This window comes from Micromonospora sp. DSM 43699 (genome assembly GCF_055517075.1).
On the sequence record NZ_JBTMMT010000016.1, the window covers coordinates 1 to 108125 of the forward strand.

Annotated in this window: 77 protein-coding genes and 1 pseudogene; 47 read left to right on the top strand and 31 right to left on the bottom strand. The window is 72.2% G+C overall.

What is annotated here, in order from left to right:
- Nucleotides 1–5519: beta-ketoacyl synthase N-terminal-like domain-containing protein (locus AC0AIB_RS11030; protein ID WP_465096535.1), on the bottom strand; the 5519-nt coding region annotated here is incomplete at its 3' end.
- Between the two features lie 832 nt (nt 5520–6351).
- Between AC0AIB_RS11030 and AC0AIB_RS11035 the strand changes: the two genes are divergently transcribed.
- Nucleotides 6352–7281: a sulfite exporter TauE/SafE family protein gene (locus AC0AIB_RS11035; protein WP_328347990.1), complete on the top strand. Its 930-nt coding sequence runs from the start codon at nt 6352–6354 to the stop codon at nt 7279–7281.
- 370 nt (nt 7282–7651) lie between these two features.
- Here AC0AIB_RS11035 and AC0AIB_RS11040 read toward each other — a convergent pair whose 3' ends face one another.
- Nucleotides 7652–8302 carry a hypothetical protein gene (locus AC0AIB_RS11040; RefSeq protein WP_465096536.1) on the bottom strand — a complete coding sequence of 217 codons (651 nt, stop codon included), beginning with the start codon at nt 8300–8302 and terminating at the stop codon, nt 7652–7654.
- Nucleotides 8303–8519: 217 nt separating this feature from the next.
- Between AC0AIB_RS11040 and AC0AIB_RS11045 the strand changes: the two genes are divergently transcribed.
- Nucleotides 8520–9359 (top strand): fumarylacetoacetate hydrolase family protein, encoded by an 840-nt coding sequence (locus tag AC0AIB_RS11045; RefSeq protein WP_328347986.1) that lies wholly within the window; start codon nt 8520–8522, stop codon nt 9357–9359.
- A 59-nt stretch (nt 9360–9418) separates the two neighbouring features.
- Here the strand turns inward: AC0AIB_RS11045 and AC0AIB_RS11050 are convergent, their stop codons facing one another.
- Nucleotides 9419–10156 (bottom strand): SDR family NAD(P)-dependent oxidoreductase, encoded by a 738-nt coding sequence (locus tag AC0AIB_RS11050; RefSeq protein WP_328347984.1) that lies wholly within the window; start codon nt 10154–10156, stop codon nt 9419–9421.
- A 204-nt stretch (nt 10157–10360) separates the two neighbouring features.
- On the opposite strand from AC0AIB_RS11050, the gene AC0AIB_RS11055 reads away from it, so the two are divergent.
- The 4 genes from AC0AIB_RS11055 to AC0AIB_RS11070 all read left to right on the top strand — a co-directional run bounded on the left by AC0AIB_RS11055 (nt 10361) and on the right by AC0AIB_RS11070 (nt 14762).
- Nucleotides 10361–11047 (top strand): (Fe-S)-binding protein, encoded by a 687-nt coding sequence (locus AC0AIB_RS11055; RefSeq protein ID WP_328347982.1) that lies wholly within the window; start codon nt 10361–10363, stop codon nt 11045–11047.
- On the top strand, nt 11044–12495 hold the full coding sequence (locus AC0AIB_RS11060) for a lactate utilization protein B (protein ID WP_465096537.1): 1452 nt from the start codon (nt 11044–11046) through the stop codon (nt 12493–12495). Before AC0AIB_RS11055 ends, AC0AIB_RS11060 begins: the two co-directional genes overlap by 4 nt.
- Nucleotides 12485–13006 (top strand): LutC/YkgG family protein, encoded by a 522-nt coding sequence (locus tag AC0AIB_RS11065; protein ID WP_328347978.1) that lies wholly within the window; start codon nt 12485–12487, stop codon nt 13004–13006. The genes AC0AIB_RS11060 and AC0AIB_RS11065 overlap by 11 nt, the downstream gene beginning before the upstream one ends.
- 175 nt (nt 13007–13181) lie before the next feature.
- The gene (locus AC0AIB_RS11070; protein WP_465096538.1) at nt 13182–14762 is read left to right on the top strand and encodes a DUF4139 domain-containing protein; all 1581 of its coding nucleotides are present in this window, start codon (nt 13182–13184) and stop codon (nt 14760–14762) included.
- A gap of 52 nt (nt 14763–14814) precedes the next feature.
- Here AC0AIB_RS11070 and AC0AIB_RS11075 read toward each other — a convergent pair whose 3' ends face one another.
- From AC0AIB_RS11075 to AC0AIB_RS11085, 3 genes are all read right to left on the bottom strand, one after another.
- Nucleotides 14815–16347 (bottom strand): polysaccharide deacetylase family protein, encoded by a 1533-nt coding sequence (locus tag AC0AIB_RS11075; protein WP_465096539.1) that lies wholly within the window; start codon nt 16345–16347, stop codon nt 14815–14817.
- Nucleotides 16348–16459: 112 nt separating this feature from the next.
- On the bottom strand, nt 16460–17836 hold the full coding sequence (locus AC0AIB_RS11080; protein WP_328347973.1) for a glycosyltransferase family 2 protein: 1377 nt from the start codon (nt 17834–17836) through the stop codon (nt 16460–16462).
- A gap of 1 nt (nt 17837) precedes the next feature.
- Complete coding sequence (locus AC0AIB_RS11085; RefSeq protein ID WP_328347972.1) at nt 17838–19205, bottom strand: nucleotide sugar dehydrogenase; 1368 nt, start codon at nt 19203–19205, stop codon at nt 17838–17840.
- Between the two features lie 556 nt (nt 19206–19761).
- Between AC0AIB_RS11085 and AC0AIB_RS11090 the strand changes: the two genes are divergently transcribed.
- From AC0AIB_RS11090 to AC0AIB_RS11120, 7 genes are all read left to right on the top strand, one after another.
- Nucleotides 19762–20637 carry a DUF4132 domain-containing protein gene (locus AC0AIB_RS11090; protein WP_328347970.1) on the top strand — a complete coding sequence of 292 codons (876 nt, stop codon included), beginning with the start codon at nt 19762–19764 and terminating at the stop codon, nt 20635–20637.
- Complete coding sequence (locus AC0AIB_RS11095; protein WP_465096540.1) at nt 20634–25388, top strand: hypothetical protein; 4755 nt, start codon at nt 20634–20636, stop codon at nt 25386–25388. Before AC0AIB_RS11090 ends, AC0AIB_RS11095 begins: the two co-directional genes overlap by 4 nt.
- Nucleotides 25385–26548: an ATP-binding protein gene (locus AC0AIB_RS11100; protein ID WP_465096541.1), complete on the top strand. Its 1164-nt coding sequence runs from the start codon at nt 25385–25387 to the stop codon at nt 26546–26548. The genes AC0AIB_RS11095 and AC0AIB_RS11100 overlap by 4 nt, the downstream gene beginning before the upstream one ends.
- A complete protein-coding gene (locus AC0AIB_RS11105; RefSeq protein WP_465096542.1) occupies nt 26532–30125 on the top strand; it encodes a DUF5682 family protein in 3594 nt (1197 codons plus the stop codon). The genes AC0AIB_RS11100 and AC0AIB_RS11105 overlap by 17 nt, the downstream gene beginning before the upstream one ends.
- Nucleotides 30122–32026 (top strand): hypothetical protein, encoded by a 1905-nt coding sequence (locus tag AC0AIB_RS11110; RefSeq protein WP_465096543.1) that lies wholly within the window; start codon nt 30122–30124, stop codon nt 32024–32026. The genes AC0AIB_RS11105 and AC0AIB_RS11110 overlap by 4 nt, the downstream gene beginning before the upstream one ends.
- A gap of 75 nt (nt 32027–32101) precedes the next feature.
- Nucleotides 32102–32701 (top strand): carboxymuconolactone decarboxylase family protein, encoded by a 600-nt coding sequence (locus tag AC0AIB_RS11115; protein WP_465096544.1) that lies wholly within the window; start codon nt 32102–32104, stop codon nt 32699–32701.
- Nucleotides 32698–33579 (top strand): RNA polymerase sigma-70 factor, encoded by an 882-nt coding sequence (locus tag AC0AIB_RS11120; protein WP_465096545.1) that lies wholly within the window; start codon nt 32698–32700, stop codon nt 33577–33579. The genes AC0AIB_RS11115 and AC0AIB_RS11120 overlap by 4 nt, the downstream gene beginning before the upstream one ends.
- Nucleotides 33580–33638: 59 nt before the next feature.
- On the opposite strand, the gene AC0AIB_RS11125 is transcribed toward AC0AIB_RS11120, so the two are convergent.
- The gene (locus AC0AIB_RS11125) at nt 33639–35741 is read right to left on the bottom strand and encodes a cellulase family glycosylhydrolase (RefSeq protein WP_328347952.1); all 2103 of its coding nucleotides are present in this window, start codon (nt 35739–35741) and stop codon (nt 33639–33641) included.
- A 549-nt stretch (nt 35742–36290) separates the two neighbouring features.
- On the opposite strand from AC0AIB_RS11125, the gene AC0AIB_RS11130 reads away from it, so the two are divergent.
- Nucleotides 36291–37343: a LacI family DNA-binding transcriptional regulator gene (locus AC0AIB_RS11130; RefSeq protein WP_465096546.1), complete on the top strand. Its 1053-nt coding sequence runs from the start codon at nt 36291–36293 to the stop codon at nt 37341–37343.
- 84 nt (nt 37344–37427) lie between these two features.
- On the opposite strand, the gene AC0AIB_RS11135 is transcribed toward AC0AIB_RS11130, so the two are convergent.
- A complete protein-coding gene (locus tag AC0AIB_RS11135; RefSeq protein ID WP_328347948.1) occupies nt 37428–38519 on the bottom strand; it encodes an SRPBCC family protein in 1092 nt (363 codons plus the stop codon).
- A 548-nt stretch (nt 38520–39067) separates the two neighbouring features.
- Between AC0AIB_RS11135 and AC0AIB_RS11140 the strand changes: the two genes are divergently transcribed.
- The 3 genes from AC0AIB_RS11140 to AC0AIB_RS11150 all read left to right on the top strand — a co-directional run bounded on the left by AC0AIB_RS11140 (nt 39068) and on the right by AC0AIB_RS11150 (nt 44889).
- The gene (locus AC0AIB_RS11140) at nt 39068–40456 is read left to right on the top strand and encodes an endo-1,4-beta-xylanase (RefSeq protein ID WP_465096547.1); all 1389 of its coding nucleotides are present in this window, start codon (nt 39068–39070) and stop codon (nt 40454–40456) included.
- 184 nt (nt 40457–40640) lie between these two features.
- Nucleotides 40641–41975, top strand: a complete 1335-nt coding sequence (locus tag AC0AIB_RS11145; RefSeq protein ID WP_328347943.1) for an extracellular catalytic domain type 1 short-chain-length polyhydroxyalkanoate depolymerase — start codon at nt 40641–40643, stop codon at nt 41973–41975.
- Between the two features lie 502 nt (nt 41976–42477).
- Nucleotides 42478–44889 carry a ricin-type beta-trefoil lectin domain protein gene (locus AC0AIB_RS11150; protein WP_328347941.1) on the top strand — a complete coding sequence of 804 codons (2412 nt, stop codon included), beginning with the start codon at nt 42478–42480 and terminating at the stop codon, nt 44887–44889.
- Nucleotides 44890–45081: 192 nt separating this feature from the next.
- Here the strand turns inward: AC0AIB_RS11150 and AC0AIB_RS11155 are convergent, their stop codons facing one another.
- The 5 genes from AC0AIB_RS11155 to AC0AIB_RS11175 form a co-directional block, all read right to left on the bottom strand.
- The gene (locus AC0AIB_RS11155) at nt 45082–46911 is read right to left on the bottom strand and encodes an RICIN domain-containing protein (protein ID WP_465096548.1); all 1830 of its coding nucleotides are present in this window, start codon (nt 46909–46911) and stop codon (nt 45082–45084) included.
- 22 nt (nt 46912–46933) lie between these two features.
- Nucleotides 46934–48340 (bottom strand): arabinofuranosidase catalytic domain-containing protein, encoded by a 1407-nt coding sequence (locus AC0AIB_RS11160; RefSeq protein ID WP_465096569.1) that lies wholly within the window; start codon nt 48338–48340, stop codon nt 46934–46936.
- Between the two features lie 184 nt (nt 48341–48524).
- Nucleotides 48525–49886: an extracellular catalytic domain type 1 short-chain-length polyhydroxyalkanoate depolymerase gene (locus tag AC0AIB_RS11165; RefSeq protein ID WP_328347937.1), complete on the bottom strand. Its 1362-nt coding sequence runs from the start codon at nt 49884–49886 to the stop codon at nt 48525–48527.
- 371 nt (nt 49887–50257) lie between these two features.
- On the bottom strand, nt 50258–51241 hold the full coding sequence (locus AC0AIB_RS11170) for a LacI family DNA-binding transcriptional regulator (RefSeq protein WP_328347935.1): 984 nt from the start codon (nt 51239–51241) through the stop codon (nt 50258–50260).
- A 614-nt stretch (nt 51242–51855) separates the two neighbouring features.
- Nucleotides 51856–53334: a LacI family DNA-binding transcriptional regulator gene (locus AC0AIB_RS11175; RefSeq protein WP_465096549.1), complete on the bottom strand. Its 1479-nt coding sequence runs from the start codon at nt 53332–53334 to the stop codon at nt 51856–51858.
- Between the two features lie 357 nt (nt 53335–53691).
- On the opposite strand from AC0AIB_RS11175, the gene AC0AIB_RS11180 reads away from it, so the two are divergent.
- Nucleotides 53692–55257: a glycoside hydrolase family 27 protein gene (locus tag AC0AIB_RS11180; RefSeq protein WP_328348825.1), complete on the top strand. Its 1566-nt coding sequence runs from the start codon at nt 53692–53694 to the stop codon at nt 55255–55257.
- On the opposite strand, the gene AC0AIB_RS11185 is transcribed toward AC0AIB_RS11180, so the two are convergent.
- Both AC0AIB_RS11185 and AC0AIB_RS11190 read right to left on the bottom strand, forming a co-directional pair.
- A complete protein-coding gene (locus tag AC0AIB_RS11185; protein WP_328347931.1) occupies nt 55254–56240 on the bottom strand; it encodes a family 43 glycosylhydrolase in 987 nt (328 codons plus the stop codon). The two genes, AC0AIB_RS11180 and AC0AIB_RS11185, sit on opposite strands and share 4 nt — an antisense overlap.
- A gap of 90 nt (nt 56241–56330) precedes the next feature.
- Entirely contained in the window at nt 56331–57362 is a 1032-nt protein-coding gene (locus AC0AIB_RS11190) for a LacI family DNA-binding transcriptional regulator (RefSeq protein ID WP_465096550.1), read from the bottom strand.
- Between the two features lie 458 nt (nt 57363–57820).
- On the opposite strand from AC0AIB_RS11190, the gene AC0AIB_RS11195 reads away from it, so the two are divergent.
- The 8 genes from AC0AIB_RS11195 to AC0AIB_RS11230 all read left to right on the top strand — a co-directional run bounded on the left by AC0AIB_RS11195 (nt 57821) and on the right by AC0AIB_RS11230 (nt 68917).
- On the top strand, nt 57821–59167 hold the full coding sequence (locus tag AC0AIB_RS11195; RefSeq protein WP_328347927.1) for an ABC transporter substrate-binding protein: 1347 nt from the start codon (nt 57821–57823) through the stop codon (nt 59165–59167).
- Entirely contained in the window at nt 59164–60135 is a 972-nt protein-coding gene (locus AC0AIB_RS11200; RefSeq protein WP_328347925.1) for a carbohydrate ABC transporter permease, read from the top strand. The genes AC0AIB_RS11195 and AC0AIB_RS11200 overlap by 4 nt, the downstream gene beginning before the upstream one ends.
- Nucleotides 60132–60956, top strand: a complete 825-nt coding sequence (locus AC0AIB_RS11205; RefSeq protein WP_328347923.1) for a carbohydrate ABC transporter permease — start codon at nt 60132–60134, stop codon at nt 60954–60956. The genes AC0AIB_RS11200 and AC0AIB_RS11205 overlap by 4 nt, the downstream gene beginning before the upstream one ends.
- A gap of 2 nt (nt 60957–60958) precedes the next feature.
- Complete coding sequence (locus AC0AIB_RS11210; RefSeq protein ID WP_465096551.1) at nt 60959–62113, top strand: serine hydrolase domain-containing protein; 1155 nt, start codon at nt 60959–60961, stop codon at nt 62111–62113.
- A 330-nt stretch (nt 62114–62443) separates the two neighbouring features.
- Nucleotides 62444–63586: a multiple monosaccharide ABC transporter substrate-binding protein gene (gene chvE / locus AC0AIB_RS11215; protein WP_465096552.1), complete on the top strand. Its 1143-nt coding sequence runs from the start codon at nt 62444–62446 to the stop codon at nt 63584–63586.
- A 91-nt stretch (nt 63587–63677) separates the two neighbouring features.
- Entirely contained in the window at nt 63678–65216 is a 1539-nt protein-coding gene (gene mmsA / locus AC0AIB_RS11220) for a multiple monosaccharide ABC transporter ATP-binding protein (RefSeq protein ID WP_328347918.1), read from the top strand.
- Entirely contained in the window at nt 65213–66463 is a 1251-nt protein-coding gene (gene mmsB, locus AC0AIB_RS11225) for a multiple monosaccharide ABC transporter permease (protein WP_328347916.1), read from the top strand. Before mmsA ends, mmsB begins: the two co-directional genes overlap by 4 nt.
- 333 nt (nt 66464–66796) lie before the next feature.
- On the top strand, nt 66797–68917 hold the full coding sequence (locus tag AC0AIB_RS11230) for a family 43 glycosylhydrolase (RefSeq protein ID WP_328347914.1): 2121 nt from the start codon (nt 66797–66799) through the stop codon (nt 68915–68917).
- A gap of 127 nt (nt 68918–69044) precedes the next feature.
- On the opposite strand, the gene AC0AIB_RS11235 is transcribed toward AC0AIB_RS11230, so the two are convergent.
- The 3 genes from AC0AIB_RS11235 to AC0AIB_RS11245 form a co-directional block, all read right to left on the bottom strand.
- Nucleotides 69045–71381 carry a beta-L-arabinofuranosidase domain-containing protein gene (locus tag AC0AIB_RS11235; RefSeq protein WP_465096553.1) on the bottom strand — a complete coding sequence of 779 codons (2337 nt, stop codon included), beginning with the start codon at nt 71379–71381 and terminating at the stop codon, nt 69045–69047.
- Nucleotides 71382–71537: 156 nt separating this feature from the next.
- A complete protein-coding gene (locus AC0AIB_RS11240; protein ID WP_465096554.1) occupies nt 71538–73355 on the bottom strand; it encodes a family 43 glycosylhydrolase in 1818 nt (605 codons plus the stop codon).
- A 618-nt stretch (nt 73356–73973) separates the two neighbouring features.
- On the bottom strand, nt 73974–74738 hold the full coding sequence (locus AC0AIB_RS11245; RefSeq protein ID WP_328347910.1) for a FadR/GntR family transcriptional regulator: 765 nt from the start codon (nt 74736–74738) through the stop codon (nt 73974–73976).
- Nucleotides 74739–74888: 150 nt separating this feature from the next.
- Here AC0AIB_RS11245 and AC0AIB_RS11250 point away from each other — a divergent pair, with 150 nt between their 5' ends.
- From AC0AIB_RS11250 to AC0AIB_RS11290, 9 genes are read left to right on the top strand one after another with little or no spacing between them, the layout of a single operon-like run.
- Complete coding sequence (locus tag AC0AIB_RS11250; RefSeq protein WP_328347908.1) at nt 74889–76157, top strand: ABC transporter substrate-binding protein; 1269 nt, start codon at nt 74889–74891, stop codon at nt 76155–76157.
- 3 nt (nt 76158–76160) lie between these two features.
- Nucleotides 76161–77132 (top strand): carbohydrate ABC transporter permease, encoded by a 972-nt coding sequence (locus AC0AIB_RS11255; RefSeq protein WP_328347906.1) that lies wholly within the window; start codon nt 76161–76163, stop codon nt 77130–77132.
- The gene (locus AC0AIB_RS11260; protein ID WP_328347904.1) at nt 77132–77959 is read left to right on the top strand and encodes a carbohydrate ABC transporter permease; all 828 of its coding nucleotides are present in this window, start codon (nt 77132–77134) and stop codon (nt 77957–77959) included. Before AC0AIB_RS11255 ends, AC0AIB_RS11260 begins: the two co-directional genes overlap by 1 nt.
- 1 nt (nt 77960) lies before the next feature.
- A complete protein-coding gene (locus AC0AIB_RS11265) occupies nt 77961–79199 on the top strand; it encodes a mandelate racemase/muconate lactonizing enzyme family protein (RefSeq protein WP_465096555.1) in 1239 nt (412 codons plus the stop codon).
- Nucleotides 79200–79222: 23 nt separating this feature from the next.
- Nucleotides 79223–80248, top strand: coding sequence for a zinc-dependent alcohol dehydrogenase (locus AC0AIB_RS11270; protein ID WP_328347900.1), 1026 nt, complete (start codon nt 79223–79225; stop codon nt 80246–80248).
- Nucleotides 80245–81006 (top strand): SDR family NAD(P)-dependent oxidoreductase, encoded by a 762-nt coding sequence (locus tag AC0AIB_RS11275; protein ID WP_328347898.1) that lies wholly within the window; start codon nt 80245–80247, stop codon nt 81004–81006. The genes AC0AIB_RS11270 and AC0AIB_RS11275 overlap by 4 nt, the downstream gene beginning before the upstream one ends.
- Nucleotides 81003–81875, top strand: a complete 873-nt coding sequence (locus AC0AIB_RS11280; protein WP_465096556.1) for an amidohydrolase family protein — start codon at nt 81003–81005, stop codon at nt 81873–81875. Before AC0AIB_RS11275 ends, AC0AIB_RS11280 begins: the two co-directional genes overlap by 4 nt.
- The gene (locus AC0AIB_RS11285) at nt 81872–82855 is read left to right on the top strand and encodes an aldo/keto reductase (RefSeq protein WP_328347894.1); all 984 of its coding nucleotides are present in this window, start codon (nt 81872–81874) and stop codon (nt 82853–82855) included. The genes AC0AIB_RS11280 and AC0AIB_RS11285 overlap by 4 nt, the downstream gene beginning before the upstream one ends.
- Nucleotides 82856–82906: 51 nt before the next feature.
- Nucleotides 82907–85303 carry an RICIN domain-containing protein gene (locus tag AC0AIB_RS11290; RefSeq protein ID WP_328347892.1) on the top strand — a complete coding sequence of 799 codons (2397 nt, stop codon included), beginning with the start codon at nt 82907–82909 and terminating at the stop codon, nt 85301–85303.
- A gap of 95 nt (nt 85304–85398) precedes the next feature.
- Here AC0AIB_RS11290 and AC0AIB_RS11295 read toward each other — a convergent pair whose 3' ends face one another.
- The gene (locus AC0AIB_RS11295) at nt 85399–87096 is read right to left on the bottom strand and encodes a tetratricopeptide repeat protein (protein WP_465096557.1); all 1698 of its coding nucleotides are present in this window, start codon (nt 87094–87096) and stop codon (nt 85399–85401) included.
- Between the two features lie 334 nt (nt 87097–87430).
- Between AC0AIB_RS11295 and AC0AIB_RS11300 the strand changes: the two genes are divergently transcribed.
- A complete protein-coding gene (locus AC0AIB_RS11300; RefSeq protein WP_328347888.1) occupies nt 87431–88969 on the top strand; it encodes a ricin-type beta-trefoil lectin domain protein in 1539 nt (512 codons plus the stop codon).
- Between the two features lie 119 nt (nt 88970–89088).
- On the top strand, nt 89089–89889 hold the full coding sequence (locus AC0AIB_RS11305) for an alpha/beta hydrolase (protein ID WP_328347886.1): 801 nt from the start codon (nt 89089–89091) through the stop codon (nt 89887–89889).
- Between the two features lie 68 nt (nt 89890–89957).
- Here the strand turns inward: AC0AIB_RS11305 and AC0AIB_RS11310 are convergent, their stop codons facing one another.
- Complete coding sequence (locus tag AC0AIB_RS11310) at nt 89958–90323, bottom strand: Rossmann-fold NAD(P)-binding domain-containing protein (RefSeq protein WP_328347884.1); 366 nt, start codon at nt 90321–90323, stop codon at nt 89958–89960.
- Nucleotides 90324–90383: 60 nt separating this feature from the next.
- On the opposite strand from AC0AIB_RS11310, the gene AC0AIB_RS11315 reads away from it, so the two are divergent.
- Both AC0AIB_RS11315 and AC0AIB_RS11320 read left to right on the top strand, forming a co-directional pair.
- Entirely contained in the window at nt 90384–90806 is a 423-nt protein-coding gene (locus AC0AIB_RS11315) for a TetR/AcrR family transcriptional regulator (protein WP_465096570.1), read from the top strand.
- A 24-nt stretch (nt 90807–90830) separates the two neighbouring features.
- The gene (locus AC0AIB_RS11320) at nt 90831–91700 is read left to right on the top strand and encodes an LLM class F420-dependent oxidoreductase (RefSeq protein WP_465096558.1); all 870 of its coding nucleotides are present in this window, start codon (nt 90831–90833) and stop codon (nt 91698–91700) included.
- Nucleotides 91701–91856: 156 nt separating this feature from the next.
- Here AC0AIB_RS11320 and AC0AIB_RS11325 read toward each other — a convergent pair whose 3' ends face one another.
- On the bottom strand, nt 91857–93506 hold the full coding sequence (locus AC0AIB_RS11325; protein WP_328347880.1) for an amidase: 1650 nt from the start codon (nt 93504–93506) through the stop codon (nt 91857–91859).
- Nucleotides 93506–93805 carry a hypothetical protein gene (locus AC0AIB_RS11330; RefSeq protein ID WP_465096559.1) on the bottom strand — a complete coding sequence of 100 codons (300 nt, stop codon included), beginning with the start codon at nt 93803–93805 and terminating at the stop codon, nt 93506–93508. Before AC0AIB_RS11330 ends, AC0AIB_RS11325 begins: the two co-directional genes overlap by 1 nt.
- A gap of 232 nt (nt 93806–94037) precedes the next feature.
- On the opposite strand from AC0AIB_RS11330, the gene AC0AIB_RS11335 reads away from it, so the two are divergent.
- The 6 genes from AC0AIB_RS11335 (at nt 94038) to AC0AIB_RS11360 (ending at nt 100660) form a co-directional block, all read left to right on the top strand.
- Nucleotides 94038–95318 (top strand): MFS transporter, encoded by a 1281-nt coding sequence (locus tag AC0AIB_RS11335; protein ID WP_465096560.1) that lies wholly within the window; start codon nt 94038–94040, stop codon nt 95316–95318.
- A gap of 350 nt (nt 95319–95668) precedes the next feature.
- Nucleotides 95669–95842 (top strand): hypothetical protein, encoded by a 174-nt coding sequence (locus tag AC0AIB_RS11340; protein WP_328347875.1) that lies wholly within the window; start codon nt 95669–95671, stop codon nt 95840–95842.
- Nucleotides 95839–96861 (top strand): glycosyltransferase family 4 protein, encoded by a 1023-nt coding sequence (locus tag AC0AIB_RS11345; RefSeq protein WP_328347874.1) that lies wholly within the window; start codon nt 95839–95841, stop codon nt 96859–96861. The genes AC0AIB_RS11340 and AC0AIB_RS11345 overlap by 4 nt, the downstream gene beginning before the upstream one ends.
- Nucleotides 96862–96984: 123 nt before the next feature.
- Nucleotides 96985–98121: a glycosyltransferase gene (locus AC0AIB_RS11350; protein ID WP_465096561.1), complete on the top strand. Its 1137-nt coding sequence runs from the start codon at nt 96985–96987 to the stop codon at nt 98119–98121.
- Complete coding sequence (locus AC0AIB_RS11355) at nt 98118–99182, top strand: glycosyltransferase (protein WP_465096562.1); 1065 nt, start codon at nt 98118–98120, stop codon at nt 99180–99182. Before AC0AIB_RS11350 ends, AC0AIB_RS11355 begins: the two co-directional genes overlap by 4 nt.
- Entirely contained in the window at nt 99179–100660 is a 1482-nt protein-coding gene (locus AC0AIB_RS11360; protein ID WP_465096563.1) for a glycoside hydrolase family 130 protein, read from the top strand. The genes AC0AIB_RS11355 and AC0AIB_RS11360 overlap by 4 nt, the downstream gene beginning before the upstream one ends.
- Nucleotides 100661–100924: 264 nt before the next feature.
- Here AC0AIB_RS11360 and AC0AIB_RS11365 read toward each other — a convergent pair whose 3' ends face one another.
- From AC0AIB_RS11365 to AC0AIB_RS11405, 9 genes are all read right to left on the bottom strand, one after another.
- Entirely contained in the window at nt 100925–101545 is a 621-nt protein-coding gene (locus AC0AIB_RS11365; protein ID WP_465096564.1) for a hypothetical protein, read from the bottom strand.
- A 5-nt stretch (nt 101546–101550) separates the two neighbouring features.
- Nucleotides 101551–102207, bottom strand: a complete 657-nt coding sequence (locus tag AC0AIB_RS11370; protein WP_465096565.1) for a GNAT family N-acetyltransferase — start codon at nt 102205–102207, stop codon at nt 101551–101553.
- 17 nt (nt 102208–102224) lie between these two features.
- Entirely contained in the window at nt 102225–103718 is a 1494-nt protein-coding gene (locus tag AC0AIB_RS11375) for an APC family permease (RefSeq protein WP_465096566.1), read from the bottom strand.
- 39 nt (nt 103719–103757) lie between these two features.
- A complete protein-coding gene (locus AC0AIB_RS11380; RefSeq protein ID WP_328347863.1) occupies nt 103758–104687 on the bottom strand; it encodes a CPBP family intramembrane glutamic endopeptidase in 930 nt (309 codons plus the stop codon).
- Between the two features lie 65 nt (nt 104688–104752).
- Nucleotides 104753–104995, bottom strand: a complete 243-nt coding sequence (locus AC0AIB_RS11385; RefSeq protein ID WP_465096567.1) for a hypothetical protein — start codon at nt 104993–104995, stop codon at nt 104753–104755.
- Nucleotides 104996–105107: 112 nt separating this feature from the next.
- Nucleotides 105108–105845, bottom strand: a complete 738-nt coding sequence (locus tag AC0AIB_RS11390; protein WP_328347858.1) for a GOLPH3/VPS74 family protein — start codon at nt 105843–105845, stop codon at nt 105108–105110.
- Nucleotides 105842–106072, bottom strand: coding sequence for a hypothetical protein (locus AC0AIB_RS11395; RefSeq protein ID WP_328347856.1), 231 nt, complete (start codon nt 106070–106072; stop codon nt 105842–105844). Before AC0AIB_RS11395 ends, AC0AIB_RS11390 begins: the two co-directional genes overlap by 4 nt.
- On the bottom strand, nt 106069–106347 hold the full coding sequence (locus AC0AIB_RS11400; protein WP_328347854.1) for a hypothetical protein: 279 nt from the start codon (nt 106345–106347) through the stop codon (nt 106069–106071). Before AC0AIB_RS11400 ends, AC0AIB_RS11395 begins: the two co-directional genes overlap by 4 nt.
- A complete protein-coding gene (locus tag AC0AIB_RS11405; RefSeq protein ID WP_465096568.1) occupies nt 106344–106586 on the bottom strand; it encodes a hypothetical protein in 243 nt (80 codons plus the stop codon). The genes AC0AIB_RS11400 and AC0AIB_RS11405 overlap by 4 nt, the downstream gene beginning before the upstream one ends.
- 267 nt (nt 106587–106853) lie before the next feature.
- Between AC0AIB_RS11405 and AC0AIB_RS11410 the strand changes: the two are divergent.
- Together AC0AIB_RS11410 and AC0AIB_RS11415 are read left to right on the top strand one after the other, a co-directional pair.
- Nucleotides 106854–107024: pseudogene (locus AC0AIB_RS11410) on the top strand (helix-turn-helix domain-containing protein); the annotation flags it as partial.
- Between the two features lie 78 nt (nt 107025–107102).
- Complete coding sequence (locus AC0AIB_RS11415; protein WP_465096571.1) at nt 107103–108035, top strand: XRE family transcriptional regulator; 933 nt, start codon at nt 107103–107105, stop codon at nt 108033–108035.
- Nucleotides 108036–108125 lie beyond the last annotated feature (90 nt).

Consider the following 108125-nt stretch of genomic DNA (forward strand, 5'->3'; position numbering starts at 1 on the left):
GAGAGGCGTTGGGCGACTTCGCCGGCGACTTCGGCGCGTTTGATGGAGTCGATGGAGAGGTCGGCTTCGAGGTCGAGGTCGAGTTCGATGAGGTCGACGGGGTAGCCGGTGCGCTCGCTGAGCACGGCGAGGATCGCCTGCTGGAACTCGGCGATGCCCGGACCGGCCGGGGCGGCGGGCGCGACGACGGCCGGGGCGGGGGGCGCGACGACACCGCCGACCGCAGGGGAGACGGGCACGACGTCCGGAGCGACCGGGGCCGGCCGGGTGATCGTCGGGGCCGGCGCCGTGGCCACCGCCGTGCCGCCGTTGGTCGCCGTCCTGGTGGGCATCGGTGCCGGTGCCGGTGCCGGCGTCGGGGCGATGGCGGGCCGGGGGGCCGGTGCCACGGCGGGCCTGGCGGCGGGGGTGGGCGTCGCGACCGGGGCGGGGGTGGACGTCGGCCCGGGAGGCAGTGCCGCGTACCCCTCGACCCGGTAGGTCCCGGTCGGCTGCCCGACCGGCGGGTTCGGTGGGCCGCCCGGGTCGCCGAGGAAGGCGAGCATCACGTCCCGCTGGGTGGCGATCATCTCCCGGGTGGTGCGCAGATACTCACTGAGCAGCTCGCCGCGGATGTCCCGGACAGCCGCCGGTGCGGGTTCGCCGCCGGCGTGGATGTCCCGGGCGGTCACCGGTGCGGGGGTGCTGACGGTGCCGGTGGCGGTGCCGGGGGTGGTGGCGGTGCCGTTGGCGGGGGTCATCGACAACTCCTTGATCCGTCGGGGTGGGGTCATGCCACCGGGAAGACAGTTGCCGTGCTGGTCCCGGACGAGTTGGCCGTCGACCGTCCAGAGCGGACGACGGGTCGGTGCGGTGGTGCCGGTGTGGTCCGCGACCCGACCGTGGAACAGCCAGTCGGGGCGGACCGGAACACCGGCGCAGGCGAGTTCGGCGACCGAGATCAGGAATCCGCGCAGCCCGTCGACCGGGCCGCGTTCGCAGGTGACCGTCTGGTGCGGTCGGTCGCCGAGCACCGCCTGCACCAGGCGGCTCAACACCTGACCGGGGCCGACCTCGACGAACATTCGGGCACCGGCGGCGTACATCGCCTCGATCTGCTCGACGAAGCGGACCGGTGCGCCGATCTGCTCGGCGAGGTGGTGGCGGACCTGGTCGGCGTCGCCGGAGTACGGTGCGGCGGTCAGGTTCGACCAGACCGGGATGCGCGGTTCGGCGATCGGCCGGGCGGCGAGCACCTCGGCGAAGGTCTCCACCGCGCCGGCCACCACCGGGCTGTGGAAGGCACAGGCCACCGGGATGGCCCGGGCGGAGAGGCCGGCCTCCTTGAGCGCGACCACCGCCGCCCGCACCTTCGCGGTCGGGCCGGAGAGCACCACCTGTAGCGGGGCGTTGCGGTTGGCCAGCACCACCTCGCTGGTGAGGCTTGCGGCGGCGAGCACCTGGGCGACCTGGTCGGCGGTGGCGTTGACCGCCGCCATGGTGCCCGGGTCCTCGCCACAGGCGTCGAGGATGGCCGCCGCCCGTTCCCGGCTGAGGTCGAGCAGGGTGGCCGCGTCGAACGCCCCGGCCACGCAGAGGCCGACGAGTTCGCCGTAGCTGTGGCCGGCGGTCATGTCGGGGCGGACCCCGAGCCGGCGCAGCAGGTGGTCCATGGCGAGGCCGCCGATGCCGAGCACGGGTTGGGCGATCCGGGTGTCGCGTACCCGGTCCTCCTGGGCGCGTCGGGAGTCCTGGTCGAAGGCTGCCGGCGGGAAGAGCAGCCCCGCCGCCGCCCTGTCGAGTTCGAGGTAGTGCCGCAGTTCGGGGAAGGCGACGAAGAGTTCGCCGAGAGCGCCGGGGCGCTGGCTGCCCTGCCCGGGGAAGAGGAACGCCAGCTGACCCGGCTCCACCGGGTCGGTCCCGGTCGGCTGGACCAGGCCCCGGGTCGGGTCGTGCTCGCCGGCCAGGGCCCGGTGCAGCAGGGTCTCCAGTTCGGTCAGGTCCCGGGCGACCACGGCGACCTGGGTGGCTCCGGGCCGGTTGGCGGCCCTGGCGGCGACCGACGCGGCCAGTTCGGCGAGCCGGCCCGGCCGGTCCCGGGCCTGGTCGCCGGTCAGGCTCTCCAGCAGCTGTCGGATCGGTTGGTGGGCGGCGGCCCGGTCGGTGCCCCGGAAGCAGAACAGCTCCGCCGGCCAGATCCGTTGCGCGTGCCGGGGCTCCGGCGCGTTCGGGTACGCGCCGAGCACGACGTGGAAGTTGGTGCCGCCGAAGCCGAAGGCGCTGACCCCGGCGATCCGTTCGGCAGCCGGTGCCGGCCACGGGCGGGCCTCGGTGAAGAACGCGAACGGGCTCTGCTGCGGGTGCCAGGCCGGGTTGGGCCGTTCCAGGTGGATGGTCGGGGGTCGGACGCCGTGGTAGAGGGCGAGTGTCGCCTTGATCAGCCCGGCCAGCCCGGCGGCGCACTTGGTGTGCCCGATCTGGGACTTCACCGAGCCCAGTGCGCAGCCACCCGGCGCGGCGCCGGCGTCGACGAACATCCGGGTCAGCGTCTCCAGTTCGGTGCGGTCGCCGACCACGGTGCCGGTGCCGTGCGCCTCCACCAGGCCCACCTCCCGCGGCGAGACGCCGCTGCGGTGGTAGGCCCGGTCCAGGGCCCGTCGCTGCCCTTCGGGGCGTGGCGCGGTCAGGCCGAGGGCCCGCCCGTCACTGGCCCCGCCGAGCCCCTTGATCACGCCGTAGATCCGGTCGCCGTCGCGTTCGGCGTCTGCCAACCGCTTGAGTACGACGCAGGCGACGCCCTCGCCGAGCGCGATCCCGTCACCGGTGCTGTCGAACGGGCGGGACCGGCCGGTGGGGGAGAGCGCGTGCGCGGAGGTGAACATCAGGTAGTCGTTGACCCCGTTGTGCAGGTCGGCCCCACCACAGATCATCAGGTCGCTGTCGCCGCTGACCAGTTCCTTGCAGGCGGCGTCCATCGCGGCCAGGGACGAGGCGCAGGCGGCGTCGATGGTGTAGTTCGGCCCGCCCAGGTCGAGCCGGTTGGCGACCCGGCCGGCGATCACGTTGGCCAGCACACCGGGGAAGCTGTCCTCGGTGACCGTGGGCAGCAGCTCCTGCATCTGCTCGGGCACCTCGCCGAGGTAGGCCGGGAGCATGGTGCGCAGGGTCTGGGCGTGCCCCATGTCGCTGCCCGCCTCCGCGCCGAACACCACGCCGGTGCGGGCGTGGTCGGCGCCGGGGGCGTCGTAGGCGTAGCCGGCGTCGACGAGAGCCCGGTGGGAGACCTCCAGGGCGAGCAGTTGGGTGGGGTCGATGCTGCTCAGCGCGGCCGGCGGGATGCCGTAACCGATGGCGTCGAAGGGTACCGGCTCGATGAACCCGCCCCACTTGGAGACGCTGATCCGGCCGGTCTGCCCCGGCCCGACCTCGGGGGCGTAGTAGTGGTCGGCGTCCCACCTGTCGGCGGGGACCTCGGTGACCGTGTCGGCGCCGCTGAGCACGGTCTGCCAGAAGCTGTCCAGGTCGGGGGAGCCGGGCAGCATGCAGGCCATTCCGACGATGGCGATGTCCAGCGGGGCGGGCGCGTGTCCGATCTCGACGGCCGGTGGCGCGAGTCGGGCCCGCAGGGCGTCGAGCCGGTCGGCGTGGAAGCCCCGTACCTCGGTGGTGACCTCGTCGTGCAGCGCGGCGACCGTGGTGGCGGTGTTCCGCAGCACGGCGACCTGACCGGCCATGAACAGCCCGTCGCTGGCCTGGACGTTCTCGTCGACGGCCTCGACGACGTCGCCGGCGCGGCGCAGGCCCTTGCTGGCGATCCGGAGCCGGCCGACGTTGAGCAGCTCCAGCTGCTCCCACACCTCGCGGTTCTCCACCCCGGCGCTCTCCAGCTGGGTACGCAGCTGGTGGAAGTCGTCGACGAACGGGGTGTGCAGGCAGCGGGTGGCGTGCCCGGGGGCGGTCTCCAGCAGTGCGGTGTGCTCGGCGGTGAGCGCCTCGCGTTGGAACAGCGGCTGCACCGCGCCGTGGGTCACCGCCTCGGCGGTGAACAGGTAGGCGGTGCCCATCAGCACGCCGATCCGGGCACCCCGGCGGGCCAGTGGCGCGGCCATCGTGGCGACCATCGCCGCCGACCGGGCGTCGTGCACCCCACCGGCGAAGAAGATCTGTAGCTGCGCGCCGGCGGTGGGCTCGGTGTCCAGGTACTCGTCGAGCACCGCCAGTTGGGCCTCCCACAGCGGGAAGCTCGCGCGGGGCCCCACGTGCCCGCCGCACTCGGCCCCTTCGAAGATGAACTTGCGGGCCCCGGAGCGCAGGAACTGGCGCAGCAGGCCGGGCGAGGGCACGTGCAGGAAGGTGCTGATCCCCTGCTCCTCCAGGGCACGCGCCTGCGGCGGCCGGCCTCCGGCGATGATCGCGCAGGCGGGCCGGATCTCGCGGATGACCTCCAGTTGTGCGGCGCGCAGCTCCTCGGGGGCGAAGCCGAGCACCCCGACGCCCCAGGGCCGGTCACCGAGCCGGGCGGCGGTCTCGGTGAGCAGCCGGCGGCACTGGTCAGCCGAGTTGAGGGCGAGCGCGACGAACGGCAGTGCGCCACCGTCGGCGACGGCGGCGGCGAAGGAGGCCTCGTCGCTGACCCGGGTCATCGGACCCTGGGCGACGGGCACCCGCACCCCGAGGGCCGCCGCGAGGGGAGCGCCGGGCTGGAGCAGGTCGGCGGCGGCCGGGTCGTCGACGGCGTCGAGCATCGCGGCGCGCATGCCCCGGACGGCGGTGGCGGTGTCCGGCCAACGGTCGGCGAAGGCAGCCGCCAGCCAACCGTCCTGGCCGACGGGCAGCAGTTCCGCGTCCGCCTGGTGCGGGCCGCCCCGGCGGATGCCCCGCATCCCGCCGCGCAGGACGGTCTCCGAGCCGTCCATCCGCCGGATCACCGCCTGGACGTCCGCCGGCAGTTCCGACTCGGGCATCAGGGCGAGCTGGGTGTCCAGGACGACGCCGGCCGCGCCGCCGACCAGGCAGGCGCCGGCGGTACGCGGGCCGATCCCGCCGGCCACCCAGACCGGCAGGTCGAGGGTGTCGTCGGCGACGAGCTGCTGGAGCAGGACGAAGGAGCTGAGCTCACCGACCCGCCCGCCGGCCTCCATGCCCCGGGCGATCAGCCCGTGTGCGCCGGCCGCCGCTGCGGCGTGGGCCTCGGCCCGGCTGGTCACCTCCACGAGCACCCGGTGGTGTGCGGTGATCTCGGCCAGTGGCCAGGGGCTGGCCGGTTCGACCACGACCAGGTCCACCCGGCCGGACGAGGCACGCTCCACTTCAGCGGGGGTGGCCCGGCACCCCGCCGGCACCCGGATGCCGATCGGGGTGGGTGACCAGTCGACGGCCCGGGTGAGCGCCCGCAACACCCAGTCGTCGCCGGTGGCCAGGTCGATGACGCCCAGTCCGCCGCCGGTGGCGGTGGCCGCCGTGATCCGTGGGCCGGGTTCGAGGATGCCGACGGGATTGACGACCAGGATCAGGTCACGCGTGTACGGTGCGCTACTCATCGGGCTCCCACTTCGGTCGCGAAGGATCGCGTGGTGACGGGGGGGATTTGCCGGCGAGACACCGGCGAGTGCAGTGGATTTGCGGCAGTGAATGTCGCGCTGAGTCACAACCTAGCGTCGCCCAGTTACGTCCCGGTTAAATCCAACGATCTGGACGGTGCGGCTGAAGATTTCCTACAAAGGCTACGGGATATGCCACCGGGTCAGCCAGGCGAAATGTTCGTCGATGCATCGACGCTGTCACCGGATCGTGTCACCGTGGGTTGTCCGGCCATTTACAGATTTATTTCCAAACTGTTTTCCGTTGCCCAGGTAACCCCTGGTCGTGGAGATCGACTCCTCTTTTGTCCCACCATGTGGAACGGGTCTTGCCATCGATTGTGGTGAGCCTCAAAGATCCGTATCGGCATTCATGCCGGCATTCCCTATCGATTAGCTATGGCATTCGTGAGGCGAGGTGGGATTGGCTTCGATCATCAAGTTGCCTGGTGGGGCGGGGGGCAATTGCTCGCTCCGCCCTCGCCTCGCCCGTCGTCGCTGACCTCGACGGTGGTCCTCGGCGGGGGAGTCGTCCCTGAGTGCTTCGCCGAGAAGGGTGCTGGGCTGGTCGGACGCCAGCCTTTGCCGACGGTCGGCGAGCTCACTTAACGAACGTTTCATGCACTGTCTGTCGTGCTGTCGAACGAGTCGGCCCGAGCGATCTGCATGCTGATTTCTCCGGCAGCGCCCACTCCTGCACCGGCCCCGACCAGCCGAGACGGTCATCACCTCCACGGTGGTCCGCCCCCGGCGGGGCCGCCTTGCCCATTCATCTTCCGGATCGGCGGTTATTGTGCGTAGCCTGCTTCTTCTTGCCTTCGTCGGCCTCGGTGCGCAACTGGTCGATGGCAGCCTCGGGATGGCGTACGGTGTGACATCCACAACACTTTTGTTGGCCCTCAACACCGGGGCGGCGAGCGCCTCGGCAACTGTTCACCTGGCCGAGATCGGCACCACCCTGGTCTCCGGAGCCGCGCACTGGCGGTTCGGCAACGTCGACTGGACGGTGGTCCGCCGGGTCGGTGTGCCGGGTGCCGTCGGCGCGTTCGCCGGGGCGACCTTCCTGTCCCGTCTCTCCACCGAGACCGCGGCCCCGATCATGTCGCTGATCCTGCTCACCCTCGGGTTGTACGTGCTGATCCGGTTCACCGTCGCCGGACTGCCCCGGGAACGCGTCGGGCTGCCCCTGCGCAAGCGTTTCCTCGGTCCACTGGGGCTGGTCGCGGGCTTCGTCGACGCCACCGGTGGCGGCGGTTGGGGACCGGTCGGCACCCCCGCGATCCTGGCCAGCGGCCGGTTGGAGCCCCGCCGGGTGATCGGCTCGATCGACACCAGCGAGTTCCTGGTGGCGGTCGCCGCCAGCCTCGGATTCCTGGCCGGCATCGGCTCGGCGAACATCAACTTCGGCTGGGTGGGCGCGCTGCTGCTCGGTGGCATGATCGCCGCGCCGATCGCCGCCTGGCTGGTGCGGCTGGTCCCGCCCCGGGTCCTCGGCTCCGCCGTCGGCGGGGTCATCGTGCTGACCAACATCCGGACCCTGCTGCGCAGCGACTGGATCGCCGCGCCGGCTGCCGCCCGTTACGCCTGCTACCTGGTCGTCGCGGTGCTCTGGGTGGCGGCGGTGACCTGGTCGCTGCGCCAGCACCTGGCCGACCGGCAGGCCGCGCCGGTCGCCGTCGGACCGGAGAGCGGCGCCGGGGAACCCGCCACCACGTCCAGCTGACCGGGCTACCGGCGGCTCCCACACCTCCGGGTCCCAGGCCACGAGCAGGTCGAAGAGCCGCCGGTCGCCGCCCAGGAACGACCCTCGGTAGCGTGGTGGTCGGCGGCGACCGGCTCGTGCGGCCAGGCCGCCGTCGTGGCGCAGCGGGTGAACAGGAACTCCCCGACATCGTCGGGGGTCACTCGTCCGGCAGCGGCCGCGGGGTGCCCGTGGTGACCTCGGCGTCGTAGGTGTGCACCGCGATCTCCCGGGCCCGGCGAGGTGGACTTCGTCGAGGCGGCCGGTCCGGCGGTGACGGCGGCCCGGAAGGCGGTCGACCATTCGTCGAGCAGCTTGGACAGCTCGGGGAACGCCAACGAATCTCACACGTTCATGGCACAGTGTGCTCGGTCTGAGCACGGATCTGCCGGAGAGTCTCTTCCGGGTGTGCGGTCTGCGGAAAGCGGAAGAGGTGGACCATACCGAGCGTGTGCCGGTCGGCCCAGGCGCAGACGTCGACCCGGGCACCGCTGCTCTGGCCCTCCCCGCAACGGGCGGACCCGCCGATCGGTCCCGGGGGGACCGGTGTCACGCCCGTGATGGCCGTGAGTCGGGTGAACACGAGGTCCAGGGTCCGCTCAGGGTCGGCGACCGTGCCGGAGACCCCGCTGAGCAGGACGACGCGCTCGTCGCCGGGTCGGTACAGCCCGAGTTCGGCCGAGTGCTCCTCCTTGACCGGGATGTAGGCGGTGCCCAGCGCGCTGAGCGGTTCACCGTCGAGCAGCCTCTTGAGCTCCCCCATGTTGCTCTGGGCGACCTGTGTCAGTCGCCGGTCGAGCGATTCGTTCCAGGTGCCCAGCACCTTCGTCGGCTTGTCCAGGCGCATGGCGGCAGGGCTGGGGCGCGGCGGCGTCCCGTCCGACCCCGAGCGGCCGGGCTCGATGGTGCCCGAACAGCCGGTCACCATCAGCAGGCTCGCGAGGATCAGCGCGCCCGCCCGCGCCGCGTGTGGTACCCCGGTGGTGAATGTCGGATCCATCATGTGTCTCGTCCCTCGGCTGCGGTGATGTCGGGCCCGACAGCGTAGGCGATCGTCAGTGGAGGGCCGGGCACGGCTCGGGTCCCCCCACCGGGCATCCCGCTGCCGTGTCGGGGCACGGGCGCTGTCGGGCACCGGCCCAGGCGCCGGCCGGGCGGTCCTGGGTGATCTACGATCCTGGATGGCGCTGACGACGTGCCCGATCGGGAGAGGTCATCGGATGAGGCTGATGCGGGTGGGTCCGGCCGGCGCGGAGCGGCCGGTGCTGTACGCCGACGGCAGACACTACGACCTGTCCGCGCTCACCCCGGACATCGACGCCGCCTTCCTCGCCTCCGACGGCCCGGCCAGGGTGCGGGCGGCGCGTGACCTGCCGGAGGTGGACGTCTCGGGCCTGCGGATCGGCCCGCCGGTGGCCCGGCCCGGCGTGGTGCTCTGCGTGGGGCAGAACTACGCCGCGCATGCCGCCGAGTCCGGGGTCGCCCCGCCGGAGACCCCGATCGTCTTCTACAAGGCCCCCAACACCGTCGTCGGCCCGTACGACGAGGTGCTGGTGCCGCGCGGCGCGACCGCCACCGACTGGGAGGTCGAGCTGGCCGTGGTCATCGGCCGGCGGGCCCGCTACCTGGAGTCGCCCGCGCAGAGCCTGGCCCACGTCGCGGGTTACCTCGTCTCCAACGACGTGTCCGAACGCGACTTCCAACTGCGCGACTCCGGCGGTCAGTGGTCCAAGGGGAAGTCCTGCGAGACCTTCCAACCGCTCGGCCCGTGGCTGGTCACCCCGGACGAGATCGCCGACGTGCAGGACCTCGGACTACGTTCCTGGGTCAACGGTGAGCCCCGGCAGGACTCCCGCACCGGGGACATGGTCTTCGACGTGGCGTACCTGATCTGGCATCTGTCGCAGTACATGGTGCTCGACCCCGGCGACGTGATCAACACCGGTACGCCGGAGGGGGTCGGTCTCTCCGGCCGGTTCCCCTACCTGCGGCCCGGTGACGTGGTGGAGGTCGAGGTGGACGGCCTGGGCCGGCAGCGGGTCACCATGGCGGCGGCCTGACCGGCGGGCTGCGGACCGTCGCCCGGGAACGCCGTCTTCCCGGCCGCCGTCCGGCCGGATCAGCGGACCAGCCGCAGGCCGGACATGCCGCCGTCGACGGCCAGCGCGGTGCCGGTGGTCGCCCCGGACAGCGGAGAGGCCAGGAACGCCACCGCCCGGGCGACCTCGTCGGCGGTGACCAGCCGGCCGGTGGGCTGCCGGGCGGCCAGCCGGCGCTTCTCCGCGGTCGGGTCGGCTGCGCCGGCGAGCAGCCGGGCCACCCACGGGGTGTCCACCGTGCCCGGCGCCACCGTGCACACCCGGATGCCGTCGCCGACCAGGTCGGCGGCCATGGCCAGGCTCAGCGCGTGCACCGCGCCCTTGGTGGCGGAGTAGACCGCCCGGTCCACCAGCCCCGCCGTCGCCGCGATCGAGGTGATGCTGACGATGGCCGCACTGGTCGAGCGGCGCAGGTGCGGCAGGGCGGCCCGGCAGGCCCGGGCGACCCCGACGACGTTGACGTCCAGACAGCGGTGCCACTCGGCGTCGTCGGCGGTCTCCACCGACCCGACCGCGCTGATCGCCGCGCAGTTCACCAGCACGTCGAGACCACCCAGGGTCGCGGCGACCCGGTCCATGGCCTGCTCCAGCGGGCCGCCGACGTCGGCGGTGAGCCGCAGGTGCGCCCCGCCGACACCGGGGTCGCGATCGAGGACGGCGACCCGCGCCCCGCGTTCGGCCAGCAGGTCGGCGACTGCCGCGCCGATGCCCGAACCACCACCGGTGACCGCGGCCACCAGACCGTGGAAATCCGTCATCTCGGCACCTCGTACCCGCGGGCGGCGTGGACCGGAGGACGCCGCACCCGCATCGAGCGCCCACCGGGACCGGTACGCCGCTACGATCGGCGGTCCGGCGGCCCGCCCGGCCGACGAAACCGCGGGATGTCGCACCTCGCACCGAACTCCATAGAACATATACGATCTCGTCGATCACGGCCCGCAGGCGGACGAGGGGGCTCGGTGCGCATCGCGTTGTTCGTCACCTGCCTCAACGACGCGTTCTTCCCGCGTGTCGGCATCGCCACCGTGACGGTGCTGGAACGGCTCGGCCACACCGTGACCTTCCCCGCCGCGCAGAGCTGCTGCGGGCAGTTGCACGCCAACACCGGCCACCCGGCTCCGGCCCGTGCCCTGGAGCGGGCCACCGAGGCGGCGTTCGCCGGCCACGACGTCGTGGTCTCCCCGTCCGGTTCCTGCGTGGCCCACCTGCGGGCGCACACCGGCCTGCCGGTGTACGAGCTGTCCGAGCTGCTGGTGGACGTGCTCGCGGTGACCGACGTGGGGGCCCGTTTCCCGTACCGGGTCACCTACCATCCGACCTGCCACGGGCTGCGGATGCTGCGGCTGGGCGACCGGCCGCTGCGGCTGCTCGGCGCGGTGCGCGACCTGGAGCTGCGGGAACTGCCCGAGCCGGAGCAGTGCTGCGGCTTCGGCGGCACCTTCGCGCTGAAGAACGCCGCCGTCTCCGGTGCCATGCTGGCCGACAAGTGCGACCACGCGGTGACCACCGGCGCCGACTACCTGGCCGCCGCCGACAGCTCCTGCCTGGCCCACATCGGTGGGGGACTGGCCCGCCGACCCGGTGCCCCGCGACCCGTCCACTATGCCGAGATCCTCGCCGCGACCGGCGTCGGGGAGGGGAGGTGACGCGAGCACGCCCCCAGCGGGGCCGAAAGCTGCCCATCGTGGCGGTCACCCCCTTCCCCCGGGCGGCGGCCAGCGCGCTGCGCGACACCCGGCTCCGGGCGAACCTGGGCCGGGCCACCCGCACCATCCGGGAGAAGCGGGCCGCGGTGGTGGCCGAGGTGCCGGACTGGGAACGGTTGCGCGACCGGGCGGCCCGGGTCAAGGACGACGTGATCGACCGGCTGCCGCAGCTGGTGGCCCAGTTCGCGCGGGCGGCCACCGCCGCCGGGGCGACGGTGCACCATGCGGTGGACGCCGCCGCCGCCAACGCGGTGGTCACCGAGCTGGTCCGGGCGCAGGGCGTCGACCGGGTGGTGAAGGTCAAGTCGATGGCGACCCAGGAGATCGGCCTCAACGAGGCGCTGGCGGCGGCCGGGGTGACGGCGGTGGAGACCGACCTGGCCGAGCTGATCGTGCAACTCGCCGACGACACCCCGTCGCACATCCTGGTGCCGGCGATCCACTACGACCGGGGGCAGATCCGGGAGATCTTCGCCCGCCGGATGCCCGGCTTCACCGCCGACTCGGACGACCCGGCGGTGCTGGCCGGCGCTGCCCGGGACTATCTGAGGCGTACCTTCCTGGCGGCCCGGGTGGCGATCTGCGGGGCCAACTTCGCGGTGGCCGAGACCGGCTCGCTGGTGGTGGTGGAGTCCGAGGGCAACGGCCGGATGTGCCTGACCCTGCCGGACACCCTGATCGCCGTGGTCGGGGTGGAGAAGCTGCTGCCCCGCTTCGCCGACCTGGGTGACTTCCTGCGCCTGCTACCGCGTTCGTCGACAGGTGAGCGGATGAACCCGTACACCTCGATCTTCACCGGGGTGACCCCGGGGGACGGGCCGCGCCGGCTGCACGTCGTGCTGCTGGACAACGGTCGCCGCCGGATCGCGGCGGACCCGGTGGGCCGGGCGGCGCTGCGCTGCATCCGCTGCTCGGCCTGCCTGAACGTGTGCCCGGTCTACGAGCGGGTCGGCGGCCACGCCTACGGCTCGGTCTATCCCGGGCCGATCGGTGCGATCCTGTCGCCCCAGCTCACCGGTCAGGACGCCGGCCACAACGCGACACTGCCGTACGCCTCGACGCTCTGTGGGGCCTGCTACGACGTCTGTCCGGTCAAGATCGACATTCCGGCGATCCTGGTGCACCTGCGCCAGCAGGGTCCGAAGCCGGCGGCCGAACGGGCGGCGATGGCATGGCTTGCCTGGACGATGCGCGACCGTCGCCGGTGGCGGGCGGCGTTGCGGACGGCCCGGGCGGGCGGGCGGCCGCTGCGGGTGCTGACCCGGCGGCACGGCGGGCGGCTGCGCCGGGCACCGTGGCCGCTGTCGGCGTGGACGACGCACCGGGACGCCCCGCTGCCGGCCGACGAGTCCTTCCGCGACTGGTGGAGCCGGACCCGTGGCTCCTGACCTGTCCGCGCTCTTCGCCGTCCGGGCCGGGGACTACCGTGCCGGCGTGCGCCAGTGCACCCCGGCGGAGCTGCCCGACCTGCTCGCCACCCTGCTCGCCGGGGCGTCCGGGGTGGTGCTGCCGGCCGGGACGCCGCCGGACTGGACCACCCGGCTGGGCCCGCCCACGCTCTCCGGCGACACCCTCACCGCCGCCGAGCTGGACGCCCCCGGGCTGGCCGTCCTGACCGGTTGCGCGCTCGCCGTCGCCGAGACCGGCACCCTGGTGCTCGACGGGGGCGCGGCGCAGGGCCGGCGGCTGCTGACCCTGGTCCCCGACCACCACGTCTGCGTGGTACGCGCCGAGCAGATCGTGGCCGACGTGCCCGATCTGGTGATCGCGCTGTCCGACCCCACCCGCCCGCTGACGATGATCTCCGGACCCTCCGCGACGAGCGACATCGAGCTGAACCGGGTGGAGGGCGTGCACGGCCCCCGCCGGCTGGACATCGTCTGCCTCCCACCGGCGTAACCGGTCACCGGTCGGCCGGGCTGACCGGATACCGCCATGATCGCGCTCGATCCGCGTTGTAGTGGCATCCTGCCGCGATCGAGGGGACTGCTTCCAGGATCGAGCCCGATCAGGCGGATCGCGCCACGGACCGGCGTCGCGTGGTCACGAGCGCGGTCCGGTTACCCTCGCCGCCGTGGATTCCGTGGAGATCGAAGCACCCGTGGTAGCGGTCACCGTCTATCCGGACCGGGCCCGGGTCACCCGCCGGGGGAGCATCCGGTTGCCCGCCGGCGAGCACCGGGTCCGGATCGCACCCCTGCCGTTGCGGCTGCGGCGGGACTCCCTGCGGGTCGGGGGCGGGGGCGCGGTCACCGTCCTCGGCGTGGAGGTGAGCACCTGGCGGCAGCCCCGCAGCACCGACGGTCAGGTCGGCGAACTGACGCAACGGGCCCGGGAGTTGGCCGACGAACTGGCCGAGGTCGACGACGACGCCGAGGTCGAGACGCAGCGGCGGCAGTTCCTCGCCCGGCTGGCCGACCGGGCCGGCGGCACGTACGCCCGCACACTGGCCGCCGGTGACACCGGCCCGGCCGACGTGGCCACCTTCGCCGACTCGGTGGCCGCCCAGCTCGCCGGGTCGCACCGCCGCCGACGCGGGCTGGCCCGGCGGCGCACCGAGCTGACCGAGGAGTTGTCGGCCGTCGAGCGGGACCTGGCCGGCGCGAGCGGCAAGCGGGAACCGGACCGGCTGGCCGCCGAGGTGACGGTGGCGGTGGACGCCGACGACACCGAAGTGGACCTGGAGCTGAGCTACCTGGTCGACGGGGCACGCTGGCAGTCCTCCTACGACCTGCGGCTGGCCGGGGACACCATGGCGGTGACCTGGTTCGGCCTGGTCACCCAGGACACCGGCGAGGACTGGCCGGAGTGCGCGCTCCAGCTCTCCACCGCGCGCCCGGCGGCGGCTGCCGGCGTACCCGAGTTGTCGCCCTGGTATCTCGACCGGGTCCGGCGGGTGCCGGCGATGGCGGCGGCGAGCTTCGGCGCGCCGCCGCCCCCGGCACCCGGTGCGGCCCCGGCCGGCGGGGGTGGGGTGGCCCGTGCGGGGGCCCCGCGCCCCAGCGTGCGGGAGAGTGTGGCCGAGGTCGAGCAGGGGGTCACCGCGGCGACCTACCGGCCGGTCCGTGCGGTGGCGGTGCCCGCCGACGGCAGCGCCTACCGGGCCGTCATCGCGGTGCTGGACCTGCCTGTCGTCCTGGACCACGTGACCGTGCCGGTCCGGGCGGCCGAGGCGCACCTGCGGGCGACCGTCCGCAACACCTCGGCGCACACCCTGCTCCCCGGTCCGGCGGCGGTGTTCCACGACGCCGACTTCGTCGCCGCCACCCGGCTGCCGACCTGGGCTCCCGGCGAGGAGACCGAGGTGGCGCTCGGGGTGGACGACCGGGTCCGGGTGGAACGCGAGCTGACCCGCCGGGCCGACACCAGGGCCACCCTCGGCTCGACCCGGCGGCGGGACGTGGAGTACCGGATCCGCGTGGCCAACCACACCCCCCGACCCGCGACGGTGGAGGTCCGCGACCAGGTGCCGGTCTCCCGCGACGAGGCGGTGGTGGTCCGGGAGGCCACCGTCGTCCCACCGCCCGACGAGCGCACCGAGCTGGGCGAGCTGACCTGGCGGCTGCGGCTCGGGCCGGGGGAACGCGGCGAGATCACCCTCGGCTTCCGGGTCGAGCTCGCCAAGGGGGTGGAGCTGGCCGGCTGGCGGGAGTGACCGCTCGCGCAGCGACCATTCCCGCCAGCCGACCCACGTGGCGGCGCACCCCTTATCCCGCAGCGGTCACGGCGAGGGTCGCGACCGACGGGTGGGGGCGGCCCTCGGCGTCGTCGATCGCCACGGCGAGCCCACCGGTGGCCCCCGGTCCGGTGGGGGTGGCCACCCGCAGGGCCGGGCCGCCGTCGACCAGGGCGACGGTCTCGCCGTCGCGCACGGTGACCGCGATGCGGTGGGTGCTGGCCGGGGTCAGCGCTGTCTCGGCGACCACCCGGCCGGCGCGCAGCAGCGTCACCCGGCCGTGTGTCACCCGCACCGAGACCGTGGCGTCGCCGTCCACCCCGACCAGCAGGGTGACCGTGCCGCCGTCGGCCCGTAGGCCGCGCACGGTGGCGTCGGCCGTGTAACCGGTCCAGTCCGCGCTGGCGTAGGCGAGCAGCGTGCCGTAGGCGCGGCGCGGGCTGTCGGCGGTGAACCGGCCGGCGGTCAGCGGGGACAGCTCGGTCATCGGCTCGCCGTGCTGGTCGCGCCAGTCCCAGGCGCGGGCGAACGGGTCGGGCACCTCGGCGGGCAGGGCCGTCCGCTCGACGACCGCGCTGACCAGTTCGGCGGCCCCGGTCGTGGCGTACACCTCGGCCCGCTCGACCTGCCCCTCGGCCGCCGACCGGCGGCTGCTCGGTGCCGGGGCGAGCGACTTGTTGGTCAGCGCGCCGACGAACCGCGCGGCGATCAGGTCGCGGCTGAACGCGGCGGCCTCCGGGTCGGTCGTCGCGTCGCCGACCTCGGAGAAGGGGTACGCGAACAGCCGCGGGCGGGGCAGGTCATGGACGTCGAACGCGGTGAACATCGCGTCGAAGTCGGCGGTCAGCCGCCGTTGGTAGTCGGCCAGGCTCTCCTGCGCACCGGTGGCCGGTTCCCAGCGTCGGTGGGTCAACGGGGAGCCGAGCCGCCCCGGCGCGGTCTGCACCCGGGTGTGCAGGTCGTGGGTGTGCGCCTGGAAGTCCCACCGGCCGGAGCGGCTCATCCGGGTGACCTCCGCCCAGCTCAGGTAGTACGGCCGGTGGGTGTCCACCTGCCCGGTGATCAGGTAGGAGGCGGCCACCATGTGGTGCCGTTCCAGGATCGGGTCGGCGTACGCCCAGAGCCCCCGGGTGCCGTCGTCGAAGGTCAGGTAGACCGAGCGGTCCGGCACGGTGCCGCCGGCGAGGTAGTCGACGTACTGGGCCGAGGAGATCGTCCGGTAGCCGGCCGTGCGCAGCGCGGTGAGCTGGGCGTCGAACGCCTCCGGGGTGACCACGTAGTGCTCCCGGCCACCGGGTTCGGTCGCTGCCGGGTCGTCGCCGTGCGGCCGGATGTCGTGGTACGCCACGACTACCGGCGCGGCCCGCTCCGGCAGCCGTCCGGCCGTCTCGGCCCAGCGGCGCAGGTCGGCGGGGTCGACCCGGGTGACCGGGGTGTCCCGTTGCCCGCTGACATGGCGTCGCAGGTCGTCGAGGTACCAGGACACCCCGAAGGGCGCCGCGACCACCAGCAGGGTGACCACCGACAGCAGCCTGCCCAGCGCGCGGGGCCAGAACCGGCTCATCGGAGCACCTCCCCCCGGGAGAAGACCACCGCGTAGAGCAGCACCAGCGCCGCCACCCCGGCCAGGGTGATCGCCACCCGGGCCAGCCGGGTCAGCAGCCCACGGCCGGCGTTCACACCGTGCTCCTTGACCACACGCCGCGGCGGATCGTCCCCACCGACCAGGGCAGCAGCCAGGACAGCATGGTGGCGGAGAGCACGCTCATCAACGGCCGGTACGCCCACCGTGGGTCACCGGGGTTGTCCAGCCGGTACGCCAGCCCCCAGGCGGTGCCCTTGAGCAGCACCCCGCAGAGGTAGAGCAACGGCACCGCCCACCAGCCACGCAACGGCGCCCAGACCAGGTGGGAGAAGGCCATCGCCGGGGCCAGCGCCACCCAGAGCGCGTGTCCGTAGTAGAGCGCGGCCGGGCCGGGGCCACGCCGCCACATGAACGTGCCGGTGAAGAAGAGGTTCCGCACGTAGCTCTTCTTCCAGCGGGTCTGCTGGCGCAGGAACGGCCGCAGCCGGGCCGGCACCGTCGTCCACACCTTCGCGGAGCGGACGTAGCCGACCCGCCAGGCGCGGGGCGGGTGGTCCTCGTCGCGGACGAACGGCGAGTCGGCGAAGCGCCGCTTGAGCCGGTCGCCGATCCAGCGTTGCCCGAGGACGTAGCCGGTGAGCTGCCGGTCGGTGGCGAAGCGGAACTCGCCGCCGAGGAACCGGTCGGCCGCCCAGGCGGGCAGGTAGTTGAGCACCGCCTCCCGGCGGAACACCGCCAGCGGGCCGGAGACGCAGGTGACCGCCCCGAACGACGCCTCGGCCGCCTTGGAGACCCGGAACTGACCCTCGTACCAGACGTCCTGCACCCGGGTGAGCAGGGACTCGTCGGGGTTGAGCGCGCGGGCGTGCCCACTGACCGCGCCGAGGTCCGGTTGCCGCAGCAGGGCCTCGACACAGCGTCCCAGCGCGTCCGGGGCGAGCACGCAGTCGGAGTCGGTGAAGGCGAGCACGTCGCCGGTGGCGTGTCGGGCGGCGTGCACCAGGGCCCGCTTCTTGCCGACGTTACGGGGCAGGTGCAGCACGGTGACCGGGAGTTCGGCGGCGAGCCGGTCCAGCACCTCGGCGGTGCCGTCGGTGGAGCCGTCGTCGACCACGATCACCTGCAACGGTCGGAAGTCGCTGCCGGTCATCGAGCGTACGCACGCCTCGATCCCGTCCGCCTCGTCCTTGACCGCCACCAGCAGGCTGACCAGGGGGGCCGGGGGTAGCGGCGGGAACTCGGCGGTGTGCCGGGGCTGCGCCGGGGCCTCGCTGGGGTCCACGTACCGGGCGTAGGCCAGGTAGAACACCGCCACGGTGGCGGTGAGCACGGCGAACCCGTAGAACGCCAGCAGCGGCGCGTACGGCAGCAGGGGCAACTGCCGGGCCAGCAGGGCTATCAGCGGGAGCAGCGCGAGCACGGTGAGCAGCCGGCGCAGGCCGCGCCGGACCGGGGCGGTCACCGGCATCTCAGACGACCTCGCGCCGGGGCAGCCCGGCCAGCCGGTAGGTGGCGTCGAGCACCATGGGCTGCCCGCGCAGCCACGACTCGTCCAGGCCGGGCTGGGCGGTGTGCACGACCACCAGGTCCCACTCCCGGTCGGCATGGTCGGCCACCCGGTGCAGGACGCCGCCGTCGGGGGTGCGGACCGAGGCGACGAGGTCGTCGACGAAGCCGACGTCCGCGCCGGCCCGGACCAGCTCGCCGATGATCTCCAACGCCGGAGACTCCCGGACGTCGGCGACCCCGGGCTTGTACGTCACGCCGACGAGCAGCACCCGCGCGCCGAGCAGGGGACGACCGGCCCCGGCGAGCAGTTCCCGGATCCGGTCGACGACCCGGCGGGGGCGGGCGGCGATACCCCGCATGGCGGTCTCGATCAGCGGCGCCTCGCGGCGCTGCCCGCGTACCTGCCAGAGCAGGTAGTGCGGGTCGCAGGGGATGCAGTGCCCGCCCACCCCGGGGCCGGGCTGGAAGGCCATGAACCCGTACGGCTTGGTGTCCGCCCCGTCGATCACCTCGGTGACGTCCAGGTGCAGGTCCCGGCAGAGGTCGGCGAACTCGTTGGCCAGGGCGATGTTGACCGCCCGGAAGGTGTTCTCCAGCAGCTTGGTCATCTCGGCGGCCTCGGGCGAACCGAGCCGGTGCACCAGGGGGGTGATCCGGGCCAGCGCGGCGGCGGCCCGCGCGGTGCAGTCCGGGGTGGTCCCGCCGACGACCCGGGGGGTGAGCTCCTGGCGGTGCCGGTCGTTGCCGGGGTCGACCCGCTCCGGGGCGAAGGCCACCCAGACCTCCTGCCCGACCCGCAGACCCCGGGCGGCCAGCGGCGCGACCAGCAGGTCGCGGGTGGTGCCCACGTAGCTGGTGGAGGTGAGCACGATGGTCTGGCCGGGGCGGGCGTGCGCGACCACCGCCGCGCAGGCGGCCCGCAACGCGGTGAGGTCCGGGGCGAGGTGCCTGTCCACCGGCGTGGGCACGCAGATCAGCACCGTGTCGGCGTCGGCGATCTCGCTGATCGCGGTGGTAAGGCGCAGGGCGGGGTCGGCGGCCTGCAGCGTCTCGCGCAGTCGCTCCTGGTCGTCGTCGAGCAGGTCGGCCCGGCCGGCCCGGATGTCGTCGAGCCGGGCCGGGGCGATGTCGACGCCGATCACCCGGGATCCGCTGGCGACCAGGGCCAGGCTGGTCGGCAGGCCCACGTAACCGAGGCCCACCACGGCGGTACGCGCCCCGGGGCTGGTGACGACGACGTGGGCGGCGGCCGGCTCCGGTGGAGCGGTCGAAGGCGCCGGGGCGGTCGTCGGGACGTCGGACCGGGCGGCGGGCAGGAGCTGCGACATGGTCGAGGGCCCTCACGGAAGGTGAACGGGGATGACCCAAGAGTGCCGATCTGGTGGCCCCGGTGGCTGTCCGTCGAACAGCCGGCCGGAAGCAGAAAGGCTACGGGTAGTCACTGTCCGTTCGGTCAGTTCTCAGCGCGGTAACCGCCCACCGGTGTCGTCGGGGCGCGACGGGGACGGCGGGGGTCGTCACACCGGCATCATCGACCACCGGCGTCCCACCGCTCCCGCCGTCCCGGACGGAGTAAGAATCATCACTGGCGGTGAACGGGCCGCCCGTGCGCATCCTCCCGGCACGGGGTGGCATGGCGAGCGGTCCTCCGGGCGTGAGGGGCCCGCTTCACCAGGAGTAAATCGGTGGCGGGGGAGCGGTTTCCTCGGTGCCGGCGACGGCCGTTTCGTCGAGCGCGGCTCCTCTTGACCCGAGGGTCGTCACCAATAGTCATGGATCGGTTAGGCGTCGGCCCCGCTGCCGGGTGGCGGGACGGCCACCGTTTCTGTCGCCCGGGTGGGCTAGCCTCCGGTGTCTCTACTCGCCGATCATGAGGATGTCCACATGGGATGGTCAGCGGCGTCGGGTGGCTACCAGGTCACTCTCCGCGACGGTGATGTCATCGCCCGGAACGCCAAGGGGCGGGAGCTCCGTTCCGTCCCGGCGTCCCTGCGTGACGATCCGACAGTGGTCGGGCTCCGACAGCTCACCGAGTGGCTGACCCGGCACGAGGCCCAGTGCCGTACGGACATCGAACGCTGGATGGTGCGCTCGCTGCCGGTGCCGGTGTCGGTCCTGACCGAGGTGTGGCCGGACGAGGCATGGCGCACCGCGCTCACCGACCTCGTCGTCGCGGTGCTCGACGACGACGGCCACCGGGACCCGGACGACGTGGGTCTGCTCCGCGAGGTGGGCGACGGCCAGGTCGGTCTGGTCAACCTCGACGGCGACTCCGTCCGCCGGGCCGCCCGACGGATCGTCATCCCCCATCCGGTCACCCTCGACGACCTCGACGACCTGCGGGAGTTCGCCGCCGAACTCCAGGTCCGCCAGTCCGTCGACCAGCTCTTCCGGCAGACCTGGGTCCGGGGGTCGGGCGTCGACCCGACGGCGACCCGGTTCGGCGACTACGCCGGCGGCCGGTACGACCAGCTGCGCCACCTGACGGCCCGCGCGACGAAGCTCGGCTACCCGGTACGTGGTGGCAACGCGGTGTGCCGGATCGTCGAGGACGGCCACACCGTCGAGGCCCGGTCGTGGGTCGGCGCCGACGACCCGTACTACGAGACCGAGACCGGTGACCTCGTCTTCACCGACCGGCACGGCACCGCCCTGCCGCTGGGCACGGTCGGCCCGGTGGCCTGGTCGGAAGGAACCCGGATGGCCGCCGCGTTGTACGCCGGCCGGGTCGTGGCAGCAGAGCAGGAGGAGGACAAGTGAGCGTCGACCCGATGGACCTGTTGGAGGCGGGGGCGGTGCTGCCCGCCGGCACGGTGGTGGCCAAGGACGACACCGCCGACACCCTGACCGCCCGCCGCTACGCCCACCCGGCACTCGCCGGCCGGACCGTGGTCCGGCTGGTCATCGACGCGCTCGGCGAGGCCGAGGACCTGTCCATGGAGTTCCTCGGCTTCGACCGACCGGAGCGGGTGACCCCGGTCGGGGTGGTCCGCAGGCAGGCGCTCGGCTTCCCGGCGTGGGCGCTGATCCACGACCCGACCAACGGGCACCACGCGCTGGCCCTGGTCAAGGAGATCGAGCGGCTGGCCCGGACGGCCAGGTCCCGGGTCGGCCCGGCGAAGGACGGCTTCAACGCCCTCGGTGAGCGACTGGCCCGGTCGGTGCCGCACTTCCTGCCGACCTTCTACGAGGAGGCCGGCCGGGCGTTCCTCGCCGCCGACAGCGTGACCCACGCGGCGAGCATGTTCGGCAAGGCCCGGGACGCGGAACGCGCCTACGGGCTGGCCATCGACGAGGACCGCCAGCACACCGTGTTCCTGGAGTTCGCGCTGGCCGGCGCGCTGACCGCCAAGGCGCTCTCCGGCCATGCCCGGGACCTCGCGACCCGCTGCGCCCCGGCCGACGCGTACGCGATGTTCCTGCGGCTGTGCGTGGAGCGCACTCTGGGCGGCCTCCCGCCGTACGCGGCGATGCACACCGACCTGCGCCGGCTGGCCCGCACCGCCGGGCTGGACCCGGCCACCGAGGACGAGCGGGTGCTCGGCGAACTGCTTGCCGCGCCCGCGCTCAACCGGGCACCGGAGGCGTTCTGGAACGCCTACCGGGCGCCGTTGGCCCGGCTGGCCGCAGCCGACCCCGCCCTACGCGGCCGGCTGCTCGGGCTGACCCCCCAGCACTGCGGCGACGACGTCTGGCTGGAGGTGCTGGAGTCGGCCGGTGCCACGCAGGCGCTGACCGGGCCGGCGGGCGGCGTCCCCGCCGAGGCCGAGTCGCCGGACGGGCCCGCCGGCTGGCTGCGCCGGTTCGACGAGCACCGGGAACGCCGTTCGTGGCGGGTCCGCAAGCGGCACCCCGGGCTGTTGGCCCTGGTGGACCGGATGGCGGGACGGCTCAAGGCCGACGGCGTGCCTGTCGCGCTCTGCCGCGACCACGACACCGTGGACCTCGACCTGCTCGACACCTGCCTGGCGCTGGGGGTGCCCGTCGCGGAGCCTGCCGACGACGTCCGGCACCGGTTGGAGCTCTGGCTGGCCGACGACACCGCCGGCCGACGTGACCTGGTGGCCGTCGCCGCCGACAGGCGTTTCCTGCCGCTGCTGGTCGAGGGCGTGGAGCGGCGCCTGCGGACCGGCGCACGCGACCTGCGCGACCCGACGGCACGGGTGCAGGAGATCGTCGCGGTACCCGGGCTCCGGACGGCCCTGCGGCGCTGGCTGGACACGCTCGCCGACGCCGTCGGGCGGCAGGGGCTGCCGACGCTCGACCACCACCTCGACCGGGTCGGCACCGTCGCCTGCCCGACCGGGTTCGCCGTCAACCCCGACGCGGTACGCCGACTCGTCGACCACGACCTCGGCGCGGTGCTCGGCCGTACGCTGCGGTCCGGTCTGCTCGACGAGTACGGCTGGCCGGCCCTGGACACCGCTACCGCACGGCTCGGCGAGGCCGAGGCGGACGTCCAGTTCACCGGGCAGTGGCCGTACCTGCTGCTGGTCACCGGCGGCCTGGTGTCGGTGACCGGGCCGGACGGGGTGGAACACGAGCACCTGATGCGGATCCCGGCCGGCGAGAACCGGTACCGGTGGCGGCTGGTGCTGCGCTACGTCGACGGGCAGCTGCTTGTCTGCTGGGACCGGGGCCGGGACCGGGCCGCCTACTGGAGCGGCGCACCGGACGACGTCTTCGCCCTCGCCGACGACGCCTTCACCATCTATCCACAGCTGTCGCTGCCGCTGCCCGGCGGGGGACGTACCCTGGGCCAGCGTCCGTTGCGGGTCGGTGACCGGGGCGAGCGGACCGGCGGCCGGGTGATCAGCGACGGCGACACCTACTGGGTGCGTGCCGCCGACCACCCGCTGGGCTGGCGGGAGTACGACCCCGCGACGGGCGAACCGGGCCGGTTCTCCCGGCCGAGGTTCTTCGAGGACGGCACTGTCGACGGTCGACCCCTGGACGCCGAGGTGTCCTGGCTGCGCCCCACCGAGTCGTCCGACAGCCCACTGGGACGGGCCGACGGGCTGGCCGGCTGGCGGGTCCGACGCGCGGTGGACGGCGGCTGGGCCGGTGAGGCCGTGAACGGCCGGTCCTTCGCCCTGCCGGCGGGTGTCGGCCCCGACGGAAAGCTGGCGGCGGCGGTGCGGTTCCCCGGCGCGGACACCACCTTCGCAGTGCTGCACCACGGCCGGGGCTCCAACGGCGAGCTGCTGGTCTGCGCCGAGGACGGCTTCCTGCTCGGTCGCTACCAGCTCGGCGGTGAGCGGTCGGCCTTCGCCGCCGGCACCCGGCTGGTGCCGCCCCTGGAGTTCTGGCACTTCCTGCGGCCCCGCGACGAGGCCGGCTCGGCGGCACTGCGGGTCGTCACCGACGCGCAGGCCGGTGCGCTGCTGGCCGAGGCGGCCGGCCTGGACGCCGCGCAGGTGCCCGCCCTGGTCGGCCGGCACCTTCCGCAGCTCACCGCGCCCGCCCTCGTCGCCGGGGTCGCCGGCCTCGTCACCCGGGCCGCCGCGCAGGTGGCACGACTGCGGACGTTGGCCGCCGTGCTGGACGGCGAGCAGGACAACGCCCTGCCGGCGGCGGAGCAGACCCCGGCCGGGGCACCGGCGGTCGACCGGCTGCTCGCCGAGGGGCTGGCCGGGCTGATCCAGTACTGCTACGCCGCGGGGGACAGCTCCCTGCGGCTGATCAGCCGGGCGGGTGCCGTGCTCACCGGCACCGGGCCGACGTCGGACGCCCGGGTCGAGCTGGACGGTGACCTCGACTGGTTCGACGTGCTGGGGGTGCTGCCGGCCGCGATGTACCGGGCGGTGGCCCCGGTCTGCCTGTCCGAGGTGCGCGAGGCGCTGCTGACGCTGCTGGAGGTGTGCGCCCGCTCCGGGCTGCTCGCCCCGGGCAGCCGGCTGCGGCGGGCCACCCTTGTCGCCGACGGCACCCATCCGGTCGATCAGGTCAGGGGGCATGTGCTGACCGAGGGCGGTCGGCGGTTGCTGGTGCTCGCCGTGGACACCGACGACCGCGAGGTCGAGGTGCTCGACTGGACGCCGACCGGGCAGTTCTCGGCGGTGGCCGGTTTCCGGATCACCGAGGAGGAGATCCTGCCGACCGGTGACGTCACGCCGCAGCGGCTCGACGAGTTCGTCCGGCTCGCCCGCGAGAACGGGCCGGTGCCCTGGCACACCGAACGGGCCCAGGCACTGTCCGAGGCGGCGGGCATGAGCTACGCCGAGGCGGTGCTGCTGCTGGCGGGCCTGCCCCGGCTGGTGTGGGAGAAGGCCCCGGCCGAGCTGCGTACCACCCTGGGGTTGCCCGATACGGCGGCCGCCGCCGCGGCGGCCCGGTTCTGGGGCACCGGCGGTCGCGGCCGGCAGGGCCTCACCGGGCTGCTGGGGCGGCTGGTGCCGGAGGACCCGGCGACGCTGTGGGTCGACGGACCCCGGCAGGATCTGGTCGTCGAGGAGTGGATCCGGCGGCACGGGCGGCGTCGACCCGTATCCGACGAGTTGATCGTCCAGGCGCACCGGGCCGAGGTGGCCAGCCCGCTGTCGGCCTCGACGGTGGTCCACTGGGTCGCCAACGCGGCCACCTGCCACTGGCTTGCCGGTGCCGACTCCGGCGTCGACGACGAGGACGCGTTGATCGCGCTGACCAGGACGCTGCCGTGGCTGGCCTACCACCTGTCCGTCGACGACCCGATCCGGTCGGCGTTGCCGGTGGCCGCCCGACTGGTCCGGGCGCGGTTGGCCGATCCCGGGTGCACCGTCGCGGTCGGCCACCTCGACGGCAACAAGCTGTCGGCGTTCACCGCCGCGTTCGGCCTCCCGGCGACTACCGGCCCGGCGGGCACCGAGGTCGGCCCGGTGCTGATTCCGCCGTCGGCCCGCTGGCACCAGGTCCGGTTGTCTCCGTCCCGACTGTCCGGCGTGGACGATCCGGCGCTGGCCGTGCTGCGGGCCCGCCTCGACCGCGTCGACGAGCGGGTGCTCGCGGCGCTGCGGGCCCTGGTCGGCGACCAGCTCACCGAGGTGGTGTCGCACGTCGTCCCGGCGATGGACGACGGCTTCGCGCAGGACCCGACCCGGTCCGCCCCGGAGTTGGTCGCGACGGTCGCCTCGACGCTCGGGCTGAGCGCCGACGCCGCGGCGCTCTACCTGCAACTGCTCGCCCTGCCCGACCCGACCGACCGTAACGTCGCCCGGTGGACCGGCTGGAAGCCGGCCCGGCTCAAGGCGGCCCGCGCCGAGTTGGCCGCGACCGCGCACGTCGTGGCGGCGAAGCGGCCCCGGGCCGGGCGGTCGCTGTTCCTGCCCGGTGGTTGGTTGGCGCTGAAGGCGCCGCTGCTGCCGCTGGAGCGGTGGAAACTCCCGCTGCTGATCGGGGGCGAGGGTGGGGTGACCGCCCTGGGCATCGTCTCCCCGGTCGCCCCCGCGCCCCGCCTGTTCGCGCTCGCCTGGGCCCGACTGGGCGACGGCGACGCACCCCGCTTCGACGATCTTGTTACGGAAGGGCGCCGATGACCACCGCGACCACCCCGGCGGCTCGCCAGGTCCAACCCGCCGAGCACGCCCACGCCGCCGAACTGGCGTTCCTCGCCGCCTACGACGACGGGCCCCGTCCGCCGGGCTGGCGGTTGACCCCCCGCGCGGTCGTCACGTTCATCGTCGGCAGCGCCGGTGCCGCGCTGGAGCTGCCCCGCCAGGCACGCCGCGACGACCTGCCCCGCACACTGGCCGTGGCCGCCAAGTTCGTCGGGGAACGGGCCCTGGTCGAGCGGTGCGTCGTCACCCTGGCCGGGGAACGGGGCCTGCTGCTCGTCGGCGAACCGGGCACCGCGAAGTCGATGCTGTCGGAGCTGTTGGCCGCCGCGATCTGCGGCAGCAGCGAGCTGGTCGTGCAGGGCACCGCGGGGACCACCGAGGACCAGCTCCGGTACGGCTGGAACTACGCGCTGCTGCTGGCGCACGGGCCGAGCGCCGCCGCGCTGGTGCCCTCGCCGATCCTGTCGGCGATGCGTACCGGTGCGGTGGCTCGGGTGGAGGAGATCACCAGGTGCCTGCCCGAGGTCCAGGACGCCCTGGTGTCCATCCTGTCCGATCGGCGGATCGCGGTGCCCGAGCTCTCCGGCACCGCCGGGGCCACCGTCCCCGCCGCGCCCGGATTCACGCTTATCGCGACCGCCAACCTGCGTGACCGGGGGGTGTCGGAGATGTCCGCCGCGCTCAAGCGCCGGTTCAACTTCGAGACCGTCGGCCCGATCGGCGACCTGGCCCAGGAGATCGCCCTGGTGCAGCGGCAGGCCCGCGCCACGCTGGAGCGGGTGCACGCCCCGTTCGCGGTCGACGAGGCCGTGCTGGAGGCGCTTGTCACCGCGTTCCGGGACCTGCGGGCCGGGCGGTCGGTCGAGGGCTGGGAGGTGGAGCGGCCCTCCACGGTGATGAGCACCGCCGAGGCGGTCGCGGTCGCGTCGTCGCTGGCCTTGGCGGCGGCCTACTTCCCCGGCGACCGGGACGTGTTGTCGCTGCTGCCGGGGCATCTGCTCGGCGTGGTCCGCAAGGACGACCCCGCCGACGGGGCCAAGCTGCTCGGCTACTGGGACGGCGCGGTCCGGCGTCGGGCCGAGGACGGCGCCCGGCTGTGGCGGCAACTCTGGGAACTGCGCGATGTCCTCGCCGACTGACCCGTCGCCCCCGTCCGGGCCGCCGCCTCCGCCCGCGCCCCGTGGCCCGGCCGGGCCGCCGACGCCCCCGGGGCCGTCTGCCCCGGCCGCACCGCCGACCGGCGCGGAGCTGGTCGATCCCTCGGTTGCGGTCGCCGCGTTGGCCGGGCACCGGCGGCCGTACCTGATCGGGGTACGCCACCACTCGCCCGCGCTGGCGGTGGCCCTGCCGCGGCTGCTGGCCGAGTGCCGACCCGAGGTGCTGCTCCTCGAACTCCCGCCGGAGCTGGGCGAGTGGCTGCCGTGGCTCGCGGACCCGGCCACCACCGCCCCGGTGGCGCTGGCCGGGGTGGTCGGCGACGGCGGGGGACCGGCGTTCTATCCGTTCGCCGACTTCTCCCCGGAGCTGGTCGCGGTGCGGTGGGCGGCCCGTAACGGGGTTCCGGTCGTACCGTGTGATCTGCCGTTGGCCGACGCGGCCTGGGGGGAGCGCGGGCCGGGCGGGGCCGCGACGCCGGGCCGGTCGTTCGCGGACGCGCTGCGCGCGGCGGGCAGCGGGCGGGCCGACGAGGACCTGTGGGACCGCTCGGTCGAGGCCCGGGCGCCCGGCGCAGACCCGGAGGCGGTACGCCGGGCGGCGCTCGCCGTCGGTTGGGCGTTGCGCGTCGACGCCGAGCGGGGGGCCGGGGTGTCCGCCCTCGACCTGCGGCGGGAGGCGCGGATGCGGCAGTGCCTGGCGGAGGCGGGCCCGCGCCGGGTCGCCGCCCTGGTCGGCGCGTTCCACGCCCCGGCGCTGCTGACCGGATCGGGCGGCCCGCCGGCCGGTCCGGCCGGCCAGTCGTCGGTGGTGACCTCGCTGGTGCCGTACACGTTCGGGTTGCTGGACGCGCGGTCGGGCTATCCGGCCGGCATCCGCGATCCGCAGTGGCAGCAGTCGGTCCTGGCGGCCGACGGTGATCCGGCCGCCGTCGAGTCGGCGACGACGGCCGCCGTGGTGGCCGTCTGCGCGGCGATCCGCCGGGCCGGTCACCCGGCCGGTCCGGGCGAGGCCCGGGAGGCGGTCCGGCTCGCGCTCGACCTGGCCCGGCTGCGCGGCCTGCCCGCACCGGGCCGGGGCGAACTGGTCGAGGCGATCCAGAGCGTGCTGGCCCACGGTGAGGTGCTCGGCCGGGGCCGGGCGGTGGCCCGCGCGATGGAGCAGGTGCTCGTCGGGGACCGGCGGGGGGTGCTGGCTGCCGGCACCCCCCGGTCCGGACTGGGCCCGGCGGTACGGGAGTTGCTGGTCCGGTTGCGGCTGCCCGGGGCCGGTGACCCGGCCAGGGAGCTGCGGCTGGACCCGCTCCGTTCCGCCCTGGACCGGCGGCGGGAGATCACGCTGCACCGGCTCGTGGTCTGTGACGTCGCGTACGCCGAACAGGTCGGCGGCGCGGGTGTCGGCGGGGTGGACCCGGTCACCGCGCGCTGGCGGGTGGAGTGGTCGCCCCGGACCGAGGCGACGATCGAGGTGGCCGGGCTGCGTGGGGTGACCCTCGGCCAGGCCGCCGAGGGCGCCCTGGTGGAGCGGCGACGGCGGGAGCGGGCCGAGGACGGCCCGACCGTCGCCGCCGTGATCGTCGGGCTGGAGGACGCCGCGCGGTGCGACCTGACCGGGCTGGCCGCCCGCAGGCTCACCGAACTGTCGGTCACGGTGCCGGCGGAGGGCACCCTCGGTGAACTGGTCGCGGCGTTGGCGTTGCTCGACCGGCTGCGCCTCGGCCACCTGCCGGGCGGGTCCGGGCTGTCGGCGGGCGAACTGGGCCGGGTCGCCGAGGCGCTGGAGAACGCGGCGGTCCGGCAGGTCGACGGTCTGGCCGGCACCGAGGACGTGGCCGACGCCGAGGCGTTGGCCACGCTCGTCCAGCGGGCCGACGCCGCCGGGGCGGGGCTGCGCCTGGCCGACTGCCTGGCCCGGCTCGCCATCCGGGGCACGCCGCTGATGGCCGCCGCCGCCGGGGCGGTCCAGGTCCTGTCGGGACTGCGGCAGCCGGCCGCCTTCGGACGGCTCGTCGCATCCTGGGTGGACACCGCGACCACGCCCACCGGGCGGCAGCAGCTCCAGGGCCACCTGACCGGGCTGCTTGTCGTCGCGGAACCGCTGCTGCGGGCCAACGGTGAGGTGCTGGGCGGGCTTCTCGACCGGGTCGAGACCCTGCCCGACGAGGAGTTCCTCACCCGGCTACCCGCGCTGCGCGCCGGCTTCCACGCGGTCAGCCCGGCCGGTCGGGACCGGCTGCTCGAGGTGGTCCGGGAGCGGCTCGACGACGCCGACCCGGCCGCCGACATCGCGGTGCTCGACGACCCGGACGCCCTACTGGTCCGACTGCGCGCCGACCGGGCGGGCCGGGAGGCGCTCCTGGCGCAGGGCCTCCTTGCTCCCGTTCCGGCGGAGCCGTCACCGGACCTGCCGGCAGCGGTTCCCGGCGTGGCGCGGCGGGCCACCCGTCGGACGCCGGCCGGTGGGATCCCGACCGTCGACAGGTGGCGGCTCGTGCTGGGCCGCGAGTCCACCCGGGTCGGGCCGCGCGCCCGCCGGTACGCCACCGCACTCGACGAGCTGTACGGTGCCGGCCGGGGCGAAGGGGCCGGTGCCGAGGCGGCCGGTCGTGCCGGCCGGGAAGCGTCCTTCCCTGGCGTACGGGAGTGGGCGCAGGAGTTGTCCGCCCTGTTCGGCCCCGGCGTACGGGAGGAGGTGCTGGCCCGGGCCGTCGAGGCGGGCCGGCTGGACGCGGTCACCGAGCTCGATCCGGCGGCGGTGCGCCCGTCGGTCGAGCTGCTCCGCGACCTGCTCACCCTCGCCGGTGGGCTGCCGGAGTCCACGGTGGCGCGGCTGCGCCCGCTGGTGGCCCGGATCGTGGCGGAGCTGACCCGGCAGTTGGCCGCCCGGCTGCGTCCGGCGCTGACCGGGCTGACCACCCCCCGCCCCACCTACCGGCCGGGCGGGCCGCTGGACCTGCCCCGGACGCTGCGGGCCAACCTGGCGACCGTCCGCCGCGACGCGCAGGGCAGGGTGATGCTGGTGCCGGAGCGGCCGGTGTTCCGGACCCGGGCCCGCCGGGGGGTCGACTGGCGGCTGGTGCTCGTCGTCGACGTCTCCGGTTCGATGGAGGAGTCGGTGATCTGGTCGGCGCTCACCGCCGCCGTGCTCGCCGGCGTTCCGGCGCTCAGCACGCACTTCGTCGCCTTCTCCACCGAGGTGGTGGACCTGTCCGAGCGGGTGGACGACCCGCTGGCCCTGCTGCTGGAGGTCAGCGTCGGCGGGGGCACCCACATCGCGGCCGGGTTGCGGTACGCCCGGTCTTTGGTCACCGTTCCGCAGCGAACGATGGTGGTCGTGATCAGCGACTTCGAGGAGGGGTTCCCGATGGGTGGACTGCTGGCCGAGACCCGGGCGTTGGTCGAGGCGGGCTGCCAGGTGCTGGGCTGCGCCAGCCTGGACGACACCGGCCGGCCCCGGTACTCGGTGTCGACGGCGGGTCAGCTGGTGGCGGCGGGGATGCCGGTCGCCGCATTGAGCCCGCTGGAGCTGGCCCGGTGGGTCGGGGAGCAGGTACGTCCATGACCGGCCTGCCGGCGGTGACCGCACCGGTGCTGGCCGAGGCGCTGGACGCGCTGCCCGCCCGGCTGCGGCGGAAGGTGGACGACGCGGTCGCCCGCGCCAGCGGCTGGCCGGTCACCGGCACGGCCGACGGGGTGACGGTCCGGGTCGACGAGGCGACGTCGGTGACCCTGGTGACTGTCGAGGGGGTGGTACGCAGCGCCGCCGACGCCCGGTGCAGTTGCCTGCTCGCCCCGCACTGCCTGCACCGGATGGCGGTGCTCGCCCTGGCCCCGGTGGACGACCGGGCCCCCTCGGAGCCGGAAGCGCCGGCCGCTGGCCGGCCCGTCGCCCCGCCTGTCGGTGCGTCGGCCGGTGCGGCGCCCGGTGCGACGGCCGATACCGCCGCCGATCCTCCCGCCGGTGCGGCTGCGGCGGTAGGTGGCGCGGCTCCGGCGGTGGACGGCGTGACCTCGCGCAGTGAGTTCACCGAGCGGCAGCGGATCGCCGCCGACGGGTTGTGGCAGGTGGCGGTGGCCGTGCTCGGGGCGGGGACCGTCGGCTGCGGGGTCGTGCTGCGGACCGCCCTGCTGCGGGCCGTGCACGAGGCCAGGGCCAACGGTCTGCACCGCGCCGCCGCGTCCGGCACCCGGGTCGCGGCGGGACTGCGGGCCGCCCGGGCGGCCGAGCCGCAGTACCGGCTCGCCGACCTGACCGACGACCTGCGCGAGCTGCTGGCCGTGTCCCGTCGGCTGCGCGGGACCGTAGCGCCGGCCGGTGAACTCGGGTCGTTGCTGGGCACCGCCCGACGGGCCTACGACCCGCAGGACGGCCTGCGCCTGTACGGGCTCTGCGCGGTGCCCGTGGTGACGGATTCCGGATACGCCGGGGTGGTCACCTACCTGGCGGACCGCGCCGGTCGGCTGTGGACGGTCGCCGATCTCGCCCCGGGGGACGTGGGACGGGCCGTCGGCGCGGGTGACGCGACGGTGGCGGTGGGCGAGTCGGGGCTGAGTCACCGGCAGCTCACCCGGGCCGGGCTTGTGGTGTCCGGCGGCACCGCGTCGGAGTCGGGGCAACTGGGTGCCGGCCGGGCGGTCCGGGCGGTGCGGGCGGCCGGTGCCGGTTGGGCCGACGAACCCCTGGCCGGGTTGTGGGCGCAACCCCTGTCCGACCAGGTACGGCGGGCCTTCGGCGCGGCGACCCTGCCGGTACCGGAGCGCCCGGCCGGGGCTGATCTGCTCTTCCTGACCGTGCGGGTGCTGGGCGGGCACGACCACACCGTCCTCGTCGCGACCGGCGACGGGGCGGTCCTGACGCTGACCGTCGCCGACGAGCACACCGCCCTGCCGCACCGGGACAACCTGCGGCTGCTGGCGCAGGCGGTGGGGGCGGAGCTGCGTCTGGTGGGCCGGCTCGATCCCACCCGCCGGGCGACGGTCCAGGCGCTCGCCGTGGGGCCGACGTCCGTCGACGGGCCGGCGCTCGTCCTGCCGGAGGGCTGGGCGGGCCACGCCGACCTCGGCTATGACCGGCTGCACTCCAGCCAGTTCAGACCGGCAGGCGGTCCGGCACCGGCGCTGCCGGGCGGTCGGCTCCCGGGCCAGGGCGGTTCCGTGGCGCGTCCGCGCCTCGGCGATCCCGCGCTGGGACTGCTGCGTCGGCAGGTGGAGCGGGTCGTCTCGGGTGGCCGGGTGATCCAGGTGCTTGCCGACCCCGTGGTGCAGGGCCGGCGGCTGGCCCGGCTGGATCTCGGCGCGTACCTGCTCGCGGCGATGGGTGACGCGGCACGGGCCCGTCCCCGGGACGCCTTCGGACGGCTCACCGACGACGACGGGCAGGCGTTCGCGGAGTCCTGGCTGGCGCTGGCGGTCTACGAGGAGGCGGCCTCGCGGGCGCTGGCCGAGGCCTCCTGGCTGCCCTGACGACCCGCGGCCGAACTGTCACACGAAGCTGCCGGCCGGTGTCTCCATGGCGAGACCAGCCGACCAGGAGGCGACATGAGCAGCCACACCAGGGTTCCCAGGGCCGAGATCACCGGCCTCTACGGCGCGGTGCTGAAGACGTTCAGCCGGAAGATGTTCGGCGACGTGGCCGGCCCCCTCGAAGTGATGTGGCACCACCGGCCGGTGCTCCGGTTCAGCCTCGGCCTGGGCCAGAAGTCCAGCAGGTGGAAGGCCTGCGACAAGAACCTCAAGTCGTACGCGCAGATGGCGGTGGCCGCCCAGATCGGCTGCACGTTCTGCCTCGACCTGGGGTACTTCCAGGCATACGACGACGGCCTCGACGTGGCCAAGGCGCGGCAGGTGCCCCGGTGGCGGGAGTCGGACGCCTTCACCCCGCTGGAGCGGGACGTGCTGGAGTACGCCGAGGCGATGACGCAGACCCCGCCGACCGTCACCGACGCGCTCTCCGCCCGGCTGCTGGGGCGGCTCGGGGCGGCGGGGATGGTCGAACTCACCGCCTGGATCGCACTGGCCAACCAGTTCGCGCGGACGAACTTCGCGCTCGGGATCGAGGCCCAGGGCTTCGCCGCGTCGTGCGGGTTGCCGCCGTTGCCGCCCCGGGCCCTGCCGGACAGCGCGGTGCCGGCGGCATGAACGACGACCCGTTCGTCTCCCACCGCAGTCTGCTGTTCACGGTCTCCTACGAGTTGCTCGGCTCCGCCGCCGATGCCGAGGACGTCGTGCAGGAGACCTGGCTGCGGTGGGCGGCCCTCGGCGGGCCGGTGCGGGCGGACGTCCGCGACCCCCGGGCGTACCTGGTGCGGATCGTCACCCGGCAGGCGCTCAACCGGCTGCGGACGCTGGCCCGCCGACGCGAGGAGTACGTCGGCGAGTGGCTTCCCGAGCCGCTACTGACCAGCCCCGACGTGGCCGATGACGTCGAGCTGGCCGAGAGCGTCTCGTTCGCGGTGCTGACCGTGCTGGAGACCCTGGGGCCCGTCGAAAGGGCGGTGTTCGTGCTCCGGGAGGTCTTCGAGACGCCGTACGACGAGATCGCGGCGGCGGTCGGCAGGTCCCCGGCGGCGGTCCGGCAGATCGCCCACCGCGCCCGGGAGCACGTGGCCGCCCGGCGACCGAGGATACGGGTGAGCCGGGCCGAGCAGGAGATCGTCGTCGAGCGGTTCCTTGCCGCGGTACGCGGCGGCGACCTGCGGGAGCTGCTGGAGGTGCTCGCGCCGGACGTGGTGGTGGTCTCCGACGGTGGTGGTGTGGTCACGGCGGCCCGGCGACCGGTCGAGGGCGCGGAACGGGTGGCGGCGCTGTTCGGCGGGCTGGCCAGGCTGGCCGGCGACTTCGTGGCCCGGCCGACGTGGCTCAACGGGGGGCCGGCGGTGCGGTTCGACGTCGGCGGTGTGCTGGACACGGTGGCGGGCCTGGTGATCTCCGACGGCCGGATCACCCGGGTCTACGCCGTCCGTAACCCGCAGAAGCTGTCCCGACTCGACACGGAGGCCCCACTGAGCCGTTCGTAGCGCCGCTGTCACGGGGGGAGGGGCGACGCGGCCCGGTCGGCCGCGTCGCCCCTCGACGGTCAGACCGGGCTGCCGGTGACCGTACTTCCGGACTTCGTGATGCGGTACGTCACCTGCGTGCCGCTCCAGAAGTGGAAGGTCAGCGTGACCGGGCCGTCGTTGACCTCGGCGAAGAACTCGGGCTTCAGCAGGATGGTGTTGGCGCTGTAGTCCGGCTGGAAGTGCGTCCAGAACTCCTTGTAGGAGGTCCAGTTGGCCGGTCCGGCGCCGCTGCCGTCGGCGTACTTGGCCTCCATGGTGGCGAGCTGGTCACCGCGGAACTGGGTGGGGATGGCGAACGAGCCGGTGGTGCCGGTGGCCGCCGACTGGGTCGGCTTGTCGTAGGAGATGATGCTGATCCGCCACGGCACGCCGGCGGAGAAGCGGGCCTCGATGGTGGCGTTGACCCCCGGGGCGCGGTTGCCGGCCAGTCGGGTCAGCGCCGACGCCGTCAGGGTGAGCGTGCTGCCGGAGACGGTGTAGTCGGTGCCGTTGACCAGGTTGGTGCTGCCCTGCCGCAGTCCCTGGAACGAGACGCCGTTGAGGTTCAGGGTGAGCGACTTGCTGGTGATGGTGCCGGTGCGGGGCAGGTAGACCTGGTCGGAGGACGCGGTGGCCGAGCGGGTGGTCAGGTTCGCCTTCATCAGGTCGTAGATGCCCTGGTCCCGCCATTGCAGGGTGTTGCGTTCGAGGAACGAGCCCGCGTCCCAGAGCATGGTGGTGAGGTTGCGGATGCGGGCGTTGTAGCCGACGGCCTCGAAGAACTTCAGCAGTTCGCCGCGTTCGATGATGCCGGGCCGGGTGTAGTCGTAGCTGAGCAGCGCCCACTCACCGATGATCACCGGGATGCCGCGGGCGACGAAGGAGGTGCGGGCCCGCTCGAAGGTGCCGACCAGGTCCTGCTCGACGTTGCTGTCGTAGCGGGTGCCGCCGGCGATGTTGACGCTGAACGGCCAGTACCCGTAGAAGTGGATGGTCGCGGCGATATTGGGGTCGCGCAGCTGGCTGATCGTGGTGTTCAGCGCGTCCATCCGGGCCTGCTCGCCGCTGGTGTACAGGGTGGGCAGCACCAGCAGCCGGGTGGCGTTGCCGCCGCCGGACTGGCGGATCAGGCGGACGAACGCCAGGTGCAGCTCCCGCAGCACCTCGTCGCCCTGGGCGTCGTCGGAGGTGCCGGTGAACTGCGGCTCGTTGATGTTCTCGAACACCAGCTTGGCCGAGTGGTCACGGAACGTGCCGGCGATCTGGGTCCACAGCGCGTTGTACTTGTTCAGCACGGTGGTGCGGTCACCGGGATAGCCGTTGATCCACTGCCAGGAGTCGTGATGCAGGTTGATCATCACGTAGAAGCCCTCGGCCAGCGACCAGTCGACCACCTGGCGGACCCGGGCCAACCAGACCGGGTCGATGGTGTAGGTCGGCGCCGGTCCGGTGTGGTCGGTCCAGGTCACCGGGATCCGGATGCTGTTGTAGCCCTGCGAGCGCACCTGGCGCAGCAGGGCCTGGGTGGTCAGCGGGTTGCCCCAGGAGGTCTCGTCGGGGATGGCGTCGAGGGTGTTGCCCAGGTTCCAGCCGGGCTGCATCGCGGCCACCGTCGCCATCGCGTCACCACCTGGCGAGGGTGACGGCGAGGGGGAGGTGGTCGGCGTCGGGGACGGCGGAGCGGTGGTGGCGGTCGGCGTCGGCGTGCCGCCCACGCTCCCGGTGCAGGCGACCCCGTTGAGGGTGAACGAGGTCGGTACGGGGTTGCTGCCCGACCACGACCCGTTGAAGCCGAAGGAGACCGTGCCGTTGGTGGCGATCGATCCGTTGTAACTGAGGTTCTTGGCGGTCGCTTCGTTGCCGGAGGCGGTGACCGTCGCGTTCCAGGCCTGGGTGACGCGCTGGCCGGCCGGGAAGGTCCAGGCCAGGCTCCAACTGTTGACCGCGTCGCCGAGGTTGGTGACCTTGACGTCGGCGGTGAAGCCGCCCTGCCACTGCGACGGCACGGTGTACGCCACGCGACAGCCGGCGGCGGCCTGCGCGTTGCCGGCGACCATCAGGCCCGCCAGCAGCAGCGCGGCGAGCGCACCGGCCAGCAGGCCGGCCCGCTGGCGCATTCTTCGGACGTTCTGGGAACTCATCAGGGAACTCCTCGCCATGGTGGCACCGGATTGGTGTGGGTCGTCGAAGGTCTCACCGGCCGGGCCATCCCGGCCGGTGCCGAGGTCGACCGGATCGGGTCGGGCACCCACCAGCGCCACCGGGAGAACCGGGTTGCGCGGGTGGGGTGGTCGTCCGACGGCCCGGCCGGGACGTGGCGGGTGCGGACGCTGCCCGGGGCGTCCGCGAGAAATGGCGAGGCTCCCGCCTGGAAACGATCGGAGCCCCACTCCAGAAAGTTTCCGTCGCAGACCCTACAAGTATCGGTCGATGTGCGTCAATGGGAGGGCGGGCCGGGGTGGAGAAGTCCGTTCTGGCGAGCCTGCCCCCGAATGCCTCCGCTGTCCGCCCGGCGGTCACCCCGTGTTCTATCGAGAACAGAAGGAAAGTTTCTGGTACGTATCTGACTCCTGCGCCGGGTCGGGCGGGCGGCGGTCAGGTTATTCTGGGTCCCTGAACGATGCCGGCGCCCGGTCACGTGGCGATGCCGGGCGCGACCGGCAGCCGCTGTCACCGCCGAGGAGGCCGGGTTGGGGCACGTCGAGTCGGGTACGTCGGGCGGAGACCTGGCGGCGTTCGTCGATCCGACCAGGCCGGTGACGATCGCGGCGATCGCCGAATCGGCAGGCGTGTCGGTGCCGACCGTGTCGAAGGTGATCAACGGCCGGTCCGGTGTCGCGGCGGACACCCGGGCCCGCGTCGAGGCGGCGATCAGTCACCACGGCTACCGCAGGACCGCCCCGGCGACCCGGAGCAACATCATGGAGCTGGTCTTCGACGAGATCGAGGACATGTGGGGCCTGGAGATCATCCGGGGCGTCGAACGGGCGGCGCGGCGACACCGCGTCGGCGTCGTACTGACCGAGTTCGGGCCGCAGCGCAACGCGATCCGGTACTGGATCGACGACACCCTCTCCCGCCGGCCGGACTGCCTGGTCATGGTGGCCCAACTGGATGCGGAGCAGCACCAGCGGCTGCGCGCCCGAGGGATCCCGTTCGTGGTCTTCGACCCCACCACCGAACTGCCCGAGGACGTGCCCTTCGTGGGCGCGACGAACTGGGCCGGTGGCCGGTCGGCCACCCGCCACCTGATCGGGCTCGGCCACCGACGCATCGCGATGATCGGCGGCCCGGAGCACGTCCTGTGCTGCCGCGCCCGGCTGGACGGCCACCGGTCCGCCCTCGATGCGGCCGGTCTGCCGATGGAGGCCGACCTGCTCGTCCACACCGGCCTGAACCCCACCGACGGTCGCGCCGCAGCGCTCGACCTGCTGCGTCGCCCCGACCGCCCGACGGCGATCTTCGCCTGCAACGACCTGCAGGCGCTCGGCGTCTACCAGGCCGCCCGGGCGCTGGGGCTGCGGATCCCCACCGACCTCAGCGTGGTGGGCTTCGACGACCTGCCGATGGCCGCCCTGGTCGATCCCGCGCTGACCACCGTGCACCAGCCGTTGGTCGAGATGGCGTCCACCGCCACCGAGCTGGCCCTCGCGCTCGGGCGGGGGGAGCGGACCACCCAGGTCCGGCTGGAGCTGGCAACCACCCTCACCGTCCGGGAGAGCACCGCACCGCCCACGACCTGACTGACCGGCCGGCAGCGTCGCCGGCGACGTGACTGACCGGCCGGCAGCGCAGCCGGCGGCCTCACCGCTCCGGCCGGCGTCAGCTCACAGGCCGGCACAGGGGTGCTCGTCGACGGTGCAGCCCGCCGGAGCCTTGGTGACCGGGTCGGCGGTGCGGACGTCGAACCGGATCACCTGCGACCCGCCCGCCGGGACGGCCGGCCCGGTGAAGGTGACCGACTGCCCGTCCTGCTGCCAGTCTGCCCCGCTCACCTCGGCGGCCGAACTGCCCCGGGGCAGGGTGACGCGCACCGTCCAGTCCGCGGCCGGCGTCCCACCCGGGTTGTCGACCACCACCTCGCCGGTGTAACCGAAGACCCGGGTCGACACGGTCTCGTAGCGGGCGTCCAGCGCGCCGACCGCCGGGGGAGTCGGCGCGGGGGTCCTCGACGGGGCCGCCGACGGGGTGCGGCTCGGCCGGGCGCTGCTCGGCGTCGTGGTCGGTGTGCTGCTCGGCGTCGGGCGCACCGCCGCAGCGGACCGGGACGGGCGGGGCGTGGCGGTGGACCCGACCGGCGGGGACGCCGGACTCGACCCGGGGTCGGCGGGCGGCTCTCCGGGCAACAGGACCCACCCCGCCAGCCCGAGGGCCAACGCCGTCGCGCCCAGCCCGGCGACCGTCCCGGTGGCGCGGCGACGGGCCGGCGTCCGGCCCACGTCGGCCATCAGGGCCACCGGCAGTACGGCGGTCGGGGCGGCGCTGTCCTGCCGCAGGTCGACCTGGCGGAACGCCAGCCAGTCGAGCAGGGCGGGCAGCCTGCCTGCCAGCGCCTGCCGGTAGCATTCCTCGCGGCGCGCACCCTGCTCGGCAGGCCAGTCACCGTGCTCAACCGTCTCCCGGACCAGCACCCGACAGCCCGCACCGGTGGGGGTGACGGCGCAGGTCAGCAGGCTGGTCCGGGCACCCTCATGACACCGTACGACGATCAGTTCCGGCTCCCGCCGGTTGACGCCCTCGGCCTCGACGTCGGTGTCGAAGCCGGGCAGCGCGGCGGTGTGGACCAGCCACCGGCCCGGTTGCCCGGGATGCACCTCGGCCTCGGCGAACCATCGGGCGAGCAGCGCCGGATCGGTCACCGCACGCCAGACCCGGTCGGCGGGGTGGAGCAGGTCGATCTGGGCGCCGATCTCGATCACGGCGAGAGACTCTACGGCCCGCCCGGCCCGGCGGCGACGGTGGTCCATGGATCGGCCTGGCTCGCTTCGTTACGACTTGACGAATGACATGTTATCGCTCACAGTCGATGTCGAGGACAACCACACCTGTGGCTCACCGGGCGAGCCGTGCTGGTCGAACCTCGGATCACGACGTCCCCCCAGGGCATGCGGGACGTCGGATCGGATTCCCATCAGCAGATGTCGGTGACGGCGCGACCAGTCCCGTACGCGTAGGGGCTGGACATTTCGCCGGGGCCGGCCCGGTTTCCTCTGTGGAGGAGGATCATGGCTCCCTTTTCGGGCGGCGTTCCACTGTCCCCACCACCGGGCGATCCTCTCGCCGACCCGGGCTCCGGTCGCGGTGTCGAGGTCACCGGCGTCGAGGGCCAGGGTGGACTGCGGCGAGGGTTTCGTCGACATCCGCAGTCGTTGGCCGCGCGGCGATCCGCGTCGACCGGCGCAGCCCACCGCCGGAAGTGGAATCCCGCACCCCACCACCGCTGCACCCACATTGCAAAGGATGCGACATGAGACCCAAGAGAGCCCTGCTAGCGACGGCGACACTCGCCGTCGCCGGCGCACTCACCGTCGGGATGACGTTGGCGATGGCCCCTGCCGCCAGCGCCGGGACGACCCTGCGGGCGGCGGCGGCCGAGAAGGGCCGCTACTTCGGTGCGGCGGTCGCGACGGGCAAGCTGTCCACCAGCACCTACACCACGGTTCTCAACCGCGAGTTCAACTCGGTCGTGGCCGAGAACGAGATGAAGTGGGACGCCACCGAGCCGAGCCAGGGCCGGTTCGTCTACACCGGCGGCGACCGGCTGGTCAGCCACGCCCAGGCCAACGGGATGAGCGTGCGTGGGCACGCCCTGCTCTGGTACCAGCAGGAGCCGGGCTGGGCGCAGAGCATGTCCGGCAGCGCGCTGCGCAGCGCGATGATCAACCACGTCACCCAGGTCGCCACCCACTTCCGTGGCAAGATCTACGCCTGGGACGTGGTGAACGAGGCGTTCGCCGACGGCAACAGCGGCGGGCGTCGTGACTCGAACCTCCAGCGCACCGGCAACGACTGGATCGAGGCGGCGTTCCGGGCCGCCCGCGCCGCCGACCCGGGCGCGAAGCTCTGCTACAACGACTACAACACCGACGGGATCAACGCGAAGTCGACGGGCATCTACAACATGGTGCGCGACTTCAAGTCCCGTGGCGTGCCGATCGACTGCGTGGGTTTCCAGTCGCACCTGGGCACCTCGCTGTCCGGTGACTACCAGGCCAACCTGCAGCGCTTCGCCGATCTCGGTGTGGACGTCCAGATCACCGAGCTGGACGTGATGACCGGTGGCAACCAGGCCAACGTCTACGCCGGGGTCACCCGGGCCTGCATGGCCGTCTCCCGGTGCACCGGCATCACCGTGTGGGGGGTGCGGGACTGCGACTCGTGGCGCGGCTCCGACAACGCCCTGCTGTTCGACTGCAACGGCAACAAGAAGCCGGCGTACGACGCCGTGCTGAACGCCCTCAACTCCGGCACGGGTATCCCGACGACCACCCCGCCGAACCCGACCACCACCCCGCCGAACCCGACCACCACGCCCCCGAACCCGACGACTCCGCCGCCGGGTGGGTCGGGTTGCTCGGCGTCGGTGTCGTTGAACTCGTGGACGGGTGGTTTCGTGGCCACGGTGAAGGTGACCGCGGGTTCCTCGGGTACGCGTGGTTGGACGGTGAGCATGACGTTGCCGGGTGGGGCGAGCGTGACCGGCACGTGGTCGGCGACGGCCAGTGGTAGCTCCGGGACGGTGCGGTTCACGAATGTGGACTACAACGGTCAGCTCGGTGCGGGTCAGTCGACCGAGTTCGGTTTCCAGGGCAACGGCAGTGGTGCGGGGATGACCCCCACCTGCACCGCCAGCTGAGTTACGCCGTCGGCCCGACCCGGGGACACCGGGTCGGGCCGACGGTCCACGGCCACCCGACCGGCTCGACGTACATCGATCCGGGCCGTCGCCTGCCGGGTCGGACCGCTGTCCGTCGGCGGAGTCGAGGCGCGGGCCGGGCACGTCGTCCGGCGACTTCCGACTTCCGACAGAGGAACCGTCGATGAGATCACGAATCACCCTGCTGGCCGCCGCGCTGGCGAGCGCCCTGGCGACGATGACGGCCGTGGTCACGGCCCCCACCCCGGCGTCGGCCGCGACGCTGGCCCAGGTGACCAACTTCGGCACCAACCCGACAAATCTCCAGATGCACCTCTACGTGCCGGATCGGGTGGCGGCCCGGCCCGCGCTGCTGTTGGCACTGCACTACTGCACCGGCAGTGGCCCGGCGGTGCACTCCACCTTCGGGCTCAGCTCCCTCGCCGACCGCTACGGCTACATCGTGATCTACCCGTCGGTGACCCGCAGCAGCAAGTGCTGGGACGTCTCCTCCCCGCAGGCCCTGCGGCGCGACGGCGGCAGCGACCCCGTCGGCCTCAAGTCCATGATCGATTATGTCCGGGGCCGCTATCCGGTCGATGCGAGCCGGATCGGCGTCATCGGGTTCTCCTCCGGCGCCATGATGACCAACGTGATGGCGGGCGTCTACCCGGACGTGTTCCACGCCGGGATCAGCTCCTCCGGCGTGCCGTTCGGCTGCTTCGCCACGACCAACGGCTCGGAGTGGAACAGCGAGTGTTCCGGCGGACGGATCGTCAAGACCCCGCAGCAGTGGGGCGATCTGGTGCGTAACGCCTACCCCGGCTACACCGGCAAGCGGCCCCGGATGCAGATCTGGCACGGCACCACGGACACCACGCTGAGCTATGTCAACTTCGGCGAGCAGGTCAAGCAGTGGACCAACGTGCTCGGCGTGTCCCAGACCCCCAGTTCCACCGACTACCCGCAGACCAGCGCCACCCGGACCCGTTACGGCGGCACCGGTGGCACGCCGCCGGTGGAGGCGATCAGCTTCCAGGGGTACGGCCACTCCATCCCGTTCGACGCCGCCCAGGCCGTCCGCTTCCTCGGCTTCGACAGCGCCAGCCCCACCACGCCGCCGCCGAATCCGACGACGACCCCGCCGAATCCGACCACCCCACCGCCGAACCCCACGACGACGCCGCCGAACCCGACGACGCCACCGGTCACGACTCCGCCGGCAACCGGCGGGTGTGCGGCGTCGGTGTCGTTGAACTCGTGGACGGGTGGTTTCGTGGCCACGGTGAAGGTGACCGCGGGTTCCTCGGGTACGCGTGGGTGGACGGTGAGTGTGCCGCTGCCCGGTGGTACGAGTGTGACGGGCACGTGGTCGGCGACGGCCAGTGGTGCCTCCGGGACGGTGCGGTTCACGAATGTGGACTACAACGGTCAGCTCGGTGCGGGCCAGTCGACCGAGTTCGGTTTCCAGGGCACTGGCAGCGCGGCGGGCGTGACCCCGACCTGCACGGCCAGCTGACCACCGGACCGCTTCGACGTCGGGGTGGCCGATCCCTAGGGTCGGCCACCCGGACGTGGTGCGGGCGGCCCCGTCCGGCAGGTGCCAGACCTCGCGCATCGGAGCCCAGAAGTCCCCCGACCGGCCTTGGCGAGCGACTCCTGACACGGGCCGGTCAGCTGCCACCACTGCCGCGTCTGCGGGTCGGCGGCGATCAGGGCGGCTCCATCCGGTGTTTGGTCGCCCGGGGCGACCATCTTGCACGATCACGGGTATGACGTATGATGACCTTCTATCGACTTTCGTCGATGTTGTGGGTTGATCACGTCGTCCATGCGGCGTTCTGACGGGCGGGCCGGATTCTCGACCTGGCGGGCGGCTCTGCCCCGGGTGGGTCACCGGTTCGCACCCCCCGGCACCCCCGCTGAGTCCCGCGCCGACCCCCCAACCATCAAGCCGGTGGACCGTCGCAGCGGTGTGACGAGGGTCCACGGTGTCGAGTCGTTCCGAAGGAGAACCACTCATGTCAGGAATCACCCGGTTCCTCCGCCGCCCCACAGCCCTGCCGCTCCTGGTCGCCGGCAGCGTGCTGGCGGCCAGCGGCCTGGTCGGCGGGTTCGCCGAGCCAGCCCGGGCCGCCACCTCCATCACCATCAACGGCGCGTCGGGGGGCCGTACGTTCGACGGCGTCGGCGCGGTCAGCGGCGGCGGCGGCAACAGCCGACTGCTGATCGACTACCCGGAGCCGCAGCGTGGTCAGATCCTGGACTACCTGTTCAAGCCCAACTACGGCGCGTCCCTGCAGATTCTCAAGGTGGAGATCGGCGGCGACACCAACTCCACGAGCGGTGCCGAGCCGAGCCACTCCCACTTCCGCGGTGACCTCGACTGCAACCGTGGCTACGAGTGGTGGATCATGGAGCAGGCCAAGCTCCGCAACCCGAACATCAAGCTCGTCGGGTTGGCCTGGGGCGCACCGGGCTGGATCGGCAACGGCACCTTCATGTCCCAGGACTCGATCGACTACCACCTGGCCTGGCTGGGCTGCGCCAAGCAGCACAACCTGACCCTCGACTACCTCACCGCCGCCCAGAACGAGCGCAAGTACGACGCCAACTGGACCATCAACCTGCGGACCGCGCTCAACAACAACGGCTACGGCGGCGTGAAGCTCATCTTCGGCGACGACTACCCGGGCAGTTGGAACCCGGCCAACGTGGCCGTCAACAACGCGAACCTGCGCAACGCGATCGACGTGATCGGCGGCCACTACCCGTGCGGCTACCTGGCCGCGCAGTCCACCTGCACGGTGTCGGCGAACGCCACCGCCACCGGCGAGACGCTGTGGAACAGCGAGGGCGGCTCGCAGGACTACAACGACGGCGCCAAGCCGTTGGCGCGTGGCATCAACCGGGGCTACCTCGACGGGAAGATGACCGCGTACATCAACTGGAACCTGATCGGCGCGACCACCACGAACATCCCCTGGGCCACCGTCGGGCTGATGCTTGCCAACCAGCCCTGGTCCGGCTGGTACGCGGTCGGCAAGAACGCCTGGACGCTCGCGCACACCAGCCAGTTCACCGCGCCGGGCTGGAAGTACCTCGACTCGTCCGGCGGCTACCTCGGCGGCGTCCGCAACAACGGCAGTTACGTGTCGTTGAAGTCGACGAACAACTCCGACTACACCACGGTCATCGAGACCATGGACGCGACCGCCGCGCAGACGCTGAACCTCAACGTCACCGGCGGCCTCTCCACCGGTGCGGTGCACGTCTGGTCGACCAACCTGAACTCCAACAACACCGCCGACCACTTCGTCCGTGGCGCCGACATCACCCCGTCCGGCGGTGCCTACTCGTTGACCGTGCAGCCGGGCCACCTCTACACGATCACCACCACCGGTGGTGGTGGCAAGGGCACCGCGACCAGCCCCGCGCAGGGTCAACTGAGCCTGCCCTACAGCGACGACTTCGACAGCTACCCTGTCGGCAAGCTGGCGAAGTACCTCCAGGACAACCAGGGTGCGTTCGAGACCGCCGCGTGCGGCGGCGGCCGGTCCGGCATCTGCCTGCGCCAGTCCTCCCCGATGGCGCCGATCACCTGGAAGACGCTTGCCGACCCCAGCACCTACGGTGGCAACCTGAACTGGAACAACTACACCGTCTCCGCCGACGCCTTGCTGGAGAAGACCGGCTACGTCCAGGTGGAGGGCCGGGTGGGCAGCCAGACGCTGGACCCGGTCAGCGCCCAGAACGCCTACTTCCTGCGGGTGACCGATGGCGGTAACTGGTCGATCCTGCGCAACAACACCAGCAACCAGCTCACCACCCTGCGTAGCGGTACGGTCGCCGCACTGGGCACCAACCGCTGGCACAGCCTGGCGCTCGGCTTCTCGGGCAGCACCATCACCGCCACCATCGACGGGGTGACCGTGGGCACGGCCACCGACTCGTCGTTCGGCGCGGGTCTCGTCGGTCTCGGCACCAGCCAGGGGCAGACCGCCCAGTTCGACAACCTGAGCGTCGTCCCGGGAGTGGGCGGCGGCACCTCGTCGGCGCTGCGCAACGTCAACGCCGGCCGGTGCCTGGACGTACCGTCGCAGTCACAGACCAACGGCACCCAGCTCGCGCTCTGGGACTGCAACAGCGGCACCAACCAGCAGTGGACGACGACGGCCGGCAAGCAACTCCAGGTGTACGGCACGAAGTGCCTGGACGCCGAACGCTCGGGGACCACCTCGGGTACCCGGGTGATCATCTGGGACTGCAACAGCGGCGCCAACCAGCAGTGGAACGTCAACACCGACGGCACGGTCACCGGCGTGCAGTCCGGGCTGTGCCTGACGCCCAACGCCGCCGGCACCGCCAACGGCACCCTGATGGTCCTGTCGACCTGCAACAGCAGCAACAGCCAGAAGTGGACCCGGAGCTGACCGGACGCCGGTGACGGGTGCGCCCCCGGCGCGATGCGCCGGGGGCGTCGCCCCGCCCCGTCGGCGTGGTCCCGCGCGCCGGGTGGCCGACGTGTTCCGGCGGGCGGCGGTACTCCGATCGCAGACGCAGGGCCGGGGAGCGAACCCGGCCCTGCGTCTGCCCTCACCCGGTACGAGACCGGTTCCTCCCCGTCATACCGGCGTACGCCGCCACCGCTGGTTCGCGCCGGTGCCACAGGTCCACTGCACGACCTGCACCCCGTCGGTCAGGCCGGCGTTGAGCACGTCGAGACACTTGTTGCTGTGCCGGGCGACCAGTTGCACCTGACCGTCACCGACGTCCTGGAGTCGCCACTGCTGGTTGGTGCCGCCGTTGCAGGTCCACTGCACCACCCGGGCACCGTCCGCGGTCGTGCCGGCACCGCCGGAGACGTCGAGGCACTTGCCGCTGTTGCCGCTGGTCACCGTGTAATAGCCAGCACCGGCGTCCTGGAACCGCCACCGCTGGTTGGCCTGACCGTTCGCGGTCCACTGCACGACGTTGGTGCCGTCGGCCGTACCGGCGTTGCTGACGTCCAACAGCTTGGCGCTGTGCTGCGCCGTCAGGGTGTACGTCGTCGGCGTCGGGGTTGTGGTCTGGGGCGTCAACCGGTAGAGCCCGGCGCCGTGGGCGGGCAACGAGCGGCTGAACGTCCCGGTCGAGGTGCCGAGGGCCGCGCCGGACCAGAGGTCGGTCGCGGTGGCCGAGCCGATGCCGAGGTCGGCCAGGTTCATCGACACGGTGGCCGCCGCACCCTCCCGGTTGAACAGCGCGACGTACCGGTCGGTGCTGTCCGGCACGTCGGCGACCCACACCTGCCGGGTGCCGCCGGTGAGCTGCCGGTTGCTGGCGCTGCGCTGGTCGACCGCGAGCACCGCGCTGTTGGTCATCAGCGCCAGCTCCGCCGCCCGGTTCTCCACCAGGTTGCCGCCCCACATCAGCGGCGCCCGGTTGATCACCCACAGCGTCATCAGGGTGCGCTGTTCGTCCGCGGTGAGGTTCGAGTACCGCGGCGAGCCGACCGGGCCGTACTTGGACAGCCGACCGATCGGGATCATGTCCGGATCGGGCCAGGCACCGGTCTTGCGGTACGGCGTCCAGTTGCGGAGCTGGTCGAAGAGGGCGTCGAGGGAGGACCAGTTGTCCCACAGGTCGTTGACGATCCGCCACATGTGCGCGTTGTTCTGCACGTGCGGTCCGGCGGACAGCGGCGTCGCGCCCGGCGACAGGCTCAGCACCATCGGTCGGCCGCTGTGCTGGATCGCCAGCCGGTATCCGTCGACCTCCGACTGCCGGTAGGTAGGCGCGGCGATGTCGTCGATCTTCACGAAGTCGACGCCCCACGAGGCCAGCAGCTGGAACACCGAGTCGAGGTACGCCTGGGCGCAGGGGTTGGTCATGTCCAGCCCCCACATCAGGTTGAGCCAGGCCGCGCTGTTGCCGGCGTCGATCTGGTTGGCCCGGCAGGAGGTGCCGAGGATCGGCACGTTGTCCGCGACCGCCTGCCGGGGAATCCCCCGCATCAGGTGTACGCCGAACTTCAGCCCCTGCGCGTGCACGTGGTCGGCAAGCGGCTTGAACCCGTTGCTGCCGGTCGCCGACGGGAACCGGGTGGTGTCGGGCAGCAGCCGGCCGTTGCCGTCCATCCGGAGCCGGGGTTGCAGGTTGGCGTCCTGGTTGGGGCTGCCGTTGTGCTGCCCGGGGAAGTACCAGGCCCAGTCGACGACGATGTACTGCCAGCCGTACTGCCGCAGGTTCGCGCCCATGTAGTCGGCGTTGGCCCGGACGTCGGCCTCGGTGACGCTCCAGTTGAACGAGTCGTAACTGTTCCAGCCCATCGGCGGGGTGTCGGCGACGCCGTTGTCCCAGGCCCGTGCCGGCTCCGGTGACGGGGTGCCGACCAGACCGGTCACGAGCACCAGCATCGCGGCCAGCAGGACGGCCGTCCGTCGGACTGCCGGTCGTACGGTGCGGTGGTCCATCGAACCTCCTCGGGTCGTCGCATCAGCGGTAGCCGGCGGCGGTGATGTTCGCCTGGACCGCGTTCTCGGTCGCGTCCGACGGGTAGCCGGCGACCATCGCCCCCTCGTAGAACGTGCCGACGCTCTGGTTGGTGTTGTCGATGCAGCAGTCCCCGCCGCTGCCCAGGATGATCGCGCCCTGCTTCTTCATCGGGCTGTAGCCGCGCGGCAGCGAGCCGTCGTAGAGGGTGTAGAGGCTGCCGGACTGGGCGTTGCTGCCCTTGATGGCGAAGCGCGAGGTGCCGTTGTTCTTCAGGGTGGCGGTGACGAACTTGCTGGTGAACGCCCGCTGGTTGGAGTTCCAGGAACTGCTGCCGCCCGGGTAGAGGCCGTACTCCAGGTCGGCCTGCACCCAGGGCCCGGAGCCGGAGCAGCCACCGAACCAGCAGCTGGTGCCGAAGTAGATCGCGTCCATCGCGCCGGTGCCGTCGGCGCGACGGGTGGTCTCGCTGTTGCCGTAGTCGAAGCAGCAACCGCTGTTGACGTGGGTGCCGCTGGTGACCATGTACATGCCCTCCGGCGCGGCCCCGGTCGGCACCCCGGTCAGGTGACCGTCGCGCCAGTAACTGCTCTTGCCGGGGATGTAGAGCGAGTACACCTTGTCGCCGCCGACCGTCACCGACTCCTTGTTCGCGACCGCCGGCTGGACGGCGCCACCGACGCCGCCGGCCCCCTGGTAGCCGAGGTTGTTGCCGCGTCCGGACTGGTCGTAGATGATCGTGATGACGCAGTTGGTGTTCGCGCAGAAGCTGTCCTGGCCGGCGGCGTTGGCCCGTCCGCCGGGCGAGAGCACACCGATGTTCCTGGTGGTGTTGTCCGAGGACCGGCGCACCTGGTAGAGCGAGCCGTTGTAGGCGGCGTAGAGCGCCCGGGTGGTGCTGTGCGCCGCGATGCAGGCGGTGCCACCGGCGGCGTAGATGTCACACGGCTGGCTGGTGCCGGGCGGTGGGGTGGTCGGGGGCGGGGTGGTCGGCGGTGGCGTGGTCGGCGGTGGGCCGGTGGTCGGCGGCGGGGTGGTCGGGTTCACCCCTCCGGTGCAGGTGGTGCCGTTCAGGCTGAACGAGGCCGGGGCGGGATTACTGCCGGTCCAGGCCCCGTTGAAGCCGAAGCTCGCGGTGCCGTTGGTGGGGATCGCGGCGTTGTAGCTGGCGTTGGTGACGGTGACCTGAGCGCCGGCCTGGGCGTAGCTGCCGTTCCACAGTTGGGTGATGGTCTGCCCTGCGGTGTAACTCCAGACCAGCCGCCATCCGCTGATCGCGTCACCGAGATTGGTGACTGTGACGTTGGCACTGAAGCCGCCCTGCCAGGACGAGCCGACGGAGTAGCTGACCTGACATCCGGCGGCGGCCGCCGATGCCGATGTCTGGACGGCTGCGGCGGTGACGAGCATGAGGGTGGCGGCGGCGACCAGCGCCGGCCGTCGGCGGAGCAATCGGGTCTCTCGCACGGGATCTCCCGGTGGTGGGTGGACGGTGCGCTGCGTCCCGGCAGAGCGGTGGACGGGTCGACGCTGGACGCCGCGCGGGGACGATGGTGGGCGCGCGGGGACGACGGACGCGGGTGGGTACGGCGGGTCAGGCGACCACGCAGGTCGCACCGTTCAGGGTGAACGCCGTGGGGGCGGCGGCGTTGCCGGTGTGGGTGGCCTGGAAGCCGATCGTGGTCGCCGCGCCCGGGGCGAGCGTGCCGTTGTAGCTGACGTTCGTGGCGGTGACCTGGCCGCTGCTCGGCGAGTAGCTGGCACTCCAGCCGCCGGTGATGACCTGCCCGGCGGGGAGGGTGAACCCCAGGGACCATCCGTTGAGCGTGGTGGTCGCGGTGTTGACGATGGTGATGCTCGCGGTCAGCCCGCTGTTCCACGCGCTGATCGTGTCGGTGACCCGGCAGGCCCCTGACTGCGGCGACGACGTCGGCGTGGGCGTCGGGGTCGAGGTGGGGGTCGGGGTGACCGTCGGCGTCGGCGTCGGGGTGGCTGTCGGCGTCGGGGTGGGGGTGGGCGACGGCGCGGTGCCGTCCAGGCCGAGGAAGGTGATGGCGTACGCGAGTTGGCCGGCCATCGGCAGTTGGTGACCCACCCCGGCGATGCTGATCCCCTCGACTGGGGCCTGCGGGCCCGTCCCGCCGTACCGGGTGCGCGTCCAGGAGGACTGCGGGCGGTCGGTGAGGGTGGGCGTGGTGCTCAACCCGTGCAGGTTGGTCCACTGCTTGATCTCTTCGCCGAAGTTGGGGTACGCCAGGGTGGTGTCGGTGGCTCCGTGCCACAGCTGCATCCGGGGGTAGCGGCCCGAGTATCCGGGGTACATCGCGCGGGCCTGGTCGCCCCACTGCTGCGCCGTCTTGATCACGTTACCGCCGGAGCACCTGCTGTTCCACAGCGATCCGTCGGTGGTGGCGAAACAACCGGCGGGCACTCCCGAGAACGCCGACGCTGCCGTGAAGACGTCGGGATACTGCGCCGCGAGCACGTTGGTCATCATCGCGCCGGAGGAGAAGCCGGAGACCACGATCCGGGCCGGGTCGACCGGGTAGCGCTGCCGCGCGTACGCGACCATCGACATGATCCCGGTCGAGTCGCCGCCCCCGTTGCGGGTGAGCGCGGCCGGGGTGGAGACGTCGAAGCAGTTCCCGCTGCGGGTGGCCTCGGGTACGACGATGAGGTAACCGTAGCGGTCGGCGGCGGTCACGTAGTCGTGTCCGTTGCCGTTGAAGATCCCACTGGCCGAGCCCCCGCAGTAGTGCACCAGGAGCAGCAGCGCCGGTCGGGCCGCCAGCGTGCTCGGCGCGTACAGGTACATGTTGAGATTGGTGGGGTTGTTGCCGAAACCCGTCACCCTGGTCAGGGTCGCCGCGGTTGCGGGCTGCGCCGTCATCAGGACGGTGGTCGCCGCGATACCGAGGACGACGGCTGCCAGCGCGGCGCGCAGACTGCCCTTCATCGGTGGCCTCTCTTCCGGAGTGTGATCGCCGCGCCGAGGTGTGGTGCGGGCGTCGGTTCCGACCGTCGGCCCTCGGGTGTGCGAGCGTCCGCGACGCACCGCCCCGGCTGCCGCAGGCGGCGGTCCTGGTGCCTCGGACCGCTCTGCGCCGGCCGCCTGCGACCGGCACCGCCCGCCGCGACGGCGTCGGCCGTGGCCCCCGGGACCCGACGGGAGGTCACCGGGACGGCCCGGATTCGTTCCCGAGGATCGACGATTGTCGTTACGTTAACGTTAACACTGGGCACTGTCCATAGATGGCGGCCAGCGTGCGGAGTTCGCCTGATCCGGGGCGGTCGGCACGGCGGGCGGGCGCGGCGTCCGCCCGCCCGTCACCGGGGTGGAGCGACGCTGTCCCGGGTGATCAGGGTGGGGGAGATGGTCTGCCGCAACGTGTGGTCGACGCCCGCGTCGATCTGCGTCAACAGCAGGCCGAGGCTGGCCTCCGCCACGGTGTCGAAGTCCGGCCGGACGGTGGTCAACGGTGGGATGAAGTACGGGGCGTCCGGGACGTCGTCGAAGCCGACCACACTGACCTCCTCCGGCACCCGCCGACCGTGCTCGTGCAGCGCGTGCAGCACGCCGAGGGCGAGATCGTCGTTGGCCGTGAAGATGGCGGTCACCTCCGGGCTGCGGGCCAGCATCTGCCCGCAGCGGTACCCGGAGGCGGCGGACCAGTCCGCCTGGAGCACCGGGGGAACCTCCGCTCCCGCCGCCTGCAACGTCTCCCGCCAGCCGGCGATCCGCCCCGCGCTGTCGAACCAGTCGGCCGGGCCGGACACGTGCCAGACGGTCCGGTGGCCCGCGTCGAGCAGGTGCCGGGTGGCCAACCGCCCGCCCTCCACCTGGTCGATGGTGACAAGTGGCACCTGTCGGCGGGGGTCGCCGTCCACGGTGACCAGGGGGATGTGGGTGGGCAGGCACTCCAGCGCCTCGCCGGCGGACTCCACCGGGGCGATCACCACGATGCCGGCCACCCGGTGCGCCAGGTGCCGCTCGACGACGGCGGTGATGGAGGTGCGGTCCAGGTTGCGGACGCTGCCCACGCTGACGGCGAACCCCGCCTCGGCGGCGGCGAGCTCGAAGGCGGAGAGCAGCGACGCCGGGCCGTAGAGAGTGGTGTTGAGCGCCACCACACCGAGCACCTGTGACCGGCCGGTGACCAGCGTGCGGGCCGCCCGGTTCGGTCGGTAGCCGAGCTCGGTGATCGCGGCCTGCACCCGCAGCCGGGTCTGTTCACGCACGTGGGGATGGCCGTTGAGGACGCGCGAGACGGTCTGGTGGGAGACTCCGGCGAGGCGGGCCACGTCTCTCATCGCAGGAGCGCGCACAGTCATCCCACACCTCTCGGTCCGCCCCGCAGCCCGTTGACGGCGAAGCGGCCCGGCCCGGCGTCCGAGCAGGGACGTCAGGAACAAGGCATGGGCGCACACGCCGTGGACAACGCTGGATCAGCGAGAGTCTACGCGGCGTGTCGCCCCGGGTGGGTCGACGACGTGACCGAGTGTCGTCCGCGTACCGTGATTTTCGTCATCACGGATCGCAGGCGGCGCGCGAACTGACGGTGAACGTGTGGCCTCTGTCCCTTCCTCGGTCCTCGATGGTCACTGGCCCGCGCCCGTGCCGGGGGCGGCCCCGCCGACCCGGACGGTGAACCATGACATCGACCGGCGCGTCGAGATGGGCGTCGGGCGGTGCGCCACCGGTGGAAGCCGGAACCGCCTCGTGCGCTGGAGACCGCCGTGTGCTGGAGACCGCCGTGTGCGCTGGAGAGCGCCGTGTGCGCTGGAGGCCGCCTCATGACGACATGCCGTATCGATCGAATCGGATGCTACTCGAAATCGTTCGGTAACGACAAGGACAGGTTTCCAGGAGGTCCCCCCGGTAGCCCCGGCGCGGGCAGACCGGGGGTCAGCGCCCCCGCCGGGGGTCAGCGCTCCCGCACGACGGCGGTGCTGTCCCGCACCACAAGCGTGGTCGCCAGCTCCACCCGGGTCTGGGCGAGACTCTGGTGGGCGGCCAGGGCCAACACCATCCGGGTGGCGACGGCCCCCATCTCGGCCAGCGGCTGCCGCACCGAGGTCATCGGCGGTCCGCACAACGTGGTGTACGGGATGTCGTCGAAGCCCACCACGCTCAGGTCCTGGGGAATCCGGCGACCGGCCAACCGGGCCGCCTCGTAGACCCCCAGGGCCTGCAGGTCGTTGCCGCACAGGATCGCCGTCGGCGCGGGATCCTGCCGCAGGAGTTCCCCGCCCAGGCGCAGACCGTCCTCGAAGGAGAACCAGGGGCCGACGCGGAGCCAACGCGCGGGCAGCCCGACCCCGGCCGCCTCCAGGGCTGCCCGTGCGCCGTCCAGGCGGGCCCTGGCGCACAGCCGCTCGGTCGGGCCGGAGATCACCCCGATCCGTCGATGCCCGAGGTCGAGCAGGTGCCGGGCGGCCTCGAACCCGCCGCTCCAGTTGGTCGCCGTCACCGACGGGACGGCGTGCAGCGGCGGCTCGCCGGTGGGGTCGAGGACCACGAGCGGGATCGTGCTCGCCACCAGCAGGGCGTGCTGCTCGGAGGTGAAGCCGAGGTGCACCACGATCACCCCGGTCGGACGGCGGGCCAGCAGGTCGCGAGCCCAGAACCGCCCCTCGGAGACCTGCCGGCGGGCGTCGGTGAAGCCGACGGCGAACTGATGTGCCCCGGCGACCTGCTGCACCCCCTGCATGATCGTCACCGCCAGGTTGCTCTGCATCCCGTAGAAGACCACCTCGACGCTGGCGTTCGGCGTGCCCAGTTCCGGCCGGCGGTAGCCGTGTTCGCGCAGCAACGCCTCCACCCGGGAGCGGGTCTGCGCCGCGACCCCCGAGCGGCCGTTGAGGACCTTCGACACCGTGGGCGCCGACACGTCCGCCAGCGCGGCGATGGTGGTCAGGGTCGGCTCGCCCCGCCGTCGACCCCGCCGCTGCGTCCCCGTCGCCCCGCCGATCGCCGGGACCGGAGTGGACGTGGGGGGCACGACGGTCGTAGCCGGCACCGTGGTGGTCGGCACGGTGGTGGTGCGGGGCTCGACGGCTCCGGGTGGCTCGACGGCTCCCGGGCGGACGGCAGCTTCCGGGGGGACGGTGGCGTCGGGGGGGACGGTGGTCGCCGTGCCGTCGGTACCCGTCCCGTTGCCGACCGGTCCGCCGGTCACCGGGGCCGGTCGCTCGTGCTGTCGTCGTACCGTGTCGAGCAGCAGGATGCGGAGCGCTTCGGCGTCCCGGGCCGCGACCGGGCCGGCGGGCACCGTCCGAGTGAGATAGCGCCGACGTTTCGACACCGGGTCGATCCCGGCGTACACCCGCACCCGGAGCGAGCCGCTGGGCAGTTCCTCGATCTCGCCGCGTGCTCGCCGACCGGGCCTGGAGCCAGTGGGCATGGAGCCAGCGTATGCGATGTCAGGCAACCAGGATAGCTCCATGATGGCTCCATGTTGGAGTGACCGGATCACGGGCCCCGTCGGGTCTCTTCCCCCGCTCCGCGTGGCCGGCCATCTCGGGTGGGGTCAGCCATAAACATATGGGAGTAGTTGAATGCGTTGAAACGCTTCCGTAACATGAGGGCCATTGTTAGCGCTCACACCGATGGTGTGGGTCGACGGCCTTCCGGCGCCCCGCCCGACGCGGTGCCACTGATTGGAGACTTCGTGAAGCGATTCGTGCGAGCCCGGGGTTGGGGGCGGGCGGCGGTGGCCGGTCTGCTCCTGGCCGCCGCCCTGGTGGGCGTACGTGCCCCGATGGCGCAGGCGTTGGAGAACGGGGTGGCCCGGACGCCGCCGATGGGGTGGAACAGTTGGAACACCTTCGGCTGCAACATCAACGAGACGTTGATCCGGCAGACGGCCGACGCGCTGGTCAGCAGCGGGATGCGGGATCTGGGCTACCAGTACGTCGTGGTCGACGACTGCTGGTTCAACCCCAACCGGGACTCCGCCGGCAACATCCAGGGTGACCCGACCCGCTTCCCGTCGGGCATGAAGGCGCTCGGCGACTACATCCACGCCCGGGGGCTGAAGTTCGGCATCTACCAGGTGCCTGTCGACAAGACCTGCGCGCAGTACTTCAACAGCTACCCCGGCGCCACCGGCAGCCAGGGCCACGAGGTGCAGGACGCCCGCCAGTTCGCCGCCTGGGGCGTCGACTACCTCAAGTACGACTGGTGCTCGCCGAACGGATCCATCGACCAGCAGGTCGCCACGTTCGCCAAGATGCGTGACGCCCTGGCGGCCACCGGTAGGCCGATCGTCTACAGCATCAACCCCAACAGCATCCACGCCAAGACGGGCCCGCAGCGCAACTGGGGTGACGTGGCGAACATGTGGCGCACCACCGAGGACATCACCAACACCTGGAACAGCGGCCAGACCAACGGCTACCCGATGGGCATCCAGAACATCATCGACGTCAACGTGCCGCTGGCCCCGTACGCGAAGCCCGGCGCGTTCACCGACCCCGACATGATGGAGGTGGGCCGGGGTGGCATGACCGACACGGAGATGCGCAGCCACTTCGCGATGTGGGCGATCATGGCCTCGCCGCTGATCGCGGGCAACGACGTCCGGTCGATGAACTCCGCCACCCAGACCATCCTCAAGAACGCCAACCTGGTCGCCATCAACCAGGACGCACTGGCGTTGCAGGCCGGCCAGGTCTCGTTCGACGGCACCCGCCGGGTGCTGGCCAAGCGGCTGGCCAACGGGGACGTCGCGGTGGCCCTGTTCAACCAGGGCGGCGCGACGACGACGATCTCCACGACCGCCGCCGCCATCGGCAAGTCCGGGTCCTCCTTCACCCTGGTGGACGCCTGGACCAACGCCAGCACCACCAGCACCGGGACCATCTCCGCGAGTGTGCCGTCGCACGGCACTGTGGTGTACCGGGTCAGCGGCGGTGGCACCGCCCCGCCGACCACGCCGCCGCCGTCCACCGCGAGCGCGCTGGCCAGTGCCGCCTCCGGTCGCTGTCTGGACGTCCCGCAGAGCAACACCGCCAACGGCACCCAGCCGGTGATCTGGGACTGCAACGGGGCCGCCAACCAGCGCTGGACGGCCAACGGTCAGACCCTCCAGTCCCTCGGCAAGTGCCTGGACGCCCCGACCAACGCCACCGCCGGCACCAAGGTCCAGCTCTGGGACTGCAACGGTCAGACCAACCAGCAGTGGACGTTCAACACCAACGGCACGATCAGCGGCGTGCAGTCCGGCCTCTGCCTCGACGTGAACAACAACGGCACCGCCAACGGCACCACAGTGCTCCTCTGGTCGTGCACCGCAGCGGCCAACCAGCGCTGGAACCGGGTCTAGCCGGTAGGCCGTCGCCGCCCGCCCGGCACCGGACCCTGGTGGCGGGCGGGCGGCGCGTCGACGGGGGTGAGCCCGGTCGAGGTCCGGTAGCGTACCGGCAGCGGGTCGCTCAGCGCACCGACGAACTCCCCGTCGACGTGGTCGAGGAACCCGATGAGGGACCAGTCACCGGCCGGACCGGCTACCAGTCGGGGCGCGTACAGGTGCGGGTGCGGGAACGGTCGGGCCGAGGCGATGTCCCACGGGCCCCGCACGTCGTGCCCCTGTGCCACCCAGATCCGGTGGCCGTCGTGGCGGGTGCCGGCGGCGTCGGTGGAGAACAGCAGCAGGGGGTGGCCGTCGACGACGGCGACCTGGGGCACCTCCAGGTGGCCGAAGCCGGCCGGGATCGACAGCGGAGGCTGGACGGTCCAGTTCACCAGGTCGGGTGAGGTGGCGTGGCCGACGACACCACGGGATTCGGTCGGCCCGGTGTTGACCCGGGCGGTGACGAGCATGTGCCAGCCGGCGCCGTCCGGGTCGGGGAACACCCACGGGTCGCGCCAGGCCTGCTCGTACCAGAGCGTCCGGTCGAGCAGTTCGTACCAGGTGGGGTCGGCTTCGACGAGCGGCCCGGTGCCGTGCCGGTGCCAGGTGGTCAGGTCGTCGGAGACGGCCAGACCGATCCGTTGGACCAGCCCGTCCTCGGCGCGGCCGACCCCGGTGTAGAACAGGTACCACCGCCCGTCCGGGCCGCGCACCGTGCAACCCGTCCAGGTCGCGAGGTCGTCCCAGCTCGGTGCGTCGGCGGGGACGATCGCGTCGGCGACCAGCTCCCAGCTGCGCAGGTCGGTCGAGACGGCGTGGCCGATCGTGGCGCGGCGGTGCCGGCGGTGCGGGTCGTGCAGGGCGCGGGAGGCGCGCAGGAAGAACGCGTGCCACCGGCCGTCGTCGTCCCGGGCGTACCAGCTGTCCCACACCCAGTGGTCGGGTAGACGTAGCATGGCGGGAAGTTAGCACTAAATCGTTTTAGCGGCCAGGTCGGGGGGTGTCCGCACCGGGTCGGGCGGCCTGCGTGGTCGGGCTGGGGCGGCCTATCCGGCCGGGGCGGCCACGGACCTGCGTCGCCGCAGCGGCATCGGGACGAGGGACGCTTCGGCGTCGCCGCCGTCGAGGAGGATCTCGACCGCCCGCCGCCCCATCTGCTCGTGCGGCAGTGCGGTGGTGGACAGGCCGGGACGCAGCCAGGCGGCGATCGGGTCGTCGTCGAACGACACCACCGAGAGGTCGTCCGGGACGGTCAGCCCGGCCTCGGCCAGCGCCTGGTAGGCACCGAAGGCCAGCCGGTCGTTCATGCAGACGATCGCGGTGGGTCGGACCGGCTGGCCCAGCAGCGTGCGCATGGCGGCGTAGCCGTGTTCGGGCAGCCACTCGGCGCAGAAACACTCGGTCAGCAGGTCGACCCCGGCGTCGGCGAGCGCCTGGTGGATGCCCCGCAACCGGGCCCGCGCGGCGAGGGAGACCTCGGCGTCGTCCTCCTTGAGCCGGTTGCGGCCGATCAACGCGATCCGGTCCCGGTGGCCCTGGTCGAGCAGGGTGGTGGCCACGGTACGGCCGGCCCGCTCGTCGTCGGGGAGCACGCAGGGCAGGCTGTCCGGTCCTGTGCTTGTGGCGTTGAGCAGCACCACCGGGCCACCGAGGATGGCCGCCGGGACGGTCAGCCGGCGGGTCGCCATCGCCGCGTAGATCACCCCGTCGACCTGCCGGTCGAGCATGGCCTCGATGGCGTACTGCTCGAAGGTGGCGTCGCCCTGGGTCTCGGTGATGAGCAGCACGTGGTCGCGCTCCCGGGCCGCGTCGAGCGCACCCCGGATGAGGCCGCCGGCGAACCGGGTGGTGGCGACGATGTCGGAGACGAACGCGATGGTGGCCGTCTTGCGGGTACGCAGGCTGCGGGCCGCCAGGTTGGGTCGGTAGCCGAGCTCCTCGGCGGCGGCGAAGACGCGCTGGTGCGCCTCGGCCGAGAGCCGGGTGCCCTCCCGACCGTTGAGGACCATCGACGCGGCGGTCTTGGACAGCCCGGCCCGCCGCGCGACGTCGGCCAGGGTTGCTCTGTTGCGGCCCATCGGTCCTCCGAATCAGGGTGCCGCCACGGGCACCGCTCCCGCCCATCATGATGCGTCGGCCCGCGCGGCCCGGTGTCGGCCGCCGCCTGGCGTGGTGTCGGTGGCCATGTGCCCGCTGTCACCTGGCGTGGTGTCGGTGACAGCCCGGACCGGTAGCCCGGACCGGGTGTCGAGCGTGAACCAGACGTTTCCGGACCGTTGCAATTTTGTCCTTGACAGCTCAAGCTGCCGCGCGCATGCTCTGCTAAATCAGTTTAGCGGCTACTTCTGGCAGGTCGGGCGGCACCCTCGGTCGTCCTCCTGGCGCAGCCATGGGTGGCGGCATCGCGTGCTTCGGCGGCACGCCGGTCCCGACGTACTGTTGTGGCTGGTTACCCACCGTGACGGTCTGACGGGCCGGCAGGAACCGCGGTCGGGCACGCGCGGAAGAGTCAAGGAGTCCTCAGTTGGCTACATCATTGACAAAGTTCCCCCGCCGGACGGCGCTCCTGGCCCCCGTGCTGGCGCTGGGGCTGGCGGCGACGGCGTGTAGCGCACCCGGGGCGGACGAGTCGCCGCGCACCGGGTCCGACGCCGCCGTCAGCACCGACCTCGGCACCGACCCGATCACCCTGGAGATGTACGCCGAGACCGGCTTCCCGCTGGCCAAAGCGCTGGCCGACGAGTTCACCAAGCAGCACCCGAACGTCAAGTTCAACATCCGCGAGGACCAGTTCACGGTCATCGTGGAGAACGCGCCCCGGGTGATGGCCTCGGACAACTCGCCCGACATCATCCGGCTCCCCACCATGGTCGACCTGGTCAAGGACGACCTGCTCAAGAACCTCGACCCCTACTTCGACGCGTACGGCTGGGACAAGTTCCCCGCCTCCCAGCTGGTGCAGCTGCGGGTCGGCGACGGCGGCACCACCCGGGGCACCGGCTCGCTGTGGGGGATGGGCCTCGGCTACAGCGTGACCGGGGTGTTCTACAACAAGAAGCTGGCCGAGCAGGTCGGCATGACCCAGCCGCCGGCCACCATCGCCGAGTTCGAGCAGCTCCTGGCCAAGGCCAAGACCGCCGGGGTCCAGCCGATCATGCAGTTCAACAAGAACACCGCGGGCATCAACTTCCCGCACCAGGCGTTGCAGAACCAGTTCGGTGACCCGGCCCAGGTGGCCGACTGGATCTTCCAGAAGCCGGGCGCGACGTTCGACACCCCGGCCGCGCTCAAGGCCACCCAGACCATCCAGAAGTGGGCCCAGGCCGGCTACTTCCCGAAGGACGCCAACGCGCTGGACTACGCCAGCATGGTGGGCGAGTTCCAGAAGAACAACGGGCTGTTCATGTTCAACGGCGACTGGGAGTCGGCCAACCTCGACAAGTCGATGCCCGGCAATGTGGGCTTCTTCCTGTTCCCGACCGAGTCGGCAGGTGGCAAGCACGTGGCGATGTCCGCCCCGAACACCTTCGGCATCGGCGCCAAGGCCAAGAACCCCGACGCCGCCGCGTTCTTCCTGAACTGGGCGCACACCAACGCCACCGCCCGGGAGATCACCGTCAAGCTCGGCGGGTCCAGCCCCGGTGGCCCGAGTGACCTGGCCGTGCCGACCGCCGCGCCGAACACCGTGCTGGCCGAGACGCTCAAGGCGTCGCAGCAGCTCGGCGAGGAGAACGGCGCGGTGGACTTCACCGCGAACGCCACAGGTGGCATCTTCGCCGCCGCGATCACGCCGGAGATGCAGAAGCTGATCGCCGGTCAGCAGACGCCCGAGGGGTACGTGAAGGCGGTCCAGGCCGAGTACGCGAAGGAACTGTCCCGATGACGTCTGCCCTCGGCAGCGCACCGGCCGGGCGGGATGGCGCGCGACCGTCGCCGGATCGTCCCACCCACCCGTCCGCCGCGCGGGCCCACCGACTCCGGTGGGCCCGCGCGGGCGGGACGGGCTGGCTCTTCGTCCTGCCCGCCGTGGTGATGTACGCGATCTTCGTCCTGCGTCCGCTCGTGCTGACCATCCAGTACTCGTTCTACGACTGGAACGGCATCGGGGTGGCCCGCTGGGCGGGACTTGACAACTACCTCACCGTCTTCACCGACAGTGACCTGCTGAAGATCATCGGTAACGCGCTCGTCCTGATCGTCTTCTTCAGCTTCGTCCCGGTCGCGCTCGGCCTGCTGGTGGCCAGCCTGGTCCGCCGGATCACCACCGGCGCGTTCGGCACAGTCGTCCGGACGGTGCTGTTCCTGCCCCAGGTCATCCCCCTGGTGGCGGCGGGCATCGCGTGGAGCTGGCTGCTGTCGACCAACGGTCTGATCAACCAGGTGCTCCGCGCGGTCGGTCTGGGCGGGGTGGCCCGCGCGTGGCTCGGTGACTTCGACACCGCGCTGCCCGCCGTCGGCGTCATCGGCGCCTGGGTCCTGCTCGGCCTCTGCACGATCCTGCTGGTCACCGGGATGAGCAAGATCGACCCGGCGCTGTACGAGGCGGCCCGCCTCGACGGCGCCGGCCCGGTCCGGGAGTTCTTCGCCGTCACCCTGCCCAGCCTCCGCCAGGAGATCGGCGTCTGCCTGACGGTGACCATCATCGCCGCCCTGGCCAGCTTCGACATCGTCTACATCTCGACAAGCGGCGGCCCCGGCCTGCAGACCACCGTGCCGGGCCTGGAGATCTACCGGCTGGCCTTCTCGCAGCGGCAGGTCGGGCTCGCCTCGGCGCTGGCCGTCGTGCTGATGCTGCTGGTGCTGGTCTGCGTGCTGCCGATCCAGCGACTGACCCGAGGGGACAAGTCATGAACCTCAGCCGGCGTGAGAACCTGACCGGCCGGGTCTTCCTGATCGTCCTGATCCTGGTCACCCTGCTGCCGTTCGTCAGCATGCTCTCCGCGGCGCTGCAACCGCGCGGCACCGTGCCCAGCGGCCTGGCCTGGCCGTCGGACCCGCAGTGGGGCAACTTCGCCGACGCCTTCACGGTGGCGAACATGGGCGCGCTGCTGCGTTCCAGCCTGCTCATCGTGGCCGGCGTGGTGCCGGTCTCGGTGCTGATCGCCACCATGGCCGGGTTCGGGCTGGGCCAGCTGCGGGTCCCGGGTGGCCGGATCGTGTTCGGTCTGCTGCTGCTCGGGCTGACCCTGCCGTTCGAGGCGGTGGTCACCCCGCTCTACTACCAGATGCAGGATCTCGGTCTGCTCAACACCAGGTGGGCGATCATCCTGCCGCTGATCGGCCTCTACATGCCGTTCGCGGTGTTCTGGATGCGGGCGCACTTCAGCAACGTGCCGGTGGAGCTGTCCGAGGCGGCCCGGGTGGACGGCAGCACCACCTGGCAGCTCTTCTGGCGGGTCCAGGTGCCGCTCGCCCGACCGGCCATCGCGTCGCTGACCATCCTGATGTTCCTCTGGACGTGGAACCAGTTCCTGCTGGCCATCGTCCTGGTCGACGACCCGGCCAAGCGCACGATGGCGGGCGCGCTCGGCGCGTTCCAGGGTCAGTGGGGCACCGACCTGGTGCTGCTGTGCGCCGGATCGCTGCTGATCCTCACCCCGACCCTGATCGTCTTCCTGATTTTCCAGCGTCAGTTCATCAAGGCCCTGATCCAGGGCTCACTGAAGGGATAGCAGTGGCCACGCAGCCGCAGATCCACGGCGACGCCGACGAACGCTTCGGGCGGGTGGCCGACGTCTTCCGCGACAACTTCACCACCCGGGGGGAGGTCGGCGCAGCGGTCACCGTCTACCTGCGGGGGCGTCGGGTCGTCGACCTGCACGGCGGGACGGCCGACCCCCGCACCGGCAGGCCCTGGACGGCGCACACCCCGGTCACCGTCTTCTCCTGCACCAAGGGCATCCTGGCGATCTGCGCCTACCTGCTGGTGCAGCAGGGCCGGCTCGACCTGGACGCGCCGGTCACCCGTTACTGGCCCGAGTTCGGCCAGCACGGCAAGGAAGACATCCCGGTGCGTTGGCTGCTCACCCACCAGTCCGGCCTGCCCGCGCTCGACCGCCCGCTGACCCTCGACGAGGTGCTCGCCTGGGATCCGGTGATCAAGGCGATCGAGGCGCAGGCCCCGCTCTGGCGCCCGGGTACGGCGCACAGCTACCACGCGATGACGTACGGCTGGCTGATCGGTGAGGTGATCCACCGGATCACCGGCCAGTTGCCCGGCACGTTCTTCCAGGAGGCCCTGGCGACGCCGCTGGGTCTGCGGACCTGGCTCGGCCTGCCGGCCGTCGAACGCGACTCGGTCGCCTGGAACATCGCCCCGCCGCCCGACCCGGAGCCGTTCGTCGACCCGGTGGCCGACCGGGGGATCACCATGGGAGGCGCGTTCGCGTTCCCCGCCGACGACGCCGGCCTGGTCAGCTTCAACGATCCGGCCATCCGGGCCGCCGGCATCCCGGGCGCGGGCGCGGTGAGCACGGCCGACGGCCTGGCCCGCCTCTACGCGGCCTGCGTGTCGCCGGTGGCGGGGCCGCCCGTGCTCGACACCGCGTCGGTGGACGACGCGACTGTGGTGCGGTCCCGGGGGCAGCAACGGCACGGCCCGCCGGACACCGGCCAGCGCTGGGGCAGCGGCTTCCTGCTGCACTCCCCACCGGCCCGGCCGCTGCTCGGCGAGCGCAGCTTCGGACACGACGGCGCGGGCGGCAACCTCGCCTTCGGCGACGACGCCCACCAGGTCGGCTTCGGTTACGTGGTGAACCAGATGCGGGGCATGGGCGACGAGCGCGCCAACCTGCTGACCGCCGCCCTACGCTCCTGCCTGGACGACTGACCGGCCGGGTCCGACGCGTCGCGCCCCGGGTGTCCGATCATCGGATGCCCGGGGCGTACGACGTACCGGCCGCGGGGGCACGCCAGTCGCCCGGCCTGCGCCCCGGGGGAGGTGGGCGGGTCGGAAGCGACGTGGCCGCCATGGAAACCGCCCCGCGTCGGCCCGCTCGGCGCGGAGCCGGTGGGCGGACAAGTCGGAGACGCCCGTTACGAGACCGTGACGTCCGGATTTCCGAGGGGGTGTTGACGGGGGCGATGTGAGCGCTAACACTACCCCGAAAGGTGACAGGTGGTCCCCGCAGTCGGCGGGAGTTCCGGAGAGGAGAAACCTGTGCGCAGGAAATTCCTGGTCGCGCTCGGCGGCGCGGCATTGGTGTTCAGCCTGGCCGCGTGCAGTGGCGGGGGAGCGGGCAGCAGCGGTGACACCAGCGACAAGAAGCCCGCCGACCTGACCATCGGCGTCTCCATGCCGACGCAGACCTCGGAGCGATGGATCGCCGACGGCAAGGCGGTGAAGGAGAAGCTGGAGGCCAAGGGCTACAAGGTCGACCTCCAGTACGCCGGTGACGACATCCCCACCCAGTCCCAGCAGGTCGACCAGATGATCACGCAGGGCGCGGACGTCCTCATCATCGCGGCCATCGACGGCACCGCGCTCAGCGGCCAGCTGGACGCCGCCGCCACCGCGAAGATCCCGGTCATCTCGTACGACCGGCTGCTCCTGGGCAACAAGAACGTCGACTTCTACGTCAGCTTCGACAACTACAAGGTCGGGGTGGCCCAGGCGACCGCCCTGCTGGTCGGGCTCGGCCTGCAGACCAAGGACGGCGCGAAGGGCACCGCGACCGGCCCGTTCAACGTCGAACTGTTCGCCGGCTCGCTCGACGACAACAACACCCAGTACTTCTTCGGCGGGGCGATGGACACCCTCAAGCCGTTCATCGAGAGCGGCACGCTGAAGGTGAAGTCCGGTCAGACCCGGATCGAGCAGGCGGCGATCCTGCGCTGGCAGCAGGAGACCGCGCAGCAGCGGATGGAGAACCTGCTCACCTCCACCTACAACGACGGCACGGTGGTCAACGGGGTGCTGTCGCCGTACGACGGGATCTCCCGGGGCATCATCACCGCCCTGCAGAACGCCGGCTACGGCAAGGGCGCGAAGAAGCTGCCCGTGGTGACCGGCCAGGACGCCGAGATCGCCTCGATCAAGCTGATCAACGACGGGGTGCAGAGCTCCACCGTCTTCAAGGACACCCGGCTCCTCGCCGAGCAGGCCGTCATCGCGGCCGAGGCGTTCCTCAAGGACAAGCAGCCCGAGGCCAACGACACCAAGACCTACAACAACAAGATCAAGGTCGTTCCGGCGTACCTGCTGCCGATCGAGACCGTCTTCAAGGACGACATCCAGAAGGTGGTGATCGACTCCGGTTACTGGTCGGCCGAAGAGGTCGCCGCCGGTCAGGCCAAGAAGTAAGGCCGATGCGTCGGGCGCGGCGGTGCACGACCGCCGCCGCGCCCGACGCATCGCAAGCCCGCCGCAGGCTTCGACGATCAGGACGCTGACCATGGACGACACCATCCTCGAGATGCGACGCATCACGAAGACCTTCCCCGGGGTGACCGCGCTGGCGGACGTCTCCCTCGCGGTGCGCCGGGGGGAGATCCACGCCATCTGCGGCGAGAACGGCGCCGGCAAGTCCACCCTGATGAAGGTGCTCTCCGGGGTGCACCCGACCGGCTCGTACGACGGCGAGATCGTGCTGGACGGCAAGCCGGTGCACTTCCGGGGCATCCGCGACAGCGAGTCCCACGGCGTCGTCATCATCCACCAGGAACTCGCCCTGGTGCCGCACCTCTCGATCGCCGAGAACATCTTCCTCGGCAACGAGCGGCGCGGGCCGGGCGGCCTGATCGACTGGAACCGGGCCAATGCCGAGGCCGCCGAGCTGCTGGCCTCGGTGGGCCTGCACGAGAACCCGGTAACCCCGGTCATCCAACTCGGCGTCGGCAAACAGCAGCTGGTCGAGATCGCCAAGGCGTTGTCCAAGAAGGTCCGGCTGCTCATCCTGGACGAGCCGACCGCCGCGCTCAACGACATCGACTCGGCGCACCTGCTCGACCTGCTGCGCCGGCTGCGGGACCAGGGCATCACCTGCATCCTGATCTCGCACAAGCTCAACGAGGTCACCGCGATCGCCGACTCGACCACTGTCATCCGGGACGGGCGCACCGTCGAGACGCTCTCCCTGGCCTCCGGGGAGGTCACCCAGGAGCGGATCATCCGGGGGATGGTCGGTCGCGACCTGGACAGCTTCTACCCCGACCGGGTCTCGTCGCCCGGGGAGGAGGTGCTGCGCATCGAGAACTGGAGCGTGCGGCACCCCACCCAGGACCGGCTCGTCGTCGACGGCGCAAGCCTTGACGTCCGCGCCGGTGAGGTGGTCGGCATCGCCGGGCTGATGGGCGCCGGGCGGACCGAGTTGGCGATGAGCGTCTTCGGCCGGTCGTACGGCCGGGACATCCGGGGCCGGCTGTTCGTCCGTGGCCGGGAGGTCCGGGCGCGCACCGTCGCGGAGGCCATCGAGCACGGCATCGCCTACGTCACCGAGGACCGCAAGCGGTTCGGCCTCAACCTCATCGACGACGTACGGCGCAACGTCTCCGCCGCCGCGCTGGGCCGGCTCGCCCGCCTCGGCTGGGTCAACGGCAACGAGGAGATCAAGGTCGCCGAGCAGAGCCGGCGCGAGATGAACATCAAGACGACGAGCGTGATGGCCGTGGTGGGCAAGCTCTCCGGCGGCAACCAGCAGAAGGTCGTGCTGTCGAAGTGGCTGTTCACCAACCCGGACGTGCTGATCCTCGACGAGCCGACCCGGGGGATCGACGTCGGCGCGAAGTTCGAGATCTACACGATCGTCAACCGGCTCGTCGCCGAGGGCAAGGCGGTGATCCTGATCTCCTCGGAGCTGCCGGAGCTGCTCGGCATGTGCGACCGCATCTACACCCTCGCCGCCGGCCGGATCACCGGCCAGGTGCCGGTGGCCGAGGCGACCCAGGAGAACCTCATGGATCTGATGACGAAGGACAAGGAGCGCGTGGGATGACCAGCGTCAAGACCTCATCGCCGCCGTCCCCGCCGCCGGCCGACAAGAGCCCGGGCGTCGCCCTGCACGCCGGCACCAGCGACCTGCGCGCGCTGATCATGAACAACCTGCGGCAGAGCGGCATCTACGTCGCACTCGTCGTCATCGTCGGGTTCTTCGCCGTGCTCACCGACGGGGTGTCGCTGAGCCCCGGCAACATCACCAACATCGTCCTCCAGTACTCCTACATCCTGGTGCTGGCGATCGGCATGGTGATCATCATCATCGGCGGGCACATCGACCTGTCGGTGGGCTCGGTGGTCGCCCTCACCGGGGCGGTCTCCGCCGTGCTGGTCATCCGGGAGGGCTTCCCGTGGTGGGTCGGCGTCCTGGCCGCGGTGGCGGTGGGCGTCGCGGTCGGCGCGTGGCACGGCTTCTGGGTGGCGTACGCCGGCATCCCGGCCTTCATCGTGACGCTCGCCGGCATGCTGCTGTTCCGCGGCCTGACCCTGCGGGTGCTCGACAACATCTCGCTCTCCCCGTTCCCCGCCGACTACCAGCAGGTCGCGGCCGGTTTCCTCAACGGGCTGCTCGGCGGGGACGGTTTCGACGCCTTCACCCTGCTGATCGGCGTCGTCGCGGTGGCCGGGTACGCGGTGAGCGGTTTCCGGACCCGGGTGGCCCGGATCCGCTACCAGCAGCCGGTGGAGTCGTTCCCGCTGTTCGTCGCCCGGGTGGTGCTGGTGGGCGCGGTCATCATGTACTTCGCCTGGCAGTTGGCGCACGCCCGGGGCCTGCCGATCGTGCTGATCATCCTGGCCGCGCTGGTGCTGGTCTACGGCCTGCTCACCCGGCGTACGGTCTTCGGCCGGCAGGTCTACGCGATCGGCGGTAACCTCTCGGCGGCGACCCTCTCCGGGGTCAAGGTGCGGACGGTCAACTTCTGGATGTTCGTCAACATGGGCTTCCTGGCGGCGGTGGCCGGGGTGATCTACTCCTCGCGCTCCAACGGCGCCCAGCCCGCCGCCGGCAACATGTTCGAGCTCGACGCGATCGCCGCCGCGTTCATCGGCGGCGCGGCGGTCACCGGTGGGGTCGGCACCGTGGTGGGAGCGGTGGTCGGTGGTCTGATCATGGCGGTGATGAGCAACGGCATGCAGCTGATGGGCGTCGACCAGTCGATCCAGTCCGTGGTGAAGGGCCTTGTGCTGCTCGTCGCGGTGGCCTTCGACGTCTACAACAAGCGCCGCGCCGGCTCCTCCCGCTGACGGCTGCGGCGCTCGACCGCACCCCGGTTCCCGGGCCAGGCACCCCGTGACGCGTCGGTTCACCGACGGCGTCGCGGGGTGCCGGCTTCTGTCCATAGACCGTGTCGTCGATGTTTCGGCTTGACGAGCATCATGTTATCGCTCACAGTCTATGGATAGTCGAAGCCGTTCCCGCAGTGGCTGGTCGGCATCCTCGACCGTCCGCTGCCCGCGTCGCGCGCCATCGCGGACGCGCCGCCGTGTGAACGTTGACATCGGCGGGCTTCGAACAATGCGACGACGGGCCCGGGCTGTTCCGGGCCACCGTCGATCGCCCGTTCGTGAAGGAGGGTCATGGTAGCCATGGGTGAGGTCCCGATCGTGGGACGGCGGCGACGCGGCTGGTGGTCGCGGGCCGTCGCCGCCCTGTTGACGCTGCTGGTCGGCGGTGGGCTCGTCGTGGTCGAGGCGACCGGGGCCGCCGCGGCGACGGTGGACACCAACGCCTGGTACGTGTTGGTGAACCGCAACAGCGGCAAGGCGTTGGACGTGTACAACCGGGCCACCAACGACGGCGCGCGGATCACCCAGTGGACGCGCGGTGACGGCACCAACCAGCAGTGGCAGTTCGTCGACTCCGGCGGGGGCTACTACCGGTTGAAGGCACGACACTCGGGCAAGGTCCTCGACGTCTCCAACCTCTCCACCGCCGACGGCGCGGCGATCGTGCAGTGGACCGACGGTAACGGCACCAACCAGCAGTTCCGGTTGGCCGACTCGGCCGACGGCTACGTCCGGTTGCTCAACCGCAACAGCGGCAAGGCGGTAGAGGTGCAGAACGCCTCCACCGCCGACGGCGGGAACATCGTCCAGTACGGCGACTGGGGCGGCACCAACCAGCAGTGGCAGCTCGTCCGCGTCGACGGCGGCACCACCCCCACGCCCACCGCCACCCCGACCGCCACCCCGACCACGCCGCCCGCGAGCGGCTCGTTCACCAACCCGGTCGTGTGGCAGGACTTCGCCGACGTCGACATCATCCGGGTCGGCGACGCGTTCTACATGTCCGCCTCGACCATGCACTACTCGCCGGGCGCCCCGATCCTGCGCTCGTACGACCTGGTGAACTGGGAGTTCGCCGGGCACTCGGTGCCCAAGCTGGACTTCGGCGCGAAGTACGACATGTCAGGCGGCCGGGCGTACGTCAACGGGATCTGGGCGTCGACGCTGAACTACCGCCCGAGCAACCGCACCTACTACTGGGCCGGCTGCATCGACTTCGCCAAGACCTACATCTACACCGCCGCCGCGGTCGACGGGGCCTGGAACCAGCACTCCACCATCAACAAGTGCTACTACGACGCCGGCATGCTGGTGGACGACAACGACACCATGTACGTCGCCTACGGCAACACCCAGATCAGCGTGGCGCAGCTGTCCGCGGACGGCAAGAGCGAGGTCCGCAGCCAGCAGGTGTTCTCCACCCCGTCGAGCGTGGGCACCCTGGAGGGGGCCCGGTTCTACAAGCGCAACGGCAGCTACTACATCTTCCTCACCCGGCCCGCCAACGGGCAGTACATCCTGAAGTCGTCGAGCCCGTTCGGCCCGTACGAGATGCGTCAGGTGCTGCTCAACATGCCCGGTCCGATCTCCGGTGGCGGCGTGCCGCACCAGGGCGGCCTGGTGCAGACCGCCGCCGGGCAGTGGTACTACATGTCCTTCGTCGACGCCTACCCCGGTGGGCGGGTGCCCGCGCTGGCCCCGATCACCTGGACCGCCGACGGCTGGCCGCAGATCCAGACGGTCAACGGCGGCTGGGGCGCGTCGTACCCGAACCCGCTGCCCACCCGGCCGGTCAAGCCGCTGACCGGCACCGACACCTTCAGCGGCAGCACCCTCGGCCCGCAGTGGGAGTGGAACCACAACCCGGACAACACCAAGTGGTCGGTCAGCAACGGCCTGCGGTTGCAGACCGCGACGGTGACCAACGACCTCTACGGCGCCCGGAACACGGTGACCCACCGGATCCAGGGGCCGACCTCCACCGCCACCGTCGAACTCGACTACTCGGCACTGCGCGACGGCGACCGGAGCGGGTTGGCGATGCTGCGCAACTCGTCGGCCTGGATCGGCGTCCGGCGCGACAACGGGGCCACCCGGGTGTCGATGACGAACAACCTCACCATGGACGGCAGTTGGCGGACCACGAACACCGGTACGGAGATCGCCTCCGCCCCGGTGAGCGGAGGCAGGATCTGGTTGCGGGCCACCGCCGACATCCGACCCGGGTCCGGCCGCCAGGCGCGGTTCTCCTACAGCACCGACGGCACCAACTTCACCTCGTTGGGCAACGCGCTCACCCTGGACAGCAACTGGCAGTTCTTCATGGGCTACCGGTTCGCCATCTTCAACTACGCCACCCAGGCTCTCGGTGGCACCAGCACGGTCCGCCAGTTCACGCTCAGCACGCCCTGACCCACCCGGGCTTCGGCCCACACGGAACGGGGCTGCCCCGATCGGGGCAGCCCCACTCCTGCGACCGCCGGTCCCACACCGTCTCGCCGCGGTGTCGGTCGGACCGGCGGCCGATCCGGGCCGGTTCCTACTGGTTGGCGACCAGCCGCCACCGGTTGTCGGCGCTGCCGTTGTCGGAGTCCTGCACGGCCTGCGCGCCCTGCGCGGTCGAGCCGTTGAGGATGCCGAGCAACTTGCCGCTGTTGACGTTGCGGATCTTGTAGGTGCCGTCGCCCTGGTTCAGCAGGACCCAGCGGTGGTCGGCGGTGCCGTTGTCCGCCCACTGCAGGACGCGGGCGTTGTCGGCGGTGGACATGTTCTCGACGCCGAGGACCTTGCCGCTGTTGACGTTGCGGAACCGGACCGCGTCGCCGTCGGTCACCACCACCCAGTTGTGGTCGGCGGTGCCGGTGTCGCCCCACTGGAGGGCGAGCCCGCCGTCAGCGGTGGACATGTTCTGGATGCCGAGGACCAGGCCGCTGCCGACGTTCACGAGTCGCGAGCTACCGCCGCCGGTGCTGCCACCGGTGGTGCTCCAGTAGACCGTGTAGTTGAAGCCGTGCGCGTCGTAGAACGGCCCGAGGTTGACCGTGGACCCGTTGGCGGTGGCGGTGAACGCCAGCGTGCTGGTGCTGGTCCGGGTGACCGACGAGACGTTGAGCGACGGCAGGGCGTTCAGCCCGGTGTTGCCGTAGTTACCGGCCAGCACCGCCGGGCCGTAGGTGAGGGCGCCGACGTTGGCGTTGTCGTTGGCCTGCTGCACGACGACCTTCATCGGCAGTCGGACGGTGATGGTGTCGCCGGCCGCCCAGGTGCGGGTGACCGTGGCGTAGCTGCCGGGGTTGGTGGAGACGCTCTGCGTCTCGCCGTTGACGGCGATCGTCGCGCCGGTGGCCCAGGCCGGAATCCGGACCCGGATGCTCCACGAGCCGCTCATCGTGCCGTCGAGGGTGAGCGTGCTGGTGTCGCTGGCCGGGTAGGTGGTGCTCTGGGTGACCGTGATCCCGCGCTGCGACCAGGTCAGCACCGACGGCACGAACAGGTTCACCGTCAGCGTGGTGTCGTTGTAGAAGTAGATCGAGTCCATCAGCTTGGTGTTCGCCTCGATGCCGGTGCCCTGACAGCACCAGAACGAGTTGTAGTCGGTGCTGAAGGTGCCGCCGCCCCAGGCCGGGCCGACCCCCCGGCGTCCACCCGGCTTGAGCGGGGTGAAGTAGGTGACGTGGCCGTGGCCGTCGGCCGGGTTCTGCGCGCCGACGACGTGGTTGAGCAGGGCGCGCTCGTAGTAGTCGAAGTACGCGACCCGGTTCGGGTCGAGCAGCCACAGCTCCCGGGTCAGCTTGAGCATGTTGTGGGTGTTGCAGTGCTCGCAGGTGTCGTTGCTCAGGTAGCCGGCGATCGCGTTCGGCGGCCGGAAGTGCTCGGCCTGGCTGTTGCCGCCGATGACGTAGGTGTGCGCGTTGACCGTCATGTTCCACGCGTTGCTGGCGATGTCGCGGTACCGGGTGGTGCCGGTCGCCTTGAACTCCCGCGCCGCGCCGATCCACTTGGGCACCTGGGTGTTGGCGTGCTTGCCGTTGAGCTGGTCGGAGTTGGCGGCGAGCGGGTTGAACACGCCTGCGTGGTCGAAGCGCTGGGCGACTGTGAGCCAGCGCCCGTCGCCGGTGTACTGGTAGATGTCGGTAAGCGCCTCGTTCATGCCACCGAACTCGGTCTCGAGCATCGACTGCATCTGGTTGTAGCTCAGCCGCGAGGTGCGGGTGTCTACCCAGCCGGCCAACGCCAGCAGCACCGAGCGGGCCTGGGTGTTGCCGATGTAGCGCCACACGTCGAGCAGCCCGATGAGGGTCTTGTGGATGCAGTAGTAGGGGACGTTGCCGTTGGACAGCGTCCGGGCCTCCAGCGCCGAGAAGTCGGACTCCGGGAAACCGGACAGGTAGCCGGCGGTGAACCCGGCGGCGCCGTTGTTGGCCTGGCACTTGGCCAGCTCGGCCACCATGTAGTTCGCCTTGTCCCGGCAGGTGGTGTCGCCCAGCACCGCGTAGGCCTGGGCCCAGGCGGTCAGGAAGTGCCCCTGCATGTGGGTGCGGAACGGGAACGTCGGCGCGTCCCAGCCACCGTTGGAGGCGGCGTTGTTGGTGCCGAGCCGGTGGTTGGCCCGGAAGTTGCGGAGCATCCGGTCGACATCGACGAACCGCAGGTAGCTCAGCGTCCGGTTCTGGTTGTCCAGCAGCCGGCCTGCGGTCAGCCGGACCTGACCCAGTTCGAACGGGTACGCGGCGACACCGAGGTCCGCCCGGGCTGGGGGGACCACCAGCGCTGCGGCGGCCGGCGTCGCGCCGAGGAGGGTGCCGCCAGTGGCGGAGACGAGCGCGGTGGCGCCCGCGGCCTGCAGGAGTTGACGTCGGTTGAGGGACGGGGACATGGTGACCTCCAGCGTTACCGGACCAGGGGCGGACGCCCGTCCGGGGACGTGTCGTGCGGGACTGGGTGGTGTGGTACTGGCGGTCCGCCCCCGGTGGGGCGGGAGCGGACCGCCAGGGTGGTGCTGCCGGTCGGGCCGGTCAGACCGGCGTGCAGGTCAGGCCGGCGTGCAGGTCAGGTTGGTCGGTGGTTGGTTGCTGCCGGTGGTCGAGCTGATGTAGCCCACGGTGGTGGACGCCCCCGCCGCGAGCTGTCCGTTGTAGCTGGCGTTGGTGACGGTCACCTGGTTGCCCTGCTGGCTCAGGGTGCCGTTCCAGGCCTGGGACACCGTCTGCCCACTGGGGAAGGTGAAGTTCACCCGCCAGCCGGTGACCGGGACGGACCCGTTGGTGATGGTCAACTTCCCCTCGAAGCCACCCTGCCAGGTGTTGACCACGGTGTTGGTGACCGCGCAGGAGCGGTCGCCGGGCGTCGTCGGAGCCGGCGTGGTCGGAGCCGGGGTCGTCGGGGTCGGGGTCGTCGGGGTGGGGGTGGGGGTAGCGGTGGGCGTCGGGGTGGGCGTCGCGGTCGGGGTGGGCGTCGGATTGGTGCCACTGTTGAACTGCCACCAGTTGACGTTGAACAGGGTGCCGCTGCCGCCGGTGAACCGCAGGTACATGTCGTGGGTACCTGTCGCGCCGGAGACCGGGCAGGAGACGGTCTGCCAGTTCTGCCAGCCGCCGGTGACCGGCACGGCGCAACTGGCCACCCGGGTACCGGTGGCGCTGTCCAGCCGGACCTCGATGGTGCCGCCGCTGCCGGCCGAGGCCACCCGGGCGTTGAACGACGTCGCGCCGGTGCCGAAGGCGACCCCCTTGACCTTGATGTAGTCGCCGTTCTCGATGAATCCGACGTTCATGCCACCCTCGCTGGACGCCTCCGTCTCGATGCCGGAGCCCCAGGCGATGGTCTCGGCCTCCTGCCGCACGTACGGATTCAGCGTGCCGATCTGCGGTGCGCCGGTGGAGGTCATGTTGATCGTCGGGATGGTGCCGTTGGTGTTGTAGGAGAACTTCTCCACCGCGACCGAACGGGTGTAGCCACCGCCGCCGGGCAGCGCGCCGTTGTGGTAGAAGAAGTACGAACCGCCGTTGAAGTCGATGACCCCTGGGTGGTTGGTGAAGCTGCCGCCCTGCCTGGGCATGACGGTGCCCCGGTAGGTCCACGGTCCGGTCGGGCCGGTGGCCGTGGAGTAGGCGATGAACTCACCGCAGCACTCGGCGGCGAAGACGTTGTAGTAGAGGCCGTTGCGCTTGTAGACCCACGGACCCTCCTCGTAGAGGGTGGGGCGGTTCGCGTTGCCGTTGCGGGTGCCGAACCCGGCGGTGGTGAGGGGGATCTTGGTGGCGCTGCCGGAGTACGAGATCATGTCCGTGTTCAGCTTGACGTACCACAGGTTCGGGTTGCCCCAGTAGAGGTACGCCTGCCCGTCTTCGTCGATCATGACGGTCGGGTCGATCTCGCCGTTGGCCACCAGTGGGCGGCCGATGGCGTCGCGGAACGGGCCGGTGGGGCTGTCGCCCACCGCCACCCCGATGGCCATCGAGTTGGTCGACTTCGCGGTCACCGGGACGTACCAGTAGAACTTGCCGTTGCGGGCGATGACCTGGCCTGCCCAGGCGTCCGACTTCGCCCAGCTGAAGGTGCCGACGTTGAGCGGTGAGCCGTGGTCGGTCCAGTTGACCATGTCGGCGGAGGACCAGACCCGCCACTCCTTCATGGTGAAGTACGTCGACCCGTCCTCGTCGTGCCCGGTGTAGAGGTACACCCGGCCGTCGTGCACCAGCGGAGCCGGGTCGGCGGTGTAGATGTGCTGGACGATCGGGTTGTCGGCCTTCGCGACGCTGGCCGGGAGCAGCGTCGAGACCAGGAGCAGGGCCGCGAGCCAGGCGAAGGAGCGCCGCAGTCGGGTCAGTGGTGGCAGTGCGGGTCTCACCAGTACCTCCCAGGTGGGCGATGCGTGTTCTCGAAGGTGGAGTCGGTGCCCCGGCGGCATACCGGACGGCCGACCCCTGGCCGTGGATGCTGATGGGCCCGGGTGCGTCCGAGCTGCCGTCGGGCGGGTACGCGGTGTGGAGTGGCGGTCCCGATCGCGCCCTGACCGGTCGGACGGCACTGTGGTCAGTGCGCGATCGGGTCGGCACCCCACGGTGGCGGTGGACGACGTTCGCCGGGGCTCCCGGGTCAGTCGAGTGGTCGACGACCCGGCGGCGTGCAGCATCCACGCAAGTGCCCGGAGGTGTCCTGCCGGCTGTTCCCGCGCCTGCTCCGCTCCGCCGACCGGTGCCGGTGCCGACGGGGAGCGGGGAAGCGTGCCCTTCGCTTCTGCGGCCGACGGTATCTTGTTATCGTTAACACTGGCAAGCCATTGACGTCCGTTGGTTCAGCTGCGCGCGATCGGTGCCGGACGATCGATGTTTCCCGGAGCCGGCCGGGGTCGGTCCGGGGTCGGTCCGGGGTTGGTCCGGGGTCGGTCCGGGGTCGGTCCGGGGTCGGCCGCCCTACAGCGGAGCCGTCCGGGGTCGGCCGCCCTGCACCGGGGCCGGCCGGGGCGTCAGCGCACCAGCCGTGCGGTGTCCGGGCCGCTGCGGCGGACCAGCCAGGCCTCGGTGATGTGGGTGACCATGGCCTCGGCGGCACCGTCCGGGTCGCGGGCCGCGATGCGTTCGTAGATGCGCCGGTGCCCCCGGTTGGACGCCACACACAGGGCGCGCTCGGAGCGGCCCATGTAGCGGGCGGTGTTCACCACCTGGCTCTCCAGGGACCGCACCACGCCCCGGGCGATCCGGTTGCCGGACGCCTGCATGATCACGTCGTGGAACGCCCGGTCGTGTTCGTGGTAGGCGACCTGGTCGCCGACCAGTTCGTCCATCCGGTCGACCAGCGCGCGCAGCCGGTCGACCGTCGCCTGGTCGGCCAGCCGGGCGGCGACGTTGGCCATGTCGGACTCCAGCACCCGACGGGTGGCCACCAGGTCGTCGAGGATGGTCAGGCCGTCGTCCTCGGCGATGGTCGCCGCGAGGACGAGTTCGTCGAGCATGTCCCACATCGACGGCGGGGTGACGATGGTGCCGCTGCCCTGTCGGACCTGCACCAGACCCTTCTCCTGAAGGATCTTGACGGCCTCCCGGACGACCGTGCGGCTGACCGAGAACGCCTCGCACAGCGCCGGTTCGGGGGGCAGCGGGGAGCCTGTGGGGTGGCTTCCGCGCACGATGCGTTCCACCAGCTCGGCGGTGACCGCCGTGGCGAGGTTGGCGGGTCGTCGTGCCCAGGTCGGGGGTGCCGCCGTGTTCAGGGTGCTCTCTCGTGCCGTCATGTCCCCTCCACTGACTCCCGCGGACCGCGCCACGACCTACCTGCCGCGAATTCTACGTCTTGGTGTTGACGTCATACGTCATACGAGTTACCTTTCCGTCAATTCATGCCTCCCGATCAGTGTGGCAGGCGGAGCCGAAGGATGGCAGCGATGAAGCAGCGAACAGTGTGGTCGGCCGTGCTCGTGGCGACGCTGGCGCTGGCCGGCTGCGGGAGCGCCGGCGGATCCCGCTCCTCGCCGGGTGGTTCCGAGGGAAAACTGGTGGTCTGGGACTGGAAGTCCGGTGAGCCGACCGCCGCCGCCTACCTGCAGAAGGCGAAGGCCGACTTCGCCAGGAAGCACCCCGACGTCACCGTCGAGTTCGTCGCCCAGCCCTTCGAGCAGTACTACACCCTGCTCGGCACGGCGATCCAGGCCGGCAAGGGACCCGACGTGATGCTGTTCAACGGCGGCGGCCAGATCCGGGACCGGGCCGACGCGCTGCTGCCGCTGGACGACTACCTGGCCGAGGACCGGCAGCGGCTCACCGGCTGGGAGGCGTTCACCAAGGACGGCAAGACCTACGCCGGCCCGGTGACCCTCCAGGGCCACCCGATCTACTACAACCGGACGCTCTACGAGAAGGCCGGCCTCGACCCCGCCAACCCGGCCACCACCTGGCCGCAGTTCGTCGCCAACTGCGCGACCCTCACCAAGCAGACCGGCGCGAAGTGCCTCGCCCTCGGCAACAAGGAGGGCTTCGGCATCCAGTTCTTCCTCTCCGCCTTCGGGACCGGGGTGTTCACCCCGCAGGAGCAGGACGACTGGATCGCCGGCAAGCGGGACTGGACCTCGCCGCACGTCAAGCGGATCTTCGCGCTCTGGAAGGAGACCCAGGACGCCAAGCTGAACAGCGACGGGGCGAACTCGACGGCGATGTTCAACGACTCCTTCGCGATCTTCCAGTCCGCGAAGGCCGCCCACGTCATCGGGCTGATGTCGGACGTGGGCCACTGGAAGGACTTCAGCGAGTTCGTGACGGCCGAGAAGCTGGGCGTGATGCGCGCCCCGGTCGTCGTACCCGGCGCCGTCCCGAACCTGCCCTTCGACGGCGGCATCGGCTACGGGGTCGCCAAGTGGACCAAGGACCCCAAGGTCGCCGCCGACCTGGTGCGTTCGCTGACCTCGACCGACGCGCTGAAGTCCTTCTACGCCGATGCCGGCGCGATCGCCGCCGACACCACCATCGACGTGTCGCAGGGCGGGCCGGCGGTGACCACCATCGTCGCCGACCTCAAGACCGGCAAGCCCGCCCTGCACGTGGCGCTCTCCTCGAAGACCCTGGACCTGATGGGCCGACTCTCCCAGCAACTGCTGAGCGGTTCGGTCTCCGTCGACGAGGCGGTGAAGCAGTTGGCCGCCTCCGATCAGGCCGGCTGACCGGTGCCGGTCGACGAGGCGATGCCGTCGGTCCGCCCGGCCCCGGCCGGACGGACCGACGGGACACCACCACGGCAACGCGTACCCCGTGATCGGGCCGCCCCGCGCGGTGGCCGGCGCGCTGAGCGCCTCGCCCCCTACGTGCTGCTGGCCCCGGCCCTGCTGATCCTGCTGCTGCTGCGATTCTGGCCGCTGCTGCTGGGGGTCAACTTCTCCTTCACCGGCGACGGCGACCGCGACGGGCTGATGGTCGGCTTCGACAACTACCTGGAGCTGTTCCGGGATCCGCTGTTCCGGGGCGCGCTGCGTAACGTCGGCCTGCTCGTGCTGCTGCTGCCGGTGGCGGTGGCCATTCCCGGACTGCTCGCCACCTTTATCTACCTGCGGGTACCCGGGCACCGGCTGTACCGCAGCGTCTACTTCTTTCCCGCCGTGTTGTCCCCGGTCATCGTCGGCGCGATCTTCAATCTGCTGCTGGCCTTCGACGGCCCGTTCAACGCCCTGCTCGGTGGCGTCGGCCTCGGCCCGGTGGACTGGCTCGGCGACCCGGACGTGGCGATGTTCGTGGTGGTCGGGGTGCACATCTGGGCGACCTTCGGGATGGCGCTCGTGGTGTTCCTCGCCGGTTTCGCCACCCTGGACGCCTCGTTGCTGGACGCCGCCCGGGTGGACGGCGCGTCGCTGCCCCAGACCATCCGGCACGTGATCGTCCCCAGTCTCTCCCGGACCATCCAGTTCGTCTTCGTCACCACGATGATCGGGATGCTGACCTCCATGTTCGGCCTGCTCTACGTGATGACCAGCGGCGGCCCGGAAGGCTCGACCTACCTGCCGGAGTACTACATCTGGTTCCAGCAGGGACAGCTGAACCGTCCCGCGCTCGCCTCGGCCGCCTCGACGGTGCTCTTCCTCATCATGCTCGTGGTGGGGCTGTTGCAGATCAGCCTGCTCCGGCGGGCGGTGAGGGAGGCGTGATGTCCCACGTCCGGTGGGGCCGGTGGCTGGTCGCCGTCCCGATGGCCGTGCTGGCCCTGGCGACCGTCTACCCGCTGGTCTTCACCGTCAACGTGGCGATGAAGACCAGGCGTGACTACATTCTCGACCGGTTCTCGCTGGCGGACGCCCTGCACTGGGAGAACATCGCCACCGCGTGGAACAGCGTGGGGATGGCCCGGTACCTGGTCAACTCGACGGTCGTGGTGGCGGTCTCGGTCGTCCTGCTGCTGCTGTTCGGGTCGATGGCCGGCTTCGCGCTGAGCCAGTTGCGCTTCCGGGGCTCGTCGGTGCTCTTCCTGTGCTGCCTCGCGGCGCTCTTCGTCCCGTTCCAGGTGATCATGGTGCCGCTGGCCCGGATCATGGGGGACACCGGCCTGGTCGACACCTACCCCGGGCTCGTCCTCGCCTACGTGGCGCAGTTCCTGCCGTTCACGATCTTCCTGATGACCAGCTACTACAAGACCATCCCGACCGAGATCATCGACGCCGCCCGGATCGACGGCAACGACGTCTACGGCGTCTACCGACGGATCATGCTGCCGCTGGGCACCCCGGCGCTGCTGTCGGTCGGCATCCTCAACGCCCTGTTCTGCTGGAACGACGTGCTGATCTCGTTGCTGCTGATGCCCTCGGCCGACCATCGCACCCTGATGGTCGGGGTGACCTCGCTACGGGGGCAGTACTCCGACGACATCCCCACCTTCGCCTCGGGGGTGCTGATCGCCGCGATACCCGTGCTGGTGATCTACCTCTTCCTCCAGCGCCAGATCGCCGACGGTGTCGCCGCCGGTGCCACGAAGGGCTGACATGCGGATCACCGGATACCGGACCCTGACCACCGTCCAGGAGTGGGGGCGTCCCGTCGGCGACGCCAACGGCGTCTTCACCGACGGGGTGACCACGGTGCCGATCATCGTGGTCGAGACCGACGAGGGCATCACCGGGGTCGGCCTCGGCCCGCACGCGGACGTCGAACGGATCTTCGCGGCGATCGACGGCGAGGACCCCCGCGCCGTGACCACCCTCTACGACCGGATGCTGCGGCAGACCTTCAAGGCGGGCCACGCCGGATCGGTGTTCGGCACCATCGGGGCGCTGGACACCGCGCTGTGGGACATCAAGGCCCAGGCGGCGGGTCAGCCGCTCTGGCGGCTGCTCGGCGGACGCGACCGGCGGGTGCCCGCGTACGCGTCCGGCCTGGACATCGGCCTGGACGACGACGAACTCGCCGCGGCCTACGCGGTCTACGCCCGGCACGGGCTGCGGGCCGCGAAGCTCAAGGGCGGCCTCGACATCGAGCGGGACCGGCACCGGCTGCACCTGGTCCGGGACGTGTTGACCGAGGCCGGGCGGGGACAGCGGCCCGGCCTGATGCTCGACGTGAACGAGGCCTGGACCCGCAAGCAGGCCGTCCGGCACGTCTGCGAGCTGGAACGCACCCTGGACCTCGTCTGGATCGAGGAACCCGTCCGCCGGTGGGACGCCGAGGGCCTGGCCGTGGTCGGGCGCGGAATCCGGGCCTCGGTCGCCACCGGGGAGAACCTCACCGGCCTCGAACAGTACCGGCCACTGATCGCCTCGGCGGCGGTCGACGTCGTACAGATGGCCGCGGTGTGGGGGGTGACCCACTTCCTGCGGGTGGCCGCCCTGGCGCACGCCTACGACCTGCCGGTCAGCCCGATCGGCAACAGCCCGGTCGGGCTGCTGCACGCCGCCACGTCGGTGCCGAACCACCTGGTCAGCGAGCTACAGGACCTCCAGCCACCGGTCGGGCTCACCCGGGACCTGCACGTCGAGGACGGCGCGTTCGTCCTCGGCGACGCACCGGGGCTGGGTGTCACGCTCGCCGAGGAGGAGATCCGGAGCTATCCGCGTCGCACGGACGTGCCGACCCCCGAGGGCCCCAACGTACGGCCGGAACGTGCCGGCCGCCGGTTGCTGGCGGTGCCCGACCAGGCGCCCGCCGGGCCGGGACGGTACGTCGCCCCGCTGCCCGGTGCCTCCGCGCACCACCACGACGGACTTCCGAACGCCGTCCGGCACTGACTCCGACCCCCGAGGGAGTACGCATGAAGGCAGTGGTCTACCGAAGCGCGCGGCACCTGGAGGTCGAGCGGCGCGCTCCGGAGCCGCCCGGGCCCGGCCAGCTGCGGATCGCGGTGGCCTACACCGGGATCTGCGGCACCGACCTGCACGTCTACCACGGCGACATGGACGCCCGGGTGGGCGCGTCGGCGGTGATCGGGCACGAGATGTCCGGGCGGGTCGCCGAGGTCGGCGCGGGCGTCACCGACCACGCCGTGGGTCAGCCGGTCACCGTGATGCCCACCCGCTTCTGCGGCCGGTGCGCCGCCTGCCGGCGCGGCGACTCGCACATCTGCCACGCGATGAACTTCCTCGGCGTGGACTCCCCGGGTGCCATGCAGTCCTCCTGGACGGTCCCGGCCGACCTGGTGGTGCCGCTCCCCGCCGAGCTGCCCCTCGACGAGGCCGCCCTGGTGGAACCGGTCGCGGTCGCCGTGCACGACGTACGTCGGGGCCGGGTGACCGACGCCGACCAGGTCGTCGTGGTCGGTGGCGGGCCGGTCGGCGTGCTCATCGCCACCGTCGCCCGGCAGCGTGGCGCGCGGGTCCTGCTGGTCGAGCCGGACCCGTTCCGCCGGTCGGTGGCCACCGCTGTCGGCATCGACGCCGTGGACCCGAAGGACACCGACGTGGTGGCCTTGGTGAACGAGCGCACCGACGGTGCGGGGGCTGACGTGGCCTTCGAGGTCTCCGGCTCCGCCGCCGGTGTCGGCACCGCCGTCGACGTGCTGACCACCCGGGGCCGGCTGGTCATGGTGGCGATCCATCCGCAGCCCCGACCGGTGAACCTGCACCGGGTCTTCTGGCGCGAACTGGAACTGCTCGGCGCCCGGCTCTACCAGCGCGAGGACATGGTGGAGGCGGTCCGGCTGGTCGCCTCCGGGGCGATCCCGGCCCGGCAGCTCATCTCCCGGGTGGTGCCGGTGGACGAGGCGGCGTCCGCCTTCACCGCCCTGGAGGGCGGCGGCGTGATGAAGGTGCTGCTCGACCTGCGGGAGGCGGACCGATGAGCGGCCTGTTCGACCTGTCCGGCCGGACCGCAGTGGTGACCGGTGCCCGCCGGGGCATCGGGCTGGCCATGGCCGAGGCGCTGGCCGTCGCCGGCGCCGACATCGTCGGCGTGTCGGCCCAGCTGGAGGCCACCGGCAGCGAGGTGGAGCAACGGGTACGCGCGGCGGGCCGCCGCTTCACCGCCCTGCGCGCCGACCTGGCCGACCGCGCCGCGGTACGCCGACTCGTCGGGGACCTGCACGACCTCGGCCCGGTCGACATCCTGGTCAACAACGGCGGCACCATCGCCCGCGCCCCGGCGGCGGAGCACCCCGACGAGATGTGGGACCACGTCATCGAGGTGAACCTGACCAGCCAGTTCGTGCTGAGCCGGGAGATCGGCCGGGGAATGGTGGAGCGGGGACGCGGGAAGATCATCTTCACCGCGTCGCTGCTCAGCTTCCAGGGCGGCATCACCGTTCCCGGCTACGCCGCCTCGAAGTCCGGCCTCACCGGGCTCACCAAGGCGCTGGCCAACGAGTGGGCGGCACACGGGGTCAACGTCAACGCCATCGCCCCGGGCTACATCGCCACCGACAACACCCGGGCGCTGCGCGACGACCCGGAGCGCGACCGGGCCATCCTCGCCCGGATCCCGACCGGCCGGTGGGGAGACGCCGACGACCTGGCCGGCGCGACGGTGTTCCTGGCCGCACCGGCGTCGGACTACGTCAACGGCATCGTGCTGCCCGTCGACGGCGGGTGGTTGGGCCGATGACCGCGCCGTCCGGACGCTCCGACATCGTCGACGCCCACCACCACCTCTGGGTCCGGTCCCGGCACCCGCAACCCTGGATCGACCCGGCCACCATGGCGGCGATCGACGCCGACTTCACCCCGGCCGACCTCGCCCGGGTGGCCCGCGCCGCCGGGGTCGCCGGGTCGGTGGTGGTGCAGGCCAACTCCACCGAGGCGGAGACGGTGGACCTGCTCGGCACCGCCGCCGACGACACCCTGGTGCGGGGGGTCGTCGGGTGGCTGGACGTCACCGCCGACGACGTCGTCGACCGGTTGGCCCGGCTGCGGGCCGCCCGGGGCGGCGACCTGCTGGTCGGCATCCGGTACTCCGTCCAGGACGAGCCCGACCCGACGTTCCTCGACCGGGCCGACGTGCGGCGGGGGATCGCGGCGGTGGGCGCCGCCGGGCTCGCCTTCGATCTGCTGGTCCGGCAGCACCAGCTCGGTGCGGCCGGCCGGGTGGCGCGCGACCTGCCCGAGGTGCGGTTCGTCCTGGACCACCTCGGCAAGCCCGCGCTGGGCGGGCCGGACCTCGCCGGCTGGGCCCGCGACCTGCACGCCCTCGCCGCCTCGACCAACACCACGGCGAAGCTGTCCGGGCTGGTCACCGAGGTGCAGCGGTCATCCTGGACCCCTGACGACCTCCGACCGGCCGTCGACCACGCGCTCGACGCGTTCGGTCCGGACCGGTTGATGTTCGGCTCCGACTGGCCGGTGTGCCTGCTCGCCAGCTCCTACGACCGCTGGGTCGACACCCTGGCGGGCTTGTTGGACCCGCTCGGCCCCGACGAGCGGGCGGCGATCTGGCGGCACACCGCCCGGCGGGCGTACCGGCTGGAGGCGTCGTGAGAGCACACGCGTTGCCACGTCGACCGGCGGTACGCCTCACCGAGCTGGGGTTCGGCGGGGCGCAGGGCGGCAACCTCTACCGGGCCACCACCGACGAGGAGTTCGCCGCCGCGATCGACACCGCGTGGGAGGGCGGCCTGCGCTACTACGACACCGCGCCGCACTACGGGCTCGGGCTGTCCGAGCGGCGGATCGGCGCGGCCCTGCGTACCCGGCCCCGCGACGAGTACGTGGTGTCGACGAAGGTGGGTCGGCTGCTCGTACCGTCGCCGCAGGACGGTCACCGGCGCGACCCGGAGGGCTTCGACGTGGCCGCGGACCACCGGCGGGCCTGGGACTTCTCCCGTGACGGGGTACTCCGCTCGCTGGAGTCCAGCCTGGAACGCACCGGCCTGGACCGGGTGGACGTGGTCTACCTGCACGACCCCGACGACCACTGGGAGCAGGCCGCCACCGAGGCGGTGCCCGCCCTGGTGGAGCTGCGCGACCAGGGCGTGGTGGGTGCGATCGGCGCCGGCATGAACCAGTCCCACCTGCTGACCCGGTTCGTCCGGGAGACCGACGTCGACGTGGTGATGTGCGCCGGCCGGTACACCCTGCTGGAACAGGGTGCGCTGGCCGACCTGCTGCCCGCCGCCGAGGAGCGGGGCGTCGGCGTGGTGATCGCCGGGGTCTACAACTCCGGCCTGCTGTCCCGGGACCGGCCACCGGCCGACGCGACCTACAACTACCAGCAGGCGCCGCCGGAGCTGATCGAGCGGGCCCGGCGGATCGCCGACGTCTGCCAGTCGTACGGCGTCACCCTGCCCCAGGCGGCGCTCGCCTTCGTCCGGTCACATCCCGCAGTCGTCTCGACGGTCGTCGGCCTGCGCAGCGACGCGCAGGTGGCGCAGACCCTGGCCCGCGCGAACGCCGACGTCCCGGCGGCGCTGTGGCCGACCCTGCGGGCAGCCGGTCTGCTCACCCCGGTCGCGGCATGATTCCACCACGGCCGGGTTCCACCACCCCCCACCACGATAGGAGTCCCACCCGTGTCCGTCCCGACATCCCCCAGCGGGCGTAGGCAGGCGCTGGCCGGCCTGGCCGCCTCGGCGGTCGCCGCCGCGGTCGCCGTGGTCGCCTCGGCCAACCCCGCCCTCGCCGCCACCACCACGCTCTACGCGTCCCCCTCCGGCAGCGGCACCGCCTGCTCCGCCAGCCAGCCGTGCGCGCTGACCGAGGCGCAGAACGCGGTCCGCTCCCTCAACACCTCGATGTCCGGCGACATCGTCGTCGAGCTGGCCGACGGCGTCTACCGGCTCGGCGCGCCGTTCCGGCTCACCGCCGCCGACTCCGGCACCAACGGCTACACCGTGACGTGGCGGGCCGCCGCGTCCGCGCGCCCGGTGATCAGCGGGGCCCGGGCGGTCACCGGCTGGTCGCTGGTCGACTCCGGAAAGAACATCTGGCGGGCCAACGTGCCCGCCGGGATCGACAGCCGGCAGCTCTACGTCAACGGCGCGGTCGCCACCCGGGCGCGGACCGCCGTCAACCGGGCCGACTTCACCTTCACCACCAGCGGCATGCGGTTCAGCAACGGCGCGTTGAGCTACCTCAACAACCTGGGCAACCAGAACCGGGTCGAGGTGGAGAGCGTCGGCTCGTTCACCGACAGGTACTCGCCGGTGCAGAGCATCAGCGGCAACTTCCTGACCATGCAGCAGCCGGCCTGGAACAACAACACCTTCGGCTTCGACACCCTGTCCAAGCCGCACCGGGCCGGGGCGTTCTACCTGGCCAACGCGTACGAGTTCCTGGACAGCCCGGGGGAGTGGTACCTGAACCCGGGCAGCGGGCAGCTCAACTACATCCCGCTGGCCGGGCAGAACATGAGCAGCGTCAGCGTGGAGCTGCCGCAGTTGCAGTCGCTGGTGAACGTCGGCGGCAGCTACGACGCCCCGGCGCACCACATCGCGTTCAGCGGGATCACCTTCACCGGCACCAGCTGGCTCGGCCCGAGCAGCAGCAACGGCTTCGCCGACCAGCAGACCGGCGCGCACATCGTCGGCACCTGGGCCCGTCCGGCCGACGCGCTGACCTCCTGCCAGGAGGGTTGCCCGCTGTTCGAGGCCACCCGGCCGAGCTGGGCCCAGATGCCGGCCGCCGTGCAGGTCTCCGCCGCCAACACCATCACCTTCAGCGACTCGCAGTTCGTCAACCTGGGGCAGACCGCCATCGGCATCGGCAACGACGCCAACGCGCACGCCAGCGGGGTCGGCCTGGGAGCCAGCAACATCACCGTCACCCGTTCCGAGATCGCCCGCAACTCGGCAGGCGGTGTCGTGGTCGGCGGTGTCCGCGCCGACGCCCACCACCCGAGTGACCAGCGGATGGTCAACCGGAACATCACCATCAGCAACAACCGGGTGCACGACCTGGGCCTGGAGTACCGGGGCGTGGTCTCGATCCTGACCACCTACGTCAACACCTCGCTGGTGTCGCACAACGAGGTCTACAACATGCCGTACACCGGGCTGTCGGTCGGCTACGGCTGGGGTGCCAACGACGCGGGCGGCAGCAACCACTACGCCAACCGCGGGCTGTACAACTACCAGCCGCGCTACTCGACGGCGACCACCGCGGCCAACAACCAGGTCATCGGCAACTACGTGCACGACGTGATGCAGCAGATGACCGACGGCGGCTGCATCTACACGCTGTCGGCCAACCCTGGCGGGACCATCAACGAGAACTACTGCCTGCGCACCAACGGCTGGTTCGGGCTCTACTTCGACGAGGGCTCCCGCTACTACACCGCCCGCAACAACGTGTTCTCCTCCACCGGCACCTGGGCCACCGCCAACTACTGGTACGCCGAGAACATGGGCAACTTCACCGTCACCAACAACTGGTCGACAAACAACAGCACCAACGTGACCAACGGTGACCGGGGCAACGTCGTCAACAACAACACCGTGGTCAGCAACAACAACTGGCCCTCGGGCGCGCAGACCGTCATCGCCAACGCCGGGGTGCAGGGCACCACCAACCCGCCGGCGCAGGGCGTGCAGCTCGTCGGGGTCCAGTCCGGCCGCTGTGCCGAGGTCACCGGCTCCAGCACCACCAACGGCACCCAGGCCCAGCTCTGGGACTGCACCGGCGCGACCAACCAGCGGTGGACCCAGACCGCCAGCCGGCAGTTGATGGTCTATGGCAACAAGTGCCTGGACGCCTCCGGGCAGGGCACCAGCAACGGCACCAAGGTGGTGATCTGGGACTGCAACGGCGGCACCAACCAACAGTGGAACGTCAACGCCAACGGCACGATCACCGGCGCGCAGTCCGGGCTCTGCCTGGACGCGAACGCCGCCGGTACGGCCAACGGCACCAAGTTGATCCTCTGGGCCTGCAACGGCGGCACCAACCAGCAGTGGAGCCTGCGCAGCTGACCGGTCGGCCATCGGGGTGGGGGGGGGGGGGGCGGCCCCCCCCCCCCCCCCCCCCCCCCCCGACGTCGTTGCCCACCCGGGCCACGTGCGGCCGGTCAGGAGGTGCGACGGCGGCAGCGGGCGAGTGCGGTGCGCAGGTCGCGACGCAGTGACCGGTCCAGGTCGGGCGCGTCGAGCGCGTCGGTGAAATCCCGGGCGGCCTCGTCCCAGCGGCCGAGCCGGACCAGCGCGGTGCCCCGGTTGTAGCGGGGCACCGGCGCCGCCGACAGCGCGACCGCCCGGTCCAGGTCGGCCACGGCGGCGGCCACCTCGCCCCGGTCGAACCGGACGGCGGCCCGGTTCGTCCACGCCTCGACCAGTTCCGGATCGCCGGCCAACGCCCGGCTGAACAGCTCCTCGGCCTCGGCCGGACCACCGCGCTCCGAGCGGATCAGCCCGAGGGTGCACAGCAGGACGGGCTCGTCCGGGGTCAATGCCAGCCCGGCCCGCGCCCCCGCCTCGGCGACGTCGAGCGCACCCCGGCCGAGGTGCAGGTTGACCAGGGCGATCCGGGCGTCGAGGTGCCCTGGATCGATGCCGAGCACCCGTTCCAGGTCGTCGCGGGCCCGCCCGGTGCGGCCCCGCTCCTGGTGCAGCACCGCCCGGTTGAAGTAGGCCTCCGGCAGGTGCGGCCCGAGGCGGATCGCGGCACCGTGGTCCCGGATCGCGGCCCGGTGCCGCCCGGCCGCCCGGTGCAGGGCGGCCCTGTCCACGTAGTACTCGCAGTTGTCGGGGTCGTGGCCGATCACGGTGTCGAGCTCGGTCAGGGCCCGCTGCGGATCGCCCAACGCCAGATAGAGCTGGGCCCGGTTGTGGCGCAGCCGGGCCAGGTCCTGGGGACGTTCACCGGGGGCGAGCACCGCCGTCAGCCGGGCCAGACCGTCGTCGATCAGCCGGAGCGCCCGCTCCGGCTCGCCCGCCCGGCTGTCCAGTAGGGCCAGGCCCTGCTCGTAGAAGACTGTCGACAGCACCCGCTGCCGGTGGTCGGCCACCGTGCGGGCGAGCCGGAGCGCCTGCTCCAGCCAGTGCCTGGCCCGCGCCGGGTCCTGCGCGGCGGCGGGCAGGTGCCGGGCGTACAGCATGGCGGTGGCGTACGCGGCCGACATGGTGATCTTGGGGTCGTCGGTGCTGGCCCGCGCCTCGTGATAGAGGTCGAGCGCCTCGGTGGCCTGGTCCAGCGCCGCCAGGGCGGTGGCCAGGCCGGTGGTGAACGCCCACCAGTGCGGCAGGTCGTCGGCCGGGGTGACCAGGGTGCGTCCGTGCCGGGCGGTGCGGGCAGCATGGTGGTAGAAGCCGCCGGCCAGGCTCTCACCGAGGGCGGTGCGCAGGGCCGCCGGGGTCGGGTCGACCGCCGGCCGGGCCGGGCCGTCGTCGCGCAGCTCCAGCCGCACCGGGTACGCCCCGAGCCGGCCGGCCAGCGAGCCCAGCAGCTCCCGGGTGGTCTCGTCGGCGGCACCGACGTGCGCGAACCGGAGCGTGACCGGGCGTCGGAGGGTGCCCGCCCAGGCCGCCACGAACTCGGTCGCGCCGTAGGCCAGGGCGGCGGTGCGCCGGGCGGGATGGAACCGGATCGGCTGCTCCTCGGCGGCGGTGCGCCTGCCCGCGTCGAGCCGGGGCGCGATGGCCCGCAACTCGACCCGGTGCCGGGCGGCCAACCGGGGGCGGTCGGCGGCGATCCGGCCGAGGAGGTCGGCCACTCCGGCGTACGGCCCGTGGTCGCGGTGGCAGTCGTACGGCGGTGGCTCGCCGCTCATGGCTGGGCCGGGGCTCCGGAGGGCGGGCGCCCGGGGGCGCCCGCCGGGCCGGTAGTTACCAGCACCACTCGATCCAGAGCCGGCGGGCGCCGGACACCAGACGCAGTGCGCGCGTACGACGGATGGTCATCTTCTTCATGGGCACCTCCGTGGTCGTCCACTCCGGACTGCGGAGAGCCTAGTGCCGATCAAGGGAAATGCGAAGGGGGTTCGTGACCGCGCGGTCGACCGGTGGCCCGGCCGGGCGCTGGCGCATTGACAGATGCGCATCAATTGGTAGAGATTGTTGCCTGAGAGCGCTCTCACATCTGTCGAAACCCTTGGAGGGTGCAGAATGATCCGTCACCTGGGTGCCGTTCTCGGGGCCGCGACGCTTGTCGGCACGCTGGCCGCCGCGCCGGCCGGGGCCGCGCCGATCGGCGCACCACCCGCCCCGGTCGTACCGGCCGCTGTCGACCCGTCCGCCGGACTCCCCGCCGGGCAGCGGGCTGCGCTGCGTCGGGACCTCGGGCTGACCGACGAGCAGCTCCGCCTCCGCACGGTCGTCGAGGCCGGTGCACCGTCGACCGTGCGTCGGCTCCAGGCCGAGCTGGGCACCGCGTACGGCGGGTCCTGGATCGCGGCGGACGGGAGCACCCTGGTGGTCGGGGTGACCACGGCCGCCGACGCCGCCCGGGTCCGCCGTGCCGGCGCCCACCCGCAACTGGTCCGGCGGAGCCTGGCCGAACTGGACCGGGCCAGGACCACCCTCGACCGGGCGGCCGGCCTGGCCGGCCCGGCCGTGCACTCGTGGTATGTGGACCAGGCGAGCAACAGTGTGGTGATCCAGGCCGCCGGCACCGCCCCGGCCCGGGCGTTCGCCCAGGCCACCGGCACCGCCGACGCGGCCCGTCCGGTCGCTGTCGCGCAGCCGTACCGCCCGGTCTACGACATCCGGGGCGGCGACCAGTACGTCATCAACAACAACGTGCTCTGCTCGGTCGGCTTCGCCGTCGCCGGTGGCTTCGTCACCGCCGGGCACTGCGGCGGGGCGGGCAGCACCACGAGCGGCAGCGGCGTCGCGCAGGGCACCTTCCGGGGCTCGTCCTTCCCGGGTAACGACTACGCCTGGGTGCAGACCAACTCCTCGTGGGTGGCCACGCCCACGGTGAACACCTACAACGGCGGCACGACCTCGGTGGCCGGTTCGGCGGAGGCGGCCGTCGGCAGTTCGGTCTGCCGGTCCGGCCGGACCACCGGCTGGCGGTGCGGCACGATCACCGCCCGGGACGTCACGGTCAACTACTCCGGTTCCCTGGTGTACGGCCTGGTGGCGAGCAGCGCGTGCGCCCAGCCCGGCGACTCCGGCGGCGCGTTCGTCTCCGGCAACCAGGCGCAGGGCGTCACCTCCGGCGCGGGTGGCGACTGCAACTCCGGTGGCACCACGGTCTACCAGCCGGTCAACGAGATCCTCGGCGCGTACGGGCTGTCGCTGACCACCACCGGCGGTGGCGGGGCCGGCCAGCTCGTCGGGTACGCCGGCAAGTGCATCGACGTGCCCAACTCCAACGGCGTCGACGGTCAGTACCTGCAACTGTGGACCTGCAACGGCACCGACGCCCAACGCTGGACCTTCGCCGGCGACGGCACGGTCCGGGCGCTCGGGCTGTGCATGGACGTGGCCTGGGGCTCGACCGCCAACGGGGCGGTCGTCCAACTGGCCAGGTGCAGCGGCAACCCGGCCCAGCAGTTCGTCCTCAGCGGGGCCGGTGACCTGGTCAATCCGCAGGCCAACAAGTGTGTCGACGTGCAGGGCGCGAACAGCGCGGACGGTGCCCGGCTGGTCATCTGGGAGTGCACCGGCGGGGCCAACCAGAAGTGGCGGCGCGGCTGACCGACCCGGGCGCGGGGCGGGCTACGACCGGGTCGCCCGCCCGCGCGCCGTCGGTGCCACCGGTTAGCATTGCCGGAGCGTCGCGTGCCGGTGGCGGACGGATCGTCAGGCATGGAGGCGTGGTAGCGAAAGGTGGCACTGCCATCTCGCCAGCCCAGGCAACAATCTCCGAGCGGATCACGGTCTATCCGGCCGACGACCGTTTCACAGGCCCCCGGCCGGCCGTACTGGTCCTCCCCGGCGGCCGCTTCCGGGAGCTTCCCCCGCACGAGGGTGAGGGCTATGCCCGCTGGCTGGCCGGCATCGGGCTGCACGCCTTCGTCCTCGAATACCGGCTGTTGCCCGACCGGTTCCCCGCACCGTTGCAGGACGCCCGAGCCGCGCTGGCCTATGCCAGACACGGCGCCCACGGGCTCGACACCGGTCCGGTCGGCGTCATCGGCTCCAGCGCCGGCGGGCAGTTGGCCGGGCTGCTGATGACCGGCACGGTGCTGTCGATCGAGACCGGCGTCGTCGACCCGCCGCGCCCGGACTTCGCGATCCTGGCGTACGCCCTGGCCGACCTGGATCTGCTTCCCCCGCCGGCGGTCGAGGGGCTGCTGGGCGAGCTGATCCCGATCAAGGACGAGCTGTCACCGGCCAGGCAGGTGGACTCGACGGTGTGCCCGACGTTCGTGTGGGCGGCCGCCCAGGACCCGCCGGGGGTCCCCAACGCCCTGGAGTGGGCCCGGGTGCTCGTGGCCGCCGGGGTACCTGTCGAACTGCACATCTACCCGCGCGGCGGCCACGGCATCGGGCTGGCCGACGGCGTCGCGTACGGGGGCCGGAGCCACCCCTTCATCGCCCACGACCCGCACACGGCGACCTGGACCGACGCGTGTGAGGCGTGGCTGCGGGCCGAGGGTTTCCTGACGCCCTGACCGGCCCGTTCCCCGGGGCGGGGAACCGCGCCAGACGCGCCGTGGGACGCCCGGACACTGTGGACCCGTCAGGTCGGTGAGGTGGTGCGGTCGGGGGTGGGGTGGGGGCCGCCGGGCAGCCGGTCCCGGCAGAAGTCCCGGAACGACCGGGGTGGGCGGCCGGTCACGTCCGCGACGGTGCTTGTGGTCCGGTCCTCCGCGCCGGCCGCGATCGCCGTGTCCAGGCTCGCGAGGAACCGGGCGAAGTCGGGCGGCAGGCCGTTGACCTCGTGGTACGCCGTGAGTTCTGCCGCGCTGACGGCCCGGTGCCGGACCGGTCGGCCGCCGGTGTCGGTGAGGACGGCGGCGACGTCGGCGTAGCTCAGGCGTTCGGGGCCGGTGACGAGGTGCTCGGTGTCGTGTGACGTCGGGTCGGTGAGGGCGCGGACCGCCACCTCGGCGATGTCGGCCGGATCGACGAAGCCGCCGACGCGGCACGAAATCAGGCGGCCGTACTGGCCGCCGCAGGTCGGTTGTTCGATGCCGCGACCGACCCCGACCAGGTCTCGATGGACGACATCGCCGCCGCCGCCGGAGTGGGCAAGGGCACGCTGTTCCGCCGCTTCGGCGACCGGATGGGGCTGCTCCGGGCCCTGTACGCGCAGCGCGGCGACCAGTTGCGGGCGGCGCTGACCACCGGGTCGTACGAGCAGTGGCACGTCCTGCTGGTTGCTCTGGTCACCGAGGCGCGCGGCCCCGAGTCGGCGGACTACCTGGCCCACGCTCTGTTGGCGGCCGTCCGCAGCGACCTGGTGGAACACCTGCGGGACTGGCCCGACGAGCGCTGGGAGGCGGGGTTGGCCGCCCTGACCCACGCGGTGCTGGACGGTGACGCGTCGCCGACGGCAGCCGGGGCGGACGGCCCCGTACGCCACTAGGATCGGTGCGGAGGTGGGCGAGGCATGAGACTCGGACTGCACTACTGGAACTACTCGACCCCGGCCGATCCGGCGGCGATCGCACCGACCCTGATCGAGACCGCGACGATCGCGGAAGAGGCAGGGGTCGCGTCGTTCACCGTGATGGACCACTACTTCCAGATGGAGGCGATGGCCCCGGCCGAGGAGCCGATGCTGGAGGCGTACACGACGCTGGGTTTCGTCGCGGCGCGGACCTCGCGGATGACGCTCGGTGTGCTGGTCACCGGCGTGATGTACCGCTACCCGGGGCTGCTCGCCAAGATCGTGACCACCCTGGACGTGCTCTCCGGCGGCCGGGCCCGGCTCGGCATCGGCGCGTCCTGGTACGAGCGCGAGCAGCACGGCCTCGGGGTGCCGGTGGTGCCGGTGGCCGAGCGGTTCGAACGGCTGGAGGAGACGCTGCGGATCTGCAAGCAGATGTGGAGCGACGACAACGGGCCGTTCGAGGGTCGGCACTACCGGCTGGCCGAGACGCTCAACTCGCCGCAGCCGCTGCGACGGCCCCACCCGCCCATCATGATCGGCGGCAGCGGCGAGAAGAAGACCCTGCTGCTGGTGGCCAGGTACGCCGACGCCTGCAACCTGTTCGGCAGCAGCCCCGCCGAGGTGGCGCACAAGCTCGACGTGCTGCGCGGGCACTGCGCCGCCGAGGGCCGCGACTACGACGCCATCGACAAGACGGTGATCGTGATGCGACCGCCGCTGGCCGACGTGGACGGATTCCTTGCCGAGGTGGCCGCGTATGCCGCGCTCGGGGTGACCGAGGTGCAGGTCACCCCGGACCGGCACCCGGTGGAGTTCACCCGGCGGGTCGCCGACGAGGTGCTGCCGAAGCTGACCACGATCGGCTGAGATCGGTCGCCATCGGTCGACCTGGCCCGCCGGGTGCCGCTGCCGGCGATCCGGCCGGGCGGGATGCGCTGGTGGCGGCACGTCCGCCCGCCGGCTGTGGTCCGCCGCCGGGTGCCGTCCGCCCGCCGGTGAGCCGGCGGGCGGACGACCTGACGGTCACTGGCTGAGCTGGGCTACCTCGTCGGCGGAGAGCCGCAGGCCGGCGGGGGCCGCGCTGCGCCCCACCACCGACGGTGCGGCCGGTGGGTTGGCCGGTCGCCGCAGGTGCCAGTCGGTGACCGCCTGGTAGGCGGCGACCACCGACAACAGCCGGTCCTCGCCGTACGGCAGGCCGCCGAGGATGGTGCCGATCGGCAGGCCCGCGCCGGTGAACCCGATCGGGAAGCCGATCTCGGGCAGGCCGAGGATGTCGAACGGCACCGGGCCGGTCTGCACCACCACGTCGCAGCCGGCGAAGAGCTGGTCGAGCACCCGTTCCATCAACAGCAGCTTGGCCCGCTGGCCGGTGATGAACTCACCGCTGCCCAGCAGCGCGCCCTGCAACCAGCCGGTCACCGACACCCCGAAGCCACGCAGGTCGGTACGCAGGTAGGGCATGAAGGGCTCGGTGCGCTCCGGCAGCCGTACGTTGTTGAAAGCGCTGCCGGTGAGCAGGTCCCACTCGTCGGGCAGCGGCACGTCGACCACCGTCGCGCCGGTGATCGCGGCGAGCTTCGCCAGGTACGCCTGCCGGGCCAGCGCGGTCTCCGAGGTGCCGGCGGTGAAGCCGGGCAACACCCCGATCCGGGTCTTCCACCGCAGCTTGAGCTTGCCGCCCTGGTAGGTCGGGGTGGCCGCGTCGATCAGCTTCGGCACCTCGGGCAGACCCTGGCTGCGCGGGTCGGCCGGGTCCTCGCCGGCCATCGCGGTGAGCATGATGGCCGCGTCCTTGGCGTCGCGGGCCAGTGGGCCGGGGTGGTCGCGGGTGTAGCTGAGCGGGATGATCCCGTGCAGCGACACCCGGCCCATCGTCGGCTTGAGCCCGGTGAGGTTCTGCGCGTTGGACGGCGCGGTGATCGAGCCACCGGTCTGGGTGCCGGTGCCGGACGCGGCGAGCCGTGCCGCCACGGCGGTGGCGGTGCCGGTGGACGACCCGCCCGGGTCGGTGCGCGGGTCGGCGGGGGTCCAGGCGTTGACCGTGGTGACCACCCCGGCGGGGGTGGTGGCCCGGGTGGTGGCCAGCGGGCCCATCTGGGTCTTGCCCAGCACGATCGCCCCGCCGCCGGTGACCAGCCGGGTCACCGCCGTGGCGTCGTACGGTGGCCGGAAGTCGGCGAACAGGTACGAGCTGGCGGTGGTCGGCACCCCGGCGGTGTAGTAGTTGTCCTTGATGGCCAGCGGGATGCCGTGCAACGCGCCCCGGTGTGGCTTCTTCGCCATCGCCCGGGCCGCCTTGACCGCCTGGTCGGCGAGCACCAGGTTGAACGCCTGGTAGGTCGGCTCGTACGTGGAGATCCGGGCCAGGTACGCCTCGACCAGCTTCTCGGGGGTGAGCTTGCCTGCCCGGATCAGCCAGGCCGCCTCGGCGACGGTCAGCTCGGTCGGGTCGGCCACCGCCTCCGGACGCGGCTTGACGTAGGCGTTCGGCACGGCCAGCGCGGGATTGTAGCGACCAACCGGAACGGCCGATGTTCGGGTGCTGCCGGCCGCCGAGGCCACGGCGGGCAGCCCGACGACGCCGCCGACGGCCGAGGCGGTGGCCAGCGCGGCGGTCCGGGCGAGGAAGGCGCGACGGTCGACGCCGCGGTCGGCAGGTGCTGTGCTCATCACTTCCGCCATTCCGTGCTGATCGAGGGGTAGAGCATCGGCGCGGGCTGCTGGGACAACGCCTTCGCCACGGCCGGGTCGGTGCCGGCAGGGGCGGGCAGCTGGTAGGCGGCGAGCGTGCCCACCGTGCTGCGGACGAAGGAGCGCAGCGAGGCCAGGACGGAGTCCCGGCCGGGGGAGCCGGTCTGCGGGTCGGCGGTGGTGCCGGGCGGGAGCTGGTCGAGATCGATGCCGAGCGACGCGAGCCGGGCGCGGATGAGGACGTCCAGCTCGGCGTCGGTCGGTGGGGTGGGGGCCATGACGCTCCTTGAGGGGTGGGCGACGATGACCCACTGTCGAGCCGGATCGTGTCACGGGCGTGACAAGTTGATCTCGACGCGGTGAAGCCACGCAGGTCAATGCCGCTGTGAGACCTCTCGACGTCGGCCGGCCCAGCCTCCGCCATCGACAGATCGATCCGCCGTACCCCGCCGGCCGACGTTGTTGGTTAGGGTGCGCGGGTCGGTCACGCGTCTGCTCCAGAGGGAGATCATGTTCGCCCCGCTGCGGTACGCCGCCTTCCGATACCTGGCCGCCGGCCGGCTGGTCAACATGGTGGGCAACGCGGTCGCCCCGGTCGCGCTGGCCTTCGCCGTGCTCGACCTGACCGGGTCGGTGCGGGACCTGGGTCTGGTCGTCGGCGCGCGATCGCTGATGAACGTGCTGTTCGTGCTCTTCGGCGGCGTGCTGGCCGACCGGGTCCCGCGTCGGCTGGTGCTGGTCGGCTCCAACCTGCTCGGTGCGCTGACCCAGGCCACGGTGGCCACCCTGGTCCTCACCGGCACGGCGACGATCCCTCTGCTGCTGGCGCTCGGTGCGGCCAACGGGGTGGTGAGCGCACTGGCCCAACCCGCATCGGCCGCCGTGACACCGCAGACCGTGCCGGCGGAGCTGATCCAGCCCGCGAACGCGATCCTCCGGCTCGGCATGAACACCGGCATGATCGGCGGCGCGGCGCTCGGTGGCCTGCTGGTCGCCGCGGTCGGGCCCGGCTGGGGTCTCGCCGTCGACGCGTTCACCTTCGCCGTCGCGGCGGTGGCCTTCACCGGGGTCCGGGTCCCCGCCGCGCGGGCCGGCGCCGCCCGGATGGGCATCGTCGCCGATCTGCGGGAGGGGTGGTCCGAGTTCGTCGCGCGGACCTGGGTCTGGGTGGTGGTGCTCGGCTTCATGGTGCTCAACGGGACGCTCGCCGGTGGGGTGAACGTGCTCGGTCCGGCCGTCGCCGACGGCACGATCGGCCGCAGCGGCTGGGGCCTGGTGCTGGCGGCGCAGACCGTCGGGATGGTCGTCGGCGGCGTCGTCGCGCTGCGCATCCGGGTACGCCGACTGCTGCTGCTCGGGGTGGCCTGCATGTTCGCCGAGTCGGCGCTCCTGCTGGGGCTGGCCCTGAAACCGACCATCGGGGTGCTGGTGGCGGCCGGGGTGACGGTCGGGATCGCCGTGGAGCAGTTCTCGGTGGCCTGGGAGACGTCGATCGCGCAGCACATCCCGGCCGACCGGCTGGCCCGGGTCTACTCGTACGACATGTTGGGTTCGTTCGTGGCCATCCCGCTGGGCCAGGTGACGGTCGGGCCGGTCGCTGCGGCGATCGGCACCCGCGACACGCTGCTGATCCTCGCGGCGGCGGTCGCGCTGGCCGTGCTGGGCATGCTGGCCAGTCGGGACGTCCGCCGGTTGGAGGCGGGGGGCGACGCCCGACCCACCGCCACCCCGTCACCCGGATCGGGTGACGGCGCGACGACCGGATCCGCCGAACCGGCCGCCTCCGCCTGACACGGACGGAGTGTCCAGGCACCTGTCGGGTCACCCGGGGCGGTGGTTCGCCGGCCACCATGGTGTCTTCCTGCCGGATGAGGCGTACGGTGGCGTTGTCGCTCGGGTCCCCGGTGGCCCCGCCAGTTCGCCGTAGCCGGCCTGACGGGCCTGATCCATGATGATCACCGCGACGACGTCCTCCGCGTTCCGGCCGCCCGGCGGCCGGCACCGTCGTCACGCGGACCTGTCACCCCGCCCCCGCCCGGCCGGCCGACGTGACACCCGTACCAGCGAGGACGGCCGTCACGCCCCCTTCCGCACGCCGAAGGGTCCACGAACACCCCCACGGCTTCATGAGGGAGCACCCGATGAGGATCGCCAGGCACCGGATCGTCGAAGCCCTACGGGAGCGGGGCCAGCCGGCCAGAGCCACCTGGGTCGAACGGGAACTACCGGAGTGGGTCGACCCGGCCAAGCACGTCGGTCTCCTCGCGACCCTGCGACTCGATCCGGCCGCGCTCGCCGACGCGCCGTCCCCGTGAGACTGGCCCTGCTCGGGCCGGTCGCCTGGCGGACCCCGCCGCACCACTACGGCCCCTGGGAGCAGGTGACCGGCCTGCTCGCCGAGGGCCTGACCACCCGCGGCGTGGACGTGACCCTCTTCGCGACGCTGGACTCGGTCACCTCCGCCGCTCTCGACGGGGTGTGCCCCCGCGGGTACGCCGACGACCCGTCGATGGACGGACGGGTCTGGGAGGCGATGCACGTCTCCCACGCGTTCGCCCGCGCGGCGGAGTTCGACCTGGTGCACAGCCACCTCGACTGGTTGCCGCTCGCCTTCGCCGAGCACTGCCGCGCACCGCTGCTCACCACAGTCCACGGTTTCTCCGGCGCCGGCATCCTGCCCGCGTACGCCCGGGCCCGCTCGTCGTACGTGTCGATCTCCGACGCGGACCGGGCCGCCGGGCTCGACTACGTCGCGACCGTGCACCACGGGGTGGACCTCACCGCGCTGCCGTTCAGCCCGCAGGCCGGCCCGGGGCTGGTCGTCTTCGGCCGGATCCACCCGGACAAGGGCACCCACACCGCCATCGAGATCGCCCGGCTGGCCGGCCGGCCCCTGACCATCTGCGGCATCGTGCAGGACGAGCGGTACTTCGCCGAACAGGTGGCCCCGCACATCGACGGCGAACAGGTCGTCTTCCTCGGCTCGGTGGGCCCCCGCCGCCGCGCGGAGATCCTCGGCGTCAGCGCCGCCCTGCTCCACCCGATCGCCTTCGACGAGCCGTTCGGACTGTCGGTGGTGGAGTCGATGGCGTGCGGCACACCCGTCGTGGCGTTCGCGCGGGGATCGATGCCGGAGGTCGTCGACGAGGGGGTCACCGGGTCGCTCGTGCACACCGTCGCGCAGGCCGCCGCCGCAGTCGCCGGGATCGGGCGAATCGACCGGGCCGGCTGCCGGGAACGGGCCCGGCTGCGCTTCGGCGCGGACCGGATGGTCACCGACTACCTGGCCGTCTACGAACAGCTCATCGGCTCGCCCCGGCGCGGAAGGCGCTGACCGGCCGACGTCCGCCGCCCGGCCGATCCCGTGCCCGGCCCACCTTTTTCCCCGGCGACACCCACCGGCCCGCGTCGCGCCCGTCACCCCGGGCAGTGGCCGACAATCGGAAGGTCCCGACCCATGCTCCGCTACGGCTTCCTCAGCACCCACCCACCGACCCGGTGCGGCCTGGCCACCTTCAACGCCGCGCTGGCCGCGCACCTGACCGGGGGCGGCGCACCCGGCGTCGTCCGGGTCACCGACGGCACCGACGACCAGGGGGCCACCCCGCCCGGCGTGGTGCACACCTGGTCGGCGCGGACCCCGGGTGGCTGGCGGGAAGCCGCCGCCGCCCTGAACACCTACGACATCGCCGTCGTCCAGCACGAGTACGGCATCTATCCGGGCGTCGACGGCCGGGACCTCCTGCCGCTGCTGCGCCGGCTCGACGTGCCGAGCATCGTGGTCCTGCACACCGTGTTGCGTCAGCCCACCCCCCGGCAGAGGTCCCTGCTGGAGCAGATCGTCGCCGAGGCGGCGGCGGTCGTCACGATGACCGACACCGCCCGGGACCGGCTGCTCGTCGGTTACGCCGTGGACCCGACCAGGGTCACCGTCATCCCGCACGGCACCGCCGACCCGGTCGGCGGGTCCGGCCCGCGCCGCACCCGCCCGCACCTGCTCACCTGGGGGTTGCTCGGCCCCGGCAAGGGCATCGAGTGGTCGTTGCGGGCGCTGGCCCGGTTGCAGGACCTGGAACCGACCCCCACCTTCACCGTCGCGGGCCGCACCCACCCCAAGGTGATCGAGCAGCAGGGCGAGCGTTACCGGGCGGGCCTGCACCAACTCGGCGCGCAACTGGGTGTCGCGCACACCGTGGACTACCAGGCGGTCTACCACGACTCGGCCACGCTCGGCGCGCTGATCCGCTCCGCCGACGTGGTCCTGCTCCCGTACGACTCCCGCGAGCAGGTCACCTCCGGCGTGCTCGTCGAGGCGGTGGCCGCCGGGATTCCCGTCGTGGCCACCCCGTTCCCGCACGCCGTGGAGCTGCTCACCGGCGGGCCCGGTCTTGTCGTACCCTATGCGGACCCGACGGCCCTGGCGACGGCGGTCCGGCGCATCCTGACGGAGTCGGGCCTGGCGGCCCGACTCGCCGGCCGGCGTCGACCGGTGGCCGCCGAGCTGCGCTGGCCGGCGGTGGCGGCCCGGTACGCGGCCCTCGCCGACCGGCTCACCGCCACCGGGCCGCCCGTGGTCAGCGGGGTGTCGGCGTGACCGCGACCGTCGGCCGGGCCGGTCCACCGGCCGGCAGCCCGTCCGCCGCCCACCGAGCGGCCACGCCCGCACCGAGCTTCGCCCACCTCGCCCGGTTGAGCGACGACACCGGGCTGTTCGAACACGCCCGGCACGCCATCGTGCGGCGGCGGCACGGCTACTGCACCGACGACGTCGCCCGCGGCCTCGTCGTCACCAGCCGTGAGCCGGAGCCGACCGGCGCGGTGCTCCGGCTCGCGGAGTGTTACCTCGCCTTCCTGACCCACGCGCAGAACTCCCGGGGCGCCTTCCACAACCGGCTCGGCCTCGACCGGCACTGGGCCGACCAGCCCGGCCTCGGCGACTGGTGGGGACGGGCGCTGTGGGGGCTGGGCACCGCGGTGGCCCGCAGCCCGGCACCCTGGATCCGGGAGGAGGCGCTGGTCGCCTTCAGCACGGGAGCCGTGCGTCGCAGCCCGGCCCCGCACGCCATGGCCTTCGCCGCGCTCGGTGCCGTCGAGGTGCTGCGCCGTCACCCCAGCCACGCGGTCGCCGCCGCGCTGCTGTCCGACGCGGCCACCTCGATCGGTGCTCCGCCGGCCGATCCGGGCTGGCCCTGGCCGCAGCCGCGGCTGAGCTACGCCAGTGCGGCTCTCGCCGAGGTCGTGATCGCGGCCAGCCAGCTACGGCACGACGGACCGCTGCTCGACAACGGCCTGCGGATGCTGGCCTGGCTGCGCGACGTCCAACTGCGCGACGGGCGGCTGTCTGTCGTGCCGGCCGGGGGTTGGGAACGTGGCGCGGTGCGGCTGCGCCACGACCAGCAGCCGCTCGAGGTGGCCGCCTTCGCCGACGCCTGTGCCACCGCCGCCACCGTCACCGGTGACGCCGGCTGGGAGACCGGTGTGCGGCAGGCCGTCGGGTGGTTCCTCGGTGACAACGACGTCGGCACCCCGATGTGGGACCCGGCCACCGGCGGTGGCTACGACGGGTTGACCCGGCACGGACCCAACCTCAACCAGGGTGCCGAGTCGACCCTCGCGCTCATCTCCACCCTGCAGCACGCCCGGCGGTGGTCGTGACCGGACCCCCGGTCGTCCGGCGGGACCTCACCCTGCGCCCCGACCCGGGCCGGGTCGTCGTCAGGCTCTTCGTCCCCGGCGAGGACGCGGCCGTGGCCCGCACCCGGGCGCAGGCGCTCATCGACCGGATCTGCCGACTCGACGCCGAGGAGACCGACCGGCTGCTGCGGGACGCCCGGCACCGTTTCGGCGACCGGCACCGGGACCTGGATCGCACCTTCCACCACCACCACGACCTGGTCCGGCACCGGGCCTCCCGGTCCCGGGACCTGGACCCGGCGACCCGCCTGCTGGTCGGCGCCTACTTCAGCCACGAGTACGCGGTGGAGTCCGCCGCGTTGTGCAACCCGTCCATGGTGGTCCACCCCGACCAGGGCGGGCTGGCGGCGGGTCAGCTCCGGGTCGCGATCAGCCTGCGCCAGATCGGCGAGGGGCACCTGTCGTCGATCGGGTTCGCCGACGCCGTGCTCGGGCCCGGCGACCAGTTGACCGTCGACGCCCGGCCCGGCCCGCTGACAGTGGGCCGGCGGGTTCCGCTGCGGCACCGCCGCGATCTGCTCGCCGCCGGGCTCGCCGAGATCGACTGCGACGACGAGGTGTCCGCCACCGTGCTGGACGCCCTGCCCGCCCGCTACGACGAGGCAGTGCTCGACCGGGTCATCGCCGACCTGCCGGCCGACCTGCTGTCCCGGAGCACCGCCCCGGCCACCGTCGCCCACCTGAGACGGGCCGGTTCGGCCAGCTACGCCGTCGAGTTCCCCGCCGACAGCGGACTGCCGCAACGGGTGCTCTGGCCGGCCACCCCGGACGAGCGGAACGGGATGGAGGACGCCCGGTTCGTCAGGTTCGTCGACGAGTCGGGACCGGTGTACCGGGCCACCTACACCGCGTACGACGGGCAACGCATCGCCACCCGGGCCCTGAGCAGCACCGACCTGCGACGCTTCGAGATCACCCCGATGCGTGGTCCGGGCGTCCGCAACAAGGGGGTCGCGCTGTTTCCCCGTACGGTCGGCGGCCGGCACCTCGCGCTGTGCCGTGCCGACGGGGAGACCATCGGCCTGACCAGCCTGGACGGCGACAACCGGTGGCAGCGGCCGGTAGCACTGCACGCCCCCCGCCGGGGCTGGGAGCTGATCCAGGTCGGCAACTGCGGTTCACCCGTCGAGACGGACGCGGGATGGCTCGTGCTCACCCACGGTGTCGGCCCGATGCGCCGGTACGCCATCGGCGCGCTCCTGCTCGACCTGCACCGCCCGGAGCGGGTCGTCGCCGAACTGCCCGGCGCGCTGCTGGCCCCCGACGAGACCGAGCGCGACGGGTACGTGCCGAACGTCGTCTACTCCTGCGGCGCGCTCGTGCACGCCGGCCTGCTCTGGCTGCCGTACGGGGCCAGCGACGCCCGGGTCGGTTTCGCGACCGTACCGGTGGCCGCGCTCGTCGCGGCGATGGTCGAACCCGCGCTGCCGCCCGGTTGACGCCGGACTGCGGCGTCAACGGTGCCGGGGTGGTGCCCGGGTCGCCGAACGGGGCGATGTCGGCGCTGTGCCACCAGGAGGTACGAGAAGAGACCGGATCGTCGCCCGGTCACCAGCTCGTGGGCGGCGAGCAGGTCACCGGTGCGCGCGTCGATGACGAGGGTGACGGAGGACCTGTCGGCGGTGACCCTGTAGGCGAGGCCCGGACGCCGGGCGAACGTGCCGGGGCCGTCGCCGCGCGGAGACGGCCCCGGGGCCGGGCGGTCAGGTGGATGGCCCTGCTGCGGTCGTTTTGTCGGTGGCCGGGTGGCTGTGGCCGGTGCGGTGCAGGGGCCAGAGCCGGGGCCCGCTGGGCAGGTGCAGCGGCAGGCCGGCGCGGTAGCCGTGGCCGCGCAGGAAGTCCCGGGTCGCCTCCGTCGTCACGACCGTGTCGTAGGGGTCGCCGAGCCGGTCGACACGGTGGTGGTGCCGGTCGAGCAGGTGTCCGCCGATGCCCTGTCCCCGTCGGGTGGGGGTGACGTGGAGCCGGGACAGCCAGTGGTGCGGTGCGTCGGATCGGTAGCTGCGGACGAGTGTGTGGAGCTGCCGGAAGCGGGGCAGCGCGCGGCCGGCGAAGACGTCCAGGTGGTGGTCGGTGAGCACGGCGGTGTCGGGGAGGGGGTGGCGGTGCCATACCGCGACTGCGGTCAGGTCGAGGGGGACGTCGACGTGGCCCCACTCGATGGCGTGGTCGATCTCCATGGCCAGCAGGCCGTGGAAGACGGTCTGCCGCTCGGCGGGGTCGGGCACCAGCCATTCGGCGACGGGGTCGTCGGTGATGGCCTCGACGAGTAGGGCGGTGATCGTGGGTACGTCGCCGGGTTGCGCGTGCCGGATCTCGGCCATCGGGTTCACCGGGTCGACCGGCGGGGCTGCGGGGCGGGTGGGAACGGTGACCGGCCGGTGGGGGTTTGTCGGCCGCGCCACATGCGCCAGATCGGTAGGCCGTCGGTGGGCAGGATCAGTGGTGGGCCGGCGGTGTAGCCGAGCCGGCGGTAGAGCTGCCGGTTGCGGGTGTTGCTGGCCTCCAGGTATGCCGGCAGGCCCAGTTTGTCGAGATGCCGGTGGTGGTGGTGGAGCAGGGCCGCGCCGATGCCCCGGTTCTGCTGTTCCGGGTCGACGGCGACGTACGCGAGGTAGTGGTGTGGCTCGTCGGGGTGGAAGGCGTCGAACATGGCTTCCATCAGGGTGAACTTCGGCGCGTAGGGGCCGGTGGCGTGTTCCAGGGCTTCCTGGCGTTCCCGGGTGTGGCCCTGGGGTGGGTCGAGCCGGGGGTACCAGATGGCCACGGCGGACAGGTCGGCGGTGGTGTCGACGTGTCCGTGCGCCAGGCCGTGGTGGAACATCTCGCTGAAGTAGCGGTAGTAGACCAGGCGGCGGTCGGCGGGGTCGGGGATCAGCCAGTCGGCGACGGGTCCGTCGTGGAACGCCTCGGCGAGGACGGCGATCAGCGGCCCGGCGTCCTTGGTGGTCGCTCGGCGTACGGTGACGGTGCTGGTGTTGGTCATGGTCGCTCCGGTGGGGGTCAGGCCGGTTGGTGGGCGGTGTCGGGGGTGCGCGCGGGCAGGGTGTGGCTGTCCGCGCCGAGGCCGATGGCGGCGTAGACGGGCGGGTTGGTGGTGCGTAGGGTCAGTGCCCAGACCGTGCCGAGGAGCGCGGCGGTGGCGTAGGCGGCGGGGAAGAGCCAGCGCAGCGGGGAGTGTGGGTCGACGCCGAGTAGGGTGTCGAACTCGCGGATGGTGACGGTGAGGATCGCGCCCAGCGCCAGCGTGGCGGTCAGCGGGGCGACCGTGGCCCGCCAGTGGCCTTCGTGGTGGGTGGTTCGGGTGAAGTAGCCGACGACGGCGGCGGAGGTGGCGGTCATCAGGATCAGGACGCCGAGTCCGCCGGTGACGGTGACCCAGAAGAACAGGTGCACGATCGGGTCGGCGTCGGCTGCCGCGTAGCCGACTCCGACGGCGAGCGCGAGGCCGCTCTGGGTCATCGAGCCGACCTTCGGCGCACCCGTGCGCCGGCTGGTGCGGCCGAACGGGGCGGGGGCGACTCGTTCCCGGCCGAGGGCGAACAGGTACCGGGCCACGGTGTGGTGGAAGCTGAGCAGCGCGGCGAACAGGCTGGTGATGAAGAGGACCCGGCCGATGGTCACGACGCTCGCGCCGAGGTGCGGGGAGACCAGGTGGAAGATGAGGTCGGTGCCGTCGGTGCGGGCGGCGTCGACGATCCGGTCGGGGCCGGTGGCGACGGACATCGCCCAGGCGGACAGGCCGTAGAGCAGGCCGGTGACCGTGACGGCGAGGTAGGTGGCGCGGGCGACGGTGCGGCGCGGGTCCTTCGTCTCCTCGGAGAACACCACGGTGCCCTCGAAGCCGACGAACCCGGTGATCGCGGTGACCAGCGCCGCGCCGATGCCGGCGGTGAGGACGTGCGTCGGGGCGAGGGTGTCGACGGTGACGGTCCCGGCGGCGGGGTGGGTGACCATGACGGCGTCGAAGACGACCACCACCGCGCATTCGGCGATCAGCATGACGGCGAGGACTTTGCCGTTGAGGTCGATGCGGAGCACCCCGAGGACCGCTACCGCCGCCCAGGCGGCCAGGGCGCACAGCCACCAGGTGACGGCCCATCCGTATCGGTCGTGGAGGGCCTGGGCGAGGACCGCGCCGAAGCCGCCGTACAGGCCGATCTGCATGGCGTTGTACGCCAGCAGCGCGACGGCTGCTGCGGCGACGCCGGCCGGGCGGCCGAGTCCCCGGGTGACGTAGGTGTAGAACGCTCCGGCGTTGACGATGTGTCGGGACATCGCCACGTAGCCGACCGTAAACAGCGCGAGCACGGCGGCGACCACGAGGTACGCCACCGGGATGCCGGTGACGCCGGTGACGGCGTACCCGGTGGTCGCGCCTCCGGCGACGACGGTCAGCGGCGCGGCGGCGGCGATCACGAAGAACACGACGGCGGGGATGCCGAGTCGGCCGCGTGCCAGGGTCGCGGAGATGGTGTCGGGTGGGATGGGGGACATGGGCTCTCTCTTCCGCGCGGGAGGGTGGGGCGGGACGGGCTAGGCGGTGGGGTGGGGCGGGAACAGGGCGGCGGGTGCGACGGCGGCCAGGACGCGGGTCACGGAGGCGTAGGCGAGGACGCCGATGGCCTGGGCGGCGGCGAGCTGCCAGGGCGCACCGGCCAGGTTCGCGGCCGGGTCGTTGCCGCTGACGGCGGCGGCGACGGGCAGGATGGTGCCGTTGTAGGCGAGGTGGAAGGCGATGCCGGCTTCGAGCCCGCCGGTGCGGACGGTGAGCCAGCCGAGCGCGACGCCGATCGTGAAGGTCGCCGCCAATCCTGCCGTGGTGCCGGCACCGTGGAGCGCGGCGAACAGGGCGGCCTGGACGGTGATGCCGGGCCACGGTGAGCGGCAGAACCAGCCGACGCTCTGCATGAGGACGCCCCGGCTGAGGTACTCCTCGGTGCCGACCTGCCCGACCATGAGCGCCCCGACGACGGCGAGGGTGCCCAGGTAGGGGCCGATGCCCACCCACGGCGGCCCCGCATCCGACGGTGGTGCGGAGGCCGAGGTCGTGACCCCGACGACCCCGACGAGGAGGGACAGCGCGGCGATGGGCGCGGCGGCGGCCAGGCAGACGGCCAGCCACCGCCAGCGGAGGCGACCAGCGACGCTGCTGACCGTGCCGGCGGGCCGGCGTTCGACCCAGCGGACCGTCAGCAGGACCAGCGGCAGCGCGGCGGCGATCCCGGCGAACGACCACGCCAACGCGGTGTTCCCACCCAACACCGGAAGCGACGGCAACGACCGGCCCACGACGGCAGTGACCCCCATGGTGGTCACGACCAGGGCCAGCGCCACCGCGACGGCCAGTGGTGGACGCCACCACGCGGTGACCCACGGCCGGGCCATCCGGTGGTAGTCCATGGCGGAAGACCGCGCCACCACACCGGTGCCCGGTGCGGGTGGACGGAGAACGGGAACAGGCATGCGTGGCGCTCCATGGGGCTACACAGGACGGAACGGGAGAGGGAAACGGGGTCACGGTTGGCGGGTCAGGTCGGACCTCCGGTCAGGACTGACGCCTCGATGAACAACCCGATCAACTGCCGGAGCAGGTGACCCAGCGGGGCCGACGGGTCCGCCACGGCCGGGCCGGCGACGTAGGCCACCCGCACGGCGAGGGCCCCCACAGCGACGGCTGCGACCAGCAGAACGGTGCCGACACCCACCCGCACCGTCGAACGGCGGGCCCTGCTGGTGGACGCCGACGACGGAGGTGGCGCTGCGCTGGTCATCGAAGCTCTCTCTGATCGGTGACGTGCTGCTGCGGCAGGCGATGGGGCCGGCCCGGCGCGCACCTCCCGCCGTGCCGCCCGGACGTGACCGGCGTCGGTGACCCGAGCGTGTTCAGGTGCGGTGGCTCAGCACCGCCGCGCCCACGGCGGCACCGAGTTCGGCGAGCAGGCCGGGCCAGGGCGGCCACAGTTGCTCGACCAGGAGGCTCAGGTAGTCGCGGGCGACCCAGGAGGCACCGTCGAGCAGCGCCAGGTCCAGTTGGGTGTGCACGACCAGGCCGGCGAGCAGGACGTCGTGCTCGTGGAGGCCGCGGCGGTTGCGGAGCTGTTGGGACAGCCGGGCCCAGGGCCAGGCGGCGGCGTTCATGTCCGTCGGCACGGCCCCGGTGCGCCGTCGCCACCACGGGCCGGTCGTCTGCTCGCGCAGCAGACCGGCCTGCGTCATCCGGTGGGTGACCTGTTCGTCGGCGGTGGTGGCGAGGTACGACAGCCACTGCCGGACGGGGGTGTCCTGCGGTTCGGTGAGCATCCGGTCGAGGATCTTGTGTTGCAGCCAGTCCGCCGGGGTGGGGCCGTCCCGCCAGACGTGGACCGCGCCCCGGGAGAAGCTGATCCGCCCGGCGTAGTGCAGCTCCATGAGCAGCCCGGCGGCCAGCCCGAGGGACAACGCGGTGCGGAACAGGCGCGGCTGCCCGGTCCGATCGTCGTGGGCGAGGAAGTGGAAGTCGTTGGCGATCAGCGGCGGCGGACGGTGGGCGGTGGCGACCGCGCGGGCCGGCGGGTGGGCGGGGGCGGGTTCGTGGTGGACGGGCCGGGTGTGCTCGTCGCCGACGGCGGGGGAGGGGTTCACCGCTGCTGGCCTTCCTGGGTCGGGTCGTCGGATGGGTCGAGGAGGCCGTGACGTTCGAGGAGGCCACGGCCGATCGGGTGGTGACGCAGCTCCTCGACGGCCCAGCGGTGCTGCGCGCACCCGTCGTCGCGGCACTCGAAGCAGGTGCGGCCGAGGTGGCCCAGGACCGTCCTGCGGGCCGAGTCGTACCGGGCGCCGGGGTGGACGCTCTCGTGGGCGCCGGTCATCGTGCGCTGCCGTAACGACGCAGCGCGGTGATGCGGACCCGCAGTTCCAGGCAGGGCGGGTGCTGCTCCACGTGCGGGTACTCGCACTGCGGACGGTGGCCGAGGACCCACATCCACTCGTCACTGAGATGCGCGAGGTCGGTGCGCAGCCGCACCAGGACGACATCGACGTGAGTGCCGGGCATCAGGTCGCGGCCGAAGGACCAGTCGTCGCCGTCGAGTTGCAGCAGGGTGCCGGGGGCGACCCGGGGCGGGGGAAGGCTGCTGCCGGTCATGCGCGTGACCACCAACGCCAGCGGCGACGCCTCGGCCGGGCCGGGTCCTGCGCCGGCAGGCTGAGGCTGGCCCAGAAGCGCCGGTTGTCGCGCGCCACGTCCTCGGCCGTCGCCTCGTCTGTCCGGCTCCAACCGCCCTTGTGACCGTAGAGCGTGGCCGGGCCCTCCCGATCGATACCGAACGGCTGGTACGGCTGCCCGTCCCGAGGAACGAACCACTTGACACGGGTCAACGCCATCCCCTTCTAGGTAAATCAAACGCCGGGTGTTGTCAGCAACCGGCCGAGAGCCCTCAACCAGAGGGCGCAGAGACCGCCCCGTTCGGAGGTTTGGTTCTGACCCCTGCGCCGGGCATGTAGGTGGGGACTCGTCCCGACTGTGTTTGCGGCGTGACGCGCCTATTCCCGCCAGTAGCATGCGCTGACACGTCGAGACTGGCCGATAGGCTGTGCAAACGGCAGGCGTGCAGTGTGTGCACACACGCCTGCACACAGTTGGGAGGCTTTATGGACTCTTTCGGGCGCATACTCAGGCAGCGCCGGGAGGCGGCCGGACTGTCGTTGCGGCAGTTCGGGGTACGAATATGCTTCCAATACAGCCACATTTCGCAGGTAGAGCGTGGAGTACGCCGCCCCACTGCCCAGTTCGCGGAAGCATGCGACCGAGAGTTGAACGCCGCCGGGATGCTGGTAGAGGCATACCGGCAGGAGCAGGCAGGCGACACCGACATGCGTAGACGTACCATCCTCGGCACCATGGGCGCGCTGGCCGCAGCACCGGCTGTCGATCACCTCATTGGCTGGGAGGCGCTACGACACGGCCTGAGCGCAGCGATAGACGTTGAGTTCGACGAATGGGAGCAGGTGGTTGTCGAGTACGGACACGCCTACTACAGGCAGCCGCCCCAGCAGGTGATGGCCCAACTGGGTCGGGACGTGACCGTATTGCAGCACCAACTGTCGGTAGATCGTGGGCAGCGGCGGCCCTCGTTGCTGCGTGCCGCCGGACATCTCTCGGTGATCGTCGCGTTGGGCATGGTGGCGTCCGGGCAGGGGTTCATGGCCCGCAGGTGGTGGCAGACGGCGCAGCGAGTTGCCGACGAATCCGGGGACCCGGAGACGCAGGTGTTGACCCGAGCGTGGGATGTGGTGAACGGCTGCTATGACAGGCGCTCTGCCTCGCAGGTGGTGGCCCTGTCGGATGAGGCGCTGCCGCTGCTGGACGGCCGGGTGTCGGCGGCGGCTTGTGGACTGCTGGCCGGGCGGGCACAAGCCTTGTCGTTGGCGGGTCGCCATACGGAGGCGGTGGAGACGGTGCGGCTGCTCGCTGATCGAGTGGAGCGGCTACCTGCGGCCGTGGTGGCGGATGCGGAGTCGCTGTGGGGTTGGCCGGAGCACCGGCTGCGACACACCGAGTCGTGGGTGTACACGCTCGCCGGCCAGCTCCGAGCGGCCGATCAGGCGCAGCGGCGGGCGTTGGAGCTGTATCCGTCGTCGCAGCAGCGGTTGCGGACGCAGGTTCAGTTGCATCAGGCTACGGCGCATATCAGGGCGGGGCACGTGTCAGACGGTTTACGGATGGCCGCCGATCTGCTGGACGGGTTGCCGGTGGAGCAGCACAACGAACTGGTGCGGGTGGTGGCACGGCGGGTCGGAACGTGTCAAGGGATTGAGGCCAACGGGAGTTAAGCGGCTTGTCGTTGTGGCTCGGGTTTGTTGATCCAGACCTGTTGGGGCAGGTCGAGGATCTTGGGCAGGGGTCGGGTGGTGCCGAACCGT

Bases quoted from the DNA above. Each gene is read 5' to 3' on its own strand.
- AC0AIB_RS11040 (WP_465096536.1), bottom strand. From the start codon at position 8,302: ATGATGGATCCGACATTCACCACCGGGGTACCACACGCGGCGCGGGCG.
- AC0AIB_RS11045 (WP_328347986.1), top strand. From the start codon at position 8,520: ATGAGGCTGATGCGGGTGGGTCCGGCCGGCGCGGAGCGGCCGGTGCTG.
- AC0AIB_RS11050 (WP_328347984.1), bottom strand. From the start codon at position 10,156: ATGACGGATTTCCACGGTCTGGTGGCCGCGGTCACCGGTGGTGGTTCG.
- AC0AIB_RS11075 (WP_465096539.1), bottom strand. From the start codon at position 16,347: ATGAGCCGGTTCTGGCCCCGCGCGCTGGGCAGGCTGCTGTCGGTGGTC.
- AC0AIB_RS11080 (WP_328347973.1), bottom strand. From the start codon at position 17,836: ATGCCGGTGACCGCCCCGGTCCGGCGCGGCCTGCGCCGGCTGCTCACC.
- AC0AIB_RS11085 (WP_328347972.1), bottom strand. From the start codon at position 19,205: ATGTCGCAGCTCCTGCCCGCCGCCCGGTCCGACGTCCCGACGACCGCC.
- AC0AIB_RS11090 (WP_328347970.1), top strand. From the start codon at position 19,762: ATGGGATGGTCAGCGGCGTCGGGTGGCTACCAGGTCACTCTCCGCGAC.
- AC0AIB_RS11100 (WP_465096541.1), top strand. From the start codon at position 25,385: ATGACCACCGCGACCACCCCGGCGGCTCGCCAGGTCCAACCCGCCGAG.
- AC0AIB_RS11105 (WP_465096542.1), top strand. From the start codon at position 26,532: ATGTCCTCGCCGACTGACCCGTCGCCCCCGTCCGGGCCGCCGCCTCCG.
- AC0AIB_RS11110 (WP_465096543.1), top strand. From the start codon at position 30,122: ATGACCGGCCTGCCGGCGGTGACCGCACCGGTGCTGGCCGAGGCGCTG.
- AC0AIB_RS11115 (WP_465096544.1), top strand. From the start codon at position 32,102: ATGAGCAGCCACACCAGGGTTCCCAGGGCCGAGATCACCGGCCTCTAC.
- AC0AIB_RS11120 (WP_465096545.1), top strand. From the start codon at position 32,698: ATGAACGACGACCCGTTCGTCTCCCACCGCAGTCTGCTGTTCACGGTC.
- AC0AIB_RS11125 (WP_328347952.1), bottom strand. From the start codon at position 35,741: ATGAGTTCCCAGAACGTCCGAAGAATGCGCCAGCGGGCCGGCCTGCTG.
- AC0AIB_RS11140 (WP_465096547.1), top strand. From the start codon at position 39,068: ATGAGACCCAAGAGAGCCCTGCTAGCGACGGCGACACTCGCCGTCGCC.
- AC0AIB_RS11145 (WP_328347943.1), top strand. From the start codon at position 40,641: ATGAGATCACGAATCACCCTGCTGGCCGCCGCGCTGGCGAGCGCCCTG.
- AC0AIB_RS11150 (WP_328347941.1), top strand. From the start codon at position 42,478: ATGTCAGGAATCACCCGGTTCCTCCGCCGCCCCACAGCCCTGCCGCTC.
- AC0AIB_RS11155 (WP_465096548.1), bottom strand. From the start codon at position 46,911: ATGGACCACCGCACCGTACGACCGGCAGTCCGACGGACGGCCGTCCTG.
- AC0AIB_RS11160 (WP_465096569.1), bottom strand. From the start codon at position 48,340: ATGCTCGTCACCGCCGCAGCCGTCCAGACATCGGCATCGGCGGCCGCC.
- AC0AIB_RS11165 (WP_328347937.1), bottom strand. From the start codon at position 49,886: ATGAAGGGCAGTCTGCGCGCCGCGCTGGCAGCCGTCGTCCTCGGTATC.
- AC0AIB_RS11170 (WP_328347935.1), bottom strand. From the start codon at position 51,241: ATGAGAGACGTGGCCCGCCTCGCCGGAGTCTCCCACCAGACCGTCTCG.
- AC0AIB_RS11175 (WP_465096549.1), bottom strand. From the start codon at position 53,334: ATGCCCACTGGCTCCAGGCCCGGTCGGCGAGCACGCGGCGAGATCGAG.
- AC0AIB_RS11180 (WP_328348825.1), top strand. From the start codon at position 53,692: ATGGCGCAGGCGTTGGAGAACGGGGTGGCCCGGACGCCGCCGATGGGG.
- AC0AIB_RS11185 (WP_328347931.1), bottom strand. From the start codon at position 56,240: ATGCTACGTCTACCCGACCACTGGGTGTGGGACAGCTGGTACGCCCGG.
- AC0AIB_RS11190 (WP_465096550.1), bottom strand. From the start codon at position 57,362: ATGGGCCGCAACAGAGCAACCCTGGCCGACGTCGCGCGGCGGGCCGGG.
- AC0AIB_RS11200 (WP_328347925.1), top strand. From the start codon at position 59,164: ATGACGTCTGCCCTCGGCAGCGCACCGGCCGGGCGGGATGGCGCGCGA.
- AC0AIB_RS11205 (WP_328347923.1), top strand. From the start codon at position 60,132: ATGAACCTCAGCCGGCGTGAGAACCTGACCGGCCGGGTCTTCCTGATC.
- mmsA (WP_328347918.1), top strand. From the start codon at position 63,678: ATGGACGACACCATCCTCGAGATGCGACGCATCACGAAGACCTTCCCC.
- mmsB (WP_328347916.1), top strand. From the start codon at position 65,213: ATGACCAGCGTCAAGACCTCATCGCCGCCGTCCCCGCCGCCGGCCGAC.
- AC0AIB_RS11230 (WP_328347914.1), top strand. From the start codon at position 66,797: ATGGTAGCCATGGGTGAGGTCCCGATCGTGGGACGGCGGCGACGCGGC.
- AC0AIB_RS11235 (WP_465096553.1), bottom strand. From the start codon at position 71,381: ATGTCCCCGTCCCTCAACCGACGTCAACTCCTGCAGGCCGCGGGCGCC.
- AC0AIB_RS11245 (WP_328347910.1), bottom strand. From the start codon at position 74,738: ATGACGGCACGAGAGAGCACCCTGAACACGGCGGCACCCCCGACCTGG.
- AC0AIB_RS11250 (WP_328347908.1), top strand. From the start codon at position 74,889: ATGAAGCAGCGAACAGTGTGGTCGGCCGTGCTCGTGGCGACGCTGGCG.
- AC0AIB_RS11260 (WP_328347904.1), top strand. From the start codon at position 77,132: ATGTCCCACGTCCGGTGGGGCCGGTGGCTGGTCGCCGTCCCGATGGCC.
- AC0AIB_RS11265 (WP_465096555.1), top strand. From the start codon at position 77,961: ATGCGGATCACCGGATACCGGACCCTGACCACCGTCCAGGAGTGGGGG.
- AC0AIB_RS11270 (WP_328347900.1), top strand. From the start codon at position 79,223: ATGAAGGCAGTGGTCTACCGAAGCGCGCGGCACCTGGAGGTCGAGCGG.
- AC0AIB_RS11275 (WP_328347898.1), top strand. From the start codon at position 80,245: ATGAGCGGCCTGTTCGACCTGTCCGGCCGGACCGCAGTGGTGACCGGT.
- AC0AIB_RS11280 (WP_465096556.1), top strand. From the start codon at position 81,003: ATGACCGCGCCGTCCGGACGCTCCGACATCGTCGACGCCCACCACCAC.
- AC0AIB_RS11295 (WP_465096557.1), bottom strand. From the start codon at position 87,096: ATGAGCGGCGAGCCACCGCCGTACGACTGCCACCGCGACCACGGGCCG.
- AC0AIB_RS11300 (WP_328347888.1), top strand. From the start codon at position 87,431: ATGATCCGTCACCTGGGTGCCGTTCTCGGGGCCGCGACGCTTGTCGGC.
- AC0AIB_RS11320 (WP_465096558.1), top strand. From the start codon at position 90,831: ATGAGACTCGGACTGCACTACTGGAACTACTCGACCCCGGCCGATCCG.
- AC0AIB_RS11325 (WP_328347880.1), bottom strand. From the start codon at position 93,506: ATGAGCACAGCACCTGCCGACCGCGGCGTCGACCGTCGCGCCTTCCTC.
- AC0AIB_RS11330 (WP_465096559.1), bottom strand. From the start codon at position 93,805: ATGGCCCCCACCCCACCGACCGACGCCGAGCTGGACGTCCTCATCCGC.
- AC0AIB_RS11335 (WP_465096560.1), top strand. From the start codon at position 94,038: ATGTTCGCCCCGCTGCGGTACGCCGCCTTCCGATACCTGGCCGCCGGC.
- AC0AIB_RS11340 (WP_328347875.1), top strand. From the start codon at position 95,669: ATGAGGATCGCCAGGCACCGGATCGTCGAAGCCCTACGGGAGCGGGGC.
- AC0AIB_RS11350 (WP_465096561.1), top strand. From the start codon at position 96,985: ATGCTCCGCTACGGCTTCCTCAGCACCCACCCACCGACCCGGTGCGGC.
- AC0AIB_RS11365 (WP_465096564.1), bottom strand. From the start codon at position 101,545: ATGGCCGAGATCCGGCACGCGCAACCCGGCGACGTACCCACGATCACC.
- AC0AIB_RS11370 (WP_465096565.1), bottom strand. From the start codon at position 102,207: ATGACCAACACCAGCACCGTCACCGTACGCCGAGCGACCACCAAGGAC.
- AC0AIB_RS11375 (WP_465096566.1), bottom strand. From the start codon at position 103,718: ATGTCCCCCATCCCACCCGACACCATCTCCGCGACCCTGGCACGCGGC.
- AC0AIB_RS11380 (WP_328347863.1), bottom strand. From the start codon at position 104,687: ATGCCTGTTCCCGTTCTCCGTCCACCCGCACCGGGCACCGGTGTGGTG.
- AC0AIB_RS11385 (WP_465096567.1), bottom strand. From the start codon at position 104,995: ATGACCAGCGCAGCGCCACCTCCGTCGTCGGCGTCCACCAGCAGGGCC.
- AC0AIB_RS11395 (WP_328347856.1), bottom strand. From the start codon at position 106,072: ATGACCGGCGCCCACGAGAGCGTCCACCCCGGCGCCCGGTACGACTCG.
- AC0AIB_RS11400 (WP_328347854.1), bottom strand. From the start codon at position 106,347: ATGACCGGCAGCAGCCTTCCCCCGCCCCGGGTCGCCCCCGGCACCCTG.
- AC0AIB_RS11405 (WP_465096568.1), bottom strand. From the start codon at position 106,586: ATGGCGTTGACCCGTGTCAAGTGGTTCGTTCCTCGGGACGGGCAGCCG.
- AC0AIB_RS11415 (WP_465096571.1), top strand. From the start codon at position 107,103: ATGGGCGCGCTGGCCGCAGCACCGGCTGTCGATCACCTCATTGGCTGG.